This is a genomic window from Solimonas aquatica (genome assembly GCF_900111015.1).
Taxonomy (GTDB): Bacteria; Pseudomonadota; Gammaproteobacteria; order Nevskiales; family Nevskiaceae; genus Solimonas; species Solimonas aquatica.
Genome location: NZ_FOFS01000012.1, coordinates 54,167 through 165,496 on the forward strand (window position 1 = coordinate 54,167; position 111,330 = coordinate 165,496).

The 111,330-nt window shown below is 66.7% G+C and carries 107 protein-coding genes, 1 tRNA gene and 1 other RNA gene (2 of these 109 only partly in view); 71 read left to right on the forward strand and 38 right to left on the reverse strand.

The window, feature by feature from the left end; translation table 11 throughout:
• From BMY12_RS15035 to gfa, 11 genes are all read left to right on the forward strand, one after another.
• Positions 1-67, forward strand: partial view of a quinoprotein dehydrogenase-associated putative ABC transporter substrate-binding protein gene (locus BMY12_RS15035; RefSeq protein ID WP_093287986.1) — the 3' portion only. Its footprint begins 1,589 nt before the window's first position; the window shows 67 of its 1,656 coding nt (coding positions 1,590-1,656); its start codon lies off the left edge, out of view; the stop codon is at positions 65-67.
• A gap of 81 nt (positions 68-148) precedes the next feature.
• Positions 149-655, forward strand: a complete 507-nt coding sequence (locus BMY12_RS15040) for a c-type cytochrome (RefSeq protein WP_245732545.1) — start codon at positions 149-151, stop codon at positions 653-655.
• Between the two features lie 22 nt (positions 656-677).
• Positions 678-1,733: an AAA family ATPase gene (locus BMY12_RS15045; protein WP_093287991.1), complete on the forward strand. Its 1,056-nt coding sequence runs from the start codon at positions 678-680 to the stop codon at positions 1,731-1,733.
• Positions 1,734-1,902: 169 nt separating this feature from the next.
• On the forward strand, positions 1,903-2,760 hold the full coding sequence (locus tag BMY12_RS15050) for a DUF58 domain-containing protein (protein WP_093287993.1): 858 nt from the start codon (positions 1,903-1,905) through the stop codon (positions 2,758-2,760).
• The gene (locus BMY12_RS20375; RefSeq protein ID WP_177189018.1) at positions 2,757-3,626 is read left to right on the forward strand and encodes a hypothetical protein; all 870 of its coding nucleotides are present in this window, start codon (positions 2,757-2,759) and stop codon (positions 3,624-3,626) included. The genes BMY12_RS15050 and BMY12_RS20375 overlap by 4 nt, the downstream gene beginning before the upstream one ends.
• Positions 3,623-4,612: a vWA domain-containing protein gene (locus BMY12_RS15055; RefSeq protein ID WP_177189019.1), complete on the forward strand. Its 990-nt coding sequence runs from the start codon at positions 3,623-3,625 to the stop codon at positions 4,610-4,612. Before BMY12_RS20375 ends, BMY12_RS15055 begins: the two co-directional genes overlap by 4 nt.
• Positions 4,600-5,187 (forward strand): hypothetical protein, encoded by a 588-nt coding sequence (locus BMY12_RS15060; RefSeq protein ID WP_093287999.1) that lies wholly within the window; start codon positions 4,600-4,602, stop codon positions 5,185-5,187. Before BMY12_RS15055 ends, BMY12_RS15060 begins: the two co-directional genes overlap by 13 nt.
• Complete coding sequence (locus tag BMY12_RS15065) at positions 5,184-6,188, forward strand: VWA domain-containing protein (RefSeq protein ID WP_093288002.1); 1,005 nt, start codon at positions 5,184-5,186, stop codon at positions 6,186-6,188. The genes BMY12_RS15060 and BMY12_RS15065 overlap by 4 nt, the downstream gene beginning before the upstream one ends.
• Positions 6,189-6,362: 174 nt before the next feature.
• Positions 6,363-7,475 carry an S-(hydroxymethyl)glutathione dehydrogenase/class III alcohol dehydrogenase gene (locus tag BMY12_RS15070; RefSeq protein WP_093288005.1) on the forward strand — a complete coding sequence of 371 codons (1,113 nt, stop codon included), beginning with the start codon at positions 6,363-6,365 and terminating at the stop codon, positions 7,473-7,475.
• Between the two features lie 285 nt (positions 7,476-7,760).
• A complete protein-coding gene (locus tag BMY12_RS15075) occupies positions 7,761-9,791 on the forward strand; it encodes a sigma-54-dependent Fis family transcriptional regulator (RefSeq protein WP_177189020.1) in 2,031 nt (676 codons plus the stop codon).
• Between the two features lie 246 nt (positions 9,792-10,037).
• Positions 10,038-10,610 carry an S-(hydroxymethyl)glutathione synthase gene (gfa, locus tag BMY12_RS15080; RefSeq protein WP_093288011.1) on the forward strand — a complete coding sequence of 191 codons (573 nt, stop codon included), beginning with the start codon at positions 10,038-10,040 and terminating at the stop codon, positions 10,608-10,610.
• A 188-nt stretch (positions 10,611-10,798) separates the two neighbouring features.
• Here the strand turns inward: gfa and BMY12_RS15085 are convergent, their stop codons facing one another.
• The 4 genes from BMY12_RS15085 to BMY12_RS15100 form a co-directional block, all read right to left on the reverse strand.
• Positions 10,799-12,976 (reverse strand): TonB-dependent receptor family protein, encoded by a 2,178-nt coding sequence (locus tag BMY12_RS15085; protein ID WP_093288014.1) that lies wholly within the window; start codon positions 12,974-12,976, stop codon positions 10,799-10,801.
• 193 nt (positions 12,977-13,169) lie between these two features.
• On the reverse strand, positions 13,170-14,342 hold the full coding sequence (locus tag BMY12_RS15090; protein ID WP_245732547.1) for a porin: 1,173 nt from the start codon (positions 14,340-14,342) through the stop codon (positions 13,170-13,172).
• 374 nt (positions 14,343-14,716) lie between these two features.
• Positions 14,717-16,870 (reverse strand): malate synthase G, encoded by a 2,154-nt coding sequence (locus BMY12_RS15095; RefSeq protein WP_093288020.1) that lies wholly within the window; start codon positions 16,868-16,870, stop codon positions 14,717-14,719.
• Between the two features lie 137 nt (positions 16,871-17,007).
• A complete protein-coding gene (locus tag BMY12_RS15100; protein WP_177189021.1) occupies positions 17,008-19,089 on the reverse strand; it encodes a DUF1302 domain-containing protein in 2,082 nt (693 codons plus the stop codon).
• A gap of 140 nt (positions 19,090-19,229) precedes the next feature.
• On the opposite strand from BMY12_RS15100, the gene BMY12_RS15105 reads away from it, so the two are divergent.
• The 16 genes from BMY12_RS15105 to BMY12_RS15180 all read left to right on the forward strand — a co-directional run bounded on the left by BMY12_RS15105 (position 19,230) and on the right by BMY12_RS15180 (position 37,453).
• Positions 19,230-20,240, forward strand: a complete 1,011-nt coding sequence (locus BMY12_RS15105) for an AraC family transcriptional regulator (RefSeq protein WP_093288026.1) — start codon at positions 19,230-19,232, stop codon at positions 20,238-20,240.
• A gap of 104 nt (positions 20,241-20,344) precedes the next feature.
• Positions 20,345-21,022 carry a hypothetical protein gene (locus BMY12_RS15110; RefSeq protein WP_143068971.1) on the forward strand — a complete coding sequence of 226 codons (678 nt, stop codon included), beginning with the start codon at positions 20,345-20,347 and terminating at the stop codon, positions 21,020-21,022.
• Between the two features lie 9 nt (positions 21,023-21,031).
• Positions 21,032-21,640, forward strand: coding sequence for a 2-hydroxychromene-2-carboxylate isomerase (locus tag BMY12_RS15115; RefSeq protein ID WP_093288033.1), 609 nt, complete (start codon positions 21,032-21,034; stop codon positions 21,638-21,640).
• Positions 21,637-22,680: an MBL fold metallo-hydrolase gene (locus BMY12_RS15120; RefSeq protein ID WP_093288036.1), complete on the forward strand. Its 1,044-nt coding sequence runs from the start codon at positions 21,637-21,639 to the stop codon at positions 22,678-22,680. Before BMY12_RS15115 ends, BMY12_RS15120 begins: the two co-directional genes overlap by 4 nt.
• 4 nt (positions 22,681-22,684) lie before the next feature.
• A complete protein-coding gene (locus BMY12_RS15125; RefSeq protein ID WP_093288038.1) occupies positions 22,685-24,442 on the forward strand; it encodes a sulfatase family protein in 1,758 nt (585 codons plus the stop codon).
• Between the two features lie 197 nt (positions 24,443-24,639).
• Positions 24,640-25,512: a peptidyl-prolyl cis-trans isomerase gene (locus BMY12_RS15130; RefSeq protein WP_093288041.1), complete on the forward strand. Its 873-nt coding sequence runs from the start codon at positions 24,640-24,642 to the stop codon at positions 25,510-25,512.
• Entirely contained in the window at positions 25,509-26,531 is a 1,023-nt protein-coding gene (locus BMY12_RS15135; protein WP_093288043.1) for a HupE/UreJ family protein, read from the forward strand. Before BMY12_RS15130 ends, BMY12_RS15135 begins: the two co-directional genes overlap by 4 nt.
• Positions 26,528-28,771, forward strand: a complete 2,244-nt coding sequence (locus BMY12_RS15140; protein WP_093288046.1) for a DUF3604 domain-containing protein — start codon at positions 26,528-26,530, stop codon at positions 28,769-28,771. The genes BMY12_RS15135 and BMY12_RS15140 overlap by 4 nt, the downstream gene beginning before the upstream one ends.
• A gap of 64 nt (positions 28,772-28,835) precedes the next feature.
• A complete protein-coding gene (locus tag BMY12_RS15145; RefSeq protein ID WP_093288049.1) occupies positions 28,836-29,117 on the forward strand; it encodes a hypothetical protein in 282 nt (93 codons plus the stop codon).
• Positions 29,114-29,911, forward strand: a complete 798-nt coding sequence (locus BMY12_RS15150) for an SDR family NAD(P)-dependent oxidoreductase (protein WP_093288051.1) — start codon at positions 29,114-29,116, stop codon at positions 29,909-29,911. The genes BMY12_RS15145 and BMY12_RS15150 overlap by 4 nt, the downstream gene beginning before the upstream one ends.
• Entirely contained in the window at positions 29,908-31,020 is a 1,113-nt protein-coding gene (locus BMY12_RS15155) for a glutathione S-transferase family protein (protein ID WP_093288053.1), read from the forward strand. The genes BMY12_RS15150 and BMY12_RS15155 overlap by 4 nt, the downstream gene beginning before the upstream one ends.
• A complete protein-coding gene (locus BMY12_RS15160) occupies positions 31,017-32,186 on the forward strand; it encodes a glutathione S-transferase family protein (protein ID WP_177189022.1) in 1,170 nt (389 codons plus the stop codon). The genes BMY12_RS15155 and BMY12_RS15160 overlap by 4 nt, the downstream gene beginning before the upstream one ends.
• A 16-nt stretch (positions 32,187-32,202) precedes the next feature.
• Positions 32,203-33,912, forward strand: coding sequence for an alkyl sulfatase dimerization domain-containing protein (locus tag BMY12_RS15165; RefSeq protein ID WP_093288055.1), 1,710 nt, complete (start codon positions 32,203-32,205; stop codon positions 33,910-33,912).
• 79 nt (positions 33,913-33,991) lie between these two features.
• Positions 33,992-35,671, forward strand: coding sequence for an AMP-binding protein (locus BMY12_RS15170; protein WP_093288057.1), 1,680 nt, complete (start codon positions 33,992-33,994; stop codon positions 35,669-35,671).
• A gap of 113 nt (positions 35,672-35,784) precedes the next feature.
• Positions 35,785-36,717, forward strand: a complete 933-nt coding sequence (locus BMY12_RS15175) for a peptidoglycan-binding protein (protein WP_093288060.1) — start codon at positions 35,785-35,787, stop codon at positions 36,715-36,717.
• A 97-nt stretch (positions 36,718-36,814) separates the two neighbouring features.
• Positions 36,815-37,453: a glutathione S-transferase family protein gene (locus BMY12_RS15180; protein ID WP_093288062.1), complete on the forward strand. Its 639-nt coding sequence runs from the start codon at positions 36,815-36,817 to the stop codon at positions 37,451-37,453.
• 12 nt (positions 37,454-37,465) lie between these two features.
• On the opposite strand, the gene BMY12_RS15185 is transcribed toward BMY12_RS15180, so the two are convergent.
• From BMY12_RS15185 to BMY12_RS15205, 5 genes are all read right to left on the reverse strand, one after another.
• The gene (locus BMY12_RS15185) at positions 37,466-38,179 is read right to left on the reverse strand and encodes a DNA-3-methyladenine glycosylase I (RefSeq protein ID WP_177189023.1); all 714 of its coding nucleotides are present in this window, start codon (positions 38,177-38,179) and stop codon (positions 37,466-37,468) included.
• A gap of 67 nt (positions 38,180-38,246) precedes the next feature.
• A tRNA-Ile gene (locus BMY12_RS15190) sits at positions 38,247-38,323 on the reverse strand.
• 69 nt (positions 38,324-38,392) lie between these two features.
• Positions 38,393-39,715: an ATP-binding protein gene (locus BMY12_RS15195; RefSeq protein ID WP_093288065.1), complete on the reverse strand. Its 1,323-nt coding sequence runs from the start codon at positions 39,713-39,715 to the stop codon at positions 38,393-38,395.
• 6 nt (positions 39,716-39,721) lie between these two features.
• Positions 39,722-40,417 carry a response regulator transcription factor gene (locus BMY12_RS15200; protein ID WP_177189024.1) on the reverse strand — a complete coding sequence of 232 codons (696 nt, stop codon included), beginning with the start codon at positions 40,415-40,417 and terminating at the stop codon, positions 39,722-39,724.
• 193 nt (positions 40,418-40,610) lie between these two features.
• A complete protein-coding gene (locus BMY12_RS15205) occupies positions 40,611-41,204 on the reverse strand; it encodes a Spy/CpxP family protein refolding chaperone (protein WP_093288067.1) in 594 nt (197 codons plus the stop codon).
• Between the two features lie 189 nt (positions 41,205-41,393).
• Between BMY12_RS15205 and BMY12_RS15210 the strand changes: the two genes are divergently transcribed.
• The 4 genes from BMY12_RS15210 (at position 41,394) to BMY12_RS15225 (ending at position 47,706) form a co-directional block, all read left to right on the forward strand.
• Entirely contained in the window at positions 41,394-43,454 is a 2,061-nt protein-coding gene (locus BMY12_RS15210; RefSeq protein ID WP_177189025.1) for a putative bifunctional diguanylate cyclase/phosphodiesterase, read from the forward strand.
• Positions 43,455-43,583: 129 nt separating this feature from the next.
• Positions 43,584-45,194: a peptide chain release factor 3 gene (locus tag BMY12_RS15215; protein ID WP_093288313.1), complete on the forward strand. Its 1,611-nt coding sequence runs from the start codon at positions 43,584-43,586 to the stop codon at positions 45,192-45,194.
• Between the two features lie 96 nt (positions 45,195-45,290).
• Entirely contained in the window at positions 45,291-46,460 is a 1,170-nt protein-coding gene (locus tag BMY12_RS15220; RefSeq protein ID WP_245732549.1) for an acyl-CoA desaturase, read from the forward strand.
• Positions 46,453-47,706, forward strand: coding sequence for an MFS transporter (locus tag BMY12_RS15225; protein ID WP_093288073.1), 1,254 nt, complete (start codon positions 46,453-46,455; stop codon positions 47,704-47,706). The genes BMY12_RS15220 and BMY12_RS15225 overlap by 8 nt, the downstream gene beginning before the upstream one ends.
• 122 nt (positions 47,707-47,828) lie before the next feature.
• Here the strand turns inward: BMY12_RS15225 and BMY12_RS15230 are convergent, their stop codons facing one another.
• Positions 47,829-48,503 (reverse strand): hypothetical protein, encoded by a 675-nt coding sequence (locus tag BMY12_RS15230; RefSeq protein WP_093288076.1) that lies wholly within the window; start codon positions 48,501-48,503, stop codon positions 47,829-47,831.
• Here BMY12_RS15230 and BMY12_RS15235 point away from each other — a divergent pair, their 5' ends adjacent.
• Positions 48,504-48,806: an acylphosphatase gene (locus tag BMY12_RS15235; protein ID WP_093288078.1), complete on the forward strand. Its 303-nt coding sequence runs from the start codon at positions 48,504-48,506 to the stop codon at positions 48,804-48,806. It begins immediately after the preceding gene.
• Between the two features lie 4 nt (positions 48,807-48,810).
• On the opposite strand, the gene BMY12_RS15240 is transcribed toward BMY12_RS15235, so the two are convergent.
• The 4 genes from BMY12_RS15240 to folE all read right to left on the reverse strand — a co-directional run bounded on the left by BMY12_RS15240 (position 48,811) and on the right by folE (position 52,693).
• Complete coding sequence (locus BMY12_RS15240; protein WP_093288081.1) at positions 48,811-50,397, reverse strand: GMC family oxidoreductase; 1,587 nt, start codon at positions 50,395-50,397, stop codon at positions 48,811-48,813.
• Between the two features lie 5 nt (positions 50,398-50,402).
• Positions 50,403-50,975 carry a hypothetical protein gene (locus BMY12_RS15245; protein ID WP_093288083.1) on the reverse strand — a complete coding sequence of 191 codons (573 nt, stop codon included), beginning with the start codon at positions 50,973-50,975 and terminating at the stop codon, positions 50,403-50,405.
• Between the two features lie 99 nt (positions 50,976-51,074).
• Positions 51,075-52,061: an acyl-ACP desaturase gene (locus BMY12_RS15250; RefSeq protein ID WP_245732550.1), complete on the reverse strand. Its 987-nt coding sequence runs from the start codon at positions 52,059-52,061 to the stop codon at positions 51,075-51,077.
• Positions 52,062-52,147: 86 nt separating this feature from the next.
• Positions 52,148-52,693: a GTP cyclohydrolase I FolE gene (gene folE, locus BMY12_RS15255; protein ID WP_093288086.1), complete on the reverse strand. Its 546-nt coding sequence runs from the start codon at positions 52,691-52,693 to the stop codon at positions 52,148-52,150.
• A 117-nt stretch (positions 52,694-52,810) separates the two neighbouring features.
• Here folE and BMY12_RS15260 point away from each other — a divergent pair, with 117 nt between their 5' ends.
• The 3 genes from BMY12_RS15260 (at position 52,811) to BMY12_RS15270 (ending at position 54,949) form a co-directional block, all read left to right on the forward strand.
• Positions 52,811-53,611 (forward strand): ParB/RepB/Spo0J family partition protein, encoded by an 801-nt coding sequence (locus tag BMY12_RS15260; protein WP_093288088.1) that lies wholly within the window; start codon positions 52,811-52,813, stop codon positions 53,609-53,611.
• A gap of 118 nt (positions 53,612-53,729) precedes the next feature.
• A complete protein-coding gene (locus tag BMY12_RS15265; protein WP_093288091.1) occupies positions 53,730-54,485 on the forward strand; it encodes a M48 family metallopeptidase in 756 nt (251 codons plus the stop codon).
• A gap of 62 nt (positions 54,486-54,547) precedes the next feature.
• Positions 54,548-54,949 carry a CBS domain-containing protein gene (locus BMY12_RS15270; protein ID WP_093288093.1) on the forward strand — a complete coding sequence of 134 codons (402 nt, stop codon included), beginning with the start codon at positions 54,548-54,550 and terminating at the stop codon, positions 54,947-54,949.
• Between the two features lie 68 nt (positions 54,950-55,017).
• On the opposite strand, the gene BMY12_RS15275 is transcribed toward BMY12_RS15270, so the two are convergent.
• From BMY12_RS15275 to BMY12_RS15285, 3 genes are all read right to left on the reverse strand, one after another.
• Positions 55,018-55,488: a hypothetical protein gene (locus BMY12_RS15275; RefSeq protein WP_143068974.1), complete on the reverse strand. Its 471-nt coding sequence runs from the start codon at positions 55,486-55,488 to the stop codon at positions 55,018-55,020.
• Positions 55,489-55,565: 77 nt separating this feature from the next.
• Complete coding sequence (gene mnmG / locus BMY12_RS15280) at positions 55,566-57,455, reverse strand: tRNA uridine-5-carboxymethylaminomethyl(34) synthesis enzyme MnmG (protein ID WP_093288100.1); 1,890 nt, start codon at positions 57,453-57,455, stop codon at positions 55,566-55,568.
• 60 nt (positions 57,456-57,515) lie between these two features.
• Complete coding sequence (locus BMY12_RS15285) at positions 57,516-57,839, reverse strand: Mpo1-like protein (RefSeq protein ID WP_245732552.1); 324 nt, start codon at positions 57,837-57,839, stop codon at positions 57,516-57,518.
• Positions 57,840-57,937: 98 nt separating this feature from the next.
• Between BMY12_RS15285 and BMY12_RS15290 the strand changes: the two genes are divergently transcribed.
• The 20 genes from BMY12_RS15290 to BMY12_RS15385 all read left to right on the forward strand — a co-directional run bounded on the left by BMY12_RS15290 (position 57,938) and on the right by BMY12_RS15385 (position 79,341).
• Entirely contained in the window at positions 57,938-58,378 is a 441-nt protein-coding gene (locus tag BMY12_RS15290) for an ATP-dependent zinc protease family protein (protein WP_093288102.1), read from the forward strand.
• Complete coding sequence (gene rimK / locus BMY12_RS15295; protein WP_093288104.1) at positions 58,375-59,280, forward strand: 30S ribosomal protein S6--L-glutamate ligase; 906 nt, start codon at positions 58,375-58,377, stop codon at positions 59,278-59,280. Before BMY12_RS15290 ends, rimK begins: the two co-directional genes overlap by 4 nt.
• A 46-nt stretch (positions 59,281-59,326) precedes the next feature.
• A complete protein-coding gene (locus BMY12_RS15300) occupies positions 59,327-60,373 on the forward strand; it encodes a succinylglutamate desuccinylase/aspartoacylase family protein (protein WP_093288106.1) in 1,047 nt (348 codons plus the stop codon).
• A 378-nt stretch (positions 60,374-60,751) separates the two neighbouring features.
• The gene (gene ndhC / locus BMY12_RS15305; protein ID WP_436278868.1) at positions 60,752-61,114 is read left to right on the forward strand and encodes an NADH-quinone oxidoreductase subunit A; all 363 of its coding nucleotides are present in this window, start codon (positions 60,752-60,754) and stop codon (positions 61,112-61,114) included.
• Between the two features lie 45 nt (positions 61,115-61,159).
• Positions 61,160-61,828: a NuoB/complex I 20 kDa subunit family protein gene (locus BMY12_RS15310; protein ID WP_093288111.1), complete on the forward strand. Its 669-nt coding sequence runs from the start codon at positions 61,160-61,162 to the stop codon at positions 61,826-61,828.
• Between the two features lie 9 nt (positions 61,829-61,837).
• Positions 61,838-63,622, forward strand: coding sequence for an NADH-quinone oxidoreductase subunit C/D (gene nuoC / locus BMY12_RS15315; RefSeq protein ID WP_093288113.1), 1,785 nt, complete (start codon positions 61,838-61,840; stop codon positions 63,620-63,622).
• A gap of 4 nt (positions 63,623-63,626) precedes the next feature.
• The gene (gene nuoE / locus BMY12_RS15320; RefSeq protein ID WP_093288116.1) at positions 63,627-64,169 is read left to right on the forward strand and encodes an NADH-quinone oxidoreductase subunit NuoE; all 543 of its coding nucleotides are present in this window, start codon (positions 63,627-63,629) and stop codon (positions 64,167-64,169) included.
• A 2-nt stretch (positions 64,170-64,171) separates the two neighbouring features.
• Positions 64,172-65,467 (forward strand): NADH-quinone oxidoreductase subunit NuoF, encoded by a 1,296-nt coding sequence (nuoF, locus tag BMY12_RS15325; protein WP_093288325.1) that lies wholly within the window; start codon positions 64,172-64,174, stop codon positions 65,465-65,467.
• Positions 65,468-65,475: 8 nt separating this feature from the next.
• The gene (nuoG, locus tag BMY12_RS15330; protein ID WP_093288119.1) at positions 65,476-68,160 is read left to right on the forward strand and encodes an NADH-quinone oxidoreductase subunit NuoG; all 2,685 of its coding nucleotides are present in this window, start codon (positions 65,476-65,478) and stop codon (positions 68,158-68,160) included.
• Between the two features lie 5 nt (positions 68,161-68,165).
• Positions 68,166-69,182: an NADH-quinone oxidoreductase subunit NuoH gene (nuoH, locus tag BMY12_RS15335; protein WP_093288328.1), complete on the forward strand. Its 1,017-nt coding sequence runs from the start codon at positions 68,166-68,168 to the stop codon at positions 69,180-69,182.
• 2 nt (positions 69,183-69,184) lie between these two features.
• On the forward strand, positions 69,185-69,730 hold the full coding sequence (nuoI, locus tag BMY12_RS15340; RefSeq protein ID WP_093288121.1) for an NADH-quinone oxidoreductase subunit NuoI: 546 nt from the start codon (positions 69,185-69,187) through the stop codon (positions 69,728-69,730).
• A complete protein-coding gene (nuoJ, locus tag BMY12_RS15345; RefSeq protein ID WP_093288124.1) occupies positions 69,727-70,215 on the forward strand; it encodes an NADH-quinone oxidoreductase subunit J in 489 nt (162 codons plus the stop codon). The genes nuoI and nuoJ overlap by 4 nt, the downstream gene beginning before the upstream one ends.
• A gap of 39 nt (positions 70,216-70,254) precedes the next feature.
• Positions 70,255-70,563, forward strand: coding sequence for an NADH-quinone oxidoreductase subunit NuoK (gene nuoK, locus BMY12_RS15350; RefSeq protein ID WP_093288127.1), 309 nt, complete (start codon positions 70,255-70,257; stop codon positions 70,561-70,563).
• A 245-nt stretch (positions 70,564-70,808) separates the two neighbouring features.
• Positions 70,809-72,671, forward strand: a complete 1,863-nt coding sequence (gene nuoL, locus BMY12_RS15355; protein WP_093288130.1) for an NADH-quinone oxidoreductase subunit L — start codon at positions 70,809-70,811, stop codon at positions 72,669-72,671.
• Entirely contained in the window at positions 72,668-74,197 is a 1,530-nt protein-coding gene (gene nuoM / locus BMY12_RS15360; protein WP_093288132.1) for an NADH-quinone oxidoreductase subunit M, read from the forward strand. The genes nuoL and nuoM overlap by 4 nt, the downstream gene beginning before the upstream one ends.
• Positions 74,194-75,663: an NADH-quinone oxidoreductase subunit NuoN gene (nuoN, locus tag BMY12_RS15365; protein ID WP_093288135.1), complete on the forward strand. Its 1,470-nt coding sequence runs from the start codon at positions 74,194-74,196 to the stop codon at positions 75,661-75,663. The genes nuoM and nuoN overlap by 4 nt, the downstream gene beginning before the upstream one ends.
• Before the next feature lie 121 nt (positions 75,664-75,784).
• On the forward strand, positions 75,785-76,627 hold the full coding sequence (locus tag BMY12_RS15370; RefSeq protein ID WP_093288137.1) for a lysophospholipid acyltransferase family protein: 843 nt from the start codon (positions 75,785-75,787) through the stop codon (positions 76,625-76,627).
• Between the two features lie 167 nt (positions 76,628-76,794).
• Entirely contained in the window at positions 76,795-77,763 is a 969-nt protein-coding gene (locus BMY12_RS15375; RefSeq protein WP_093288140.1) for an SDR family oxidoreductase, read from the forward strand.
• 90 nt (positions 77,764-77,853) lie between these two features.
• A complete protein-coding gene (locus tag BMY12_RS15380; RefSeq protein ID WP_093288142.1) occupies positions 77,854-78,345 on the forward strand; it encodes a Dps family protein in 492 nt (163 codons plus the stop codon).
• Between the two features lie 9 nt (positions 78,346-78,354).
• The gene (locus BMY12_RS15385) at positions 78,355-79,341 is read left to right on the forward strand and encodes an ABC transporter ATP-binding protein (RefSeq protein ID WP_093288145.1); all 987 of its coding nucleotides are present in this window, start codon (positions 78,355-78,357) and stop codon (positions 79,339-79,341) included.
• A gap of 5 nt (positions 79,342-79,346) precedes the next feature.
• Here the strand turns inward: BMY12_RS15385 and BMY12_RS15390 are convergent, their stop codons facing one another.
• Positions 79,347-80,525 (reverse strand): acyl-CoA dehydrogenase family protein, encoded by a 1,179-nt coding sequence (locus tag BMY12_RS15390; RefSeq protein ID WP_093288148.1) that lies wholly within the window; start codon positions 80,523-80,525, stop codon positions 79,347-79,349.
• Positions 80,526-80,624: 99 nt separating this feature from the next.
• Entirely contained in the window at positions 80,625-81,491 is an 867-nt protein-coding gene (locus tag BMY12_RS15395) for a glutaminyl-peptide cyclotransferase (RefSeq protein WP_093288150.1), read from the reverse strand.
• Positions 81,492-81,624: 133 nt separating this feature from the next.
• Here BMY12_RS15395 and BMY12_RS20970 point away from each other — a divergent pair, with 133 nt between their 5' ends.
• The 4 genes from BMY12_RS20970 (at position 81,625) to rpoZ (ending at position 83,925) form a co-directional block, all read left to right on the forward strand.
• Positions 81,625-81,768: a hypothetical protein gene (locus BMY12_RS20970; protein WP_245732555.1), complete on the forward strand. Its 144-nt coding sequence runs from the start codon at positions 81,625-81,627 to the stop codon at positions 81,766-81,768.
• A gap of 238 nt (positions 81,769-82,006) precedes the next feature.
• Complete coding sequence (locus BMY12_RS15400) at positions 82,007-82,873, forward strand: YicC/YloC family endoribonuclease (RefSeq protein ID WP_093288153.1); 867 nt, start codon at positions 82,007-82,009, stop codon at positions 82,871-82,873.
• Positions 82,874-82,971: 98 nt separating this feature from the next.
• Positions 82,972-83,601 carry a guanylate kinase gene (gmk, locus tag BMY12_RS15405; protein ID WP_093288156.1) on the forward strand — a complete coding sequence of 210 codons (630 nt, stop codon included), beginning with the start codon at positions 82,972-82,974 and terminating at the stop codon, positions 83,599-83,601.
• Between the two features lie 60 nt (positions 83,602-83,661).
• Positions 83,662-83,925, forward strand: coding sequence for a DNA-directed RNA polymerase subunit omega (gene rpoZ / locus BMY12_RS15410; RefSeq protein ID WP_093288158.1), 264 nt, complete (start codon positions 83,662-83,664; stop codon positions 83,923-83,925).
• A 66-nt stretch (positions 83,926-83,991) separates the two neighbouring features.
• On the opposite strand, the gene BMY12_RS15415 is transcribed toward rpoZ, so the two are convergent.
• From BMY12_RS15415 to BMY12_RS15430, 4 genes are all read right to left on the reverse strand, one after another.
• Entirely contained in the window at positions 83,992-84,408 is a 417-nt protein-coding gene (locus tag BMY12_RS15415) for a hypothetical protein (RefSeq protein WP_093288162.1), read from the reverse strand.
• On the reverse strand, positions 84,408-85,385 hold the full coding sequence (lipA, locus tag BMY12_RS15420) for a lipoyl synthase (RefSeq protein ID WP_245732557.1): 978 nt from the start codon (positions 85,383-85,385) through the stop codon (positions 84,408-84,410). Before lipA ends, BMY12_RS15415 begins: the two co-directional genes overlap by 1 nt.
• 77 nt (positions 85,386-85,462) lie before the next feature.
• The gene (locus tag BMY12_RS15425) at positions 85,463-86,236 is read right to left on the reverse strand and encodes a lysophospholipid acyltransferase family protein (RefSeq protein WP_093288331.1); all 774 of its coding nucleotides are present in this window, start codon (positions 86,234-86,236) and stop codon (positions 85,463-85,465) included.
• Positions 86,237-86,250: 14 nt separating this feature from the next.
• A complete protein-coding gene (locus tag BMY12_RS15430) occupies positions 86,251-87,036 on the reverse strand; it encodes a GNAT family N-acetyltransferase (RefSeq protein ID WP_093288166.1) in 786 nt (261 codons plus the stop codon).
• Between the two features lie 162 nt (positions 87,037-87,198).
• Here BMY12_RS15430 and BMY12_RS15435 point away from each other — a divergent pair, with 162 nt between their 5' ends.
• Complete coding sequence (locus BMY12_RS15435) at positions 87,199-87,774, forward strand: NnrU family protein (RefSeq protein ID WP_093288168.1); 576 nt, start codon at positions 87,199-87,201, stop codon at positions 87,772-87,774.
• Between the two features lie 46 nt (positions 87,775-87,820).
• Here BMY12_RS15435 and BMY12_RS15440 read toward each other — a convergent pair whose 3' ends face one another.
• The 4 genes from BMY12_RS15440 to rnt all read right to left on the reverse strand — a co-directional run bounded on the left by BMY12_RS15440 (position 87,821) and on the right by rnt (position 94,091).
• Positions 87,821-89,125: a lipase family protein gene (locus tag BMY12_RS15440; protein WP_093288171.1), complete on the reverse strand. Its 1,305-nt coding sequence runs from the start codon at positions 89,123-89,125 to the stop codon at positions 87,821-87,823.
• Between the two features lie 169 nt (positions 89,126-89,294).
• Entirely contained in the window at positions 89,295-91,784 is a 2,490-nt protein-coding gene (gene mdoH, locus BMY12_RS15445) for a glucans biosynthesis glucosyltransferase MdoH (protein WP_245732559.1), read from the reverse strand.
• A 107-nt stretch (positions 91,785-91,891) separates the two neighbouring features.
• On the reverse strand, positions 91,892-93,400 hold the full coding sequence (locus tag BMY12_RS15450) for a glucan biosynthesis protein G (protein WP_245732561.1): 1,509 nt from the start codon (positions 93,398-93,400) through the stop codon (positions 91,892-91,894).
• Positions 93,401-93,431: 31 nt separating this feature from the next.
• Positions 93,432-94,091 carry a ribonuclease T gene (gene rnt / locus BMY12_RS15455; RefSeq protein WP_093288176.1) on the reverse strand — a complete coding sequence of 220 codons (660 nt, stop codon included), beginning with the start codon at positions 94,089-94,091 and terminating at the stop codon, positions 93,432-93,434.
• Positions 94,092-94,190: 99 nt separating this feature from the next.
• Between rnt and BMY12_RS15460 the strand changes: the two genes are divergently transcribed.
• On the forward strand, positions 94,191-95,402 hold the full coding sequence (locus BMY12_RS15460; protein ID WP_093288178.1) for an argininosuccinate synthase: 1,212 nt from the start codon (positions 94,191-94,193) through the stop codon (positions 95,400-95,402).
• 83 nt (positions 95,403-95,485) lie between these two features.
• Here BMY12_RS15460 and BMY12_RS15465 read toward each other — a convergent pair whose 3' ends face one another.
• The 9 genes from BMY12_RS15465 to BMY12_RS15505 form a co-directional block, all read right to left on the reverse strand.
• On the reverse strand, positions 95,486-95,986 hold the full coding sequence (locus BMY12_RS15465; protein WP_177189027.1) for a DUF4405 domain-containing protein: 501 nt from the start codon (positions 95,984-95,986) through the stop codon (positions 95,486-95,488).
• A gap of 124 nt (positions 95,987-96,110) precedes the next feature.
• Positions 96,111-96,608 (reverse strand): DUF421 domain-containing protein, encoded by a 498-nt coding sequence (locus BMY12_RS15470; protein ID WP_093288183.1) that lies wholly within the window; start codon positions 96,606-96,608, stop codon positions 96,111-96,113.
• Positions 96,609-96,918: 310 nt separating this feature from the next.
• Entirely contained in the window at positions 96,919-97,389 is a 471-nt protein-coding gene (locus tag BMY12_RS15475; RefSeq protein ID WP_093288186.1) for a hypothetical protein, read from the reverse strand.
• Between the two features lie 108 nt (positions 97,390-97,497).
• Positions 97,498-98,223, reverse strand: a complete 726-nt coding sequence (gene lptB, locus BMY12_RS15480; protein ID WP_093288339.1) for an LPS export ABC transporter ATP-binding protein — start codon at positions 98,221-98,223, stop codon at positions 97,498-97,500.
• Positions 98,224-98,225: 2 nt separating this feature from the next.
• Positions 98,226-98,816: a lipopolysaccharide transport periplasmic protein LptA gene (gene lptA, locus BMY12_RS15485; protein ID WP_177189028.1), complete on the reverse strand. Its 591-nt coding sequence runs from the start codon at positions 98,814-98,816 to the stop codon at positions 98,226-98,228.
• Positions 98,800-99,372: an LPS export ABC transporter periplasmic protein LptC gene (gene lptC / locus BMY12_RS15490; protein ID WP_177189029.1), complete on the reverse strand. Its 573-nt coding sequence runs from the start codon at positions 99,370-99,372 to the stop codon at positions 98,800-98,802. Before lptC ends, lptA begins: the two co-directional genes overlap by 17 nt.
• Positions 99,369-99,881 (reverse strand): KdsC family phosphatase, encoded by a 513-nt coding sequence (locus BMY12_RS15495; protein WP_093288193.1) that lies wholly within the window; start codon positions 99,879-99,881, stop codon positions 99,369-99,371. Before BMY12_RS15495 ends, lptC begins: the two co-directional genes overlap by 4 nt.
• Positions 99,882-100,853, reverse strand: coding sequence for a KpsF/GutQ family sugar-phosphate isomerase (locus BMY12_RS15500; protein ID WP_093288342.1), 972 nt, complete (start codon positions 100,851-100,853; stop codon positions 99,882-99,884).
• A gap of 51 nt (positions 100,854-100,904) precedes the next feature.
• Positions 100,905-102,344 (reverse strand): cryptochrome/photolyase family protein, encoded by a 1,440-nt coding sequence (locus BMY12_RS15505; RefSeq protein WP_093288197.1) that lies wholly within the window; start codon positions 102,342-102,344, stop codon positions 100,905-100,907.
• A gap of 55 nt (positions 102,345-102,399) precedes the next feature.
• Between BMY12_RS15505 and BMY12_RS15510 the strand changes: the two genes are divergently transcribed.
• From BMY12_RS15510 to hisD, 6 genes are all read left to right on the forward strand, one after another.
• Positions 102,400-103,359: an ABC transporter ATP-binding protein gene (locus BMY12_RS15510; protein ID WP_093288201.1), complete on the forward strand. Its 960-nt coding sequence runs from the start codon at positions 102,400-102,402 to the stop codon at positions 103,357-103,359.
• Positions 103,356-104,123, forward strand: coding sequence for an ABC transporter permease (locus tag BMY12_RS15515; RefSeq protein WP_093288205.1), 768 nt, complete (start codon positions 103,356-103,358; stop codon positions 104,121-104,123). The genes BMY12_RS15510 and BMY12_RS15515 overlap by 4 nt, the downstream gene beginning before the upstream one ends.
• A 2-nt stretch (positions 104,124-104,125) precedes the next feature.
• Positions 104,126-104,344, forward strand: coding sequence for a BolA family protein (locus tag BMY12_RS15520; protein ID WP_093288345.1), 219 nt, complete (start codon positions 104,126-104,128; stop codon positions 104,342-104,344).
• A 19-nt stretch (positions 104,345-104,363) separates the two neighbouring features.
• Positions 104,364-105,629 carry a UDP-N-acetylglucosamine 1-carboxyvinyltransferase gene (gene murA / locus BMY12_RS15525; RefSeq protein ID WP_093288207.1) on the forward strand — a complete coding sequence of 422 codons (1,266 nt, stop codon included), beginning with the start codon at positions 104,364-104,366 and terminating at the stop codon, positions 105,627-105,629.
• A gap of 193 nt (positions 105,630-105,822) precedes the next feature.
• On the forward strand, positions 105,823-106,464 hold the full coding sequence (hisG, locus tag BMY12_RS15530; RefSeq protein ID WP_093288210.1) for an ATP phosphoribosyltransferase: 642 nt from the start codon (positions 105,823-105,825) through the stop codon (positions 106,462-106,464).
• Entirely contained in the window at positions 106,461-107,756 is a 1,296-nt protein-coding gene (gene hisD / locus BMY12_RS15535) for a histidinol dehydrogenase (protein WP_093288348.1), read from the forward strand. The genes hisG and hisD overlap by 4 nt, the downstream gene beginning before the upstream one ends.
• 4 nt (positions 107,757-107,760) lie before the next feature.
• Here hisD and BMY12_RS15540 read toward each other — a convergent pair whose 3' ends face one another.
• Positions 107,761-108,522, reverse strand: a complete 762-nt coding sequence (locus BMY12_RS15540) for an ABC transporter substrate-binding protein (RefSeq protein ID WP_093288212.1) — start codon at positions 108,520-108,522, stop codon at positions 107,761-107,763.
• Entirely contained in the window at positions 108,522-108,965 is a 444-nt protein-coding gene (locus tag BMY12_RS15545; protein WP_093288214.1) for an SRPBCC family protein, read from the reverse strand. The genes BMY12_RS15540 and BMY12_RS15545 overlap by 1 nt, the downstream gene beginning before the upstream one ends.
• Before the next feature lie 61 nt (positions 108,966-109,026).
• On the opposite strand from BMY12_RS15545, the gene rnpB reads away from it, so the two are divergent.
• The 4 genes from rnpB to ftsL all read left to right on the forward strand — a co-directional run.
• Positions 109,027-109,409: RNase P RNA component class A (rnpB, locus tag BMY12_RS15550), an RNA gene on the forward strand.
• 289 nt (positions 109,410-109,698) lie between these two features.
• Entirely contained in the window at positions 109,699-110,145 is a 447-nt protein-coding gene (gene mraZ / locus BMY12_RS15555) for a division/cell wall cluster transcriptional repressor MraZ (protein WP_093288217.1), read from the forward strand.
• Between the two features lie 9 nt (positions 110,146-110,154).
• Positions 110,155-111,099 carry a 16S rRNA (cytosine(1402)-N(4))-methyltransferase RsmH gene (gene rsmH, locus BMY12_RS15560; protein ID WP_093288220.1) on the forward strand — a complete coding sequence of 315 codons (945 nt, stop codon included), beginning with the start codon at positions 110,155-110,157 and terminating at the stop codon, positions 111,097-111,099.
• Positions 111,096-111,330 carry the 5' portion of a cell division protein FtsL gene (gene ftsL, locus BMY12_RS15565; protein ID WP_093288223.1) on the forward strand. 38 nt of this gene lie beyond the right edge of the window, so 235 of the gene's 273 nt are visible here — the first part of the coding sequence; the start codon lies at positions 111,096-111,098; its stop codon lies beyond the right edge, outside the window. The genes rsmH and ftsL overlap by 4 nt, the downstream gene beginning before the upstream one ends.

Below are 111,330 nucleotides of genomic sequence, written 5' to 3' on the forward strand. Positions count from 1 at the left end.
TGATCGCGACAATCAGGCGGTGCTGGATGTGTTGAAGAAAGCCAGCCAGCACGGCAGGACCGGCTGAGGCAGCCGCATCGTGAACAAGTTTTTACGTATGGCGGCGGTGTGCAGAGCAATGATCGACGTGTCAACGAGGAGGCAGACTGTGTTGAAGAAAGTGGTGGCCGGAACGATTCTGGCATTCATGGGCAGCCTTGCTTTTGCGCAGGGAAGCGCGCCGGCAACAGGCAGCACCACGCCGCCGCCCGAGCGCGTGAAGGCGGCTGCCAAGGGCACGCTGAAGAATCCCTATAGCGACAGCGACGCCACCGTCGTCGAAGAGGGGCGCAAGATTTACTTCAAGTCCGGCTGCAATGGTTGCCATGGCGGCGGCGGCGGTGGCGGCATGTGTCCGCCGCTGACCAACGACACCTGGGTGTATGGCGGCGACGACGACACCCTGTTCCGCCTGGTCGCGCTGGGTTCGCAAGACCTGCAGGCGGCCGGCTATGCGCGCAAGGGCCACGAGAACGTGGTCGGGCCGATGCCGCCGCATGGCGTGATCGTGAAGACCGAGGATGATCTGTGGAAGATCATCACCTTCATCCGTTCCAACTTCCACGGTTCACCGGCGCGCAAGTTCGGCGATCCGCCTCCTGCCGCGACGCCCTGAAGCCCTGAGACCAGCGCCGGGTATGGACCATCCCCTGCAGGCACGCGCTGCCCTCGGCGGTTCCGGCGAGGTCGCGCTCGAGGACTGGCGGCAGCGCGCCTTGCATTTCGAGTCGGCGCTCAACGGCGTGGTCCTGGGACTGCGTTCGGCGGTGCGTCTGCTGTGCATCGCGGTGTTCGCGCGTGGGCATGTCCTGCTGGAAGGCAATGTCGGTGTCGGCAAGACCACGCTGCTGCGCGCGGCAGCGCGCGGCATCGGCGGCGCCTATCAGCGCGTCGAAGGCACCATCGACCTGATGCCGCACGACATCATCTATCACACCTATATCGACCGCGACGGCAAGCCCGGCGTCGAACCCGGGCCGCTGCTGGCGCAGGGCGAACAGCTGTCGGTGTTCTTCTTCAACGAGATCAATCGCGCGCGGCCGCAGGTGCATTCGCTGCTGCTGCGCGTGATGGCCGAGGGCAGCGTCAGCGCCTTCAACAGCGAGCAGCGCTTTCCTTATCTGCAGCTGTTCGCCGACCGCAACCGCGTCGAGAAGGAGGAAACCTTCGAGCTGCCGGGCGCGATGCGTGACCGTTTCCTCATGGAGATCGCCATCGCGCCGGATCAGGACGAAGCCCTGCATCGCGAACTGATGTTCGGCACGCGCTTTCACGATACCGACCAGCTCATCGAAAGCCTGCCTGCGGAGCTGCTCGACTACCGTGCGCTGGGCGCGGTGGCGCAGGCCATCCAGCAACAGGTGCAGGCGGGCGAGGCGGTGCAACAGTTCGCCTCGCATCTGCGCCGTGCCACGCACTGGCCGGGCGAATACGGCATCGCGCTCGACGGAGTGGAGATCGCCGAGCTGATGCTCTCCGGCGCCGGGCCGCGCGGCATGAGCATGCTGGTGCGCGCCGCCAAGGTCGCGGCCTGGCTCGCCGGCCGCGAGCATCTGCATCCCGAGGATCTGCGCGAAGTCTTTCATGCGGTGATGGCGCACCGCCTGTTTTTCACGCCGCTGTACGAGTTGCAGCGCGAGCGTATCGCCGGTGAGTTCACCGCCGCGATTCTGCGCAAGGTAGACGCACCCTAGTACCGTGCTCCGGAAATATCGAAACATGAAACGGGGTCTTTTGCCGCATGGCGGCGTTGCTCGTCGTCGCCGTAGTCCCTGCTACGGCTCCTTCTCGCGCCTTGCCCTGCGACAAAATCCATCCGTTTCATTTCGTTCCGCCATTCCCGGGGCACGGTACTAGACGCGCATGGCCGGCACGCCCAGCACCACCGTCGACTATCGGGTGCGGTGGAAGCCCGGCGGAGTGGTGCCCGGCATGCATCGCGGCACGCAGGCCGGCATCGGTCACGAGCTGCGCGCCTCGGTGCCGTTTCACGCGCATCCTGATCCGCGCCGCCTGGATCTGCGCAGCAGCCTGCGCGATCCCTACCAGCGTCTCTGGGTGCACGACTGCCAGCAGAGCGTCGCGCTCAAGCTCTATGTGCTGGCCGATGTCTCGGCCTCGATGACGTATCAGGGCCGGCAGGACAAGTTCGCGCAGCTGCAGACACTGGTTGCCACGCTGGCGCATTCGGCCTGGCGCAGCGGCGATCGCTTCGGCATGCTCGCCGCCGACGAGCAGCTGCGTGAGGAGCTGAGCCTGCCGGCGCGGCTCAACCGCAGTGCCGGTGAATGGCTGCAGCAGCGCCTGCGCCGGTTCCAGCCGCAGGGACGTGGCGCGCAAGGCCTGCTGCAGGCGGCGGCGCGTCTGCCGGGACGCCGCGCGCTGGTGTTTCTGATTTCCGATTTTCACTGGCCGCAAGCGCTGCTGCCGGAGCTGCTGCAGGCGCTGGCGGCGCACGACGTGGTGCCCCTGGTGCTGTGGGACACGCTGGAGACTCCGCCGATGCGTCGGCATGGGCTGGCGCGGCTGCGCGATCCGGAAACCGGCGCGCAGCGTAGCTACTGGCTGCGACCGGCGCTGCAGCCGCTGTTCGAACAAGCCTATGCGCAACGCCGGCAGCAGCTGCAGGCGCAGTTCCAGCGCGCCGGGCGTCGCGCCCTGTTCATCGACGGGCCGTTCACGCCGCAGCTGCTCAATGCTTATTTCCGCGAGGCCTTGTGAAGCGCCTGCTGCTCTGCCTGTGCCTGTTGGCCGCGCCCGTCTGGGCGCAGCTGCCGCCGGGTTACGCCGTGCAGACGCAGATGCGCGACACCGGTTATGTGCTCGGCGACTTTCTCGACCAGCAAATCCGCATCGCGCTTCCGCGCGGGGCGCGTCTGGATGAGGCCTCGCTGCCGGCCATCGGCCCGGTCAATCACTGGCTGGAACTGCGCGAGCGCCGGCTGCATCGCAGCGGCGGCGATTATCAGCTGCAGCTGCGCTATCAGGTGTTCGCCGCCGTGGAGGAGCCGCTGCAGCTGGCGGTGCCGGGCTTTGCGCTGCGGCTGAGCGGCGAGTCGGCGCTGCCCAAGTTGCAGGTGCCGCCGCAGCCCTTCTATCTGTCGCCGGTGCTGCCGGCCACGCTCGACGAGAAGCAGCGTCAGCCGCGCGCCAGCCTGGCGCCGCTGCAGGAATCCACCCGCCTGCCGACTTGGGGCCTGGCGCTCAGCCTGGGCGCCGGCCTGCTGCTGGCCTTGTATCTGGCCTGGCTCAACGACCGCCTGCCGGGGGTGTGGCGCGGCGCCGGGCCGTTTGCGCGCCTGCTGCGACGCTGGCGCGGAGGTGGCGATGGCGAATACGCCGCCTTGCTGCGCGAGGTGCAGCATGGTTTCAACGCATGCGCGGGCGAGACGCTCTACGCCGACAATCTGCCGCTGCTGTTTGCGCGCGCGCCGTATCTGCTGCCGCTGCGCGAAGACATCGAAGCGCTGCTGGCGCACGCGCGCGGCGTCTTTTACGAAGGTCGCGAGGCGCAGGCCGAGTGGCCGGCAACGCGGGTGCTGGCGCTGTGCCGGCGCCTGCGCGAACGCGAGCGGGGCGCGCGATGAGCCTGGGTCTGGCGCAGCCCTGGCTGCTGTTGCTGGCGCCGCTGGCCTTCTGGCTGCTGTGGCGGCAGAGCCTGCCGCAGCATGCCCATCCGGGACTGTCCTTCCTGCCGGTGGACCCGGCTTCGCGGCTGATGTTCGCGGCGCTGCGGGTGATGGCGGCAACGGCGTTCATCGCCCTGATCCTGGCGGCGGCCGGCCCCTATGCCGAAGGCGGCAGCATCGTGCACACCGGCAGCGGCGCGCAGATCGTGCTGGTGTTCGATCGCAGCGGCAGCATGTCGGAAGACCTGAGCGACGGGCGTGAAGCCGGCGCGCCGGGCGAGGCGCCGCATGAGGCCAAGATCGTCGCCGCGCGGCGACTGCTGCTGGACTTCATGCAGCAGCGACGCGGCGACATGTTCGGTGTGGTGGCCTTTGCGTCCTCGCCGATTGCTGCCGCGCCGCTCACCGATGATCGCGAGATGACGCAGGCGGCGCTGGCCAGCGCGCAGGCGCGCAGCCTGGGCTTCACCGCACTGGCACGCGCGCTGGCCCTGGCGCTCGACGAGTTCCGCGATCTGCCCTACACCGCCTCGCGCGTGCTGCTGCTGGTGTCCGACGGCGGCGCACAGATCGCCCGCGAGGACGGCGAACGCCTGCGCCGGCTGTTCGCCGAGCGGCGCGCCTCGCTGATCTGGATCTACACGCGCGGTGAACGCGAGCCCTCGCTGCGCGACGGCACCACCGACATCAATTTCTCGCAAAGCCAGTCCATGCACGACTACTTCGCCAAGCTCGACGTGCCGTATCAGCTGCTGGAAGCCACCAGCAGCCAGGGCATGCGCGAAGCGGTGGCGCAGGTGGCGCGCATGACCAACCTGCCCACGCACTATCTGGAGCATCTGCCACGCCGCGATCTGGCGCCTTATCTCTACAGCGGCGCCGCCTTGCTGCTGCTGCTGCTCTGTCTGGCCAAGTCGCTGGAGCTGGAAACATGGCCGCGATGAAGCGCGCACTCACGCCGCTGCTCGCCTGGCTGGCGCTGGCACTGTGTCTGGCCACGGCCTTGTTCTGCGCGCTGCGCCTGCAGACTGCCACGGCGCATAACCGGATGATGGTGGACGGCTCGCTGCTCAAGCGCGTGAGCCTGCCTGACTCGCCGCGCCTGCACTACGCCGCCGGCTGGTGGTACGAGCGCGCGCAGCTGCCGCGCCAGGCGCTCACGTACTACGCGCAGGCCGATGCCGATGCCGCCGCCGATCCGGCGCTGGCCGCGCGCGCGCGATTCGCACTGGGCAATCTCTATTTCGCGCGCGGCCTGCGCGCCGCCGACATCGCCAGCGGCGGCTCGCATGTGCTGGCGCTGGCGCAGCTGCAGCTGGCACGCGAAGCCTATCGCGCCACGCTGCAACTGGACCCTCAGCTGCGCGAGGCGCGCTACAACCTCGAACTGCTGGAGCGCCTCAGTCCCGAGCGGCGCGTGCAGGGCTGGAGCCGGCGCGAGAGCCGTCTGCAGCTGGACGAGGCCGAACAGCATGGCTGGGCCGGCATGCAGGAAACGCCGATGCGGGGCCTGCCATGAGGCGGCGTCGCCTGCGGCCGACACAGGGCTTGCTGCTGATGCTCGCGGCATTGCTGCTGTTGCTGCCGGTGTACGCGCGTCCGCAGCTGACCATGCCGGGCCTGAGCTACGCGTATCTGTTCGTGATCGACATCAGCCAGAGCATGAACGTGGCCGACCAGCCCGATGCGGACGGGCGCACGCAGACACGGCTGGCGGCGGCGCGCGCGGCGGTGATCGCCGGTCTGCGCCAGCTGCCCTGTGGTTCGCTGGCGGCGCTGGGCCTGTTTGCCGACGACGAGACTCTGATGGTGTTCGAGCCGCTGGAAGTCTGCGCCCATTATCCGGCGATGGAGAAGGTGGTGGCCGGCATCAGCTGGCGCATGGCCTGGGGCGGCAACTCACAGATCGACGCCGGCCTGCAGAGCGCCGCGCGCGAGGCGATCGAGCGGCATCTGAATCTGGTGTTCGTCAGCGATGGCGACGAGGCGCCGCGCCGCGAGGCGCTGCGTCTGGACAAGCTGCGCACCCAGCGCGGCAAGCTCAAGGGTCTGCTGATCGGCGTCGGCGGCGAGCAGGAGCGGCCGGTGCCGCGGCTCGACGAGCACGACGAGGTGGTCGGCTACTGGCAGGTGCAGGATGCGGTGCGTAATGGCGGCAATCCCAATCTCGCCGCGATGCTGCAGAACCTGCAGCCCGATGAAGCGGTGCCGGCGGAGATGCTGCGCGGCGCGCCGGAGTTCCAGTCGGCGCAGCGTGTGGAGACCTTGCGCCAGCTGGCCGATGCCGAGGGCTTGCAGTATCGCGCGCTGCGCAGCCAGCGCGACTTCAATCGCGCGCTGAGCGCTGCATCGCTCGGCGAGCTGCGTCAGGTGCCGCGTGATCTGCGCCCGGTGTTTGCACTGGGCTCGGCGCTGCTGCTGCTGCTGGCCTGTCTTCTGCCCTCGCGCATGACTGCTCTACGGCGCTTGGGTCATATCCGTCACACCGCTGGCGCCCGGCCGACCCAGGCGCTGCGCTGAAGAAAGGAGCAAAACCCGATGCGATCAGCCAAGCCCATGATTTGTATGAGCACGCGGGCGACAATACGCTGGCATGCACGCTGCTAGTTCAGCCTCTACAAGCTGCCGGCGTGTTTCGCCCGAGCCGGCATCACCACGAAAACCCGACCAACTTACGAAAAAGCTGGAGAAACCATGAAATCACGAGCCGCAGTCGCCTGGGAAGCAGGCAAGCCCCTCTCGATTGAGGAGGTGGAGGTTGCCGCGCCCAAGGCCGGCGAGGTGTTGATCAAGATCGTCGCCACCGGCGTCTGCCATACCGATGCCTTCACCTTGTCCGGTGCCGATCCCGAAGGGCTGTTCCCGGTGATTCTCGGCCACGAGGGCGGCGGCATCGTGCAGGAGGTGGGGCCGGGCGTGACCAGCGTGAAACCCGGCGATCATGTGATTCCGCTCTACACGCCCGAATGCGGCGAGTGCAAATTCTGTCTCTCCGGCAAGACCAATCTCTGCCAGAAGATCCGCGCCACGCAGGGCAAGGGCCTGATGCCGGACGGCACCTCGCGCTTCTCGCAGAAGGGCAAGACCATCCTGCATTACATGGGCACCAGCACCTTCTCCGAGTACACCGTGATGCCGGAAATCTCGGTGGCCAAGATCAATCCCAAGGCGCCGCTGGACAAGGTCTGCCTGCTGGGCTGCGGAATCACCACCGGTATCGGCGCGGTGCTCAACACCGCCAAGGTGCAGCCGGGCAACAGCGTTGCGGTGTTCGGGCTGGGCGGCATCGGCCTGTCGGTCGTGCAGGGTGCGGTGATGGCCAAGGCCGGCCGCATCATTGCGGTGGACACCAATCCCTCGAAGTGGGACATGGCCAAGGCGCTGGGCGCCACCGACTTCGTCAATCCCAAGGATTACCCCAACACGCCGATCCAGCAGGTGATCGTTGATCTCACCGATGGCGGCGTGGATTTTTCTTTCGAGTGCATCGGTAACGTCAACGTCATGCGTTCGGCCCTGGAGTGCTGCCACAAGGGCTGGGGCGAGTCGGTGATCATCGGTGTGGCCGGTGCCGGACAGGAGATCAGCACGCGGCCCTTCCAGCTGGTGACCGGTCGCGTCTGGCGCGGCTCGGCTTTCGGCGGCGTCAAGGGCCGTTCGCAGCTGCCGGGCTATGTGGATCGTTATCTGCAGGGCGAGATCAGGATCGATGAGATGATCACCGAAGTCCTGCCGCTGGAAGAAATCAACAAGGCCTTCGATCTGATGCATGAAGGCAAGGTGATCCGCTCGGTCATCCGTTACTAAGCGCATGGCCGGCCTGCCAAGCCCGCCGCTGGTTGCAGCCCGGACTCCGCCTCGGGGCGGGTCCGGCGGCGTGCTGCGCTGCGGCAACCGGCGACCGCAGGTCGCCTGGCAGGCGGGTCCGACTTTCGCCAAACCAGCAATAGCAGTAGGCTCTGCGCTCGACCGCGACGGAGTCCGCCCGTCTGTATCGAGTGTCAGGCCCCGTGCCCTGCAACTCGTCCCCTCCGTCGGCAGGAAGCTCGCATGCCCAGCTGCATGAGCACCAGCACGACGGAGGAGAACGTCATGCGTATAGAAGCAAAAGGTCAGGGCCACGCGCAACTGATCGAATCGGCCGTTCATGGCCAGCTCACCACTGTCGATATCAACCAGGACGTGCGGCATTCCTGGTGCCGCTGCATCGACAGCTATGAGCTCGATCCGCTGCAGGTGAAGAAGCCCATCGTGGTCACCCGCAGCGATCTGCAGATGCGTCGTGAACGGCTCGGCGCACTGCTGTCGATCGCGCGCATCGAGATGCTCAATCTGTCGCGACAGATGCGGCATTCGCATTTCGGGGTGATGCTGACCGACGCCGATGGCGTGATCGTGAACTATCTCGGCGATCCGGCGTTCTCCGAAGTCGCGCGCCGCGCCGGTTTTCGTGAAGGCGCGGTGTGGAGCGAGCGCGAGCTGGGCACCAACGGCATGGGCACCTGCATCATGATGCAGCGCCCGGTGCTGATCGACCGGCTCGAACATTTTCTGGTGCAGAACATCGCGCTCACCTGTTCGGCCGCGCCGATCTTCGACATGCGTGGTCGTCTGCTCGCGGCGCTGGATATCTCCGGCGGCCCCGATGCCGTGCAGATGCATACCCTGGCGCTGGTGGAAATCGCCGCACAGAACATCGAAAACCGCGCTTTGCTGGAAGCGGCGCGGCCCTATCATCTGCTGCGCTTCCATCCGCACGCTGAGTTCATCAGCACGCCGGGTGAGGGGCTGCTCATGTTCGACAGCGACGGCACCGTGATGGGCGCCAACCGCAGCGCGCTGGAACTGCTGAGCCTGCGCAGTCATGAGGAGCTGTGCGGCCGCAGCATCGAAGCCGTGCTGGAAAACAGTCTTGAATTCCTGCTGCAACTGGCCACGCGCCCGGCGCTGCGTCCGGAGGCGCTGCATCTGAAGTCGCGGCAGCAGCGGCTGTTCGTCACGGTGCAGGCGCCGGCCTGCGAGCCGCGTGCCGCGCCGATCAAGCCGCTGACCGCGCCGCCGGTGCTGGACAGCCTGGAGCTGATGGACGCCGGCGATCCGGTGGTGCTCGCCAACCAGCGCATTGCGCGCCGCGTGCTCAATCGCGACATCTCGGTGCTGCTGCTCGGCGAGACCGGCACCGGCAAAGGCTATTTCGCCAAGGCCATCCACAAGGCCAGCACGCGTGCCGACAAGCCGCTGGTATCGGTGAACTGTGCGGCGATTCCGGAAATGCTGATCGAGAGCGAGCTGTTCGGCTACCGTCCCGGCGCATTCACCGGCGCGGCGCGGCAGGGTCATACCGGGCGCATCCTGCAGGCCAACGGCGGCACGCTGTTCCTCGACGAAATCGGCGACATGCCGCTGTCAGTGCAGGCGCGTGTGCTCAGCGTGCTGGAGGATCGCGAGGTGGTGCCGCTGGGCGGCACGCATCCGGTGCCGGTGGACATCCGCATCATCAGCGCCACGCATCGCGATCTGGTCGAGATGGTGGCCAGCGGGCAGTTCCGCGACGACCTCTACTACCGCCTCAATGGCATCACCCTCACGCTGCCGCCTTTGCGTGAGCGCCAGGACATCATCGAGGTGATCCGGCGCATGCTGGCCATCGAGATCGGCGAGCAGTCGATGCGCGTCGATGAGGCCCTGGTGCGGCGCCTGGCGCGCCTGCCCTGGCCCGGCAACCTGCGTCAGCTGCGCAATGTGCTGCGCAATATGCTGGCGATGAGTGAAGGCGACGAACTCACGCTGGACGACTTCGACGAGCGCTGCCTGCTCAGCAGCAGCGCCGCGCGTGGCACCGGTGCGCCGGTGACGCCGCTGCCGGCCGAGTCGCCGGCCGAAGAGGACGCCGATCTTCTGGGCAGCGCCGAGTGCGAGGCGCTGCGCCGCGCACTGGAAGCCTGCGGCTGGAATGTCAGCGAGGCGGCCGTGCGCCTGCACATCAGCCGCAAGACGATCTACCGCAAGATGCATCGCCATGGCCTGACGCGCGAGGCCGCGCTCGACGGCCGCGAGGCGGTGCATGCCGGCGGCGAAGCCTTGCGTCCGGCGCCACGCGCCGCGCAGTTCAGAGACGACTAGGTGGCACATGCTCGGACGGTCCGGCCGCCAGCTGTGCGCACCGCAGGCTCTTCTGCTGAGCCGCCGCCGCGACCGTACGAGTTCATCATCAACGCTGCGGCCAGCGGGGCCGGCAGCGTCGTTGTTCAGGGGAACGGACCCTCATAGGCCGTCACCCACCGCCACCATCGTCCGCAATACAAGGAGAGCTTCGATGAAATCCGTTCTGTTCGCCTGTATCAACCGCGAAATCGGGAGCTGAAAGCCATGAGCGCCCTTTCGCTACATCCAGCCATCGACAATGGCATCAAGCCCGGCTCCGACGCCTTCAAAGGCGGCACTCTGGTGTGCAAGTGCAAGGACAATCCGGTGGAAGTCACCATCGACTCGCAGTCGGCGCACAACCATGCCTGCGGCTGCACCAAGTGCTGGAAGCCGGCCGGCGCGCTGTTCTCCGTCGTGGCGGTGGTGCCGCGCGACAAGCTGCGCGTGACCAAGAACGCCGACAAGCTGGCCATCGTCAACAAGGAGGCGCCGATCCAGCGCTATGCCTGCAAGGGCTGCGGCGTGCACATGTACGGCCGCATCGAAAACACCAAGCATCCCTTCTTCGGTCTGGACTTCGTGCACACCGAGCTGTCGCCGCAGGCGGGCTGGTCGGCGCCGGGCTTCGCCGCCTTTGTCTCGTCCGTCATCGAATCCGGCTTCGATCCCTCGCGCATGGGCGAAGTGCGCGGCCGGCTCAAGCAGCTGGGGCTGGAGCCCTATGACTGCCTGTCGCCGCCGCTGATGGACGCCATCGCCACGCACACCGCCAAGGCTTCCGGCGCGCTGCGTTAACCCGCGCGGTTCCACGCATCCGGCCCGTCAGTGCGCGGGCCGGGTGCGTGATATCGCGGTCCGCTGTACTTCCAATCCAGCCAATCCGGCGGTGCGCCGATGCGCGCCGCATGCTTCGGGCGTTCCGTTCGCCCCGCGTTTGAAATCGCAAGATTCCAAACGCGGGACGAACGGTCTTTTTTTAGGCCCTACACCTTCCAGTCGAAGCCCAGACCCGCATTGACATTGAAGCCGGGGCCGGGCTCGTAGAAGCGGCTGTTGCCGTCGTTGACGATCACCGAGCCCACGTAGTCCTTGTCGAGCAGATTGTCCAGGCTCAGGAAGGCGCGCAGACGGCCCTGCGGCAGCTCGCGGACATAAGCGCCGTTCAGCCCCAGCAGCCAGTAGGAAGGCGCGGATTCGGTATTGCGGTCGTTGACCGGCACCTCGCTCAGATAGCTGCCGCTGACTTCGGCGTGCCAGCCCAGCTCGCCGCCCCAGCGCAGCGCGCCATACAGCTGCGAGCGCGGCACGCCGGCGATGCGGCTGCCGCTGGCCACCTGCGCGAGATTGGTGCCGCTGGGATTGCCCGGCGTCGGCGCCGTGCAGGGCGTGGCGACGCAGGTGGTGTAGGGCGCCCGCACCGTTGCATCCAGCCAGGTGTAGGCGAGATTGAGCGTGAGATCGGCCGGCAGCGCGGTCTGCGTCGCGGCCTCCAGGCCCTGGCGGCGGGTGCGGTCGGCATTGCCGTAGGTGGCGCGGCCGCCGGCGTTGGTGACGGTGACGATCTCGTCGCGGGTGATGGCCTGGAACAGCGCCAGCTGCGCCTGGGTCTTGCCGGGGAGGCGCAGCTTGGCGCCGAGTTCGCCGTTGTTGCTGCGTGCCGAGTCCAGGCCCAGATTCAGGCCGGCCTGGCCATCGGGGCGATACGCCAGCTCGGCAAAGGTCGGCGTCTCGAAGCCGCGGCCGTAGGAGCCGTAGAAGTGCAGCGTCTCGCTGTAGCGCCACATCAGGCCGGCCACCGGCGTGGCGGCGGAATAGTGGCGGTTGCCGCTGTCGTCGGGATTGCTGCCGGTGACGTAGTGATCCTGCGAGTTGAACTTGATGCGGCTGTAGCGCGCGCCCGCCATCGCCGACCAGTCGCTGGCGAACTGCCAGCTGGCCTGCAGGTATTCGTCCAGCGAGTAGACCTTGTCCAGCTCGTTGCGGCGCAGCCGGCCCTTCACGCCCAGCGTCGTGCCCACGAAGTTCTCATAACCGCGCCGGTGCTGTCCCAGGTCGTCCCAGTTCAGGCCGGCCACCAGGCTGAAGGGCTGGCCGGCCAGCTGCGTGCGCCAGCTCCAGCGCGCATCCACGCCGCCGTAATCGGTGTCCAGATCCACCACGCCGCCGGCGTGCAGCGGATTGCCCTGCGTGGCCACGGGAATCGCAAGGTACTGCACGATGGCGCGATGGCCGTAGTAGCCGAGCAGGCGCAGGTTCTGCGAGCTGCCGATATCACGCTCGTACACCGCGCCGAGCTGCGTCTGGTCGGCGCTCTTGCGGGTGTTGAACTGCGTGGCCACCGAGGTGGCCTGGCTGGGATCGGCCTGGAACTGCGCGCGCGTCAGGCCCAGCGCGTCCTGCGCATGCGGGGTGGACATGTTGTTGGCCAGCAGGCTCAGGCGCTGGTGCTCGTCGAGCTTGATGTTGAGCTTGGCATTGCCGGACTCGCGGCGCGCGCGGCTGTGATCGCGAAAGCCGCCGGTGGCGTAGTGCGTGAAGCCGAGGTTGTAGTCGCTGATGCCGTAGCTGCCGCGTGCGCCCAGCGCGGTGCGCCAGCTTTCATAGCTGCCGCCGCCGGCCGACAGCGAGAGCTGCGGCTCGGGCGTGCCGTCGGCGGTGAACATCTGAATCACGCCGCCGGAGGAATTGCCGTAAAGGCTGGAAAACGGGCCGCGCAGCACTTCCACGCGTGCGGCGCTGTCGAGATTGAAATGCGAGACCTGGCCCTGGCCATCCGGCTGCGTGGCCGGCACGCCGTCGAGCAGCAGGCGCACGCCGCGGATGCCGAAGGCCGAGCGCGCGCCGAAGCCGCGCACCGAAATCTGCATGTCCTGGGCAAAGTTGTGGCGGTCGCGCGCCAGCACACCGGCCACCGGCGTGAGCGTGTCATTGAGATTGACCGACATGCCCTCGGCAATCGTGGTGCTGTCGATGGAAGCGGGAATCTCGAAACTGTCCTGCGCGATGCGCGTGGCGGTGACGGTCACGGTTTCCACTTCATTGCCCTCGGCCGCCGCCGCGCACAGCGGCAGCAGCAGGCCGACGGCGCTCAGGCTCAGCAGGGTCGGGATACGGCGGCGCTCGACCGCGCGCAGGGTGCGGGGCCGCAGGGACTTGGGCATGTTTCCTCCATCTGGTTTTGGCAGCCGCAGCGGCGAGCTCAGCCATCGTCGCCCTGCGCAAGCCTCGCATCTTGCCAGTTGCACCGGGTCTTTGCGCGAAAAATTTTCCGGTCTGTGGCAGCGGCGATACAGCGGCATCCACAAGAAGAAGCCGGGCACGGGGCCCGGCTCATGGACTGCGGTGCGAAGCGCCTCAGAACGAGAGGAAGGCGCCGACGTTGAAGTTGTTGGCCTTGATCTCACCGCCGTTGTGCGCCTCGGACTTCACACCGCTGTACTCGGCGAGCAGGGTCAGGTTCGCCGTGAGGCTGTGGTAGACGCCGGCGGTGTACTTGCTGTTCTTCTCCACCAGCGTCGGATTGGCCAGACGATCCGCGTTGTTGGCGTAGTCCAGCTTGCTCTCGCCATAGTTCACGCCCAGCTTGGTGTCGCCCAGCTTGTAGGTGGCCTGGGCGATGAAGCCGTCGGAGTCGCGCTCGTGCCCCAGGCCGTCGCTGGCGATGTTGAACAAGGCGGTGGTGCCCATGCCGCTGCCGCTGTAGTAGTAGGCCATCACCTCGCCCGGCCCGAAGGTGAGCTTGCCGCCCACGTCGAAGCCGGTGCTGGTGAAGTCGGAGGCGTCGGTCACGCCCTCCTGCTTCTGCGTGATGAAGGTGGCGGAGAGATAGATCGGACCTGTGGTGAAAGCGGCCTTGCCGTGGAAGCCCGGCGCGGATTTGCGCGTGGGTGCTGTTGCGCCGACCGGATTGAGCGGATCGAACACACCCACGGTCAGCTTCAGACCACCGAAGTCCGGCGTGGTGTAGTCGATCTGTGCCAGCGTATCGGTGTAGATGTAGCCATAGCCGATGCCGCCGAGCGTGGTGTTGGCGGGAGCGCCAGAGGAAGCCGCGCCGGAGCCGCCGACGCCGGGCAGGGTCATGTCGTTGATGATCGCGTCGAAACCGAACAGGCCGAAGTTACGGCCCAGGGTGAAGCTGCCCATGCTGGCGTTGCCGAAGGTCATGTACACCTGGCGCACATCCATTCCGGTGGTGCCCAGCGCCGTATTGCTGCCACCGCTTTCCAGGTTCGGGCTCCCGCCGTCATTGGTGCTGATGCCCGGATACAGGCCGAAATGCGCCGCGATGTCGTAGCCCTTCTGCAGGGTGGAGATGCCAAAGGTCAAGGCCGCCGGCAGCAGACCATTGCTGATCGAGGAGCTGTTGTCCTGCTGATCTCCGCTGGTATTGCAGGCTAGGCCGCCGGTGACCGTGGCAGTGGAGTTGTCACAGGCCGAGTAGATGTAATGCACATTGACGTTGCCGTTGACCGAGAACTTCCAGTCGCCGGCCTCCAGATCCAGGGCCTGTGCGCTTTGACTCACGCAAAAGCCTGCGGCTGCGGTTGAAATGACGAGTAAAGGAATGCGGCGCTTTGTCTTCATGACCTCTCCCGTATAAGGGCTGTGATTTCGCGCATCGACAGCGGACGTGGGTCCGCCACCGTCCTCCGCCTGCAGCCTCTCCTCACAAAAGTGCCGCGGCGGTGCCCGAAACATGGCAACGCATATGCCATGCGCGCCGATCGCGCAGCCGCTTGTTTTTTAGGGATTATTGTCAGCAGGCTGAACGTCCCGGGTGTATCCCCTGGGGCTGCACCGACACAGTGCGGCGCCGGGGCTGTGGCGTCAGCGTCTCGGCCGCGCAAAACAAAAGGCCCGTCCAGTGGACGGGCCTTTGCGGTGCTGCTTCGAGCGTCTCAGGCGTTCTTGGCGACCTGACGCCAGCGGTGCAGCAGCGGCTCGGTATAGCCGCTGGGCTGTTCGCGGCCCTTGAACACCAGATCGCAGGCGGCCTTGAAAGCCACGCCGTCGTAGCCCGGCGCCAGGGGCTTGTAGAAGGGATCGCCCGCGTTCTGCTGGTCCACCACCACCGCCATGCGCTTGAGGGTATCCAGCACCTGCTCCTGCGTGACGATGCCGTGATGCAGCCAGTTGGCCATGTGCTGGCTGCTGATGCGCAGCGTGGCGCGGTCTTCCATCAGACCCACGTTGTGGATGTCCGGCACCTTGGAGCAGCCCACGCCCTGGTCGATCCAGCGCACCACATAACCGAGAATGCCCTGGGCGTTGTTGTCGAGTTCCTGGCGGATCTCTTCGGCGCTCCAGTTCTTGTCGGCGGACACCGGAATGGTCAGCAGGGCATCGAGCAGATCGTCCTGCTGGCCTTCCATGCCGCGCTGCACGGCCTGCACGTCCACCTCGTGGTAATGCAGGGCATGCAGGGTGGCAGCGGTGGGCGAGGGCACCCAGGCGGTGTTGGCGCCGGCCTTGGGATGCACGATCTTCTGCTTGAGCATCTCGGCCATCAGGTCCGGCATGGCCCACATGCCCTTGCCGATCTGCGCACGGCCGCGCAGGCCGCAGGCCAGACCGATCTGCACGTTGCGCTTCTCATAGGCCTGGATCCAGGACGAGGTCTTCATCTCGCCCTTGCGGATCATCGGGCCGGCTTCCATGGCGGTGTGCATCTCGTCGCCGGTGCGGTCCAAAAAGCCGGTGTTGATGAACACCACGCGGCTGGCGGCGGCGGCGATGCAGGCCTTGAGGTTCGCCGAGGTGCGGCGCTCCTCGTCCATGATGCCGACCTTGAGCGTGTCGGCCTTCAGGCCCAGCAGCTGTTCGACACGCGAGAAGATTTCGCAGGCGAAGGCCACTTCGGCCGGGCCGTGCATCTTCGGCTTGACGATGTACACCGAGCCGCTGCGGCTGTTGCCGCCTTCGCGCTTGAGGTCGTGAATCGCAATCAGGCTGGTGACCACGCCGTCGAGGATGCCTTCCGGAATCTCGCGGCCCTCGCCATCGATCACGGCGGGGTTGGTCATCAGATGGCCCACGTTGCGCACGAACAGCAGCGAGCGGCCGGGCAGGGTCAGCGAGCCGCTGGCGGTGGTGTACTCACGATCCGGATTCATGGCGCGGACGAAGGTCTTGCCGCCCTTGGCCACTTCCTCGGTGAGCGTGCCCTTCATCAGGCCCAGCCAGTTGCGGTAGATCACCACCTTGTCGGCGGCGTCCACCGCGGCCACGGAGTCCTCGCAGTCCATGATGGTGGTGAGGGCCGCTTCCATCAGCACGTCCTTCACGCCCGCCGCATCGGTCTTGCCGATGGCGCTGTTGCGGTCGATCTGGATTTCGAAGTGCAGGCCGTTGTGCTTGAGCAGCACGGCCTTGGGCGCGGACGCCTCACCCTGCCAGCCGAGCAGCTGCGCGGGCGTCTTCAGGCCGGTGTTGCCGGAGGCCAGGCTCACCTGCAGCTGGCCGCCGACGATGGCGTAGGCGCTGGCGTCCTTGTGCGAGCCCTGCGCCAGGGGCGCGGCGCGGTCCAGGAACTCGCGTGCGAAGGCGATCACGCGTGCACCGCGCACCGGGTTGTAGGCGCCGGCGCGGGTGGCGCCATTGTCCTCGCCGATCACATCGGTGCCGTACAGCGCGTCGTAGAGGCTGCCCCAGCGCGCGTTGGCGGCGTTGAGCGCGTAGCGCGCATTCATCACCGGCACCACCAGCTGCGGGCCGGCTTGCTCGGCAATCGCGGCGTCGACGTTCTGCGTGCTGATTTTGAAATCGGCCGGCAGCGGCTGCAGATAGCCGATCTGGGTGAGGAAGGCGCGATAGGCCGCCATGTCGCGGATCGGGCCGGGGTTGGCCTTGTGCCAGCCGTCGATCTCGGCCTGCAGGCGATCACGCTCGGCGAGCAGCGCGCGGTTCTTCGGCGCCAGCTCGTGTACCAGCGCATCGAAGCCCGCCCAGAACGCGGCCGGGTCTACACCCGTGCCCGGCAGGGCTTCTTCATTGATGAAACGGTACAGGCTGCTGGCCACTTGCAGACGGTGGCTGGTCACGCGGTCGCTCATACGCTTGGATTCGCTCTTGATCAGGGCTTGGGGGCGGCGCGCCCTGCGGCGCCGCCGGGGCGCGGATTATAAGCCCTGCGGCGCGCCGGCTCGGCGGTCGCGGCGACACAGACCCTGTGTCAGAACGGGACGGTTGGCTAGAAGGCGTAAGCCAGGCTGAAGCCCAGATTGTCCCGATCCTGCATCAGATTGCGCGGTCCGCCGCCGGTGTAGGCCTGGTATTGCAGATTGAAGCTCAGGTTCTGCGTCAGGCGGCTTTCGAGCATCGCGTAGGCGGTCTTGCGTCCCGCCAGGTAGTTCGGGGTATTGGCCGAGGAAATGCCCTGCACGTCGTGGAAGAACAGCAGCGCCGGCTGCAGGTTCAGGCCCCACGGCAGCTGGTCGTAGCTCAGGCGCAGCAGGGCGCGGTAGCCCCAGGCATAGCGCGAGGCAAAGCCCCGGGTCTGCTGCGTGGGATTGATGCGCAGGCTGTTGGTCTGGCCCGCCGGGTCGCCGCTGCCGTCGGCGCCGGGGCTGTGATGCGTGCGGTCGCCCGCGCCCTCCAGTTGCAGCCGGTCGAGGCTGGGGCGATCGAAGATCTGGCTGCCACTGAGTTCCAGCACCATCAGCAGCGAGTCGGCGCCGAAGGGATTCTCCCCCGAGCCCAGCTGGCGGATGCCGGTGAGCGCGGACTGGCCCACCTGGAAGCGTTCGTAGCCGCGCACCAGGGCGTTCGGCGCGATGGTCTGGCCGCGATAGCCGCTGATAAAGTCCGGCACCGAGGTGCGGTTACCGGGGATCGTGAAGGGCGCAGCATTGCCCAGGGCCTGCAGCGGAATCGGGATGTCCTGCGCCGGAAAGGCCGGCGACTCCGCGGCGAAGATCAGATCGGAGACGGCGATCTGCAACGGCATGTTCGGTCGATAGGCGTATTCGCCGGCAATCGACCAGTGCCAGAGCGTGGTGTTGAAACTGGCGCCGATCAGATCGATGTCTTCCGGGTAATCCAGGAACGGCCGCAGCGTGTCCACCGGCAAGGGCTCGCGGCCGATGGGATTGAGCGCGCTGTTGAAGCCCTGGCAGACCAGCAGCGCGCTGGTGAAGGAGCCGGGCTGGCCCTGGCGCGTGCAGGACTCGTCGGCCGCGTAGGCGGACAGATAGGGCACGCGGCTGTGGTAGTGCAGGTAGTACAGGCCCAGCTCGGTGCCGCCGTTGAGGCCTTCGGCCAGATATTTCAGCTGCAGGCCGAACTGGCCCTGATCGCGCGGCTCGCCGTAATGCTCGGGCAGCAGATAGGCGGTGCGCGTGGAGCTGCTGATCAGGGCATTGGGCAGCGGCGGTGTGTATTGCCGCTGCGGGTCCTGCACATACTGGCCCAGGCCCACGATCACGAACTTGCCGCCGCCCAGCACATTGCTGGTCGAGAAGAAGCTGCCGGCGGTGTCGGGCAGCAGGCGCACCGACTGCAGCTGGTAGAACAGTTCGGCGGAAGCGCCGTCGAACAGTTCGGCATTGAGCGTCAGCGCCGGCACCGGTCGCAGATACTCGTTGACCTGCGCGCCCGGCATGCGCACCACGTTGGCGTCGTAAGGGTTGATGGCGGCCAGGGTGTTGAACTGCGTCAGCGAGGCCTCGCCCCAGTTGATCAGCTGATTGCCCAGGGTGAAGCCATAGTGCTCATTGTTCCAGGCGATGAAGGCTTCGCGCCATTTGAAGCCATGCGCGAAGCGCCCGCTCAGGCCGGAAGGGCGCGGCGTGCGCGCCGGCTGATAGAGCGTGTTGCTGTGGGTCTCGGTGAAGCCGCTGTTGACCGGGTCGTAGTAGAAGATGCCGCGCAGCTTGGCCTGCCAGTCGCCGTAGCTGAGCGAGAACTTGGGCGTGAACTTGCTGGTGGCGGCGATCAGCTGATAGCGGTCGTAATTGAGATCGCCATTGTCGCCATTGATGCCGGCGTACAGACCGCGCGCGGCGATCAGCCGCTGCGTCGGCGCCATGTCGCCGCTCAGCGACATGCAGTCGTCCGCGGCGCACAAGGTCTGCTGGCCGGGAACGTCGGTCTTGCCCAGCAGATCGGCATTGCGCGCTTCGAGGCGCAGCGCGGCGCCGGCGGTGAGCAGACCGCTGAAGCTCAGCTCGGTTTCGCCGAACTGCCAGCTCAGCTCTTCAGCCTCGACGCTGGCGATGGACAGCAGGGCCACCAAAGCCGCCATCAGCCGCAGGCTGCGGCGCATGCTGCTCATGTTCTCCTCCCTTGAGCCCGCGCTCATGGGCGCATGGGCATTGCTCTGCATGTGCTTATAACGGCGGCAGGCTGTGCAATCCAGACCTTGCGGGACATACTCTTGGCGCATCGGGACATCGATCTTCTGACTACAGCCGCATGAGCAGCGAACCGAGCACCATCAACACCTGGGCCATCGCCCTGGTGCGCACGCTGGATGCGCGTGGCCTGGACGGGCGCGCGCTGATGCGCGACGCCGGCCTGGACCCGCAGTTGCTGGACGATCCCAATGGCCGCGCGCCGCTGTCGGGCATGTCGCGGCTGTGGCGGCTGGCGGTGCAGGCCAGCGGCGATCCCTGCCTGGGGCTGAAGGTTTCCGCCTTCGTGCAGCCGGCCACCTTCCACAGTCTGGGCCTGGCCCTGCTCGCCAGCCAGAATCTGGAAGACGCGCTGCAGCGCTGCGCGCGCTTCTCGCGCATCGTCAGCAATGTCGCCGATGTGCGCGTGGAAGATACCGGCAGCGGCATCAAGCAGGTGGTGCGCTGGCTGGCCGATACGCCGGTGGTGGAAGAAGCCATCGATCTGCTGATGGCCTCCACGGTGAAGATCGGCACCCTGCTGCTGGGTCTGGGGCCGGCGCAGCTGCCGTTTCTCAAGCTGCGCCTGCGCCGCGGCGCCACGCCCGAGATGCAGCGTGAATTCGCCGCGCATTTCGGTTGCGGGATCGAATTCGCCGCCGAGGAGAACGCGCTGCTGGTGCCTTACGAATGGGCGCGGCGCACGCTGCCCATGGCCAATCCGCAGCTGGCGCGGCAGAGCGATCAGATCATCATGGATTATCTGTCGCGCTTCGACGCTGCGCGCCTGTCCGAGAAAGTGCGCGCCGAGCTGATCGCGCGTCTGCCGGCGGGCGAGCCTTCGCGCGCGGAGGTCGCCAGCGCCCTGCACCTGTCCGAGAAAACCCTGCAGCGGCGGCTGCGCGAGGAAGACACCAGCTACCAGCAGCTGCTCGACGAGATCCGCCAGGATCTGGCCACCAAATTCCTCGACGAGAACCGTCTCTCGGTCTGCGAGATCACCTTCCGCCTGGGCTTTTCCGACCAGAGCAGCTTCACCCGCGCCTTCCGCCGCTGGACCGGCCGCTCGCCCGGCGAGTTCCGCGCCCGCTAGTCAGGAACTGTCCCGCGACGCCCGGGCTTTGACCGGCACGGACAAGACGCCGCGCGCCCTGGCGGCCTAAGTTCAATCCCGATTGGGGGAGAAGGGGAAGGGGAATGCTAGCCGACCGCCTGCGACGCGCTTGGATCCCCAGCGCCGTGGTTGCGGTCTCGCGCTGGCGCCAGCCGCAGCGGCTGCTTTGGGGAAAGCACAAGCCGCTGCGGCTGGAGTTGTTTTTTGCTTTTGATGATCCCTATGCCGCCATCGCCCTGCCGGGCCTGCTGCGGCTCATCGCGCAGCGTCCGGTGCAGCTGCAGCTCTATCCCTTGCTGACGCGCGGCATCGCGCAGGATCCCGCCGCGCAGGCCCGTGCCCAGCAGGCGCTGATCGACGCCAGCCGCCTGGCGCGCCGAGTGCAGCAGCCCTGGTATCGCCATGCCGCCCTGAGTGCGGAGGACTGCGCGTTTCTCGCGCACTGGTGCGAGGCTGCACGCGACCAGAGCGCGCAGCAGGCCGCGTTCGCGGCCGAGGCCCTGCAGCTGCTGTGGCAGTACAGCGAGGGGCCGCTGAATCGCCAGCCCTATGCCGAGCTGTACCGGCGTCTGCTGCACCGCGAGCCGCCGCAGGCGCAGGCCTGCATGGCGGCGCTGGCCGCCAATGCGCAGCGTCTGCTGAAAAAAGGTCACTGGGAGTCGCCGGCGCTGTGGCTGGCCGGTGAATGGTTCTTTGCGCACGAACGTCTGCCGCAGATCGCCGCGCGTCTCGACGAGCTGAACGCGCGCGTCGGCAGCTGAGACCAGGGCATGCCTGCATCGCAAGTCGAGTTCTTCTTTTCCTTCCGCAGCCCGTATTCCTATCTGGCCGCGCCGCGCGTGTTCGAGCTGCCGGAGCGCTATGACATCGAACTGGTCTGGCGCGGCGTGCGGCCGATGGCCATGCGCGGCCAGCCGCTGCCGCGCGCCAAGCAGCTCTACATCCTGCGCGATGCCGCGCGCGAGGCGCAGCGCCTGGGCCTGCCCTTCGGGCCGATCTTCGATCCCCTGGGCGAGGGCGTGTGGCGCTGCCTGTGCATCGCCGAGTACGCGCAGCGCCAGGGCCACCTCGCGGTGTTCGTGAAGCGCGCCGCGCGTGCGATCTGGGGCGAGGGCTGCGATGTGCGTCGTGACGACCGTCTGCGCGAAATCTGCGAAGCCGCCGGTCTGGTCTGGAGCGCCTGCCGTGAGGCGATCGGCAATGCCGGATACCGCCAGCGTGTGGAAGACAACACCGCGCGCCTGGCGCAGCTGGGGCACTGGGGCGTGCCGACCCTGCATTATCAGAACCAGCTGTACTGGGGGCAGGATCGCATCGAGGATCTGGAAGGCGCGCTGCGCGCCGCCGGCCGCCTGCGCCGGGGGAGAGTGGCCGCATGAGACGCGCAAGCCTGCTGCTGTTGCTGCCGCTGATCGTGGCCGGCGTGCTCTATGCGCTGTGCGCGCCGCTGCTGGAGGCCGTCACCCGCCAGCGCATCGACGCCAATCTGCAACGCGTCGATGCGCGCCTGCTCGATGACGGCCGGCTGCATGTGCTGCTCTGCGGCACGGCGGCGGCGCTGCCGGATCCGGATCGCGCCGGTCCCTGCACGGCGGTGCTCGCCGGCGGCCAGTTCATTCTCATCGACGCCGGTCCGGGTTCCTGGCGCGTGCTCGACGGCCTCAACCTGCCGCTGTCGCGACTCTCCTCGGTGCTGATCACGCATCTGCATTCGGATCACATCGGTGAGCTGGGCGAGGCCATCGAGCAGAGCTGGATCGCCGGCCGCAAGCAGCCGCTGGATGTCTACGGTCCGCCGGGCATCGAGGACGTGCTGCAGGGTTTTGCGCAGGTCTATGCGCATGATGTGGGCTATCGCGTCGCGCATCACGGCGAGACCTACATGCCCGGTGCGGCGGCGCCGGCCCGCGCCCACCCCCTGGCGCCGCCGCAGGGCACGCAGGCGCAGCGCGTGTTCAGCGCCGGCGATCTGGAGGTCAGCGTGTTCGCGGTGGATCATGCGCCGGTGGATCATGCCTATGGCTATCGCATCCGCTATCGTGGCCGCACGGTCGTGATCAGCGGCGACACCAGACCGGCCGAGTCCGTGCGCGTGAACGCCCGGAATGCCGATCTGCTGCTGCACGAGGCGCTGTCCACGCGCTTCACCGAACGCGCCGTGCAGCGCGCGGCGGCGCTCGGGCAGGCGCGCACCGCCAAGCTCGCGCACGATGTCGGCGACTACCACACCACGCCCCTGCAGGCCGCGCAGCTGGCGCAGGCGGCGGGCGTCAAAGAACTGGTGCTCACGCATATCTTTCCGCCGCTGCCCAATGCGCTGGCGCGGCATCTGTTCCTCGAAGGCACGCGCGAGGTCTACAGCGGCAAGCTGCTGCTGGGTGAGGACGGCATGCGCTTTGATCTGTCGCCGCAGGAGTAAACCGATGTCGGAAGACAAACCCGCGGCGCTCAATCGCCGCGATTTCAACAAGCGTCTGGCGCTCGGTGGTGCCGCGCTGGCCGGTGCCGCGCTCGCCGGCAGTCCGCTGCAGAACGCCGCCCCGGCCGCCTTGCCCGGCGGCGCGCAGCGCCGCCCGAACATTCTGCTGATCGTCACGGATCAGGAGCGCGGCTGGAACGATCTGCCGCAGGGCCTGGGCCTGAATGCGCATGAATGGCTGCTGGAGCGCGGCACCGGCTTCAACAATTTCCAGGTTCACACCACGCCCTGTTCGCCCTCGCGCTCCTCGATCTACACCGGCCTGCACACCCAGCACACCGGCGTGACTTCCAACATCGGCGCGCCGCCCTTTCCCAAGCTCAAGCCGGTGCCGACCATCGGCCAGATGCTGCGCGAGCAGGGCTACTACACCGCCTACAAGGGCAAGTGGCATCTGAGCGATGTGCCCACCGGCGTGAACGTGCGCTACGGTCCGTTCCAGAGCGCGCACGAGGCCCTGGAGCCTTTTGGCTTTTCCGACTACAGCCACAACGGCATCGCCGATGGCGCCAACTGGACCGGCTACAAGTTCGACGGCGAGATCGCCTCCGATGCCGCGCAGTGGCTCGGGCACAAGGGCACGCAGCTGGACCGGCCCTGGTTCCTGGCGGTGAACTTCGTCAACCCGCATGACATCGTGTTCTTCGATGACGACGATGGGCAGCAGGCCGATACGCGTCTGGATCGCTACTTCCTCGCGCCGCTGACGCCGCCGCCGCGCGGCGGTGTGTATGAAAAGCTCTGGGAGCTGCCGCTGCCGCGCAGCTTCTACACGGACGATCTGAAGACCAAGCCCTGGGCGCATCGCTCCTACGTGGATTTCTGCAACGATCTCTACGGCCATCTGGACCGCCGCGACGAGCGCCGCTGGCGGCATTACCAGAGCTACTACTACAACTGCATCCGCGACGTGGACGCACATGTGCTGACGCTGCTGCAGACGCTGCAGGCTCTGAAGCTGGATCAGAACACCGTGATCATCTACACCGCCGATCACGGCGAGATGCTGGGCGCCCATGGTCTGCGCCAGAAGGGCCCGACCATGTACAAGGAAAACGTGCGCGTGCCCTTCATCGTGCGGCATCCCGAATACGCCGGCGGCGTGATGAGCGATGCTCTGGGCGGCACCATCGATCTGGTGCCCACGCTGCTGTCGATTGCCGGCGTCTCGGACGCACAGCGCGCCGCGCGTTATCCGCAGCTCAAGGGCGTGGATCTCACGCCGGCGCTGGCTTCCGCGAGCGCACGCACCGCGCGTGATCGATCCGGCGTGCTCTACGACTACAACACCACGCTGTACATCGATCCCGAAGGCGCGCGCACCATCATGGCCAATCATGAGGACGCCAGCTGGTGGTCGCTGTTCAAGGCCAATCTGAAAGAGGGCCGCCTGCATCCGCGCCTGGATCAGCCGGCACTGTTTCGCGGTGTGCATGACGGGCGCTACAAGTTCGCGCGTTACTTCAAGCCGGCCGAGCATCACATTCCCAAGGACTGGCAGACCCTGCTGGCACACAACGAGCTGGAGCTGTACGACACGCAGAGCGATCCCGACGAGGTGGTGAACCTCGCCGCGCAGCCCGAGGCGCACAAGGACTTGCTGCTGCAGCTCAACGCCAAGACCAATGCCCTGATCGCGCAGGAGATCGGCGAAGACGACGGCCGCGAACATCCGGGGCCGGATTTCATGTATCGGCTCTGAACGCCTGAGATGAGAGCCGCCCAGCGCGAAATGGCTTTGGAACTGCGCGACACGCAGCGTTTGTCCGCCCATCTGTTCCCTCTCCCCTTGCGGGAGAGGGCCGGGGAGAGGGGGCGACTGCCGCCTGATCTGGCGACGCGCCCCCTCTCCCCCGACCCCTCTCCCGCGAGGGGAGAGGGGAGTCAAGTGCGCGCACCATGACCGCGCGCGTCAGGCTCGGGGCTCTGATCTCGCGCAGCCTGCGCGAGCCCTTGCTGCAGTTCCTGCTGGCTGGCGCGGCGCTGTTGCTCGCGCAGCACTTCATTGCGCCGGCCCTCTCCGGCACGCAAAGCCCGGCGACGCTGATCGAACTGCCGGCCGCGCAGCTCGACAGCCTGCGCGCGAGTTATCGCGAGGCTTATGGTCGCGAGCCGGATGTGCAGCAGCTGCGCGAGCTGGCGCAGCGCTGGGTAGACGATGAAATCCTCTATCGCGAAGCCCTGGCCCTGGGCCTGGATCGCGGCGATCCCATCGTGCGTCGCGAGCTGCAGCAGAAGATGCGCTTCCTGCTGGAAGACAGCACGCCCTTGCCCGAACCCAGCGAGGCCGAGCTGGCGCAGTATCTGCAGACGCATGCGCAGCGCTACGCGCAGCCGCCGCGCTACCGCTTCGAGCAGGTTTATGTGAGCCGCGAGCGCAGCGCGGAGGGTGATGTGGCGGCGCGCGCAGCACGGCTGCAGGCCCGATTGCAGACACGGCCCGAAAACCCGCGCGGGCTCGGTGATCCGCTGCCCTTCACCGCGCCGCAGAACGCGCAGACCGCCAGCGAAATCCGCCGCCAGTACGGCAGCGCGGTGGCGCAGGCGCTGGAGACGCTGCCGCCCGGACAATGGTCGGCCCCCGTGGCCTCAGGCCTGGGCCTGCATCTGCTGCGCCTGATCGCGCGCGAGCCGGGCCGCGACGCAACCCTGGATGAGGTGCGCGCACGCCTGCGGGTGGACTGCCGGCAGGCGCAGCGCGAGGCCGCCAATCGCAAGACGCTCGAAGCCCTGCGCCAGCGCTATCGCGTGCAGCTGGCGCCGATCTCGTGAACCGTCTGCTGCTCGCGCTGCTGTGCCTGCTGCTGCTGGGTCCGGCGCGGGCGCATGAGATGCGGCCGGTGTTTCTGGGCTTGAGCGAGTTGCCGGATGCCAGCATCGAGGCGCGCCTGAAGCTGCCGGTGTTCCGCAGCGGCGATGTCGCAGCGCTGCAGCTCAAGCTGCCGGCGGACTGCCGCCATCTCGGCGCGCCCGAGAACAGCCTGAGCGGCGAAAGCCTGCTGCAGCGCTCGCGTCTGCGCTGTGCCCAGGGCCTCGATGGCCTGAGCCTGGAACTGCAGGGCTTCAGCGCCCTGGTGCCGGATGGCCTGGTCACTGCTCGCTTTGCCGATGGCCGCGAGGCCAGCTACGCGGTGAGCCGCGAGTATCCGCGTGTGCATCTCGAAGCGCAGGGCGTGCAGCAGCCGGCGCGGGGTCTGCTGGCCTATGTGCCGATCGGCATCCGCCACATCCTGCTCGGCCCCGATCATCTGCTGTTCGTGCTCGGCCTGCTGCTGGTCTGGCGGCGCAGCGGCGCGCGCCGCCGGGTGCTGATCGCCACCGTCACGGCCTTTACGTTCGCCCACAGCCTCACCCTCTCGCTGGCGGTGCTGGGCGCTTACAGCCTGCCGCCGGCACCGGTGGAAGCCTTGATCGCGCTGTCCATTCTCCTGCTGGCGGTGGAGCTGGCGCGCGCCGCCGGCAAACCGCCCGACACCCTGAGCTTCCGCAAGCCCTGGCTGGTGGCTTTCAGCTTCGGCCTGCTGCATGGCTTCGGCTTTGCCGGCGCGCTGCGCGACACCGGTCTGCCCGAACAGGCGCAGGCCTGGGCGCTGCTGCTGTTCAATCTCGGGGTGGAGCTGGGCCAGCTCGCGTTCATCGCCAGTCTGGCTGTGCTCCACGCGCTGCTGCGTCGTGCCACGCCGCTGCGGATGCCGCAGCTGGCCGGCGCCTTGCACCTGCTGATGGGCAGTGTCGCGGCGGCCTGGTTCATCGAGCGCAGCGCGCAGGTCCTGGGAGTCTGGAACGCATGAAGATCATCCAGCGGGTTCTGATCGTGCTGGGCCTGCTGCTGCTGGTGAGCTGCGGCAGCAGCGAGCCGGTGGCGGGCGGCAGCAATATTCCGCGCCCGCCGGCGGGCGGTTGCAGCGATCGCGTCGCCGGCATCAAGAACGCCTACTTCGGCGATCTGCATGTGCACACGCGCGATTCCTTCGACGCTTACTTCTTCAATTCCATCAACGGCCCGCGCGAGGCCTATCGCTTCGCCAAGGGCGAGCCGGCGGGCCTGCCTTCCGGTGATGATGATCCCAATACCGCGCAGCGCAGCCTGCAGCTGGACCGGCCGCTGGACTTCACCGCCGTCACCGATCACGCCGAGTATCTGGGCGACTTCCGCAGCATCTGCCAGGTCGGCGGTACGCTGCCCACCGGCGTGAATCCCGCCTGCAATCTCATCGGCAACAACACGCGCAACAACATCAACGCCCTGGTCAATGGCGACACGCCGTTCGCCACCAAGCTGATTCTCGCCGGCCTCACCGATCTGCCGCTGACGCGCTTTGCCTGGCAGCAGCAGGTGACGATCACCGATGAGGAATACGAGCCCTGCCGCTTCACGACGCTGCATGGCTATGAGTACAGCTCGCAGAAGAAAGGCCAGATGCTGCACCGGAACGTGATTTTCCTGGGCGACAACATCCCGAGTGATGTGTTCGGTTCCGAGCAGGTCACCGATGTGCTGATCGAGAACAACACCAACGACGAATGGCGGCTGTTCGATCATCTGCAGCAGAACTGCGTGCTGAAGGACGGCTGTCAGGCCCTGACCATTCCGCACAGCGCCAATCTTTCCGACGGCCGCATGTTTCTGGCCGCGCAGTCCGATGGTCTGCCGGTGGGCCGCAACGGGGATCCGCTGACCCTGGCCGATGCGCAGCTGCGCGCGGAGATGGATCGCGCCGTGGAGATTCATCAGCACAAGGGCAATTCCGAATGCGCGGTGGGCCTGGAAGGGCCGTATCTGCAGGGCGAGGAAAGCGCCTGCGACTTCGAGCTCAACAAGAGCGTGTGCACCGGCCTGCCCAACGATCCGCCGGTCTGTGCGCAGTACTGCCGCGGCGACGCCTTGAACGATCCGCCCTTCTGCAATTACCGCCAGCAGCCCACCTTCTCGGTGAGTCTCTGCGAAACCGTGGGCGTCGATGGCGGCTCCGGTCCGACCGAAAACTGCACGACGCCGCTGGACATGGTGCGCAATGCCCTGGCCGAAGGCCTGCTGATCAAGCAGGCCTTGAATGGCGTGAACCCGTATCGCCAGGCCTTCATCGGCTCCACCGATACCCACAATGGCACGCCCGGCAATGTGCAGGAGAAAGGCTGGAGCGGCCACGGCGGCGTGCTCGACGATGAGCCCAAGGATCAGCTCGGTTACTGGGTCTGCGACAACAAGAACGGTGATCCGGCCGATCCCGCCAGCTGCACGAACCGGCGTTTCCTCGATCGCGGCCGCGCCTTCAATCCCGGCGGTCTGGCCGGCGTCTGGGCGGAGCAGAACACGCGCGAGGACATCTGGAACGGGCTGCAGCGCGGCGAGAGCTTTGCCACCTCCGGTCCGCGCATCCGCATCCGCAGCTACGCCAGCTGGCAGGCGCCGCCGGACGACATCTGCCAGCGCCTGGCCAGCGGCGAGGATCTGATTGCGCAAGGCCTGCCCGGCGCGCGCATGGGCGCCGATCTGCCGGCGCGGCCCGAGGGTGCCGGCGCGCCCTATGTGGTGGTGTGGGCGATGCAGGACCCGGGCGGCGACACGCCGGGCACGCCGCTGCAGCGCATCGATCTGATCAAGGGCTGGTACGACAGCGACGGCAGACCCAAGGTCCGCGAGTACGCGGGCGTGGTGAAAACCCGCGATACGGTGCGGCCGCCCTCGCAGACGGATTGCAGCGTGCAGGCCGGCAGCCATCCGGCGCAGCTGTGCACCGTCTGGCGCGATCCGGACTTCATCGCCGGCCGTGACAGTTTCTACTACGCACGCGCCCTGGAAGTGCCCAGCTGCCGCTGGAGCGAGCAGCTGTGCCTGAGCAGACAGGTGGACTGCAGCCTGCTGTCGGCGGCCAATGGCATGTTCCCCGAAAGCAGCGGTCTGCGCGGTTACGAGGGTTGTTGCAAGATCGAAGGCGCGCCGGGGAGCTTCCATGGCGCGCGCACCTTCCATACCATCGAGGAGCGCGCCTGGGCTTCGCCGATCTGGTACGAGCCCAGAGCACGCTGAGCATAAAAATATTCGGGAAGCGGTCAACACCAGGGAAAGATATTTCCATGATGGAGGAGTTCAAATGCTGGAGAAATCGGAGTTCTGGCTCGCCCTGATGGCGGGCATGGTGCTGTTCTATTGCTATGCGCTGCTGCTGCTCGTGCAGGGTCTGCTGGAGCACAGCGTGCTGATGATTTCCCTGATTCTCCTGGCCGTGCACGCGCTGGAGATTCCGCTGGCGTCGCGAGCGGTGAAGGCGCGTGGCATCGGTCTTGGTCGCCTGCTGCTGCCGACCCTGCTGTTCGGCATCGTCTGGTGGCTGCCGGCGAGTCGCGGCACGTTCAGCGAGGCGCACAGCGCATGAGGGATTTTCGCGGCAAGCTGGCCTTGATCACCGGCGCCAGCAGCGGCATCGGTGAAGCGCTCGCCCTGGCGCTGGCCGCCGAAGGCGCGCAGCTGATCCTGAGCGCGCGCGACGAGCCGCGTCTGGCGCAGGTGCGTGCGCGCTGCGAGGCCCTGCGCGCCAAGGTCGAGGTGTATCCCGCCGAAGTCAGCGACGAGGCGCAGATGCAGGCCATGGCCGATGCCATCCATGCGCGCCATCCGGCGCTGGACATCCTCATCAACAATGCCGGCGTGGTGATGGGCGGTCTGTGCTGGCAGGTGGAGCCGGCGGACTGGCGGCGTCTGCACGAGATCAATGTCATGGGCGTGGTGCATGCGATCCGCGCCTTCGTGCCGCGCATGGTCCTGCGCCGCAGCGGCCATGTGGTGAACATGGCTTCGGTGTCCGGCTATGTCGGCGCGCCGGGCATGGCCACCTACAGCGCCAGCAAGTTCGCGGTGATGGGCCTGAGCGAATCGCTGCGCCGCGAGCTGCGCCGTCATGGCGTGGGCGTGAGCACGATCTGTCCCGGTTTCGTGAAGACCCCGATCCAGAGCAAGGTGAAGCTGGTGGGGGATCTGGACACGCCGGCCGGCCGCGCCCGAGTGGATCGCGATTTCGCCCGCACCACACTCACCGCCGAGCAGGTGGCGCAGCGCACGCTCAAGGCCATCCGCCACAACGAGGCCGTGGCCAGCATCGGCCGCGAGGCCGTGATGGCCAACTTCGCCAAGCGCTGGATGCCGGGCCTGCTCGACAAGGTGCTGGGATGAGCGCGCCGGAAGTCACGCTCTATGCCTTGCCGCACTCCTACTACAGCGGCAAGACCCGCGCCTATCTGCGCTACAAGCGCATCCCGTATCGCGAGGTGGTGTCCACGCTGCGGGTGTTTCACAGCTTCATCATTCCGCGCACCGGCGTGAAGTTCATTCCGGTGATTCAGACCGACGATGAAGTGGTGATCCAGGACAGCACCGAGACCATCGACTTCCTGGAGCAGCGCTATCCGGATCATGGCGTGTATCCGGCCACGCCGCGCCAGCGGCTGGTGTCCATGCTGCTGGAGCTGTACGGCGATGAGTGGCTGATCATTCCCGGCATGCATTACCGCTGGAGCTTCTGGCACGAGCGCGAGCACATCAACGAGGTGCTGGAAAACTTCGGCCTGCTGCTCTCGCCCAGGGCGCCGCGCTTCATCCGCCGCCTCGCCGGCAAGCGCTTCTGCCAGCCCTTCAATGGCGCGCTGCCCATGCTCGGCGTCACGCCGCGCAGCATCCCGGCGGTGGAACAGGCTTATGAACGTCTGCTCGACCAGCTCAATGCACACTTCGCGCAGCACGATTACCTGCTCGGCGGCCGCGCCAGCATCGGCGACTTCGGCCTGATCGGTCCGCTCTACGCGCATCTGGGCCGCGATCTGTATCCGCTGGCGCTGATGAAGCGCCGCGCGCCCAAGGTTTACGAATGGGTGCAGCGCATGAACAGCGAGCAGCCGCGTTACGGCGCCTTCCTGCCGAACGATGAAATTCCCGAGACCCTGCTGCCGGTGCTGCGCGATGTGTTCAGCGCACAGTTCCCGGTGCTGCGCGATACCGTGGCCAGGCTGGACGCCTGGATCGCCGCCAATCCTGCGCGCCAGAAGCTGCCGCGCGTGATCGGCAAGCATCGCTTCGTGCTGGAAGGCGTGGAGGAGGAGCGCGGCATCTTTCCCTATGTGCAATGGATGCTGCAGCGCGTCCTGGACGACTATCGCAGCCTGGATGCAGGCGAGCGCGCCAGCGTCGATGCGCTGCTGGCGCGGGTCGGGGCGCCGGACGCCTTGCAGATCGGGATCCGGCACCGGGTGAAGCGCGAGCGCAACCGGCTCTGGGTCGAGACGTGAGTCAGGCGCCGTACACGCTTTATCTCTTCTGGATCTCCTACTTCAGCGGCAAGCTGCAGGCCTATCTGCGCTACAAGGAGATTCCCCACGTCTGCGTGGAGCCGCAGTGGCGCGGCGCGCTGCTGCACGAGATCCTGCCCAACACCGGTCTGATGAAGGTGCCGGTGCTGCGCACGCCGCGCGCGGAGTGGCTGGCCGACTCCACGCCCATCATCGAGCATCTGGAGCATGAGCATCCGGCTGGCGCGGTGCTGCCGGATGATCCCGTGCAGGCCTTCTTCTGCCGCCTGCTGGAAGACTATGCCGATGAATGGCTGTGGCGGCCGGCCCTGCATTACCGCTGGAGCCATGCCACGGACGCGCACGCCTACTCGCGGCGCTTCGCGGAGAGCTTTCTGTCCTCGCATCCTGCACCCAAGTGGCTGCTGGCGATGATGGTGCGCGAGCGCCAGCGCCGCATCTATGTGCGCGGCGATGGCGTCAGGGCGGACACGCGTGCGCATGTGGAGTCGGTGTACCTGAATACGCTGGATCGCCTGCAGGCCATCTTCGCGCAGCAGCCCTTCCTGCTCGGCGACCGGCCTTGCCTGGCGGACTTCGGTTTCTTCGCTTCCATGTTCCGACACTTCAGCCTGGACCCCACGCCCAGCCTGATCATGCAGCAGCGTGCGCCGGCGGTGTTCGCCTGGGTGGCACGGCTCTGGAACACGCGCTGCAGCGAAGTGTCCGCGCCGTGGCCGGCGCCGGGCACGCTGCCCGCGCTCTGGCAGCCGCTGCTGCGCGATGTGGGCGAGGCTTATCTGCCTTACCTGTTGGCCAATGCCCGCGCCTGGCGCGAAGGCCGCCGGCATTTCGATTTCGAGGTGCAGGGCGCGTGTTATCGCAAGCTGCCGGTGGTGCAGTACCGCGTCTGGTGTCGTGAACAGCTGCAGGCACATCACCAGGCCCTGGCGCCGGCGGCGCGCGCGGCGGTGGATGTGCAGCTGCAGGCCTGCGGCGCGCTGCAGTTCCTGCTCGCGGATGGCCGCATCGAGTCCGGCTTGTATCGCGATTGCCAGCCGCCCTTCTGCCGGACCCTGCAAGTGGGGCGTCTGGAAACGCTGCGGCGCTTCTTCACCGGTACCCACTGGCAGTTTCCCAAGCTGAGCGCGCGCCGCGCGCGCTGATCCGGAGTCCTCTCGCATGCCCCGCTTATCCATCCTGCTGCTGCTGAGCCTGCTCGCGGCCTGTGAGCGCGCGCCGTCCAAGGCTGCAAGTGCCGTGGCCGCGCCCGAGGCCCTGCGCGCCCATAGCGAGGAATTCAAGCCGCAGCTGATCGAGGCCGCGCCCGGCGTGTATCAGGCCATCGGCTACGGCATCGCCAACTCGATCATGATCGAAGGCGAGGACGGCCTGATCATCGTCGATACCATGGAATCGGCGCAGGCCGCGCAGAAGGTGCTGGCGCTGTTCCGCCAGCGCAGCGACAAGCCGATCAAGGCCGTGGTCTACACGCACTCGCATCCCGACCACATCGGCGGTGCTGCGGTGTTCGCGCCGCCCGGCAGCGGCATCCCGGTCTACGCGCAGCAGGACGTGGCGCGCAATATGGACAAGACCGCGGCGGAACTGCGCGCCGCCATCACGCGCCGCTCGCTGCGCATGTACGGCAGCTATCTGCCGGAAGGCGAGCGCCTGAATCTGGGCATCGGCGGCTTTCTGGACCTGCATGCCGACTCGCAGCTGGCGACGCTGCGGCCGACGCGCACCTTCGATGCGCAGCTGGAAGACACCGTGGCCGGGGTGCATTTCCAGCTGGTGCATGCGCCGGGCGAAACCGCCGATCAGCTCTACCTGTGGCTGCCCGAGCGCGGCGTGCTGCTGTGCGGCGACAACTTCTACCGCAGCTTCCCCAATCTCTACACGATCCGGGGCACCAGCTATCGCGATCCCAGGCTCTGGGCCGAGTCCCTGGATCGCATGCGTGCGCTCAAGGCGCGCTATCTGGTGCCCAGCCACACGCGGCCGCTCAGCGGCGAGGCGGCGATTGCGCAGGCCCTGACCGACTATCGCGACGCCATCCGTTATGTCTACGACCAGAGCATCCGCCTGATCAATCGCGGCCTCACGCCCGATGAGATCGCCGCGCAGCTCACGCTGCCCGCGCAGCTGGCGGCCTCGCCTTATCTGCAGCCCTTCTACGGCAAGCCCTCGTGGAGCGCGAAGAGCATCTTCACCGGCAATCTCGGCTGGTTCAGTGGCGACGCCGCCGCGCTGCAGCCGCTGCCGCCACAGGCGGAAGCGCAGCACATGCTCAAGCTCGCCGGCGGCGCGGCCGCCATGGATGTGCAGATCCAGGACGCGCTCGCCGCACAGGACTGGCAATGGGTGCTGCAGCTGTCCGGCTATGTGCTGCGCGTGAATGCCGGCAATGAATCCGCGCGCAAGGCCCGCATCGCCGCGCTGCGTGCGCTCGGCGCCGCCGAGGCCAATGCCCCGGCCCGCGACTGGTACTTCAGCGCCGCACGCGAGCTCGCCGGCGAGATCAAGCTGCCGAGCCGCGAGGCCAGTCCCACGCCGCAGATGCTGGCGGCGATGCCGCTGTCGATCTTCTTCGACGGCATGGCGGTGAACCTGCACGCCGAGGACTGCCTGGATCGCGTGATCCGCGTGGCCTTCGAGTTTGAAGGCAGCGATGCGCGTTACACCTACATCGTGCGTCGTGGCGTTTCCGAAGTGCTGCCGGGCATCGCGCCGGACGCCGAGCTGCAGGTGCGCGTCAGCGAACAGGCGTTCAAGGAAACCCTGGCGGGTCTGCGCAATCCGGCGCTGGCGGTGGCCAGGGACTTCTCCGTGGTGAAGGGCAACAAGCTGGAGTTCGTGCGCTTCATGCAGCTGTTCACGCCGGAGTAGGCGGCCGACCGGCGGAGTTGCAAGGACAGCCTAACAAGTGATAGGTAAGCCTTGTTGCCATTTTGCCGGAGAGCGGTTTGTGAACACCTTTGTCCAGGCCCGCCAGTTTCTGCTCGATCATCGCGAGGACTATCAGGCTGCCTATGCCGGGTTTCGCTGGCCGCGGCTGCAGCAGTTCAACTGGGCGCTGGATTACTTCGATGTGCTGGCCCAGGACAATGCCGCGCCGGCGCTGTGGATCGTGGACGAAGACGGCAGCGAGCACCGCCATACCTACGCCGAGCTGTCGCGGCTTTCCAGTCAGGCGGCCAACTGGCTGCGCGCGCAGGGCGTGCGCCGCGGCGACCGCGTGCTGCTGATGCTGGGCAACGAGCCGGCGCTGTGGCAGGCGATGCTGGGCCTGATGAAGCTGGGCGCGGTGGTGATTCCGGCCACCACGCTGCTGACACCGGAAGATCTGCAAGACCGCTTCGAGCGCGCCCGGGTCGGCCATGTGATCGTCGGCGCGGCGCAGATTGCGAAGTTCGAGGCCTTCCCGGGGCCGTATACGCGCATCGTGGTCGGCGAGGCGCCCGCGCCCTGGCGCAGCTTCGCCCAGGCACAGAACGCCAGCGCGCAGTTCACGGCCGATGCGCCCACGCAGGCCAGCGATCCGCTGCTGCTCTACTTCACCTCGGGCACCACCTCCAAGCCCAAGCTGGTGCTGCACAGCCACCAGAGCTATCCGGTGGGGCATCTGTCCACCATGTACTGGCTGGGCCTGAAGCCTGGCGACATTCATCTCAACATCTCGTCGCCGGGCTGGGCCAAGCACGCCTGGAGCTGCTTCTTCGCGCCCTGGAACGCCGGCGCCTGTGTGTTCATCTTCAACTACCAGCGCTTCCACGCTCCGCAGCTGCTGGAGACGCTGGTGCGTTACGGCGTCAGCTCGCTGTGCGCGCCGCCCACGGTCTGGCGCATGCTGGTGCAGGAGGATCTGCAGGCCTATGCCGTGCGCCTGCGCGAGCTGATCGGCGCCGGCGAGCCGCTCAATCCGGAAATCATCGATCGCGTGCGCCAGGCCTGGGGCATCACCATCCGCGACGGTTTCGGCCAGACCGAGACCACCGCGCAGATCGGCAATTCACCGGCGCAGCGCGTGAAGTCCGGCGCCATGGGCCGGCCGCTGCCTGGTTTCGAGATCGCCCTGCTGGACGCCGACGGCAATCCGCGCGAGGAAGGCGAGATCGCCATCCGCCTCAAGGACAGACCCTTGGGGCTGACCATCGGCTACGACGGCGATGCCGCGCGCAGCGCCGCCGCACTGGGCGGCGCGTACTACCGCACCGGCGACATCGCCATGCGGGACGGCGAGGGTTACTACACCTATGTGGGCCGTGCCGACGATGTCTTCAAATCCTCGGACTACCGCATCAGCCCCTTCGAGGTGGAGAGCGTGCTGATCGAGCATCCGGCCGTGGCCGAGGCGGCCGTGGTGCCCAGCCCCGATGACCTGCGCCTCTCGGTGCCCAAGGCCTTCGTGATGCTGCGGCATGGGCACGTGGCTTCGCCGGAGCTGGCCGCCGACATCCTGGCCTTCACCGCCGCACGGCTGGCGCCGTACAAGCGCATCCGCCGCCTGGAATTCGCGGAGCTGCCGAAAACCATTTCCGGCAAGATCCGCCGCGTGGAACTGCGCGTGCAGGAGATGCAGCGCCAGGACGAGCGACGTCGCGCGCAGGAATTCTGGGAACAGGATTTTGCCGGACGCGTGTCATAGCCGGCGCTGTCCGTCGCCTGCGCTCGCGCAGCGGCACTGCGGCACAGTTGCGCCACGCCGCGCAGTGCGAGGATCGGCCTCGCCATCACCCAGCCAAGGAGTGCTGACTCGCCATGCTCACCGCCACGCAAAAAAAGACCGCGCAGGCCATCGTCAACATTTTTGAGACCGGCGTCGCGCTGGGCGAGTACGGTGATGTCACGCTCATTGCCGGCGACACCGGTCATCTCACCTTCGGCCGCTCGCAGACCACGCTGGGCTCGGGCAATCTCGCCATGCTGCTGGCGCGCTACTGCGCCAATGCCGGCGCGCGCTTTTCCGCGCAGCTCAAACCTTATCTGCCGCGTTTCGAGGCCTGTGATCTGAGCCTGGATCACGAGCCGCATCTGCACAACATCCTGCGCGCCAGCGCCGACGATCCGGTGATGCGCGAGACCCAGGATGTGTTCTTCGACGAGGTCTACTGGGCGGCGGCCGAGCGCGCCGCCAAGTCGCTGGGCATCGTCACGCCGCTGGGCATGGCGGTGGTGTACGACAGCATGGTGCATGGCGCCTTCAAGCTGATCCGCGACCGCACCAATGCCAAGTGCGGCAGCCCGGGCAGCGCCGGTGAGCAGGCCTGGATCAGCGAATACGTGGCGCAGCGCGACGCCTGGCTGCGCAACAATCCGCGCGCCGATCTGCGCGGCACCGTGTATCGCATGGAAGCGATGCGGCGCCTGATCGAGCTCAAGGAGTGGGGCCTGGATCTGCCGCTGGTGGTGCGCGGCGTGGAAGTGTCCGCCGCCGCGCTCAGCGCCACACCGCCGCACTGCTACGACGGCCCCGCGCCCGGCAGCCGCGCGCTGGGTCTGCAGAGTCCGCTGGCGCGCGGCCTGGACGTGCGCCTGCTGCAGCTTGGCCTTTCCGCGCAGGGCGCCGAGATCAAGGCCGATGGGGTGTTCGGCAAGAGCAGCGGCGAACACATCAAGACGTATCAAAAGAAGAAAGGCCTGCCGCCGACCGGCATTGCCGATGCGGCGCTGGTGCTGGAGATCGTCGGCTGATGGCCTGCGCGCTGGTGCACCTGGACGTGCAAGCTGCACTGGCATTCCCTGGTAGGCGCCCGCATAGTGTGACGGGATCCGTAGCGGAGCGGTGTCGATGTCCGAGTTGATTCTCCACACCTTCGACTGGGTGCCGGAAATGCCGCGCGGCTATGTGCGCGACCTGCGTGTGCGCTGGGCGCTGGAGGAGGCGGGCCTGAGCTATCGCGTGCAGGGCGAGTCCATGCGTCAGCGCGAGGCTGCGCATTACCTGCATCAGCCTTTCGGGCAGGTACCCTGGCTTACCGATGGCGAGCGGTCGATCTTCGAAAGCGGTGCCATCCTCCTGCATCTGGCGCAGCGCAGTGCAGCGCTGATGCCGGCGGAGGCCCAAGGCCGCGCCGAGGTCACGCAATGGGTGTTCGCCGCGCTCAACTCCGTGGAGATGGCCAGCCTGCCCTGGTCCATCTTCGTGTTCTCCGGCTTTTCCCGCGATACGGACGAGTGGCGGGCCCTGGACGGTTTCCTGCAGTCACGGCTGTTTTTTCTGGAGCAGGTGCTGGCCGGGCGGCAATGGCTGGCAGGCAGCTTTTCAGTGGCCGACATCCTGATGGCCGATGTGCTGCGCCTGCCGCAGCGCTTCGAGCGCCTCGGCGAGTTCCCCGCCTGCCGCGACTACCTCAGCCGCGCCACCGCGCGCCCGGCTTTCATCAAGGCGCATGCCGATCAGCTGGCGCATTTTGCGAAGGCGGATTGAGCGGCGCGAGGCTTACTGCAGTTCCTGCGCCGCATAGTTCTCGCCGATCGACATCGCGCAGATGCGCGACAGATGCGTGTAAGGCAGGCCGGTTTCATCGGCCCAGTGATTGAACTGCGCCTGCACCCGCGCCAGATCGCCTTTCGACTTCACCTCCGGCGCGATATCCAGACCGGCATCGCGCAGACAGGCAACCACGTCGCCCGACAGCACGAAGCCATCCCAGCCCAGAAAGCGCAGCAGCATCTGGCCGGTGTTGCCGCCCAGGCGGCTGCCGCGTCGCGCCAGCGTGGCCAGCAGACCGATCTGATCGGAAGCCGGCCAGCTCGCGAGAAAACGGCCGAAGCTGTCGTGCTCCTGGGCGATGGCGCAGACGAAGCGCGCGTTGTCGCGCACCGCGAGGATCTTGGCGCTGTTGCGCACGATGCGCGTATCAGCCTTGAGCTTGGTCCAGAAGGCGTCCGGCCGGGTCGCCAGCTTGTCCGGATCGAAGCCGAGAAAAGCCTGCTCGAAACCCGGCCATTTCGCATCGATCACCCGCCACGCGAAGCCGGCGCAGAACACCCGCTTGCTCATTTGCGCCAGCACCGCCGCGTCGGAAAGCTGCGCCAGGGCCTTGCGCTTGGCCACCACCGGCAACAGCTTCTTGAGCGCCTTGGCGCCGCCCTTGCGTGCTTCGGCGCGCGCGCGGATCGGGGCAAATGGAATGCTGCGCGTGCTGCTCATGCTTGCTGGCTCCCCGATGCGCATAAAGCCGCGCCGCAGCATGTCAGGCGGCCGGATTTCCCTTGAGTGGTGGGCCCTCTGGGACTTGAACCCAGAACCAACGGATTATGAGTCCGCTGCTCTAACCGATTGAGCTAAAGGCCCGGTCTGCGCGGCGCGCCATCTTAAGGCCTCGGCGGAGGAAATCGAAGAAGGTCGCGCGCGGCGCGGCCCTCAGGCCAGCGGCAGCTCGATGCGCACGCGCAAGCCGCCTTCGCGACGGTTCTGCGCGAGGATGCGGCCGTGCAGGGCTTCGATCACGCGCTTGCTGATCGCCAGGCCCAGGCCGTAGCCGCCGCTTTCGCGCTCGCGGGCGCGGGAGACGCGTACGAAGGGTTCGAACACCGCTTCGAGCTGGTCCTCGGGAATGCCCGGGCCCTGGTCCTCGATGTCGATCAGCGCGCACTGCCGCTCGCTGCGCAGGCGTAGGCTCACCCGGCTGTGCTCGGGCGCGTGGCGCAGGGCGTTGCGCAGCACGTTTTCGATGGCGCTGTGCAGCAGATTGGCCTGCGCCTTCACCTGCAGGCCGGGCGACAGCTCGCTGAGCACTTCGATGTGGCGCGCGGCGGCTTCGAAGCGGGCGTCCTCGCAGATGCTTTCCAGCAGCTCGTCCAATGCCAGCTGTTCTTCGCTGGCGGCGGTGTTCTGGTGCTCCAGTCGTGCCAGCAGGATCAGCTGGCCGATCAGCTCGTCCAGGCGGGCGGTTTCCTGTTCGATGCGATCGAAGTGCTGCGCCTGATGGGTGTCGCGCGCCAGCTCGGTGGCGATCTGCAGGCGCGCTAGGGGCGAGCGCAGCTCGTGCGAGACATCGCGCAGCAGCTGGCGCTGCGCTTCGATCAGGCGTTGCAGGTGCTCGGCCATGAGATTGAAGTCCTGCGCCAGTTCACCGATCTCGTCGCGACGCGCGACCACGCCGGCCGGGATGCGCGCCGTCAGCTGGCCCTTGGCCACCGCGCGGCTGGCTTCGCGCAGCGCGCCGATCGGCTGGGTGAGACGCCGCGCCAGATACCAGGCCAGGATGCTCATCACGGCGATGCCGATGCTGATCAGCAGCAGGGTGTCCATGCGGCGCATGTCGTCGCCGCGCGGCGGCGGCAGCACGGCAATCCAGCGGTAGCGGCGCCCGTCTTCGGCAATCACCGTGGTGGAACGCAGGATGCCGCCGCCGGGCAGCAGCACGCCGCTGCGGCTTTCGCTGACGGCCGCCAGGGCCTCACGCAGCCGTGGCGGCGGGGTCAGGCCGCGTTCCACCACCGGCAGCCCGCGCTCGTCGAGCAGCATGCGCCAGATGCCGTCGTTGCGGCGCATGTGCCGCAGCCAGTGTTCCAGTGCCTCGTCGCCGAGCTGCAGCTGCTGCAGCGCCAGCTGGGCCTCTTCGCGACCGTCGTACTCGTTCTGGCGCAGGCGCCAGAGCTGCGCGCCGATGGCGAAGCTGATCAGCACCGTGGCGACGATGGCCAGGCTGAAGAACAGGGTGAGGCGGGCGCGCAGACGCATGAGTGCTCAGCCGGGCCTGGCGTAGAGATAACCGCGATTGCGCACCGAGCGCAGGCGCGCGCTGCCGTCGCCGTGCGGACCCAGCTTCTGGCGCAGACGGCTGATGTGCATGTCGATGGAGCGGTCGAAGCTGCCGAGGCGGCGGTTGAGCGCGCGCTTGGACAGTTCTTCCTTGTTGACGATCTCGCCGGCCTGCTCGACCAGCACGCGCAGCACGTCGAATTCGGCACCGGTGAGGTCCACGGCGCGGCCGTCGACGCGCACGCCGCGCGAGGCCGGCTGCAGCTCCAGATCGCCGCAACGCAGCGGCGCCAGCTCCGCACCGGCCAGCTGCGTGCGGCGCAGCACCGCGCGCAGCCGGGCCGCCAGCTCGCGCGGGTTGCAGGGCTTGGCCACGTAGTCGTCGGCGCCCAGCTCCAGGCCGACGATGCGGTCGACGTCCTCGCCGCGCGCGGTGAGCATCACCACCGGAATGCGGTGGCTGGCGCGCAGCTTTTCCAGCACCTGGAAGCCGTCGGCCTTGGGCATCATCACGTCCAGCACCAGGGCCGCATGGCCGCCGCGCTCCACGGCCGCGATCGCCGCCTGGCCGTCGTGCACGGCGGTGACGGCGAAGCCCTGGCCGCGCAGGTATTCGCCGAGCAGCTCGCAGAAGCCGGTGTCGTCGTCGGCGAGCAGGATCGGAATGCTGGCGTCGTTCATGCGCGGGGCTGGAAACAGGGCGCGGACACCTTAGAACCTATCCGTGAATTGCGCACGTCTGCGACGGAGGCCCCAGTAAAACCAACTGGGCCGCAGGGCAGGGCGGCAGACGCGCCGCTTGGTGATTCCAAGCCAGCGGCGGCGGCCGGACGCAGCCACCACCGCAAGCCGCCCGCAGGCCCGAGCCCGGGGCTCAGGAGCGGTCCTCGCCGTCGCGGCGGTGCTCGCGGCGCTCTTGCAACTGTTCGCGGCGCTCCGCCAGACGCGACTGCAGGGTCTTGGCCTGTTCCGGGCTCAGCTGCGCCACCAGTTCGGCGGTGACGCGGGCGTCGAAGCGCAGGGTTTCCTGGGCCAGACCGGCGGCGTCCCCGGCCAGCTTGTCGACCTTCTTGCGGTAGTCCGGCGCCAGCGGGTCCAGATCGGCGAAGGCCTCGTGCAGGGCGAAGCGGCGTGCCATCAGCTCGCGATGCGGCGCGCGGTTCTTCTGCATCAGCTCGTGGATCTTGTCGCGCTGCGCCTGGCTCAGGTCCAGACCGCGCAGCAGGCGCAGCACCGGCGCGCCTTCCGGCCCGGGGCCGCGGTCTTCGCCGCGCCAGTGGCGCGGTCCCCGGTCGCCGCGCTCGCCGTCACGCGGGCCGTGGCAATGCGGATGCTCAGGCGGGCCGTCTGCGTCGGCCGGGGGTGCTTCAGCGCTGGGCGGCGCGGCGGCGGCCAGCGTGGAGGCGGTCAGGCTGCCGGTGCCGGCCAGGCACAGCAGCAGGACGGCAAGCGGGCGGGGGGTGTTCATGGTGGGGGCTCCGGTACGCCAGGTATCTATGGCGTCCACGTTATAGGGCCGCTGCGTGCAATGATGCTCTGCCAGTTTGTAAAGAATGGTAAAAACCCCTCGGATGCCGGCCGGTTTGTGCGGCGGCGCAAACAGTCTTTACAATGGTTTGGCGCGAGGTTCTGCAGGGACTTGCGAGCAGGCAGGCGCATGACGATTCGGCTAAAACTGATCTTGGTACTGATCCTGGTCAACCTGGCCATTGTGCTGGCGGGACTGGTGATGGTGCCCACGCTTGATGTCGGTCGCGACATCGAGGCGCATTTGCTCGGTCGCAGCAATCGTGTGTCGATGGCGGTACTGGTGCAGCGCGCGCTGCTGTCCCTGCATCAGGAAGCCAATTCGCTGCAGGAATCGGTGCAGGCGCAGGAAGATCCCACGCCGCATCTCGAACGTCTGCGCGCCGCCAAGACCGTGGTGGTCAGCCAGTTCGCCTTCATGCCGGTGCACGACGACGAGCCGGTGAGCGAGCTGCGGCGTTTCGTCGCCGAACGCAGCGCGCAGCTCGATCCCCTGCTCAGCCCGCCCATCGACGAGGCGCGCGCCCGGCAGATCGGGGTGCTCGCCGATGCGCTGTTCCAGCGCACCTTCCGTGATCTCGCCGCCCTGCAGGAGCAGGATGTGGCGATGAACATGGTCAGCGTCAGCAACGGCCTGGCGCAGATGCGGCGCGGCCTGATGTTGTCGCTGACTGCGGTGTTCGGCTGTCTGCTGCTGGTGGCCGCCACCTCGCTGCTGGCCTGGCGCCGCCTGATCGCACCGCTGGGCGTGATGTCGGCCAACCTCAACGCGGTGCTGCTGGGCCGCGAGCCGGAACTGCCCATGCGCGAGACCGCCGATGAGTTCGGCGACATCGTGCGCGCCATGCGCCGCATCCAGTCGCAGGCCGACCAGATCCGCCGTATCGCCTATCTGGATCCGGGCACGCATCTGCCCAACCGCAACAGTCTGGAAGCCGAGCTGCGCGAGGTGCGGCGCCTGCGGCCGATCGACGGCTCGCACGGTCTGATCGTGATCTGCCTGAATCTGTACGGCACCATCCGCTCCGGCTTCGGCCTGCGCCTGGCCGAGACCATGATGCGCAATGCCGGCGAGCGCCTGCGCAACCTCGATCCCCTGCCCACGCAGGTGTTCCGCATGGACTCCGACATTCTCGCGGTGCTGGTGGACCGCGGCAGTGCCGAGGCGGTGACCCGCGCCGATCTCAAGCGCGTCGCGGCCGAGGCCATCAAGCGTCTCTCGCAGCCGCTGGAGGTGGACGAGCAGCGCTTCCTGGTCGAGCCCAGCGCCGGCGCCGCCAATTACCCGGACGACGCCCGCGACCCCGAGGAATACATCAACGTCTGCCTGGAGGCCCTGCGTCTGGCGCGCGGCGACGGCAGCGGTCATCTGCGTTTCGGCGAGCGCGGCCATACCCACCGCCTGCGCCGCCATCTGGCGCTGGCCGAGCAGATCCGCAGCGGCCTGCGCGAAGGCCAGTTCGTGCCCTATTTCCAGCCCATCGTCGACGTGGCGCGGCGCAAGGTGATTGGCGTGGAAACCCTGGTGCGCTGGCGCCAGCCGGACGGCCGCGTGATTCTGCCGGCGGAATTCATTCCCATCGCCGAAAACTCCGATCTGATCGAGGAAATGACCCGCAGCGTGCTGGGCCGCGCCTGCCGCAGCGCCCGGGTCTGGCGCGAGCAGGGGCTGGAGATCACCCTGGGCTTCAACCTCTCGGCGCGCATGCTGCGCATCAACGTCATCGATACCATCCGCCGCGTGCTGCAGGAGACGCAGCTGCCGGCGGAGCTGCTGGCGGCGGAAATCACCGAGACGGCCTTGATGGGCAATGTCGAGGACGTGGGCGCGGTGGTGTCCGGCATGCACGGCATGGGCCTGCGCATCGTGCTGGACGATTTCGGCACCGGTTATTCCTCGCTGGCGCATCTGAACCGCTTTGCCGTCGACGGGCTGAAGATCGATCATGGCCTGATGCGTGACGCCACCCGCGAGCGCCGCTCGCAGGAAATCATCCGCAGCATGGTGGATCTGGCCAGCCGGCTGGAGCTGTCGCTGGTGGTGGAGGGCGTGGAGAGCGAGGACGATCTGCGCCTGATGCAGAAGCTCGGCTGCCGGCGCATGCAGGGCTTCTTCTTCACCCGCGCCCTGCCGGAAGAGCAGATCATCGACTGGCTGCGCGGCTACGAGGCCGGCATTCTGGCGGCCTGAGGCGCTGCGCCGAGGCCAAAACCAAAAGGAATCGCGCCAAGGCGCGCACGCCTTGCGCCGCTGCGTGATTCTTGCGCTTCAGCCGTTTGGCCCCCGGCCTGGCGGCGGGGCGGTACAATGCGCGCCGCCATGGATTCCCCCCTGACCGCCCATGCGGAGCGCACCGCGCGCCGCAGAACCTTTGCGATCATTTCGCACCCCGACGCCGGCAAGACCACCTTGACGGAGAAGCTGCTGCTGTTCGGCGGCGCGATCCAGCTCGCCGGTACGGTCAAGGGCCGCAAGGCCAGCCGCCACGCCACCTCCGACTGGATGGCGCTGGAGCAGCAGCGCGGTATCTCCATCACCACCTCGGTGATGCAGTTCCCGTACAACGACTGCATCGTCAACCTGCTCGACACCCCGGGCCACGAAGACTTCTCCGAGGACACCTACCGCACGCTGACGGCGGTGGACTCGGCGCTGATGGTGATCGACGCCGCCAAGGGCGTGGAGCCGCGCACCATCAAGCTGATGGAAGTCTGCCGTCTGCGCGACACCCCCATCGTCACCTTCGTCAACAAGCTGGATCGCGACGGCCGTCCGCCGCTGGAACTGCTGGACGAGGTGGAGAAGGTGCTGGGCATCCGCTGCACGCCGGTGACCTGGCCGGTGGGCATGGGCCGCGACTTCAAGGGCGTCTACCACCTGCTGGAAGACCGTTTCTACCTCTATTCCGGCGACAAGCTGCGCGTTTCGGAGATCGAGACCGTGGACGGTCTGGATGCGCCGGGCATCGCCGAGCGCCTGGGCGCGCCCTACCAGCAGCTGCGCGACGAGATCGAGCTGCTGCAGATGGCCGGCACCGAGTTCAATCTCGACGAATACCGCGCCGCCCTGCTCACGCCGGTGTTCTTCGGCTCGGCGATCAACAACTTCGGCGTGCGCGAGCTGCTCAACGGCTTCACCACCTGGGCGCCGCCGCCGCAGTCGCGCCATGCGCGCTGCCCGCAGGGCGAGCGCGATGTGCAGCCGGTGGAGGAGAAGTTCACCGGCTTCGTGTTCAAGATCCAGGCGAACATGGACCCGCGGCACCGCGACCGCGTGGCCTTCCTGCGGGTCTGCTCGGGGGTGTACCGCAAGGGCATGAACCTGCACAGCGTGCGTCTGGGCGGACCGGTGCGCGTCTCGCAGGCCCTGGTATTCATGGCCGCTGATCGGGAGGCGGTCGAGGAAGCCTATCCCGGCGATATCATCGGTCTGCACAATCACGGCACCATTGCCATCGGTGATTCCTTCTCCGAGGGCGAGGTGCTGAACTTCACCGGCATCCCCAACTTCGCCCCGGAACTGTTCCGCCGCGTCGTGCTCAAGGACCCGCTGAAGGCCAAGCAGCTCAACAAGGGCCTGGACCAGCTCTCCGAGGAAGGCGCCACGCAGGTGTACCGACCGCTGATCAACAACGACATCGTGCTCGGCGCCGTCGGTGTGCTGCAGTTCGACGTCGTGCAGTACCGTCTGAAGGACGAGTACAACGTCGAGGCAGTGTTCGAGCCGGTGCAGGTGCACACCGCGCGCTGGGTGGAAGCCGACGACGCCAAGCAGCTCAAGGAATTCCGCGACAAGAACGATGCGCGCCTGGCCCTGGATCACTACGGGCAGCTCGTTTATCTGGCATCCTCGTCCGTCAATCTGAGCATGACTCAGGAGCGCTTTCCGGCCGTCCGCTTCCTACAGACACGCGAACACGGTGTGTCATGAAGCTGCCCCAGGCCGCACCTATTCTGTTTCGCTTTGCCCCTGGCGCCGCGCCGCGTCAGGGTTTGTTCTTTGCCGTCCAACACTTGAAGCCTCCGCATGAAAGCCCCGCTTGAGTCCCGCCGCTTCGATCCCGAAAACTGGCCGATGCTGGTGCTGTTCGTCCTGCTGCACCTGGCCTGCTTCGCTGCCATCTGGACCGGGGTGCACTGGCGCGACATCGCGCTGTGCCTGGCGCTGTACGCGCTGCGCATGTTCGGCGTGACCGCCGGCTATCACCGCTACTTCGCGCACCGCGCCTACAAGGCCGGCCGCGTGATGCAGTTCTTTCTGGCGGCGCTGGCGCAGTCCTCGCTGCAGTCGGGCGCGCTGTGGTGGGCGGCCAAGCATCGCGACCATCACAAGTATTCGGATACCGAGCTGGACGCGCACTCGCCGCGCCAGCACGGCTTCTGGTTCTCGCACATGGGCTGGATCTTCAACAAGCAGGCCGCCGCTGCCGACTACGAGCGCATCCCGGAGTTCATGGCCTATCCGGAACTGCGCTGGCTGAACCGGCACCACTGGGTGCCGGGCACGATTCTCGGCCTGAGTGTGTGGCTGATCGGCGGCTGGTCGGCGCTGGTGGTGGGCTTCATCTGGTCCACCGTGCTGCTCTGGCATGCCACCTTCTGCATCAACTCCCTGGTGCACGTGTTCGGCCGCCAGCGTTATCTCACCGGCGACGACTCGCGCAACAACTGGCTGTTCGCGCTGCTGTCGCTGGGCGAGGGCTGGCACAACAACCACCACTACTACATGGCCTCGGCACGCCAGGGCTTCTACTGGTGGGAAGTGGACATCACCTATTACACGCTGCGCGGTCTGGAGCGGCTGGGCCTGGTCTCGGAGCTGCGGGATCCGCCGGCGCATGTGCTGGCCGGCACGCGTGCGGTCTCGGCGGAGATCAAGGAGCGTCTGGCCCGCGAACTGGCGCGGCGTTTCGACGCCGAGCGCGTGGTGCGGCGCATGCAGAAGCGCTGGGTGGAGCTCAATCGCGAGCACCGTCTCGGCGAATGGCGGCAGCAGTGGGCCGAGCAGCTGGCCAGCCGTCGCGAGCAGCTGGCCGCCGTGGTGCATGCCGAGCTGCCGAGCCTGGACCAGCTCTACCGTCAGGCGCGGCGCCGCTTTGCGCGCACCCCGGCGCTGGAAGAGGTGGTGGCGCGTGCCCGCGAGCTGCTGGCGCAGTCGGTGATGGCGCGACTGGAGACTGTGCCGGTCCGTGCCTGAGTCGCTGACCCCTGCGCGGCACGACCCATACGCCGCGCTGCGCTATCCGGAATTCCGCGCCCTGGCGGGCGCGGCCTTCCTGCTCAACAGCGGCATCCAGATCCAGGGCGTGGCGCTGTCCTATGAGCTGTACAAGCTCACGCACGATCCGCTGGCGCTGGGCCTGATCGGTCTGGCCGAGGCCCTGCCCTTCATCACCCTGGCGCTGTTCGGCGGCCATCTGGCCGACCGCCGCGAGAAGCGCGGCATCATCCGCGCCGCGCTGCTGCTGATTCTCGCCGGCAGCGTGTTTCTCACTTATCTGGCCAGCGCCGCCGGCCGCGCCAGCCTGCCGCAGGCCTGGTGGCTGCTGTGCGCCTACGGCGTGATTTCGCTGCTGGGTCTTGCGCGCGGATTTCTGTCGCCGGCCACGCAGTCGCTGCGCGCCCTGCTGGTGCCGCGCGAGATCTACGGCAACAGCGCCACCTGGTGGAGCACGGTGTTTCAGACCGCCTCGATCGGCGCGCCGGTGACGGCCGGGTTTCTCTACGCCGCAGTCGGCCTGTCCGGCGTGCTGTACGTGGTGCTGGGCATGTTCGCCTTGAGCTTTGCGCTCACCGGCGGCATCGCGCCGCGCGCGGTGGCGCCGCGTGCCGATCAGGGCTCGCTGTGGCAGAGCCTGGGCGAGGGCCTGCGCTACGTGTTCCGCACGCGCATGATTCTCTACGCCATCTCGCTGGACATGTTCTCGGTGCTGTTCGGCGGCGTGATGGCGATTCTGCCGGTGTATGCCAGCGACATCCTGCAGGTGGGGCCTGAAGGTCTGGGACTGCTGCGCGCGGCGCCGGCCATCGGCGCGCTGCTCACGGTGCTGATCTGCGCCTGGCTGCCGCCGCTGGGCAAACCCTGGCGCAATCTGCTGCTCTCGGTGCTGGGCTTTGGTCTGGCCACGTATCTGTTCGCGGTCTCGAAGCTGCTGTGGCTGTCACTGCTGGCGCTGTTTCTCACCGGCGCCTTCGACAGTGTCAGCGTGATCATCCGCAACACCCTGATGCAGGCGGTGCCGCCGGAACACATCCGGGGCCGCGTGATGTCGGTGAATGCGATCTTCATCAGCTCGTCCAATGAACTCGGCGCCTTTGAATCGGGCCTGGCCGCGCGCCTGATGGGTACCGTGCCCTCGGTGCTGGCCGGCGCCACCGTCACCCTGGGCGTGGTGGCCTGGATGTGGCGACGCTCGAAGGAACTGTTCGCGGTGCGCTTCTGAAGGCCGTCAGGCCTGAGACACGGCGATGCGGTAAGCACTCCACGGTTCGGGGCGCCGTGACCGTTCCTGAGGCGGAGTCGCGTCTCTGCGTTCTTTGCGCCTTGGCGTGAGGCTTCTGCGCTTCAGCGTTTCTTCTGCACGGTGTTGACCACCGTCGCGGCCAGGCCAAAGGGTCTGTCGCCCAGCAGCTTGAGCAGCTGCGCCGGCAGATGACGGCGGTCGAGCTGCAGCACCGAGAGCTGCGCCACGCCATCAGGCGTCTCGCCGGCCCAGGTTTCCGTCAGTGGCTGCTCGCCGGCCGCGCGCGGGCGGATGCCCAGGGCGGCGAGACGTTCGCTCTGCGGCAGCAGGCTGCTGGCGCCGGCATCGAGGGAAGCGGTGGAGGCCTGGATTTCGATCCAGGTGTTGAAATCCAGCTGCAGCAGCGGCTCGGCGAGACGCCGCAGCAGCGGCACTTCCAGCGCGCGGCGGCTGAGTTCCTGCACGGCGGCACCGGTGCGCTGCGCCAGCCGCAGGCCGCGTGCGGGTTTTGCCTCTTCGTGTGGCAGGGCTTCGTGACGCGGCGTCTGCGCTTTGCCGGCCTGCAGCGCAGGCCGCAGCGCGCTGCCGAGATTGGTCTGCAGGTGCGCGCGCAAACGCACGCGCTCGCCATCGGCCTGCGGCTCGCTGTGCATCTGCAGCTCGATCTTCCACAGCGGCTGGTTTTCGCCCACCGGAATCTCGGCGGCGAAGCTCAGGGTTTCGCTGTCGTTCTGCGGCGGCTGCGGCTTGCGGCGTGCTGACTTTAAGATGCCCACATGAATCCCGAATCCGAAACCTCAGGCCCATCTTATCGCTTCCGCGTCAGTGGCCGCGTGCAGGGTGTGTATTTCCGCCAGGCCACCCGCCAGCAGGCGGAAAAGCTGGGCCTGTGCGGCTGGGTGCGCAATCGCGCCGACGGCAGCGTCGAAGGCTTGGCCTGCGGCGCGCCGGAGGCCCTGGTGCGGCTGCGCGACTGGCTGCAGAAGGGACCGCCCGCGGCGCGTGTGGACACCCTGGACTGGCAGGCCAGCCGTGAGCCGGCAGCGCCGGCCGGCTTCGCGGTGCTGGCCACCGTCTGAGCGCTCAGGCTTTCAGCGATTCCGTCAGCTTCGTGGCATTGCGCGTGACGAAGGCGTAGATCGACAGCTGCGGATTGGCGCCGATGGAGGTCGGGAACATCGAGCCGTCGAACACCGAGAGATTCTCCAGCTCGTGGTGGCGGCCGTAGCTGTTCACCACGCAGCGCTTGCGGTTCTCGCCCATCGCGCAGCCGCCCATCAGATGCGCCGACACCACCGCCGTGCGCTGCTTGCGCATCGGCAGCTCGGTGATGGCCTGACGCGCCTGCGCCCAGCTGCTGTAGGCCTGCGCGTCGAGATGGATGGGGCGCACGCGCTTGGCGCCGGCGGCGAACTGCAGCTCGGCCATGCTCAGGTAGGCGCGGCGCAGGGTGTCCCAGAGCGTGTCGTGAATCTCGTAGTCGAACACCGCTTCGCCACGCGCGTCGATGCGCACGCGTCCGCCGGCTGCACCCTCGACGAAGCCGTCGCGCACCAGGGCGATGCTGGCCTGCGCCTGCGAGAGCTGCGCCATGCTGGCGGCGAGTTCGGCGCCGTACTGGCCCAGCACGATGGCGGCGAGCAGCGGCTGCAGCGGCGCGGCTTCCAGCTTGTAGCCGATGCCCTGTTCCGGCCACAGGAAATGATCGGAATAAACCGACTGCGGCGCGCCGTGATAGGCCTCGATGGGCTTGTCGAACTCGCCCACGCTCAGGTTCACCGGATGCACGCAGCTGTAGTTGCCGATGGCCTTGTGCGGATCGTGGGTCTGCGAGCGCAGCAGCAGGGCCGGGGTGTTGATCGCGCCGCCGGCGAGCACGTAATGGCGCGCGCGCAGCGTGAGCTTCGTGCCCTGCGGCTGACGCGTGTCGTGGTGCAGGGCCAGGGCCTCGATGCCCTCGACGCGGCCCGCCTTGAGCAACAGACGCTGGGCGCGGACGTGATGCACCAGCACCATGCCGCGCTCCAGCGCGGCGGGGATGGTGCTGACCAGGGCCGACTGCTTGGCGTTGGTGGGACAGCCCAGGCCGCAGTAGCCCAGATTCCAGCAGCCGCGCACATTGCGCGGCACGACCTTCCAGTGCCAGCCGAGCTTGTCGCAGCCATCGCGCAGCACCGCGTTGTTGGCATTGGGCGCCATCGCCCAGGGCGCGATGCCCAGGCGCTGCTCGGCGGCCTCGAACCAGGGCCGCATCTGTTCTTCACCGGCATCGCGCAGCTCCGCCGCCTGCGCCCAGTGCTGCAGGGTCTTGGCCGGGGTGCGGATGCTGGTGGTCCAGTTGACCAGGGTGGTGCCGCCCACGGCGCGGCCTTGCAGCAGGCCGATGGCGCCGTCGGAAGTCGCGCGGCCCGCACCTTCCTGATAGAGCTTGCTGTAGGCCCAGGACTCGTCGAACTTCTTGAAGTCGCTGGCGGTGTACAGCCCGCCTTCCTCGAGCATCAGCACCTTGAGGCCGGCGGCGCTGAGGATTTCCGCGCTGGTGCCGCCACCGGCGCCGCTGCCGACGATGATCACATCGGCCTCGAATTCGCGGTCATGGGTGAAGGCGGAGGCATCCAGCACCTGCCAGCCGCGGGCGATGCCTTCGCTGTAAAGATCGTTGATGGCCATGGCGATTAACTGTTGAGAGCGTTGAAGGCCCAGGCGGGCGGTCCGGGATAGCGCGCGGCGGCGTAGCCGCTGCTCTGGCCCCAGAAGGCCAGGGCGCCGAGCTTGGCCAGGACGCGCATCGCGGCATTGAGCAGGCTCAGGCGGCTGTCGCCGAAACGCTGCAGCATCGCCGTCAGATCCGCGGCGCTCGCCTCCGGCCAGGAGCGGGTCACGCCGCCGGCCAGACGCCGGAACGGTGCCCAGTGCAGCAGGTCGAGCAGCTGGCGCAGCTGCTGCTGGGCCGGGCCGCCCAGCGCCGCGCAGGCCAGATCGATGCGGCGCAGGCCCTCGCCGATCACGCCCTGGGCCGCGGCATCGCCCGGTAGCGCCGGACCGGCGCTGACCGCAATCAGCAGCGAGAACAGGGGCAGGTCCTCGGCGCCCAGCCACTGGTAGCCGGCTGCGGCGGGGGCGTTCTGGCGGCTGCAGCCGGACAGCTGCAGGGCGCCGCCCAGCACTGTGAAGGCGGCAAGGCTGCCGGCGCTGAGTTTGAGAAAGTCGCGGCGGTCGAGGCCGCGGCCGGTGTCGGCCTGGTTCACGTCGTGGTTCTCCCCGAAATAATTAAACGGTAGATTAATTAATCTGCCAAGAAAACGGCCGCTGCGCCAGGCAGCGGCCGTTCGCCCGGCCAAGCAGGCTCAGGCGGTGATGGCGCGGTTGTAGATGAAGTCGAAGCCGAACGTGCGGCGTGCCGCCTTGGCGTCCTGGTAGTCGGCCATGCGCGCCAGACGCGCCGGCACCTTCATGATCTTGTCCTGCAGTTCACGCGCCGTGGCGCTCAGGCTGCCCAGGTTGCCGATCTGCCAGAAGTCCAGCAGTTCATCGACGATCTTGCGGTACTGGCGCGCGCAGAAAATGCCGGCGCGGCGCACCACCTCGCTCATGTCGTCATAGCCGCTGATCGCGTGCCCGGGCATGGCGAAGCCCAGCATCACCTTGAGCAGGGAGTTCAGGGCGCGCTCGGGATCACGCTTGAGAATCGCGCCGAACACGGCGCGATAGAACTGGTAGTGGCGCGATTCATCGCCGGCGATATGCGCGAACACGCGCTGCGCCATCGGCTCGATGCTGGCGCACAGCCGGCCGGTGTTGGCGTGCGAAACCTGCGTGGCCTTCTCCTGCAGCGAGGTATAGGCGAGCAGGCGGTACGGGTCCTGTTCCCACTCCGGTTCAAAACCGGCTTCGATGTACTGGAACTGCAGGCGCTCCAGGGCGCCCATGTCGAACAGGCGCGCATCGCGCACGTAATCACGCAGCAGGCAGCCGTGGCGGTCCTCCTCGGCGGTCCACAGGCGGTTCCAGGCCGCCCAGGGCCTGCTGTTGCCCAGATGCGTGGAGATCAGGCGGTGGAAATGCGGCAGGCCTTCCTCGGTGAGCAGATTCAGGGCCACGGCCACGCGCACGGTGTCGGGCAGGCCGCGCGCGGCATCACGCATGCGCGCGATTTCGGCTTCGGCCTCGGCCGTCTGCTCGGCGTCTGCGGGAATCAGGTCATTGGGGAACCACAGCTTGCGGCGCTCGGTGTGCGCCTGCATCTCGGCCGCGACATCGCCCTCGACGTCGTGCAGCACTTCCAGCTGCTCCGGCGTCCCACACTGCGCAAAACGTGCTGCACCAGACATCATCAACTTACTCCGGCTCACTGTGCCTCTGACTACGAACGGCCTGCCCAAAGGGATGCCGACGTGGATCACAGTATACGTAATTGCCCTTACCCGCCACGCACCAGGCTGAGAAACTCTTCCCGGGTGCGGGCGTCCTCGCGGAAGCGGCCCAGCATCATCGAGGTGACCATCGAGGAGTTCTGCTTCTGCACACCGCGCATCATCGCGCACAGATGCTGCGCTTCGATGACCACCGCCACGCCATTGGCGCCGGTGACCTCGGCGATGCAGTTGCCGATCTGCTGGGTGAGGTTTTCCTGGATCTGCAGGCGGCGGGCATACATATCGACGATGCGCGGAATCTTCGACAGGCCGATCACCCGCCCGGCCGGCAGATAGGCCACGTGCGCCTTGCCGATGAAGGGAAGCAGATGGTGCTCGCACAATGAATACAGCTCGATATTGCGCACCAGCACCATCTCGTCATTGCTGGACTCGAAGATCGCACCGTTGACGATTTCGCCCAGATCCTGCCGGTAGCCGTGGGTGAGAAAGCCCATGGCCTTGGCGGCGCGGTGGGGCGTGCGCAACAGGCCATTGCGCTGCGGATCTTCGCCGATGGCTTCGATAATGGCGCGAAAATGCTCTTCCATCGCGGAACGCTCCGGATCGTCTGGTCTTGTCGTTGGAACGGCGATTATCCCATGATCGCGTGGCAAAGCTCGGCGGGCGCCGCCGGGGCGTGTCCGCCGCGCCGGTACAATAGGCAAATGGCCCGCAAATCCCCCGCACACGAAATCCGCGAAATCGGCGTCGATCTGATCCGTCCCGGCAGCCAGCAGGCGCGCCGGCACTTCGATCCGGGCGCTTTGCAGGAACTCGCGCAGAGCATCCGCGAGTCCGGCGTGGTGCAGCCGGTGGTGCTGCGCACGAGGGTCTGGGGTTATGAGCTGCTGGCCGGCGAGCGCCGCTGGCGCGCCGCGCAGCTGGCCGGCGTGCACGAGATCCCGGCGGTGATCCGCGACGATCTCTCCGACGCCGAAGCCTTTGTGCTGGGCCTGATCGAGAACCTGCAGCGCGAATCGCTCTCGCCCATGGAGACCGCCGCCGGCCTCAAGCGCCTGGGCGAGCTGTTCAGCCTCACCCACGCCGAGATCGGCGCGCGCGTCGGCAAGTCGCGCGAGTACGTCACCAACTATCTGCGCCTGCTCAATCTCGCGCCGGAAGTGGCGACGCTGGTCAACGAGGGTCACATCATGCTCGGCCACGCCAAGGTGCTGGCCGGCGTGGCGCTGGTGGAGCAGGTGCGCTGGGCCGACGAGATCATCCGTCACAAGCTCACCGTGCGTGAGCTGGAGCGCCGCCTCGCCGCCTCGCGCGAACAGAAAATGGTGTTCCGCCCGGCCAAGCCTTCCGACTGGCAGCGACTGGAGCAGGAACTCTCCGATCATCTGGCATGTCCGGTGCTGGTGACAGCCGATAAGTCCGGCAAGGGCGAACTGAAAGTGAAGTTCCACTCCCTGGACGAACTCGACGGTGTGCTGGCGCGGATCGGCTATGTGGCGCGCTGAGCACCTGAGTTATCAACAGCGCTTGGGGATAAGCCTGTCGATAAGCCCTGTCATGCAGCCGTCAAACCACGGTCTTACTTGATCCGGCTCCGGGACTGGCGATTTTTTTACCGTTGCGATGAAACCCGAGGCAAATCAGCTCGAACTGTTCCGCGAGGACTATCGCCTGCGCGAGCGGGTCAGCGCCAAGGCGCGTCACATCCGCATCGAGGTGCGGCCCAGCCGCGAGGTGGTGCTGGTCTATCCGCGCTGGGTGCCGCGCATCGAGGCCATCGCCTTCCTGCGCTCACGCGAGGCCTGGATACGCGCCAAGCTGGCCGAGCTGGCACAGCAGGCGCCCGAGGCGCCGCCGGCGCCGCAATGGGATGGCCGCGACGAGCTGCCGCTGCGCGGCCGCCTGCTGCCGGTGACCGTGGCGCCGGCGCGTCTGCGCCGCGCCAGCGTGCGCATCGAGGAGCAGCGCATCTGCATCTTCGCCCCCAGCGAGCACTGTGCCGAGCCGCGTCGTCTGCAGCTGGCCCTGCTCGCGGCCCTGCAGCAGCAGGCGCGACTGGATGCGCAGCGCTACCTGGACGAGGAGGCTGCGCGTCTGGGCCTGCGCTGGCGCGAGCTGCGCCTGCGCGATCCGCGCACGCTCTGGGGCAGCTGCACGCAGCAGGGGGCGATCAGTCTTTCCTGGCGGCTGGTGATGGCGCCGCCGGCGGTGTTCCGCTACGTCGTGGTGCACGAGCTGTGTCATCTGGTGCACATGAACCATTCACAGCGCTTCTGGAGCCTGGTGGCGCAGCAGATGCCCGATTACGAGGCACAGCGCAGGTGGCTCAGCGAGCAAGGTCATTTGCTTCATCGCCATTTACCTGCAAAAGCGGCTTGAGCCGGCCCGCGACTGCGGCTATCGTCAGGTAAACCAGCCAGCAGGCAATTGAGGAGATCGGCATGGGCACGCTTGAGACGGTGCGGGTACGCGACTACATGAGTGCGCGTCTGATGACCTTTGCGCCGGACATGGAAGTGATGAACGCGGTACATCAGCTGGTGTCGAGCGGCCACTCCGGCGCGCCGGTGGTGGACAAGACCGGCAAGCTGGTCGGCATGCTCTCCGAACGCGACTGCCTGAACATCGCGCTGGTCGCGGCGCAGGACACCTGTGTGGCCGGACCGGTGAGCCAGTTCATGAGCACCAACATCGAAACCGTATCGCCGGACCTGAGCATCACGCAGCTGGCGAGCCTGTTCCTCAACCGCAATTTCCGCCGCTATCCGGTGGTGGAAGACGGCAAGCTGATCGGCCAGATTTCCCGTTCCGACGTGCTGCGCGCCATCAGCCACTGCTGCTGAGCACGCTTCTTCAGGCATGAAAAAAGGCCCTCCGCATGGAGGGCCTTTTTGTTCCGCGTCGGCGCGGCTTACTGGCCGACCTTCACATTGGTGTCGACCTTGATGCCGCCGGGGCCCACGGAAGCGCCGCCCGCGCCGCTGGCGCTGACACCGCCGACGTTCACGCTCGCGCCGCTGCTGACGCCGCCGTTGCCGGCGCTGGCGCCACCGACGCCCACGGCGCCCAGCGCGCCGCCCACCGCCGACTTCGCGGCGGCGCGGCTCTTCTTGCCGGCCTGCTTGGCCGCCGCGCCCGCCTGCTGACCGGCGTTCACGGCGGCATTGCCCGCCGCCTGCGCGCCCGCCTGGGCGTTGCTCATGGCTTCATGGCCCATGTGCTGCGCCATGTCATGCGCGCCCTGCGCGCTGGCACCGGCATTGGCGCTGACGCTGGGGGGATTGACCTTGACGCTGGCGCCGGCTTCCACGCCGGCAAAGGCCGGGACGCTCAGGGCCGAGATGGCGGTAAACATCGCAACAGCGGTGAGACGATGGTTCATGTGCAAGACCTCCGATGGTTATGGGTGCTGCCTTTTTAAACTGCAGACTTGAATCAGATGTGAATCGCCGCGCCTGGTCAGGCGCTGCGGCGCAGCTGTCCGGTCTTCTTCAGATGAATGAGCAGCAAGGATACGGCGGCCGGCGTCACCCCGGAGATGCGTCCGGCCTGGGCCACCGTTTGCGGGCGATGCTGCTGCAGCTTCACGCGCACCTCGTTGGACAAGCCGGTGACCACGGCATAGTCCAGGCTCTCGGGCAGCGTGGCGTCCTCGTAGCGCTGCACGCGCGCGATCTCGGCCTGCTGACGCTCGATGTAGCCGGCGTACTTGGCCTGGATCTCCACCTGCTCGGCGACTTCGCCGTCGAGCGCGTCTTGCGCCAGCCGCAGCTCACGCAGAACCGCGTAGCTGCCTTCGGGCCGGCGCAGCAGATCCAGCGCGGAGAAGCCGCTGCTGGTCGGCGCGGCACCGAAGTGCGCGACGAACTCAGGCTGCCCCAGCTGCGCGGGCTTGAGCCACAGCGCCTCCAGGCGCGCACGCTCGGCTTCGATGGCCTCGCGCTTGCGGCCGAAGGCGTCCCAGCGCGCGTCGTTCACCAGGCCCAGCTCACGGCCGATGGCGGTGAGGCGCAGATCGGCATTGTCCTCGCGCAGCAGCAGGCGATGCTCGGCGCGCGAGGTGAACATGCGATACGGCTCGGACGTGCCGCGCGTGATCAGATCATCGACCAGCACGCCGATATAGGCCTCGTGACGCTGCGGGCACCAGGGCTCGCGCTGCTGCGCGCGGCGCGCGGCATTGATGCCGGCCAGCAGGCCCTGCGCGGCGGCCTCCTCGTAACCGGTGGTGCCATTGATCTGGCCGGCGAAGAACAGCCCGGCGATGGGCTTGGTCTCCAGGCTCAGCTTCAGATCGCGCGGATCGAAGTAGTCGTACTCGATGGCATAGCCCGGGCGCGTGATCTGTGCCTGCTCCAGGCCGCGGATCGAGCGCACGAAGCGCTGCTGGATGTCGTAGGGCAGGGAGGTGGAGATGCCGTTGGGATAGATCTCGCGGGTGTTGAGGCCTTCCGGCTCCAGGAAGATCTGGTGCGAGTTCTTGTCGGCGAAGCGGCTGATCTTGTCTTCCACGCTCGGGCAGTAGCGCGGGCCCACGCCCTCGATCTTGCCGGTGAACATCGGCGAGCGGTCGAAGCCCTCGCGGATGATGGCGTGGGTTTCTTCGTTGGTATGCGTCAGATGGCAGGGCACCTGGCGCGGATGCTCGGCGCGCGTGCCCAGAAACGAAAACACCGGCGTGGGCTCGTCGCCCGGCTGCGGCGTGAGCTGCGACCAGTCGATGCTGCGTCCGTCCAGGCGCGGCGGCGTGCCGGTCTTGAGCCGGCCCACGCGCGGATGCAGCTCGCGCAGGCGCGCGGCCAGCGGATTGCTGGGCGGATCGCCGGCGCGGCCGCCCTGGTAGTTCTCCAGGCCGACGTGAATGCGCCCGCCCAGAAAGGTGCCGGTGGTCAGCACCACGCAAGGTGCGTGGAACTTCAGGCCCAGGCGCGTGACCACGCCCTGCACGCGGCCGGCTTCGACGACGAGGTCTTCGACCTCCTGCTGGAACAGCGTGAGATTCGGCTGGTTCTCCAGGGCCTCGCGCACCACCCACTTGTAGAGCATGCGGTCGGCCTGCGCGCGCGTGGCGCGTACCGCCGGGCCCTTGCTGGCATTGAGGATGCGGAACTGGATGCCGGCGCGATCCGCGGCCTGCGCCATCAGCCCGCCCAGCGCATCGATCTCCTTGACCAGATGCCCCTTGCCGATGCCGCCGATGGCCGGGTTGCAGGACATCTGCCCCAGGGTTTCGATGGACTGCGTGATCAGCAGGGTCTTGCAGCCCATGCGCGCGGCGGCAAGACAGGCTTCGGTGCCGGCATGGCCGCCACCGATCACGATCACGTCAAACTGATGCAAATCCCGCATGGCGACTGGCTTGCGACTGACAAGGCCGGCGATTCTACGTCAGGCGCCGCAGCGCCGATATCAGAATTCCATGCGCCCGCGCAGGATGTCCCACCACATCTGCCAGTCGCCGCGCAGCGAGTACCAGGGATAGCTGAACGTGGCCGGGCGGTTGTGCTCGATGAAGAAATGGCCGATCCAGGCCATGCCATAGCCGCAGACCGGTGCCGCCAGCAGATACCAGAAGTCCCACTTGAACAGCGCGAACAACACGCAGGCCAGGGCCATGCTGCTGCCCACGAAATGCAGGCGGCGGTTGTTGGGCTGTGCGTGTTCCCCGAGGTAGAAGGGATAGAAGGCCTCGAAGGATTTGAACTGCGGGTTGGCCATGGCGACGTTGGTCATACAAGGGCTCGTGGGCAGGATCGTGCATCAGTATAGAGCGCCGCTGTGAGTCGGCACGATATGCTTGCCGATACAGGCGACTAACGGAGCGTTTTGTGGTGGATGCAGACAATACGGCGCAGCTGCCGGTGCTGGGCTGGCGGGAGTGGTTTGCCCTGCCCGAGCTCGGCATCGTGCAGATCAAGGGCAAGCTCGACAGCGGCGCGCGCTCCTCCTGCCTGCACAGCACCGCCGTCGAGCGGCTGGGCTACGCCTACCTGCGCTTTCGCCTGCCGCCGTCCGGGAAAACCGCGCGCGAGCGCTGGTGCCAGGCGCCGCTGCTGGGCTATCGCTGGGTCACGGATTCCGGCGGCCATCGCGAGCTGCGGCCCTTCATCCGTACCGCGCTGGCCGTGGCCGGCGAGCGCTGGCCCGTCGAAATCTCCCTCACCGCCCGCGAGACCATGCGTTTTCCACTGTTGATCGGCCGCAATGCCCTGGCCGGGCGCTTTCTGATTGATCCTGAGCAGAGCTACCGCTGCGGCCGCCATCGCCCATGAAAATCGCCATCCTCTCGCGTAACCGCCGCCTGTATTCCACGCGGCGCCTGATCGAGGCCGCCAAGGCGCGCGGCCACGAGGTGCAGGTCATCGATGTGCTGCGCTGCTACATGAAGATCCAGCCCGGCCAGCCGGAGATCTGGTACCGCGGCAAGCGCCTGCAGGGCTTCGATGCGGTGATTCCGCGTATCGGCGCCTCGGTCACCTTCTACGGCACGGCGGTGGTGCGGCAGTTCGAGATGCAGGGCGTGTACACGCTCAATGAATCGGTGGCCATCACCCGCGCCCGCGACAAGCTGCGCGCGCTGCAGTTGCTGTCCCGCAAGCGCGTCGGCATGCCGCTCACCGGCTTTGCCCATTCGCCGGACGATACCGAGGGCGTGATGCGCCTGGTCGGCGGCGCGCCGATGGTGATCAAGCTGATCGAGGGCACGCAGGGGCAGGGCGTGGTGCTGGCCGAGACCGAGGCGGCGGGCTCTTCGGTGATCGAAGCCTTCCGCGGCCTGGACGCCTATTTCCTGGTGCAGGATTTCATCGCCGAGGCCGGCGGCAGCGACATCCGCTGCTTCGTGGTCGGCAATCAGGTGGTGGCGTCCATGCAGCGCACCGCCTGCGCCGGCGAATTCCGCTCCAATCTGCATCGCGGCGGCACCGCCAAGCCGGTGGAGATCAGCGCCGCCGAGCGCCGTACCGCGCTGCGCGCGGCCAAGATCATGGGCCTGAACGTGGCGGGCGTGGACCTGCTGCGCACGCAGTCCGGACCGATGGTGATGGAAGTGAATTCCTCGCCGGGACTGGAGGGTATCGAAACCAGCTCCGGCATCGATATTGCGGACGCCATCATCCAGTTCGTGGAGCAGCATGCGCGGCCCGGCCGCACCGGAACCCGGGGGCGCGGATGAGGGCGCGGCAAGACTGCGGTGCGGCACAGGCAGGCGGGGAGTCGCCATGACGGCATCTGCGTTTGAAATCGGGGGGCAGCGCATCAAGCCCGGCGAGCTGCGCACCGTGGAGCTGCCGGTGGCCAAGCTCTACACGGCGGCGCCGGTGACGCTGCCGGTGCGGGTGCTGCATGGCCGCGAGCCGGGGCCGACCATGTTCGTCAGCGCCGCGCTGCATGGCGATGAAATCATCGGCGTGGAGATCATCCGCCGCCTGCTGCAGCAGCGCGGCATCAACCGTCTGCGCGGCACGCTGCTGGCGGTGCCGGTGGTCAACACCCTGGCCTTCCTGCACCAGTCGCGTTATCTGCCGGACCGCCGCGATCTCAACCGCAGCTTTCCCGGCAGCGAGCGCGGTTCGCTGGCGGCGCGGCTGGCGCATCTGTTCCTGACCCAGATCGTCGCGCGCTCGCAGTACGGCATCGATCTGCACACCGGCGCCCTGCACCGGCCCAATCTGCCGCATATCCGGGGCGACCTGGGCAGCGCCGAGGTGCGGCGCCTGGCCGAGTCCTTCGGCGTGCCGCTGCTGCTCAATTCCACGCCCACCGAAGGCACGCTGCGCCAGTACACCACCGAGCGTGGCGTGCCGGTGCTGCTCTACGAAGCCGGTGAGGCGCTGCGCTTCAACGAGCTCGCCATCCGCATCGGCGTGCGCGGTGTGCTCAATGTGCTGGCCGAGCTGGGCATGCTGCCGCCGCCCGCGCGCCAGCTGAAACTGCCCGAACCGGTGATCGCGCGCAGCAGCAGCTGGATCCGCGCGCCCAGCAGCGGCGTGCTGCGGACGCAGGTGACGCTGGGCGAGGAAGTGGTCAAGCAGCAGGTGCTGGGCATGATCAGCGACCCGCTGGGCGAGAACGAGACCCCGGTGCGGGCCAGCGCCCACGGTGTGCTGGTAGGGCGCACGGCGCTGCCGCTCGTCTATGAGGGCGACGCGCTGTTTCATGTCGCGCGCTTCGATCTGCCGGAGACCGCCGCCGGCGTGGCGCGCAACATCCGCACCGCGCGCAAGGCGCATGCGCGCCGCCAGCGCGGCAAGCCGCTGATGGCCTGAAGGTCCGCGTGGTCGCCGCTTGAAGAAAAGCTGAAGACCTTGGTCAGCAAGACTGACTGTTGCGAGCCGTCCTCAGCCACTAAGGTAGCGCACGCCGGAGCTGGCCGGCGCCAGGACGCGGCAGCGTCCCGGGCTTGCAACACCGCGGCCTTCGCAAGCTGCGCGCAAGCGGGGGCGTGGGCATCGTCTAACTGTCGGAACCAGCGCTTCGTCATATACAATTCGCGTGTTGTACCCGTGCCGGTTGCAATGATGCCCCGGCATTCAACACCCAAGACCTTATTTGAGAGGCTCGCAATGGCTCCGATCAGCGCATGGACGGCGGAATACTGGTCCCTGCTCATTTATGTCGTGGCCGTGCTGGGCATCGTGTTGGTGATGCTCGGTCTGTCCTGGGTGCTCGGCGGCCGCGACTGGGGCCGTGCCAAGAACGAACCCTTCGAATCCGGTGTCGTCGGCCAGGGCGGCGCACGGCTGCGCCTGTCGGCCAAGTTCTATCTGGTGGCGATGTTCTTCGTCATCTTCGACGTCGAAGCCCTGTTCCTCTACGCCTGGGCGGTCTCGGTGCGCGAGTCCGGCTGGGCCGGCTTCTTCGAGGCCGTGGTTTTCATTTTCATTCTCGGCGCCAGCCTGGTCTATCTGTGGAAGATCGGCGCGCTGGAGTGGGCGCCGGAAGAGCGTCTGCGCAAGGCGCGCGAGCGCCGCGCCCAGCGTGAGGCCGCAGCGGCCGCCAAGCACTGACGGGTCAAGCGCTCATCACCGACGCCAGCCCATAGCGAGCGAATCATGGAATACACACTCACCCGCATCGATCCCAACGCCAGCCGCTACCCGATGCAGACCCGGGAGCAGGTGCCCGATCCGGTTCAGCAGCAGATCGAGCGCAATGTCTTTCTCGGCAAGCTGGAAGACGTGGCGCACGGCGTGGTGAACTGGGGCCGCAAGAATTCGATCTGGCCGTTCAACTTCGGCCTGTCCTGCTGCTACGTGGAAATGGCCACGGCCTTCACGCCCACGCACGACCTCGCACGCTTCGGCGCCGAGGTGATCCGCGCCACGCCGCGCCAGGCCGACCTGATGGTGGTGGCCGGCACCTGCTTCATGAAGATGGCGCCGGTGGTGCAGCGCCTCTATGAACAGATGCTGGAACCCAAGTGGGTGATCTGCATGGGCTCCTGCGCCAATTCCGGCGGCATGTACGACATCTATTCCGTGGTGCAGGGCGTGGACAAGTTCCTGCCGGTGGACGTCTACGTGCCCGGCTGCCCGCCCCGCCCCGAGGCCTTCCTGCAGGCCCTGAACCTGCTGCAGGACGCCATCGGCAAGGAACGCCGGCCGCTGTCCTGGGTGGTGGGCGACCAGGGCGTGTACAAGGCCAATATGCCGGCGCAGCGCGACCTCAAGAGCGAGGAACGCCGCGCGCAGACTACGCTGCGCACGCCGGATCAGGTGTAAGGACGCGACATGGCAGACGACGGCAAGCAGGCGCCGGTTCCGGAGATCGTGCAGGAGCTGTTCAACCGCTTCGGCGAGAACAGCTTCACCGTGCAGCACACCCGTGACGGCATGCCCACGCTGTGGGTGGACAAGACGCGCATCGTCGAGGTGTTGCGGCATCTGAAGACCGGCGTCAGCCGGCCGTACAAGATGCTCTATGACCTGACCGCGATCGACGAGCGCCTGCGCAAGCACCGCGAAGGCCAGCCGCCGGCGGACTTCACGGTGGTCTATCAGCTGCTGTCCATCGAGCGCGACATGGCGCGCCCCTACGGCGGCGACCTGCGCCTGAAGGTGGCGCTGCAGGGCGAGTTCCCCTCGCTGCCCACCGTCACCACGGTCTACGTCAACGCCAACTGGTACGAGCGCGAAGTCTGGGATCTGTTCGGCATCGTCTTCGACGGCCACCCGAACCTGCGCCGCATCATGCTGCCGCCGCGCTTCCAGGGTCATCCGCTGCGCAAGGAACATCCGGCGCGCGCCACCGAGTTCGATCCCTTCGTGCTCGACCAGATGCGCCAGGATCTCGATCAGGAAGCGCTGCTGTTCAAGCCCGAGGAATGGGGCATGAAGCGCGGCACCGAGAACGAGGACTTCATGTTCCTCAATCTCGGCCCCAACCATCCTTCCGCGCACGGCGCCTTCCGCATCGTGCTGCAGCTCGACGGTGAAGAGATCGTCGACTGCGTGCCGGACATCGGCTACCACCATCGCGGCGCCGAGAAGATGGGCGAGCGCCAGTCCTGGCACTCCTACATCCCGTACACCGATCGCATCGACTACCTCGGCGGGGTGATGAACAACCTGCCGTACCTGATGTCGATCGAGAAGCTCGCCGGCATCAAGGTGCCGCCGCGCGCGCAGACCATCCGCATCATGATGTCGGAGTTCTTCCGCATCACCTCGCACCTGCTGTTCTACGGCACCTATGCGCAGGACGTGGGCGCGATGTCGCCGGTGTTCTACATGTTCGTGGACCGCCAGAAGGCCTACGACGTGATCGAGGCGGTGACCGGCCATCGCATGCACCCGGCCTGGTTCCGTATCGGCGGCGTGGCGCACGATCTGCCGGCGGGCTGGGACCGCTTGGTGCGTGAGTTCGTCGAGTACATGCCCAAGCGCCTGGACGAGTATCAGAAGGCGGCGCTGGAAAACAGCATCCTCATCGCGCGTACCCGCGACATCGCCGCCTACAACACCGAAGAGGCGCAGGAATGGGGCGTCACCGGTCCGGGCCTGCGCGCCACGGGTCTGGCCTATGACCTGCGCAAGGCGCGTCCGTACTGCGGTTATGAGAACTTCGATTTCGAGATTCCCGTCGCCTCGCATGGCGACGTGTATGACCGCTGCGTGGTGCGCGTCGAGGAGATGCGCCAGTCGATCCGCATCATCAAGCAGTGCCTGGAAAACATGCCGGAAGGTCCGTACAAGGCCGACCATCCGCTGACCACGCCGCCGCCCAAGGACCGCACGCTCAAGGACATCGAAACCCTGATCACGCACTTCCTGCAAGTGTCCTGGGGCCCGGTGATTCCGCACGGCGAGGCGGCGATGATGGTGGAGGCCACCAAGGGCATCAACAGCTTCTACCTGACTTCCGACGGCAGCACGATGAGCTATCGCACGCGCATCCGCACGCCGAGCTTTGCCCATCTGCAACAGATTCCCGCCGTGATTCGCGGCCACATGGTGCCCGATCTGATCGCGTACATCGCCTCGATCGACTTCGTGATGGCCGACGTGGACCGCTAAAGACATGAGCACTGCAACGAGCGACAACGTCATCAAGCTCGCCGAGCTGCTCGGTCAGTCCGGCAGCGCGAAGACGCCCTTCGTGCTTTCGGAAACCGAGAAGCACGAGATCGAACATGAGCTGACGCATTTTCCCGACGGCCGCGCCGCCAGCATCGAAGCGCTGAAGATCGTGCAGAAGCATCGCGGCTGGGTGCCCGATGAAGCGCTGGAGCCGATTGCGCAGATGATCGGCATCTCCGCCGCCGAACTGGAAGGCGTGGCCACCTTCTACTCGCTGATCTTCCGCAAGCCGGTGGGCCGGCATGTGATCAAGGTCTGCGACAGCATCACCTGCTTCGCGGTCGGCTATGAAGACATCCGCGTGGCCCTGGAAAAGCAGCTGGGCATCGCCTACGGCCAGACCACCGCCGACGGCCGCTTCACCCTGTTGCCGATCTGCTGCATCGGCGCCTGCGACAAGGCGCCGGCGATGATGATCGATGACGATCTGCACCACGACCTGACGCCGCAGAATCTGGCGAGCGTGCTGGAGGCCTACAAGTGAGCATCGCCTCTGTCGAAACCGAGCTGCAGGTCAAGCCGCTGACCGCGCGCATCAATGCCAAGCTGCCGGTGGACCTGAAGTCTTATGAGAGCACGGGCGGCTATCAAGCCCTGCGCACGACGCTCAAGGACCTGAAGCCGCAGGATGTGCAGTCGCGGGTCAAGGATTCCAATCTGCGCGGCCGTGGCGGCGCGGGTTTTCCCACCGGCATCAAATGGGGCCTGGTGCCGATGGGCCCGGACGCCGGCGCCAAGTACCTGGTCTGCAATGCCGACGAGATGGAGCCGAACACCTTCAAGGATCGGCTGCTGATGGAGGATGCGCCGCATCAGCTGATCGAAGGCATGCTGGTGGCGGGCTATGCGATCCAGGCCACCGCCGGCTACATCTTCCTGCGCGGCGAGTATGTGAAGGCCGCGCAGCGCCTGAACGCCGCACTGGCCGAAGCGCGCGCGGCGGGCCTGCTGGGCGAGAACATCCTGGGCTCGGGCTGGAGCTTCACCCTGGTGGTGCACACCGGTGCCGGCCGCTACATCTGCGGCGAGGAAACCGCACTGATCAACTCGCTGGAAGGCCGTCGCGCCAATCCGCGCGCCAAGCCGCCCTTCCCGCAGATCGCCGGTGCCTGGGGCCGTCCGACCGTCGTCAACAACGTCGAGTCGCTGTGCAATATCGCGCCCATCGTGCTGTACGGTGCCGACTGGTTCAAAGGCCTGTCGCAGGGCAAGTCCAAGGACGGCGGCACCAAGCTCTACGGCGCCAGCGGCCGCGTCAAGCGCGGCGGCATCTATGAGCTGCCCATCGGCACCAGCGCGCGCGAAATCCTCGAAGAGCATGCCGGCGGCATGCGCGAAGGCTACACGCTCAAGTGCTGGCTGCCCGGTGGCGCCTCCACCGACTTCCTGATGCCCGAGCATCTGGATCTGGCGATGGACTTCGACACCATCGGCAAGGCCGGTTCGCGCATGGGCACGGGCCTGATTCTCGCGCTCGACCAGACCCACAACATGGTGTCGATCCTGCGCAACCTGCAAGACTTCTTCGCGCGTGAATCCTGCGGCTGGTGCACGCCCTGCCGCGACGGTCTGCCCTGGGGTCTGAAGATGCTGCGCGCCCTGGAGCGCGGCGAGGGCCGCGCCGAGGACATCGAGCAGCTGCAGCGTCTCACCGTGCTGGCCGGTCCTGGCAAAACCTTCTGCGCGCATGCGCCGGGTGCCATGGAGCCGCTGCAGTCGGCGCTGAAGTTCTTCCGTTCCGAGTTTGAGGCCGGCATCAAGAAGCCGGCCCAGGCCGCATAAGGCAAACCATGGCCACGATTCATGTAGACGGCAAGCAGTACGAGGTCAACGGCGCAGACAATCTGCTCCAGGCCTGCCTGAGCCTCGGGCTCGACATCCCTTACTTCTGCTGGCATCCGGCGCTGGGCAGCGTCGGCGCCTGTCGCCAGTGCGCGGTGAAACAGTACCGCGACGAAAGCGACAAGCAGGGGCGCATCGTCATGTCCTGCATGACGCCGGCCTCCAGCGGCACCTACATCTCCATCGACGACGCCGAGTCCAAGGCTTTCCGTGAGGCCATCGTCGAATTCCTGATGACCAATCACCCGCACGACTGCCCGGTCTGCGAGGAAGGCGGTCACTGTCACCTGCAGGACATGACGGTGATGACGGCCCACCACAGCCGCCACTACCGCTTCGAGAAGCGCACGCATCTGAATCAGGATCTCGGGCCTTTCATCGGCCATGAGATGAACCGCTGCATCTCCTGCTACCGCTGCGTGCGCTACTACAAGGACTACGCCGGCGGCACCGATCTGGGCGTGTACGGCTCGGCCGCCAACGTCTATTTCGGCCGCATCGAATCCGGCACCCTGGAATCGGAATTCTCCGGCAACCTCACCGAGGTCTGCCCCACCGGTGTGTTCACCGACAAGACCCATTCCGAGCGCTACTCGCGCAAATGGGACATGCAGTTCGCGCCCAGCATCTGCGCCGGTTGCGCCGTGGGCTGCAATGTCTCGCCCGGTGAGCGCTACGGCGAAATCCGCCGCGTCGAGAACCGCTACAACGGCACCGTCAACGGCTACTTCCTGTGCGACCGCGGCCGCTTCGGCTACGGCTACACCAATCGCAAGGACCGTCCGCGTCGCGCCCTGGCGCAGGGTGCGGTCACCACGCGTGCCGATGCCGTGGCGCAGGCCGCTGCGGCGCTGAGCGGCGCGCGGGTGATCGGCATCGGTTCGCCGCGCGCTTCGGTGGAAGCCAATTACGCGCTGCGCGAGCTGGTCGGCGCCGCCAATTTCTACGACGGCCACGCCCTGCATGAAGCCGAGCTGGTGCAGCTGGCGCTGAAGATCGTGCGCGAAGGTCCGCTGCCGGCGTCCAGCATCGAGCAGATCGAAGAAGCCGATGCGGTGTTCATCCTCGGCGAAGATCCCACCGCCACCGCACCGCGCACGGCGCTGGCGATCCGCCAGGCGGCGCGCGGCAAGGGCCGCGAGCTGGGCGACGCCAAGAAGGTCTCGGAATGGCAGGTCATCGCCCTGGCCGACCTCATGCAGCGCGAGCGCTATCCGGTGTTCGTCGCCAGCGTCGAGGCCACGCGCCTGGATGATGTCGCCGCCGCCACGTACCGCGCCGCGCCGGAAAATCTCGCGCGCCTGGGCTTTGCCGTGGCGCATGCCCTGGACGCCAGCGCGCCGGCCGTGGCCGATCTGGATGCCGACACTGCGGCGCTGGCGCAGCGCATCGCGCAGACGCTGGGCAAGGCCAAGCGTCCGCTGATCGTCTCCGGCACCGCCGCCGGCAGCGAGGCCGTGCTGCGCGCCGCCGCCAACATCGCCTGGGCGCTGCGCGCCAACAATGCGCAGACCGGTCTGGCGCTGAGCCTGCCGGAAGCCAACAGCTTTGGTCTGGCCCTGCTCGACGGCCAGCCGCTGGCGCAGGCGCTGGCGAAGATCGCGGCCGGCGAGGTCGATGCCGCCGTGGTGCTGGAGAACGATCTGTATCGTCGCGCGCCCAAGGCGCAGATCGACGCGGCGCTGGGCAAGCTGAAGACCCTGATCGCCATCGATCATCAGGCCACCGACACCACGGCCCGCGCCCGCGTGCTGCTGCCGGCGGCCACGGTGTTCGAAAGCGACGGCACCTTCGTCAACTACGAGGGTCGCGCGCAGCGTCACTTCCAGGTCTTCGATCCCACTTATTACGACGCCAGCATCCAGCTGACCGAATCCTGGCGCCTGCTCGTCGAACTCGGCGGCAAGCGCTGGAACGTGGTCGATGAACTCACCCGCGCCTGCGCCGCTGCCGTGCCGGCGCTGGCCGGCATCGTCGAAGCCGCGCCCAATGCGGCGTTCCGCATCGACGGCATGAAGATCGCGCGCGAGCCGCACCGCTACTCGGGCCGCACCGCGATGCGCGCCAATCAGTCGGTGCACGAGCCGCGTCAGCCGCAGGACGCCGACACCGCGCTGGCCTTCTCCATGGAAGGCTATAACGGCGTCGGCAGTCTCGATCGTCCGGCCGCGCTCACGCCTTATGCCTGGTCGCCGGGCTGGAACTCGCCGCAGGCCTGGAACAAGTTCCAGGACGAGGTGGGCGGCAGCCTGCGCGGCGCCGAGGCCGGCAAGCTGCTGTTCGCGCCGGGCAGCACGCAGGGTTACTTCGTCAACGTGCCGGCGGCGTTCACGCCGCGCAGCGACGCTTATCGCGTGCTGGCGCTGCACTCGCATTTCGGGGAGGAGGAACTCAGCGCCCGCGCCGAGCCCATCGCCAAGCGCAGCGAGCAGGCCTATGTCGCGGTCAGCGCCGCCGATGCGCAGCGCAGCGGCCTCAAGGGCAAGCTCACGCTCAGCCTCGACGGCGTGCTCTGTCAGCTGCCGGTCCGCATCAGCAGCAGCCTGCCGGCCGGCACGGTCGGTCTGCCCGCAGGCTTCGCCGGCGTGCCCTATGTGGGCGCGGCGAGCTTTGCCACGGTCACGGGAGCCTGATGCCGATGAGCGCAATTCTCGACTGGTTCACCGCGCATCCGCAGTTCACGGCGGCGCTGATCGCCTGCGTGAAGGCCATCGTCATCCTGCTGGGGCTGATTCTCACCGCCGCCTGGATGATCTGGCTGGAGCGCCGCCTGCTGGGTCTGTGGCAGGACCGTTACGGTCCCAACCGCATCGGGCCTTTCGGTCTGGGGCAGGTGATTGCGGACATGATCAAGATCTTCTTCAAGGAAGACTGGCTGCCGCCGTTCGTGGACAAGGCCACCTTCGTCATCGCGCCGCTGATTGCGATGGCGCTGATGCTGCTCATGTTCGCGGTGATTCCGGTGGCGCCGGGCTGGGGCGTGGCGGATCTGAACCTGGGCCTGCTGCTGATGATGGCCATCGCCGGCCTGGAGGTGTACGCGGTGATGCTGGGCGGCTGGGCCAGCAACAGCAAGTATGCCCTGCTCGGCGGTCTGCGCGTGACCGCGCAGACGGTCAGCTACGAAGTGTTCATGGGTCTGTCGCTGATGGGCGTGGTGATGCAGGCCGGCAGCTTCAATCTGCGTGACATCGTCGAGGCACAGCACGGACTCTGGTACATCATTCCGCAGTTCTTCGGCTTCTGCACCTTTGCCATCGCCGGCGTGGCGGTGGTGCACCGCACGCCATTCGATCTTCCGGAAGCCGAGTCGGAACTGGCCTCGGGCTTCCACACCGAATACTCGGGCATGAAGTTCGGCATGTTCTTCGTCGGCGAGTACGTGGGCATCGTGCTGGTCTCGGCGCTGCTGGTGACGCTGTTCTTCGGCGGCTGGCGCGGCCCCTTCATCGAGGCCGTGCCGGCGCTGGCCTTCGTCTGGTTTGCCCTGAAATGCCTGTTCTTCATGTCCTTCTTCATTCTGCTGCGCGCCGCGCTGCCGCGTCCCCGCTATGACCAGCTGATGGGCTTTGGCTGGAAGGTCTGCCTGCCGCTGACCCTGATCAATCTGCTGGGAACTGCCGCCGTGCTGTTGCTGAGCGGCCCCGGAGCCTAAAGATGGGATATTTCACCGACATCGCACGTGGCACCTACACCACGCTGCGCAGCATCGTGATGATTTTTTCGCACAGCTGGCGCAAGCGTGACGTCATCCCGTATCCGGAAGTAAAGCCTTACATGCCGCCGCGCTACCGTGGCCGCATCGTGCTCACGCGCGATCCGGACGGCGAAGAGCGCTGCGTGGCCTGCAATCTCTGCGCGGTGGCCTGCCCGGTGGGCTGCATCTCGCTGCAGAAGGCGGAGAAGGCCGACGGCCGCTGGTATCCGGAATGGTTCCGCATCAATTTCTCGCGCTGCATCTTCTGCGGTCTTTGCGAGGAAGCCTGCCCGACCACCGCCATCCAGCTGACGCCGGACTACGAGATCTGCGAGTACCAGCGTCAGAGCCTGGTCTACGAAAAGGAAGACCTGCTGATCAGCGGCACCGGCAAGTATCCGGACTACAACTTCTACCGCGTCGCCGGCATGGCGATCGACGGCAAGCCCAAGGGTGCCGCCGACAACGAGTCGGCGCCGGTGGACATCAAGAGCCTGCTGCCATGAGCTTCTTCTTTTATCTCGCCGCCGCCGTGGCCGTGATCGCCACGCTGTTCGTGATCGGTGGCCGCAATCCGGTGCACGCGCTGCTGTATCTGGTGGTCTCGCTGCTCGCCGTGGCCGGCATCTTCTTCATGATGGGCGCGCCGTTTGCCGGTGCCCTGGAAGTGATCGTCTACGCCGGCGCGATCATGGTGCTGTTCGTGTTCGTGGTGATGATGCTCAACCTCGGGCAGGCCACCGTCGATCAGGAACGCCACTGGATCCAGATGCGCTACTGGGTGGGGCCGGGGCTGCTCTCGGCGATTCTGCTCGCCGGACTGCTGTTCGTACTGGGCAACGGCGGCACGCATCCGATGAGCATGACCGAGGTCAGCGCCAAGCAGGTGGGCATCCATCTGTTCGGACCTTATCTGCTGGCGGTGGAACTGGCGTCGATGCTGCTGCTGGCAGCACTGGTGGCGGCCTACCACCTCGGCAAGCACGACTAAGCGATACGCACGGGAATAGGGACGATGGAAACGACTGGGTTGGTGACAATCCCGATGGAGCACGGCCTGATTCTGGCCGCGATCCTCTTCGTGCTGGGCTTAACCGGCGTGATGGTTCGGCGCAACATCCTGTTCATGCTGATGTCGCTGGAAGTGATGATGAATGCCGCGGCACTGGCCTTCGTCACCGCCGGCGCCCGCTGGCAGCAGGCTGACGGCCAGATCATGTTCATCCTGGTGCTGACGCTGGCGGCCTCCGAGGCCTCCGTGGGTCTGGCCATTCTCATGCAGCTGTATCGGCGCTTCCACACCCTGGACGTCGATGCCGCATCCGAACTGAAAGGGTGAGGGCGCAATGAAAGCAAAGCTTTCATTGCGCCCGAACGCACGGCCAGGGATGGCCGGGCCGGGGCTCGAGTTGCCGGCGAAGGTCGCGCCACGGATGGCCGCAACAATGAATTGGGAAAGCCACCAATGAAAGCAAAGCTTTCATTGCGCCCGAACGCACGGCCAGGGATGGCCGGGCCGGGGCTTGAGTTGCCGGCGAAGGTCGCGCCACGGACGGCTACACATACGAATAGGGAAGCCCACTGATGCATCTCCTCTTTCTCGTCTTCCTGCTGCCGCTGCTCGGCTTCGTCACCCTGGCCCTGGGCCGCACGCGCATCTCCGAGAACGGCGGTGCGGTGATTGGCGTCGGCAGTGTCGGTCTGGCCGCCGCGATCACCGGCTTCATCGCCACGCAGTTCTATCAGCTGCCGGCCGGTGAGTCCTATACCCAGGTGCTGTGGACCTGGATGAACGTCGATGGCTTTGTGCCGCGCTTTGCCCTGCGCCTGGATCAGCTGTCGATGCTGATGATGTGCGTGATCACGGGCGTGGGCTTCTTCATCCACCTGTTCGCGTCCTGGTACATGCGCGGCGACGAGGCCTATACCCGCTTCTTCGCCTACATGAATCTGTTCGTGGCCAGCATGCTGTTCCTGGTGCTGGGCGACAACCTGCTGTTCCTGTACTTCGGCTGGGAAGGCGTGGGTCTGGCCTCCTATCTGCTGATCGGCTTCTGGTATCAGGACGCCGCCAACGGCGCGGCCGCGCGCAAGGCCTTCGTGGTCACCCGCGTTGGCGACACTTTCATGGCCATCGGCCTGTTCATTCTCTTCCATGCCCTGGGCACGCTGGAGATCCAGGAGATCCTCCGGCTGGCGCCGCAGCACTGGCAGGCCGGTGATCCGCAGCTGACGGCGGCGGCGCTGCTGCTGCTGGGCGGCGCGGTGGGCAAGTCGGCACAGCTGCCGCTGCAGACCTGGCTGCCGGATGCCATGGCCGGTCCCACCCCGGTCTCGGCGCTGATTCACGCCGCCACCATGGTCACCGCCGGTGTGTACCTGATCGCGCGCACGCATGTGCTGTTCGAACTCTCGCCGCTGGCGATGTCGGCGGTGGGCTGGACCGGCGGTGTGACGCTGCTGATGGCGGGCTTCATTGCGCTGACGCAGAGCGACATCAAGAAGATTCTCGCCTACTCGACCATGTCGCAGATCGGCTACATGTTCCTGGCGCTGGGCGCGGGCGCTTACCAGCCGGCGGTGTTCCATCTGATGACGCACGCCTTCTTCAAGGCGCTGCTGTTCCTCTCGGCCGGTTCGGTGATTCTGGCCTGCCATCACGAGCAGGACATCTTCAAGATGGGCGGTCTGCGCAAGCAGATTCCCTTCACCTTCTGGGTGTTCCTGATCGGCTCGCTGGGTCTGGTGGCCTTCCCGCTGACCTCGGGTTTCTTCTCCAAGGACCAGATCCTGTTCCAGGCCTGGGCCTATGGCCACCAGCATCTGTACTGGATGGGGCTGGCCGGCGCCTTCATGACCGGTCTGTACACCTTCCGCCTGATCTTCATCGCCTTCTTCGGCCCCACGCAGTTTGAAAGGACGGGGCACGGCCATGAGATTCACAAGCCGCACGGTGCCGATCACGGCCTGCCGCTGGCGGTGCTGGCGGTGGCGGCGCTGCTGGGCGGCTTCATCCACATCCCGCTGGACAGCGTGCTGCCGCAGCCGGCCATCGGCGAGGCGCAGGAACACGCCGAGCATGCGCTGGCCCTGCGTTCGGTGCTGGTGTCCTTTGCCGGCATCGCCCTGGCCTGGTTCTTCTTCCTGAAGAATCGCGGCCTGGCCGAGGCGATCAAGACCAGCGGCGTGGGCAATCTGCTGTTCCGCTGGTGGCGCGCCGCCTTCGGCTTCGACTGGCTCTACGACAAGCTGTTCGTGAAGCCGTATCTGTTCATTGTCCACATCAACCGTCATGACGTGGCCGACCAGCTGATCGGTCTGCTGCCGCAACTCACCATGGGCGCCAATACCGAACTCGCCGGCACGCAGAACGGCCGCCTGCGCTGGTACGCCGCAGCCACCGCTGCGGGCGCCATCCTCGTCATCGCCGCCGTGATCGTCCTATGATTCTGCTCTGGCTGATTCTGATTCCTTTCATCGGCGGCCTGCTGAGCTGGCAGGGCGAGCGCTTCGTCGGTCGCGGCTTCCCGCGCTGGGTGGCGCTGCTGACCATGCTCTTCGCGCTGGGCATCTCGGTCTGGCTCTGGGTGGTCGGCGACTACTCGCTGCCGGCGGTGGGCGGCAAGCCGCAGTGGACCATCGAATACCAGGCGAGCTGGATTCCGCGCTTCGGCATCTCCCTGCATCTGGCGATGGACGGCCTGGCGCTGCTGCTGGTGGTGCTGACCAATCTGCTGGGCGTGATGGCGGTGGCCTGCTCCTGGCGTGAAATCGAACGCAACGTCGGCTTCTTCCATCTGAACCTGCTGTGGAACCTGGGCGGCGTGGTCGGCGTGTTCCTCACGCTGGACCTGTTCCTGTTCTTCTTCCTCTGGGAAATGATGCTGGTGCCGATGTACTTCCTGATCGCGCTCTGGGGCCATAACGCCCCGGGCGGCAAGGGACGCATCTACGCGGCCACCAAGTTCTTCATCTTCACCCAGGCCTCGGGCCTGATCATGCTGCTGGCGATTCTGGGTCTGGTGTTCGTGCACTACCAGCAGACCGGGCACTTCAGCTTCGACTACATGGACCTGCTGGGCATGTCCATGGCGCCTTCGGTGGAAATGCTGCTGATGCTGGGCTTCTTCATCGCCTTCGCGGTGAAGACGCCGATGGTGCCTTTCCATTCCTGGCTGCCGGACGCGCACTCGCAGGCGCCCACCGCCGGCTCGGTGGATCTGGCCGGCATCCTGCTCAAGACCGCTGCCTTCGGCATGCTGCGCTTCGCGCTGCCGCTGTTTCCCAATGCCTCGCATGCCTTTGCGCCGGTGGCGATGGGCTTCGGCGTGCTGGGCATCATCTACGGCGCGTTCATGTGCTTCTCGCAGAACGACATCAAGCGCCTGGTCGCCTATTCCTCGGTGAGCCACATGGGCTTCGTGCTGGTCGGCGTGTACGCCGGCACCCAGCAGGCGCTGCAGGGTGTGGTGGTGCAGATGCTGGCGCATGGCCTTTCGGCCGGCGCGCTGTTCATCCTCTGCGGTGAAATCTACGAACGCATCCACACCCGCGAGCTGAGCCAGATGGGCGGCCTGTGGGCGCGCTTTCCGTATCTGCCGCCGATCGCCATGTTCTTCGCTGCCGCCTCGCTCGGTCTGCCGGGCATGGGCAATTTCGTCGGCGAATTCCTGATTCTGCTCGGCAGCTGGAACATCGCGCCGCTGACCACGGCGCTGGCCGCCACGGGCCTGGTGATGGGCGCGGTCTACACCCTGATTCTGGTGCAGCGCGCCTTCCACGGCGCTCCGGCCGCCGGTGCGCCGCCGCTCAAGGATCTGGGCCGGCGTGAGCTGGCGATGATGGGCGTGCTCATGCTGCTGCTGCTGGGCCTGGGCGTTTATCCGCAAACCGTGCTCAACACTTCCGCCTCCGCCATGCATCAGGTGCACACGATCTACAGTGCCGCGGCCGCCACCGGAGTGGCGCCATGAGCTTCAGCAATACGCAATGGCTGGCGCTCTCGCCCTTCCTGCTGCTGTCGGCGGCCATCGTCGCCCTGATGCTGTCCATCGCCTTCAAGCGTCGCCACGACGGCAACGCGACCATGGCGGTGATCGGCCTGAACTGCACCCTGGTGCTGATTCTGGTGCTCTTGCTGATCAGCAAGGGGCGCGTGGAGCTGACCCCGCTGCTGGTAGTGGACAACTACGCCCTGTTCTACGGGGCCATCATCCTGATGACCACGCTGGCCACCGCCACGCTCTCGCACGCCTATCTGGACGGCTTCAAGGGCGAGCGTGAGGAGATGTATCTGCTGCTGGCGATTTCCGCGCTGGGCGGTCTGGTGCTGGCCTGCGCGCAGCACTTCGCCTCCTTGTTCATCGGCCTGGAAATCCTCAGCGTGCCGCTGTACGCGATGATCGCCTACCCGGTGAAGAAGCGGCACTCGCTGGAAGGCGGCGTGAAATATCTGGTGCTCTCGGCAGTGGCCTCGGCCTTCATGCTGTTCGGCATCGCGCTGCTCTACTCGCAGGTGGGCAGCATGGGGTTTGCTGAAGTCGGCGCCTTCTTTGCGGCGCATGACTTCGAGCTGATCAGCAACCGCGTCGCCCTGCTGGGTGGCGCGCTGCTGCTGATCGCCATTGCCTTCAAGCTCTCGCTGGTGCCCTTCCATCTCTGGACGCCGGACGTCTACGAAGGCGCGCCCGCGCCGGTCACCAGCTATCTGGCCACGGCCTCCAAGACCGCGGTGTTCGCGGTGCTGCTGCGCTACTTCGTGGAAGCCGGCGGCTATCACCAGACCGCGCTGATCGAGGTGCTGGCGGTTCTGGCCTTCGTCTCGATTCTGGTCGGCAACGTGCTGGCGGTGCGCCAGAACAACGTCAAGCGCATGATGGCCTACTCCTCCATCGCGCACTTCGGTTACTGCATGGTGGCCCTGGTGGCCGGCGGCCCGCTGGCGGTGGAGGCGGTGGGTGCATACCTGCTGTCCTATGTCATCACCACCCTGGGCGCCTTCGGTGTGCTGACGCTCACCTCCAGCCCCATGGGCGACCGCGACGCCGATCTCAACTACGACTATCGCGGCCTGTTCTGGCGCCGGCCGTATCTGGCTTCGATCATGACCGCGATGCTGCTCTCGCTGGCGGGCATTCCCGCCACCGCCGGCTTCATCGGCAAGTTCTATGTGATTGCCGCCGGTCTGGACGCCAAGCTGTGGTGGCTGCTGGGCGCCGTGGTGGTGGGCAGCGCCATCGGCCTGTACTACTACCTGCGCCTACTGATTGCCATGTTCCTGCTCGACCCGGCGCGCCATCGCTTCAGTGCGGCGCTGGACTGGGCGCAGCATGTGGGCGGCATCATGGTGCTGCTGCTGACCCTGGCCATGATGGGCATGGGTCTGTTCCCGCAGCCCTTCATCGATCTGATCCGCCACGCCGCGCTGCAGCCCGGTTGATCCCGGTCATGAAAACCACCGGCCGCCTAGTGCGGCCGGTGGTTTTCGCATACCCTGAGTCCAAGATGCGGACAAAGAGCCGCAGTAACAGGGATACGCGTGCATGGCCGCTTCTGCAGTGATGGAAACCTTGCGTCGCCTCGGGCGGATACGCTCGCGGGATGAGCTGTATCAGCGCATCGTCACCCCCGACATCGAGCATGCCATCGAGCGCATGCCCAAGCCGGTTGGCAGCTTTGGTTACGATGCCTGGGGTTACAACGAGGATGCCGCCAAGATCGGCCTGGGCCTGATCCGCTGGCTCTACGAAAAATACTTCCGGGTCACCGCGCATGGCCTGGAGCACATTCCGGCGCAGGGCCGGGTGCTGGTGATTGCCAATCACTCCGGGCAGCTGCCCATGGACGGCCTGCTGATCGGTTATGCCATGGCCACCAATCCCAATGGCCCGCGTGCGCCGCGCGCCATGGTCGAACGCTTCTTTCCCACGGTGCCCTGGCTGGGCAGCATGCTCACCGGCATCGGCGCGGTGATCGGTGATCCGCTCAACTGCACCAAGATGCTGGAGCAGGACGAGGCGGTGATCGTGTTTCCCGAGGGCGTGCGCGGCTCGGGCAAGCTCTACAAGCAGCGCTATCAGCTGCAGCGCTTCGGCAACGGCTTTTTGCACATGGCGATGAACTGCCATGCGCCCATCGTGCCGGTGGGGGTGGTGGGCTGCGAGGAGACCATGCCTTCGCTGGCCAATATCGCGCCGCTGGCCAAGCTGCTGGGCATTCCCTACGTGCCCTTGGGTCCGCTGCTGCCGCTGCCGGCGCGCGTGTATCTGAATTTCGGCGAGCCGATCATCTTCGACAGTGCGCCCTGCAGCGAGGAAGAGGTCACGGAGCGCGTGGAGCGGGTCAAGACCGCGATCCGGGAGCTGATTGATCGCGGGCTCAATGAGCGGACGAGCGTGTTTTGATGCTGCGGTCTGCGTGCTCTGATCGTGGTCTGAGCCTGCCCTGTTCCCGGTTTCGTGCGCCTTCAGCGCCTGCTGCTCCCGAGCCGCCCCACGATTGCCCCGCCGGCCATCGGCGCCATTGGCGCAAGATCAAAGGCCAGCCAGTAAAAACATAGCCAGCACCCACCATGCCCCACACCCGCAAAACCGTCCTCGTCACCGGCGCCGCCGGCTCGCTGGCCAAGCGCGTCATCGCGCGCCTGCATGGCAAGTATCAGGTGGTGGCGGTGGACTTCCGCCGCAAGGTCGAGACCGACGCGGATATCCAGTCCTACAAGGTCGCCACGCACAAGCGTGGTTTCGAGGATGTGTTCCGCAAGCACAAGATCGACGCGGTGCTGCACCTGGGCCGCATCTTCGCGCATGAGGATGACCGCATGCGCCGCTACAACGCCAATGTGCTGGGCAGTCGCCGCCTGTTCGAGCTCTGCCGCAAATACAAGGTGGGGCAGGTGCTGGTGCACTCCACCTACTTCGTCTACGGCGCCTCGGCCTACAACCCTGCGCTGCTCGACGAGGACGCGCCGCTCAAGGCCAGCGAGCTGACCCAGGACCTGGTGGATTCGGTGGAGCTGGAAAACCTTGCCCAGATCTACCTCTGGAAGGCGCCGGAGCTGCATATCACCATCCTGCGCCCCTGCAATGTGCTGGGCCCGGGCGTGCGCAACACGATGTCGCTGCTGCTGTCACGGCCGCTGGTGCCGGTGCTGCTGGGCTTCTCGCCGCTGATGCAGTTCCTGCACGTGGACGACATGGCCGATGCCATCGTGCTGGCCTTCGAGCAGAACAAGCCGGGCATCTACAACGTGGCGCCGGAAGACTATGTGACCTATCAGGTGGCGGTGGAGCAGTGCGGCTGCCGCAAGCTGCCGGTGCCTTCGATTCCGCCGCTGCTGCCGAAGATGATCAGCGGCCTGCTCAACTGGAATGCCTTCTTCCCGCCGTACCTGATCAATTACTTCAAGTATCCGGTGATCATCGACGGCCGCCTGTTCCGCGACACCTTCGGCTTCAAGCCCAAGCGCAATCTGAACGACATCTTCAGTTACTACCGCAAGCACAAGCTGCTCAACGCCAGTGCCCCGGCGCTGCGATAGCCGGGCTCTGCCCAGGCCATCGAAAAGATTCATTTCCCATTTGGCGACCCGCGGCTAGACTGCCGACTCACTCGCAGCGGAAGAGACCTCATGGCCAAGAGCAAGGACAAGACGCTGAAGATCGATATCGGCATCGGCAAGGATGAGCGCAAGGCGATTGCGGAAGGCTTGTCGCGCCTGCTGGCCGATGAGTACACCCTGTATCTGAAGACCCACAACTTCCACTGGAACGTCACGGGTCCGATGTTCAACACCCTGCACCTGATGTTCGAAACGCACTACACCGAAGCGGCGCTGGCCGTGGACCTGGTGGCCGAGCGCATCCGCGCCCTGGGCTTTCCGGCGCCCGGCACCTACCAGCAGTACGCGGCGCTGTCCTCCATCGAAGAGACCGAGGGGGTGCCGGAGGCCATGGCGATGGTGCGCCTGCTGGTGAAGGGACATGAGGCCTGCGCGCGTACCGCGCGCAGTGTGTTTCCGGTGGCGGAAGCCGCGCACGATGAGCCCAGCTGCGATCTGCTGACGCAGCGGCTGCAGCTGCACGAAAAAACCGCCTGGATGCTGCGTTCGCTGCTCGAATAAGGTGTGTGAATGAAGAAGGTTCCGGCAGCGCCGGTTCTGCTGTCGGTCCGGCAGCTGCGTGTGGAATTCGCCTCGCGAGGCCTGCTCTGGCGCCGACAGGCGCAGCTGCCGGCGCTCGATGGTCTGAGCTTTGATCTGGCTGCGGGCGAGATACTGGCGGTGGTGGGCGAATCCGGCTCCGGCAAGTCAACCCTGGCCCGCACGCTCATGGGTTTGCAGGCGGCCACCGCTGGCTCGCTGAGCTATCGCGGCCAGGAGTTGCGCGGTCTGGGCAAGAAGCAGTGGCGGCCGCTGCGCCGCCACATCCAGATGGTGTTCCAGGATCCGGCGGCCAGCTTCAATCCGCGTCGCCGCATCGGCCAGGCCCTGGCCGAACCCCTGCAGGCCCTGCGTCCGGAGCTGGACGCCGCCGAGCGCACGCGTCGCGTCGCGGCGATGCTGGAACGCGTGGGCCTGTCCGCCGCCGATGCCCAGCGCCGCCCGCAGGAATTCTCCGGTGGCCAGGCGCAGCGTCTGGCCATCGCCCGCGCGCTGATCGTCGAGCCCGAGCTGCTGGTCTGCGACGAGCCGGTTTCGGCGCTGGATGTTTCGGTGCAGGCCCAGATCATCAATCTGCTGCTGGAGCTCAAGCGCGAACGCGGGCTCACGCTGTTGTTCATCGCCCACGATCTGCCGCTGGTGCGGCATGTGGCGGATCGCGTGCTGGTGCTCTACTACGGCCGGCTCATGGAGCAGGCGGCGGTTGAAACCCTGTTCGCCTATCCTCGCCATCCCTACACGCGCGCCCTGCTGGCGGCGATTCCCGACAGCGGCGTGGATGCGCAATGCCGCGCGCTCGATGGCGAACGGCCCGCGCCCGGCATGCCGGGCTGCCTGTTCACCGCGCGCTGCCCGATGGCCGATGAGCAGTGCGCGCGGCGCCCGCCGCCGTCGCGGCGCTTCGCCGGCAACAGCCTCGCCGCCTGTCATTACGCGCGCGAGGATGTGCCGGCGTAGACGCCTTACGCCGCCGGCTTCTTCTTGCGCGGCAGGATGTTCATGGCCTTGGCGATGATGCCCAGCATCACCTCGTCTGCACCGCCGCCGATGGAGATCAGGCGCGTGTCGCGGTAGGCGCGCGCCGCGGGGTTGTCCCACATGAAGCCCTGGCCGCCCCAGAACTGCAGGCAGGCATCGGTGACCTCGCGCGAGACGCGACCGACCTTGAGCTTGCACATGCTGGCGAGCATGGCGATCTGCAGCGGGCTCTGTTCCCCGCGCAGGTATTCCTCGGTGGTCTGATAGGTCAGCGCCCTGAGCGCCTCCACCTCGGTGCGCAACTCGGCGAGGCGGAAGTGCACGTACTGATTGTCGAGCAGGCTCTGGCCGAAGGCCTGACGCTGGCCGGTGTAGGCGATGGTCTCGTCGATCAGGTTCACCAGACCGTCGATGCCGCTGGCGGCGCCGAACAGGCGCTCCTCCTGGAACTGCAGCATCTGATAGGTGAAGCCTGCGCCTTCCTGGCCGATCAGATTGCGCACCGGCACGCGCACCTCGTCGAAGAAGATCATCGCGGTATCGGAGCTGCGCATGCCCAGCTTGTCGAGCTTGGTCTGGCGCTCCACGCCGCGCGCATCCAGCGGCACGATGATCAGGCTCTTGTTCAGATGCGGCTTGCCCTCGCTGGTGTTGACCAGGGTGCAGGCCCAGTCGGACTGCGTGCCATTGGTGATCCACATCTTCGAGCCATTGATCACGTAGTCGCCGCCATCACGCCGCGCCGTGGTCTTGATGCCCGCCACATCCGAGCCGGCACCGGCTTCGGAGACGGCGATCGACACCACCTGCTCGCCGCGGATCGCCGGTTCGAGGTATTCCTTGCGCAGCTCATGCGAGCCGAAGCGCGCCAGTGCCGGCGTCGCCATGTCGGTCTGCACGCCGATGCCCATCGGCACGCCGCCGCAGCGGCAATGCCCCAGTGCCTGCGCGAACATCAGCTGATACGAGTAATCCAGACCCTGGCCGCCATACGCGCTGGGCTTGGTGATGCCGAGCAGGCCCAGCGCGCCCATCTTGCGCAGCACCTCGTGCGCGGGCCAGATGCCTGCGCGCTCCCAGTCGGCCACGTGCGGATTGAGTTCCTGCTCGACGAAGCTCTTCACGCTCTCGTAGAGCGCGCGATGTTCTTGGGTAAGTTGCATTACTGTGAGCCCGATTGAAGGATCGAGTTCGTTTTATAGGGAGCTTCTCATCCCTGCGTCAATTGCACGCACGCGCTGCGTGAAAAAAGGTAACGACGATTACTGAGCGATTGCGGAAGGCGCCTGCTCACGCGCGCTTGGCATGGGCGGGCGCTGCTTCAGGCGCAGCGCGAACAGCCAGGGCCAGCGCTTGCCGGTGACATAGAAGACGTCGCGCTTGCGATCCCAGGCGATGCCGTTGAGCACCGCCTCGCTGTCGAAGGCCACGGCGTCCGTGCGCATCTGCTGGCGCAGCGGCGACAGATCCAGATAGGCGCGCACCTGCCCGCTGTGCGGATCGATGAGCACGATGCGATCCGAGTGCCAGAGGTTGGCGAACACCAGACCATGCGCGTATTCGAGTTCGTTGAGTTGCGTCAGGGGCTGGCCATCGAGCCGCACTTCCAGCACGCGCGTGATCGCGAAGTCATCGGCGCGACGGAAAGTCAGACGCGCGCTGCCGTCACTCATGATCAGGCCGCTGGCATCGTGTGTGAGGCCCCAACCTTCGCCCTCATAGTGCAAGGTCTTGAGCGTTTCGAAGCGCTCGTTGAGCACCAGGGCGCGCTGCTCGCGCCAGCTCAGCAGGTAGTAGCGCGAGTCGAAGAAAGTGAGGCCTTCGGCGAACACATCGGCCGGCAAAGGCAGGCGCAAAAGCGGCTCGACTTGCGCAATCTTGCGCAAAATCAGCGCGGAACGGCCATACAGGCCACTGCTTTCCACCAACCGTTCGTCAACCCATTCAAGCCCTTCGGTGAAGATTTCGGGGTTGTGTGGCAGGCGTGAAACGAGCTCGAAGTCAAGACGTTGAATCGAGCTGAAAGCCGCATCAATGCTACGTTTTGATGAAGGACCTTGTGCATGACTCGGCGCTCCAGTCAAGCAAAAAAACAGTAGCAGGAACAGGGGCGGGCGAACGGTCGGCATGGCTTGACTGTAATAAAGACGTTGATTTGAAAACTTTTTATCAGTAAAAATTCACAACGTGGAAACGCGTATAGGTGTTTCCAAATCCGCGCGGAGAGTTCCGCGAACATGTGCATCGATGGAGAAAGTGTCAATGGCGATTAAGAAAGCTGCAAAGAAGGCTGCGAAGAAGGCGACCAAGAAGGCTGCCAAGAAGGTCGCGAAGAAGGCTGTGAAGAAGGTTGCCAAGAAGGCCGCCAAGAAGGTTGCCAAGAAGGCCGCGGCGAAGAAGAAGTAAGCGGATCTGTACTACCGCACGGGCGGTTGGTCAGGGAGTGTATTGGGGAAGCGACCGCCCGTTACCTACACGACAAATACCGAACGCTTTAATCTATCTTGACGCCGCGGCTGCCCGATCTTCGAGTAGCCGCGTTTTCTTTTTCCGGTGCCGCTTTCGCGCGCGCGACCGGAATCTCCCGCGGGACGGCAGCACTTTCACCGTCGCCTGATGCGGGGCCCCTGAAGGGAGACACGCCATGATTCACAGCATGACCGGCTATGCACGCGTCGAGACCACTGCGCCCTGGGGGCGGCTGAGCTGGGAGATGCGCTCGGTCAATCACCGCTATCTCGACGTGCAGCTCAAGCTGCCCGAGGACTTCCGCGTGCTGGAGGGCGAGCTGCGTCAGGCCGCCAGCGCCAGGCTCTCGCGCGGCAAGATCGAATGCGGCCTGCGCTATGTGCGCGAGTCCGCCGGCGAGGAAGCCATCGAGCTGGATCGCCGTCGCCTGGCGCAGCTCAAGGACGCGCTGGACACCGTTACCCATGAGCTGGGCGCCACCACCGCCGCTGATCCGGTGCGAGTGCTGAGCTTTCCCGGCGTGATGCGCGAGCAGCAGGCCGATTTCGCGCCCATGCTCGCGGCCGCACGCAAGCTGTTCGAGGCGGCGCTGGCCGACTTCACCGCCATGCGCGCCCGCGAGGGCGAGCGGCTCAAGACCTACATCGAAGAGCGTTGCCAGCTGCTTGCCGAGCTGGTGGCGCAGGTGCGCGCGCGTTACCCGCTGGTGCGCGAGCAGTGGCTGCAGCGTCTGCGCGCACGCTGCGCCGAGCTGGGCGTGGAAGTGGAGCCGCAGCGGCTGGCACAGGAAGTGGCGCTCAATGCCCAGCGCCTGGATGTGGAAGAAGAGATGTCGCGCCTGCTCAGCCATCTGCAGGAAGTGCGGCAGGCCCTGGAGCGCGGCGAATCGGTGGGCCGGCGTCTGGACTTCCTGATGCAGGAGCTCAATCGCGAAGCCAACACCCTGTCTTCCAAGTCCCAGGACGCGGAGATGACGCGCTGCGCGGTGGAGATGAAGGTCGCCATCGAACAGATCCGCGAACAGGTGCAGAACATCGAGTAAGGTTGCCGGACCCGCTGAACGATTTTTCCGTCCATGCCCGTCGCACGCATCCGATCCGCCAAGGCAATGCCGCTGTCTTCTCTCCGGAGTCTGTGCCCATGACCCAGGGCAGCCTGTTCATCGTCTCGGCGCCCAGCGGCGGCGGCAAGACCAGTCTCACCCGCGCGCTGCTGCCGTATCTGGCGCGGCACGGGGTGCAGGCCAGCATCTCGGTGTCCTTCACCACGCGCGCCGCACGGCCCGGTGAGCAGGCGGGCGTGCATTACCACTTCGTCGACGAGGCGGCCTTCGTGGCGCGCATCGCGGGTGGCGGCTTTCTGGAGCACGCACAGGTCTTCGGCCGCCGCTACGGCACCGGTCTGCCGGAGACGCGCGCGCTGCTGGATGCCGGTCAGGATGTGATTCTGGATATCGACTGGCAGGGTGCGCGGCAGGTGCGTCAGCAGTGGCCGCAGGCGGTGTCGATCTTCATCCTGCCGCCTTCGGTGGCGGAGCTGGAACGGCGCCTGCGCGCGCGCAGCCAGGACAGCGAGGCGGTGATTGCGGCGCGCATGGACGAGGCGCATCAGGAGATCGCCCACCATAATGAGTACGACTACCTGATCGTGAACGAGGACTTCGATACCGCCCTGGCCGAGCTGGCGGCGGTGTTTCTGGAGCCGCGCCTGCGCGCGCGCCGGCAGAACGACCGCCACGCGGCGCTGATCGCCGCCCTGCTGGCCAATTAATGGCCGGATGCGCTATATTCCGCCGCCTTTCGCTGGACCTTTCCTATTTAGAGTGATGTCATGGCCCGTGTAACCGTTGAAGACTGCCTGGAACGCATCCCCAATCAGTTCGATCTGACCCTGGTCGCCGCCAAGCGCGCCCGCCAGCTGGCGCGCGGCGCCGAAGCGCATCTGCCCTGGGGCAATCACAAGTCCACGGTGCTGTCCCTGCGCGAGATCGCCGAGGGTTATACCGACCGTGGCGTGCTGGACGAGGTCGATCTGCCGGCCGTGCAGCAGCCGAAGATGGAACTCGAAGCGCTGGATCCGTCCTTCGACGCCTGATTCGCCGCCCGGCTTCGCAAGAAACCCCTCCTCGCGAGGGGTTTCGTCGTTATGGCGGGCGAACGCTCAGCGGATGCGGCGTACCCGGGTCTGCAGATTCAGCGCATCGATCTTCAGCCAGTAGCCGCCCAGCGCGCTCTTTTCGATGGTGACGGCGGCATCACGCACCCGGAAGTACGCGGGGCGATCACCGGCGTTCTGCCAGACCTGGCCGTTCTCCAGCGTGAAGCGGGTCTTGGCGTCCCAACCCTGCAGCTCGCCCGGGATGCGGCTGTGCAGGGGCTGCTCCTGCATCTCGCTCTGGCTGTGGCCGGGCAGTTGCTCGGCGCCCAGGGATTGGTCGGCGACGGGTGCGGTGCCGGCGAGCTGGTCGTAACAGGCCAGGCGCGCGCTGTCCTCGGCGATGGCGCGGCACGACGGCCAGTCCTGGGCGAGTGCCGTCACCGGCAGCGCGGCGAACAGCAGCATCGCCGCCGGGCGCATCAGCGCTCCAGCACCTGCGAGGCCTGCAGATCGGCGTGATAGCTGGAGCGCACCATCGGGCCGCTGGCCACATGCGAGAAGCCCATCTGCTCGCCGAGCACGCGCAGGCGCTCGAACTCCTCGGGGTGCACGTAGCGCGCCACCGGCAGATGATTCTTGGAAGGCTGCAGGTACTGGCCCAGCGTGAGCATGTCCACGCCGTGCGCGCGCAGATCACGCATCACCTGCTCGATCTCCTCGATCTCCTCGCCCAGGCCCAGCATCAGGCCGGACTTGGTCGGCACCTGCGGATGCAGGGTCTTGAAGCGTTCCAGCAGATCCAGCGACCACTCGTAATCCGAACCCGGGCGCGCCTGCTTGTAGAGCCGCGGCACGGTTTCCAGATTGTGGTTGAACACATCCGGTGGCGTGTCCTTGAAGATGCTCAGCGCCGGGTCCATGCGACCGCGAAAGTCCGGCACCAGCACCTCGATGCTCAGCTCGGGCGAGAGCCGGCGCGACTCGCGGATGCAGGATGCGAAGTGCGCGGCGCCGCCGTCGGGCAGATCGTCGCGATCCACCGAGGTGATCACCACGTAACGCAGGCGCATGTCGGCGATGGTTCTGGCGAGGTTCGCCGGTTCATCCTGATCCAGCGGATTGGGCCGGCCATGCGCGACGTCGCAGAACGGGCAGCGCCGCGTGCAGATGTCGCCCATGATCATGAAGGTCGCGGTGCCCTTGCCGAAGCACTCGCCCAGATTGGGGCAGGCGGCTTCCTCGCAGACCGTGTGCAGCTTGTTGGCGCGCAGCGCTTCCTTGATGCGCGCGACTTCCGGCGTGCCCTGGCTCTTGGCGCGAATCCAGCTGGGCTTGCGCAGCGGCGTGTCGGTGACTTCGATCTTCACCGGGATGCGCGCCATCTTCTCGGCGCCGCGCAGCTTCTCGCCCTGCACGACGGGCTTGCGGACGGGATCGACGGGGGGATTGGCGCTCATGGGTATCAAGCTCGGCAGCGGGAAATCAGCCGCCATTGTACCCGGGCCGCCGCAGCGGCGGCCCGCGCCGGGCCCAATCAGGCCGCCAGCGACAGAGGTGCCTGCGCCTCCGGGCTCGCGTCATGGCCCAGTGCGCCGGCAATGGCCTGACGCGCGGCTTCGGCCAGGGCGTCGCGCTCGCGGCCGGTGCTGGGCAGCGGCGCGCAGTAAATCACTTCCACCACCAGCTCGGGTTCGCGCAGCACGCGCAGCACGTGACGCAGCAGATCGTCATCGCCGATGAAGGGCGCGATCTGCCGGCCGCCACGGCCGGGCGCATAGCGCAGGGCAATCGGCTGTACCATCGCGCCACTTTCGATGGCCGCGCCCAGCAGCCGGCCATGAAACGGCAGCAGGCTGCTGCCGTCGCTGGTGGTGCCTTCCGGAAACAGGGTGATGCTGCCGCCCGCTTGCAGATGCCCCAGCAGCTGATTGAGCAGGGGCCGCGAACCGCCCTTGCCGCGCCGGATGAAGAAGGTGCCGCAGGCGCTGGCGAAGGTGCCGGCGACCGGCCAGTGGCGGATTTCCGATTTGGCGATGAACTGCGTGCGCTCGCAGGCGCCGATCAGCGGGATGTCCAGCCAGGAGACATGATTGGCCACGCTCATGCGCGTGCCGGCATGCGGCTGCCCGCTGCGCTGCACGCGCAGATTGAGAATGCGCAGCAGCCGGCCGTGCCACCATTGCGTGAGCATCAGCCGGTCGATGCGTTTGCCGCCTTCGACGGCGAGCACGCCGGCCAGGCTCAGGCCGCAGAGCAGATGCGCGCTCAGGCGCAGGGTTTTGAGCGTGACGCGAAACGCGGCCAGCATGAGAGGCGCCGTGCTCAGGCCGCCAGCGCCACCGGCTCGCACTCGCGCGCCGGGCTGCCGAGGAAGTGACGTGCGTAACGCGGATTCAGATCCTGCACATTGAGCAGCATGAACACATCGGCGCAGTTGAACTCGCGGTCCCAGTACGCCTCGCCGCAGGCTTTGGCGCCCAGGCTCAGATAGGCCTTGAGCAGCGGCGGCAGCCTGGGCTTGTCGCTGCTGCGGCGGTCCGGCGCGGGCAGGCGGATGTAGGGCCGCACGCGCTGATAGTCCGGCGCCATGTGCCGGTCGCTGATCTGCTGCAGGATGGCCTGCGCCTGCGCGCCGCCGTCCTCCAGCCCGATGGACGCGCAGCCGAACAGGTAGTCGTAACCTTCATTGGTGATGATGCCGGCGATGCCCTGCCAGAGCGTGGCGATCACCGCGCCGCTGCGATACTCGGCGTCGACGCAGGTGCGGCCGATTTCCATCAGTCGCCCCGGCAGGCTGTCGAGCATGGCCAGATCGAATTCGCCGGCCGAGTAGAAGCCGCCGGCGGCGGCTGCATTGACGTCACTCAGGATGCGCGTGCAGGCGATGATGCGATCCTGATCGGCATCGCGAACCAGCAGGTGCCGGCAATGCGGGTCATACTGGTCATGATCGATGTGCTGCTGGCCGCCGTCGATCTGTGCGCCGAGTTCTTCGGCGAAGATGCGGTAGCGCAGCTGCTGGGTGGCCAGCACTTCTTGTTGCGTCTGCGCGAAGCGGACTTCGAAGCGGGGACGTCGCGGCAGATCACCGTCGATGCGTGCGGACATGGGCGGGGTGCTCCATCGGTCTTTTGATGGCGCGCACTCTAAGGATGAAGCGATGAATGCTCCGTGACAGCGGCATGTCGATGTGATGACATCATGCGCCGTGCATGATGCGGGCGCTGCGCGAAGCACAGATGATTTCTTGATGACAGGGGAGTGTTGGGTATGGGCACGTTGATTGCGGGTCTGCTGCTTTTTCTGGGTCTACATTCGGTGCGCGTGTTCGCCGACGACTGGCGCACGGCCATGGTCGGACGCATGGGGCTGCTGCCGTGGAAGGCCAGCTATGCGCTGGTGTCGCTGATCGGCTTCGTGCTGATCGTGATCGGATATGGCGAGGCGCGGCAGCAGGCGGTCGTGCTGTGGACGCCGCCGCTGGCCTTGCGTCATCTGGCCATGCTGCTGGATCTGATCGCCTTCGTGCTGGTGGTGGCGGCCTATGTGCCGCGCAACGCGCTCAAGCTGAAGCTCAAGCATCCCATGGTGCTGGGTGTGAAGGTCTGGGCGCTGGCGCATCTGCTCAGCAAGGGCACGCTGCCGGCGGTGCTGTTGTTCGGCGCCTTCCTGCTCTGGGCGATCATCGATTTCCGCAGTCTGCGTCAGCGTCCGGTGGCGCCGGCCTTTGCCGTGTCGGCGAATCCGCTGGCCACTGCGGTGACGGTGCTGCTGGGGCTGGTCGCCGGCTTTGCGTTCGCGCGCTGGGGACACCTGGCGCTGATCGGCGTGGCGCCGCTGGGTTGAGCCGGCGCCGCAGTCTGCGGACTGAAGGCGGCCGTGCTGGCCGCCTTCAGTCCAGGAACTGACTGCAGTTCATGGTTCCCAGCGGCAACTCCGGAATCGGAATGCCACTGAGGCGTGCCTTCAGATACAGCAGCGCCTGTGCGGCGGTGGTGATCTGGAACAGCGTGTGTCCGCCCAGCGTGCCGCGATAGTAGCGGACCGGCGCGCCGGCCTCGCACCAGCTGCGCACCATCGCATCGGCGCCGGCAACGGGCACCAGCTCATCCATGCGCGAGTGATAGACCAGGGTGTCGGCAATCGGCGTCAGGCCCTCCTGCGGCAGGCTGATCTGCGGTCCCACCGTGCGAAAGCCGTCGGAGGCGAAAGGATCGGCGACCGTGGTGTAGTCGGCGAGATGTCCGCTGGGATTCGGTGACTGATCACCGGTGTCGCCCGCGCAGCCATCGGCCAGCGCTGCAAAAGCCGCTTTGCCGCGCGCATTGAGGATGGGCAGCAGAAACTCCGGATACTCGCGGCTGATGCCTTCCGCCGCCGACAGCAGCAGGCTGAAGTAACGCGAATTCGTGGTGCCGGGCTGATCGCCGTTTTTCAGGATGCCGATCAGATCCGCCGGCGTGCCCCCGATCGCCACGGCGCTGATCGGCAGTTCCGGCGCATAACGGCGCTGCAGCGCGGCGGCCCAGGCGGTCGCGATGGCGCCGCCGGAATAGCCCCACATGCCCACCGGCGTGTCACTCGACAGCCCCAGCGGGGCGAACTGCAGGGCGGCGCGAATCGCATCGAGCGTGATTCTTCCGGCCAGCGGCCCGGCGGCATAAGCGGAGCGCGGCCCCTCATGATCCGGATAGACCAGGGTCACCCCGGCTTCGAGCAAAGGCAGCGGCGTCGAGTTTTCCGCCTGGCTGATGGGATTGGCGGTGCTGCCGGTCAAGGTATGCGAAGGCGCGCACTGATTGCCCAGAGCATCCTCGGCGTACTGGAAGGACACCAGGGCGGGCTCGCTGATCGTCGGCAGCAGTCGCTTGACCACGGTGGCGATGGCGATGATCGGCCTGTCGTTGGCGTCGCGCGAGGCAAAGCGCAGCTGCCAGGCGCGGTTGGGCAGCGGCAGATTCAGCAGCGGAGCGAACGTCACCGGTCTGGAGTCGAGCAGCGTGCCGGGCGGCGCGGAGGCCTCGTCGGCGAGCTGCGCGTAGAAGGGATCGCTCTCCGCGCTGGACGGATAGGCCACCGTGGGCGTCGAGCTCGAAGAGCTGACGCTGCAAGCCTGCAGCATCAGCAGCAGGATCAGCGCCAGGACGCCGTGTACGTATCGGGGCAGGCGTGAAACGGAAAAGCGTGAGGCGTGCATTGTTCAGAGGGACTCGCGTGGCGGTGGGTCCGGACTCGAGGTCCGTCCACAATGGCCAGCAAAAAGGATGTCAGGGTGGCCCGAGGGCGGCCGCGTGGACGCGGATCGCGTCGCGACCGGAATGAAAACGCCAGCCTGCGCGCAGCCTCAGGCGGCGCGCAGGCCGCCCTCAGCGCTTGAACCAGGCCGGATGCGTGTCGGCCTGTGTCCAGATGCGCTCGTGCAGGCGCGAGAGTGCCAGCGCATCGAGCAGCAGCAGATTGCGCTGCGCCTCGCTCAGGCTCGCCGGGTCCTTGCGCGCGGCCTCGTCGGCGGCCTTGAGCAGATCGGCGCGCGCGCGCGCCGGCAGCTTCTCGCGGCGCCGGCCGACCAGGGCGGCGAGGGCATTGGCGATGGGTTGCACGGCGCTGCTGCGAAAGTCCGGATATTCCGGCGCGCGACGCAGGAAGGCTTTCAGATGGCGCAGCTCGCGCGGCGTGATCGATTCTTCCGGAATCAGGAAGAAGCGCTGCTCGCGCATGCGCCGCCCCAGCGTCGCGCGCGAACTCCACACCGACAGCGGAATGGCAATCACCAGGCTGCCGGCCACCGGCAGCAGCCACCACAGAAAGCTGGGATTGAGCCAGTACACCAGCGCCAGCCAGAACAGGCCCAGCACGCTGCCGCCACCATGACGGACGATGGCCTGACTCCAGGGCGTGGCATCGTCATTGCGCGGCGGTGATTTCCACTGCACCGGAATGCCCAGCAGTGCCGAGACCACGTACTGCGTGTGGAACAGCATGCGGATCGGCGCCAGCAGTGCCGAGAACAGCATCTCCATCAGCAGGCTGCCGAACAGGCGCAGACGTCCGCCATAAGGGCGCGCATCTTCCTGGCGCAGCATCAGCAGCAGGGCCGAGAGCAGCTTGGGCAGGAACAGCAGGCTCATGGTGCCGGCGAACAGGCGGATCGCCCATTCCGGATGCCATTCCGGCCAGGTGGGAAAGAGCTGATAGGGCTGCGTGAAGTACTGCGGCTCGCTGAGCATGAACACCGCGAGCAGGCCGGTGGACATCGCCAGCGAGATGAACCACAGCGGCGCGGACAGGTAGGCCATCACGCCGGTCATGAACACCGCGCGATGCGCCGGATGCAGGCCGGAAGTGAAGAACAGCTGGAAGTTCTGCAGATTGCCCTGGCACCAGCGCTGGTCGCGCTTGAGTTCGTCGAGCAGGGTGGGCGGCATCTCTTCATAGGAGCCGGGCAAATCGTAGGCGATCCATACCGCCCAGCCGGCGCGGCGCATCAGCGCCGCTTCCACGAAGTCGTGCGAGAGGATTTCACCGGACAGGCCGCCGCTGCCGGGCAGGCGGCCCAGGGCGCAGTGCTGCATGAAGGGGGCGACGCGGATGATGGCGTTGTGGCCCCAGTAGTGCGACTCGCCCAGCTGCCAGAAGTGCAGGCCGGCGGTGAACAGCGGACCGTAGACGCGCGTGGCGAACTGCTGGATGCGCGAGTACAGCGTCTCGCGGCCGGCGGCGCGCGGCGCGGTCTGGATGATGCCGGCGGAAGGATTGGCTTCCATCAGCTGCACCAGACGCTGCAGGCATTCGCCGGACATCACGCTGTCGGCGTCCAGAATCACCATGTGCTGGTACTTGCTGCCCCAGCGCCGGCACCAGTCGGCGATGTTGCCGGACTTCTTCTTGATGCGATGGATGCGGCGGCGATAGAAGATGCGGCCGAAGCCGTCCACCGCGCGGCACAGCTCCAGCCAGGCCGGCATTTCGGCGGCGCGCGCATCGGCCTTGCCGCTGTCGGAGAGGATGTAGAAGTCGAAGTGGTCGATCAGACCACGCCGCTTCACCGACTCGATGGTGGCGCGCACGCCGGCGAAGACACGGGCGACGTCCTCGTTGCAGATCGGCACCAGAATCGCGGTGTTGCGACCGGGCTTGAGCGGGGCATCGGCCGCCGCCGTGGCGGAGATCGCGTATTTGTCGCGCTTGAACAGCAGCACGAAGAAGCCGAACACGGCGGTCCAGAAGCCCGCGGAGATCCAGGCGAACAGAATCGTGTACAGCACCAGGCTGGCCAGCTCCAGCGGATGATGGCCCTTGTAGGGCATCACCGCCGACATCAGATAGGTGGCCACGATGGTCTGCAGGGCAATCAGCAGCACCAGCAGCGCACGGCGAATGCTGGCGCTGGTGCCCCAGGCCACTTCGGTCTGATCCAGGGCCTTGCGCTGCGGCGCGGGCGGCAGCTGGCCGTCGTGCGGACTGATGTGATGACCATTGCCCTGCGCGCGGCGCGCCAGCCAGGCCCAGAGCCGGCGGATCGGATTGTTGTTCCAGGGCAGCGGCGCCATCGAGGCGCGCAGCAGCGGCGGCGTGGTGAACAGGCGCGCGCGCGGACCGGACTGCAGCACGCTGTCCAGCCGGACATCGCCGGGCTGCGCGGGATTCAGGCTGCTGCGCAGGCGCGCTTCGCAGCTGTGCAGCGTGGCCAGTTCAGCGCTCTGCTCCTGCTGCGCGGCCAGGCGGTTGTGCAGGCCGGTGAAGCGCTCGGTGCTGGCCGGAGTCTCGTCGGCAACCGCGCCTTGCGTGAGAACCGTGGGGAGCTGCTGGAGATAGTCGGCAAGGCGACGGGCAGGCGGTGGTGCGGTTTGGTTCACGATGCGCGCAGGCTCTGGCGATGAGCGACCGCGGGCCTCGGCCGCCTTCTGAGGCCGCAGAGTGTAACGAAACTTGCCCGTGCGCCGCTGTCAGCGCGCGGCGCGGCTCAGCGCGGTTCGGGCGGCAGGATGTACGCCCAGCTTTCTGAGATGTTGTCGTCGCCGTTGCGCAGCACGGCGCGCATCTCCAGGGGCTTGGCTTCGTCGATGCGGCGCACGCGCAGAATCAGGCGCCAGCCGCCGGTGGCATCGTTCTTCACCACCTGACGTTCCAGCAGTTCGCCGTTGTCCGCCACCCAGACGCCGGCCAGCAGCTTCTGGTCCGACTTCAGATAGTCCAGCTGACCGCCCTGGAAGTCGACGATGTAGCGATAGCTGTTGTCGGCATTGCGCGAGCGGCGCGTCTGCGCCACCCAGGCCAGCGGCGGCTTGGTTTCCAGCCGGCCCTGCCAGAACAGGCTGTATTCCAGATCCAGCTGGCTGCCGGCGGTGGGGTTCTGCTCCGGCACCCAGTAGGCGACCACGTTGTCGTTGGTGGCGTCCTTGGTGGGAATCTGCACCAGCTCCACGCGGCCCTTGCCCCAGTCGTTCTTCGGCGCGATCCAGACGCTGGGACGCAAGTCGTAACGCGCATCCAGGTCTTCGTAATGCGCGAAGTCGCGGTCGCGCTGCATCAGGCCGAAGCCGCGCGGATTGGTGGCGGCAAAGGAGGTGATCAGCAGGCGCTTGGGATTGACCAGGGGGCGCCAGATCCATTCCTGATCGGTCTGCAGCGACAGGCCCTCGGAGTCATGCACCTCGGGCCGGTAATCCTCGTTGGCCGAGGGCTGATGCGAGGCGAACAGGAACATGCTGGACAGCGGCGCCACGCCCAGCTTGCCGACATCGCCACGAAAATACAGACGCGCCTTGATTTCGGTGGCGGTGGATTCGCCGGGGCGGATCTGGAAGCGGTAGGCGCCGGTGACGCGGCGCGAGTCCAGCAGCGCGTAGATGGTCAGCTCGCGGTCTTCCGGGCGCGGCCAGTGAATCCAGAATTCGCGGAAGGCCGGGAATTCCTCGCCGGACAGCTCGCCGGTGTCGATGGCCAGGCCGCGCGCCGATTCGCCGTAGACCTGGTTCTTGCCCAGCGCGCGGAAATAGCTGGCGCCCTGGAAGGCGATCAGCTCGTCCTTCACATCCTTGGCATTGAGCGGGTAGTGCACGCGAAAGCCGGCGAAGCCCAGGTTGCGCAGCTTGTCGGCATCGATGTTGTTGCTGCCGTAGTCGAAGTTTTCCGGCTGGAAGGGAATCTTGCGCACCCCTTCGGCCGTGATCAGATTGAGCTTGACGATCTGATTGAAATACAGGCCCGGGTGATAGAACTGGATTTCAAAAGGCAGCTTGTTGCCATGCCAGAGCGCACGTTCCGGCTTGTACTGGATCTGCTTGTACTGCTCGTAGCTCAGATCGGTGAGCGCCTTGGGCAGATCGGCATCCGGGCGGTCGTAGGGCTTGGCGGCCAGGGCCTTGGCGCGATGCGCGACATCGTCGAAGTCGAAAGCCTGCGCGGCCTGCGCCAGCAGCGTGCCGGCCAGCAACAGGGCGAAGCGATGGAGCAGTGGACGGAGGATCACGGGCGTGGCTTTGTAAAATGATTTTTCCGCATTATGCGGGATCGTCTCCGGCCGCGGCAGCGGCCAGGCTGGCCTCGAACAGCGGTCGGATGCGGTTGACCAGCAGACAGAACAGATCGGCGGTTTTCTCGGCATCGTAAATCGCCGAATGCGCCGAGGCGGCGTCGTAGCCCAGACCGGAAACCTGCAGGGCGCGCGCCAGCACGGTCTGGCCCAGCGCGGCGCCGGCCAGGGTGGCGGTGTCGAAGACGCTGAAGGGGTGAAACGGGCAGCGTTTCTGGCCGGTGCGGGCCACGGCGGCGTTGACGAAGCCCAGATCGAAATGGGCGTTGTGGCCGACCAGCACCGCACGGGTGCAGCCGTTGTCGGACACCGCCTTGCGGATCGGCTTGAACAGATGATCCAGGGCCTCGCGCTCCGGCATCGCCAGACGCAGCGGGTTGTCGATCTTGATGCCGTTGACCTCCAGCGCCGCCTTCTCGATGTTGGCGCCTTCGAACGGTGTGACGTGGGCAAACACGGTTTCGCGCCGCACCAGCTGGCCCTGCTCGTCCAGGCCCAGAATCACTGCGGCCACCTCCAGCAGGGCATCGGTCCTGGCATTGAAACCGCCGGTTTCGACATCCACCACCACCGGCAGAAAGCCGCGAAAGCGGTGGCCGATCTTGGTCTTGGGGCTGCTGGCGTCCATGGCTGGGGGGTTTTCGCGAAGCGCCTAGGATACCCGTTTTGCCACGCCTGCCCCGCTATAATCGCCGCCCGTTTTCGTTTATTGCCCGCGAGTATCCCCATGTCCAAGTCGCGCAAGATCGCGCTCGCCTATTCCGGCGGCCTCGACACCTCGGTCATTCTCAAATGGCTGCAGGACACCTATGACGCCGAGGTGGTGACCTTCACCGCCGACATCGGCCAGGGCGAGGAGCTGGATTCCGTGCGCCCCAAGGCGCAGCAGTTCGGCGTCAAGGAAATCTTCATCGACGATCTGCGTGAAGAATTCGTGCGCGACTTCGTGTTCCCGATGTTCCGCGCCAATGCCCTCTACGAAGGCGAGTACCTGCTGGGCACTTCCATCGCCCGCCCGCTGATCGCCAAGCGCCTGGTGGAGATCGCGCGGCAGACCGGCTGCGACTCGATCAGCCACGGCGCCACCGGCAAGGGCAATGATCAGGTGCGCTTCGAACTCGGTGCCTATGCGCTGTGGCCGGAAGTGAAGGTGATCGCGCCCTGGCGCGAGTGGGACCTCAACTCGCGCGAAAAACTGCTGGCCTATGCCGAGAAGCACGGCATTCCCATCACCAAGAAGAAGGGCGGCGGCTCGCCTTATTCGATGGACGCCAACGCCCTGCACATCTCCTACGAAGGCGGCGGTCTGGAAGATCCCTGGTGGTGCCCGCCGGATGACATCTGGCGCCTGACCAGGAACCCGGAAGATGCGCCGGCCGAAGCGCAGATCGTCACCATCGAGTTCGACAAGGGCGATGCGGTGGCGGTGGACGGCGTGCGCGGCACGCCCTTCGAAGTGCTCGACAAGCTCAATCAGCTGGGCGGCCTGCATGGCATCGGCCGGCTCGATCTGGTGGAGAACCGCTACGTCGGCATCAAGAGCCGTGGCTGCTACGAAACCCCGGGCGGTACCATCCTGCTCAAGGCGCACCGCGCCATCGAATCGCTGTGCCTGGATCGCGAGCAGGCGCATCTGAAGGACGAGCTGATGCCCAAGTACGCCAGCCTGGTCTACAACGGCTACTGGTGGAGCCCGGAGCGTCGCGCCCTGCAGGCCCTGATCGACGCCACCCAGGAACGCGTCAACGGCGAAGTGCGCCTGAAGCTGTACAAGGGCAATGTCTACAACGCCGGCCGCCGTTCCAAGGACTCGCTGTTCGACGCCACCCTGTCCACCTTCGAGGACGATCGCGGCGCCTACAACCAGAAGGACGCCGAGGGCTTCATCCGCCTCAACGGCCTGCGTCTGCGCACGGGTGCCAAGCGCGATCAGCGCTGAATCGGGCGGCCGCGCCTGCAGACAAGACGGCCTGCCTGCGCAGGCCGTTTTTTTTTGGAGCGGATCGTCTGCTGCGGCTGACCTTATTCGGCTGTCCCGAACACCTTGGCCAGCACCTCGAGCTGCCGGTGCAGGTCCGGGCCGAGGACGGCGCGCAGGGAGGCGGTCTGATGGTCGGTCTTGACGCCGGCGTCGGCCAGACGGGCCTGCAGCTCGGCCGGCGACAATCCGGCGACCTGCGCCAGCACCGGCAGCGGGGCCTGCGCCAGCGCCTGCACCGGTGCGGCAAAGGCCGGCTTGCCGCCTTTGCCCTCTTCGCCGATGGGCAAAAAGCTCAGTGCCAGCACCAGCACGCCGGCGCCGATCAGCAGTTGGCCGGTGCGCGAGCGCAGATGCAGCTTGAAGCCCGGCAGATTGGCGAGCACATGCAGGAGCGCGGCTGCGACCAGCAGCCAGCTCAGCCATTCATGGGCGAGCTTGTTGGCGCCGCTGTCGAGGTGAAAGAACATCAGGATGCCGGTGATGGCCAGCAGGATGAAGCTGCCGGTCAGCAGCGGCGTGACCCATTTGCGTTGCAGGAACATGTGTGACCTTGTGGTTTTTGGGGGGCGGCACTGCCAGTGATGTGGTCGCGCCATGCCTCGCAAAAGGCCCTTTACACATTTTTACCTGCCGGGCTTGCGCTGAAGCTCGGCTGCGGCATGGCCGCTAGCGGCTTTTCTTGATCACGCTGATGTGGCCGTCGCCTTCCAGATAGCAGCGCTCTACGTCCGATTCGCTCTCCAGGCCGTCCTGGCGCAGGCGGCTGAGCAGCTCGGCCTGACTGATCATGGCGCGGCGCAGGTTGCGCGGGCGGATGCGGCCGTCCTGGATCAGCAGCAAGGGATCGGGGTGCAGCCAGCGGCGCACGCGCGGCGAGTACAGGCTGAGGTAGTCGAGCAGGTAGTCCCAGCCCATGATGGTGAGAATCAGCAACACGCCTTCGGTGATCGAGTTGTAGGTGCCGGCCATCGCGTTCTGGGCGGCATCGGCGATGATCACGATCACCAGCACGTCGGCGATGCCGATCTGCCCGGCTTCGCGGCGCAGCGCGCGCAGCAGGAAGATCAGCAGCAGGTAGATGCAGCTGCCGCGGATGACGATCTCCAGCAGCGAGCCGCTGGGAATGAACAGGCTGCGCCAATCCACCTGCCACAAGCTGTGCATGTGCTGGCCCGTGCTGACGCGGCGTGGCCCGCCGCCGGCTTTTAAGGTCTGTTGACATTCACTTTACCCGCTGCGACGGAGGTCGTTTTGTCGCAGTGCGGCGTTGGCAGCCGCTGGCTTGGAACCACCAAGTGGCGCGTCTGCCGCCTTGCCCTGCGACAAAACGGCCCCGTCCCGAAGGGTTGCGCCGAAAATCGCGCCATGCGGCGTTGCGAAACTTGGTCTTGGAACCACCAAGGCCTGCGTTTCGCGCCTTGCCTGGCGCGATTTTCGGCAGCAACGCAGTGGGCAAAGTGAATGTCAACAGACCCTAGTGCGACAGTTCGCCGCGCTCTGCCGCCCAGAATACGCCACGCACCTGACGCAGTCCCCGGCGACGTGCCTGGCAGGCCATCTCGAAGGCGCGCTGCTTGCCGTGAATGGCGCAGGAGAAGCGCTGGTTGATGTGCTGTCCGGGCGAGGTGGGCCAGCTGGCTTCCCAGTACCACAGGCGCTTTTCGGTGCCGTCGGCCAGGTAATACTTGCAGCAGACCAGGCAGACGCCGGTGACGCCGGACTTGTTGTTGCGGCGTTTTACCTTGGCGAATTCCACACGGCTCAGCGGTGGATAGCGCTGCAGCAGGGCGTCGCGATGTGCCTTGGCGGCCTGCAGCGCCTTGCCCTTGCCCTTGAACTTGCGGTCCGGGAAGTTCTTCACCAGCATCTTGCCGCGCCGGCGCAGGCTGACGCGCCAGGCGTGGGTGCGATGCGTTTCGTCGTCGATGCGGGAAATCCCATACATCGCCTGCCCGTGTTTTTTGCCTGCGGTCTTCAATGTTATGTGTCCATCTGCGCTTTGCCGCAGGCTCCCCAGCGCGCGGCTTGCGCTGCAATGATGCCGCAGATGAGCTTACAAGCGGAACTGCTGACCCAGATAAACCTTGCGCACCGTCTCGTTATCGAGCAGTTTTTCCGGTGAACCCTCGGCAATGACCTGACCCTCGGCCAGAATGTAGGCGCGTTCGCACAAACTGAGGGTTTCACGCACATTGTGATCGGTGATCAGCACGCCGATGCCGCGATTCTTCAGGTGGTGCACGATGGTCTGGATATCGCCCACCGCAATCGGGTCCACGCCCGCGAAGGGTTCATCGAGCAGGATGAAACGCGGATTGGCCGCCAGGGCGCGGGCAATCTCCACGCGCCGCCGCTCGCCGCCGGACAGGGCCTGGCCCTCGCTGTCGCGGATGTGGGCGATGTGCAGTTCTTCGAGCAGGCGCTCCAGCTCTTCGTGCCGCTGGCGGCGGTCGAGATCCTTGCGCAATTCCAGAATCGCCAGGATGTTGGCCGCCACCGACAGGCTGCGGAACACGCTGGCTTCCTGCGGCAGATAGCCCACGCCCAGGCGCGCGCGGGCATGCATGGGCAGATGCGTGATGTCGGTGCCGTCGAGTTCGATGCGGCCGCCGTCCGCGGCCACCAGTCCCACCATCATGTAGAAAGAGGTGGTCTTGCCGGCGCCATTGGGGCCGAGCAGTCCGACGATCTCGCCCGAGGACACACGCAGCGATACATCGCGGACCACGGTGCGTTTCTTGAAGCGCTTGACCAGGGCCTGCGCCGAAAGCGTGGCGATGCTCATGGCTTGGCCTCGGCGGCTGGCGCCTTCTTCTCGTCGCTCTTGCCGGCTTCGTTCTGCTTGGGCGGCGGCGGCGTGAAGATGATGGTGACCTGGCCCTGATCGTCGCCGGCGGCGCGCACGCGGCGCTGCTGCACCTCGTAGCCGATGGTGGCGCCGTGCACCTCGTCGCTGCCGCGCTTGAGATGGGCCTGGCCGATCAGCGTGACCGTGCCGCTGCCCGAGGCGTAGCTCAGCTGCCTGGCTTCGGCGTGTACCGGCTGCGCGGTCGGCCCGGACGCGCCGGGCTGTGGCAGATGATCCAGCACCGCCGGGGCGCCGGTGATCAGCGCTTCGAAATTGCCGTCGGCCAGCTGCTTGACGTCCATGGTCTCGCCGCTCAGGTTCAGCGTGTCGGACTGCAGGCTGACATGGCCGCTGTATTTCATGGTGCTGTCCTGCACCCACTCGGCATGGTCGGCCTTCACCGTGACCGGACCGCTGGGGCGCAGCTCGGCGGCGGTCTGTGCCGACTTGTTTTCGTGCTTCGGCGCCTGCGCGCCGGCGGCGCAGGCGATCAGCAGCAGCGTGACGCTAGCGAGGCGGCGCATCGTAGTGCATCTCCACCTGACCGTTGAGCTGGACATGATTGCCGGCGAAATCCGAGGTCCAGCTTTGCGCGCTGGCGCTGCGGCCGGGGGCCTTGGCCCGTACCGGGGATCGGGAATAAAGCTGCTGACTCTGCCAGTCCACCCACACCTCTCGTGCATTGATTTCGGTGGGCAGCGACTTCGGCGCCATGCCCTTGACCACCACATCCGGCTGCAGGCGCATGCGCGATTCGCCGGGTGGCACATAGCCCTGCGGCGCGCTGGCCTGCCAGGGACCGTTCTGGGCGCCGAGCCGGTCCAGCCGCACCTGCGTCAGCTTCATGCTGTGGTCTTCGTAGTAGTCGATGCGCTCCGCCTGGGCGCGCAACTGCGGCAGGTGGTCCTCGCCGTAACGCACCCAGGTGGCCTGATGCGCGATGTACAGCGGCTGGGCAAGGCTCTGGTCTGCCGGGCGCGCTTCGCGCTCCACGCTCTCGCCCTGCAGGCTGATGCGCAGCAGGCCGTAGGCACACAGGCCCAGGAACGCCAGCGGCAGCAGCGCACGCAATACCTTCACGCCAGACCCTGCGCTTCGAGTATCAGGTCCACGGCTTCGCGCACCGCGCCGCGTCCGCCTTCGTACTGCGACACCCAGTGCGCAGCGCGCAAGGCCTTGAGATGGGCATCGGCCACGCTCAGCGCCAGACCGCAGCGGCGCATCAGCGGCAGATCGGGCACGTCATCGCCCATGTGCGCGCACTGCGCATCGGTGAGGCCCAGGGCATCGCGGATGCGCAGATACGCCGGTTCCTTGTCCTCGGTGTCGAGCGCGATGTGCTGCACGCCCAGCCAGCTCAGGCGCTGGCGCATGGCTTCGGAAGGGCGGCCGCTGATCACCGCCACCTGCAGCCCGGCCTTGAGCATCATCTTGATGCCCAGCCCGTCACGCACGTAATTGGTCTTGATCTCTTCGCCATTGGGGCCGATGTAGAGCTTGCCGTCGGTGAGCACCCCGTCGATGTCCAGGAACAGACAGCGGATCTGCGCCGCGCGTTCCTGAAGCTGTGTTGCGTCCGCGCGATTCATTCACACCACTCCGGCGCGCAGCAGGTCGTGCATGTGCACCACGCCCTGCAGGTGCTGCTGTGCGTCTTCCACCAGCAGCGCGGAAATCTTGTGCTTCTCCATCAGCGCCACCGCCTCGGCGGCGAGGTGTTCGGCAGCGATGCGCTTGCCGCCGCGCGTCATCACCTGCTCGATGCGCGTGCTGCGCACGTCCAGGCCCTGTTCCAGCACGCGGCGCAGGTCGCCGTCGGTGAACACGCCCTGCACGCGGTCCTGTGCATCGACGATCACCGCCAGGCCCAGGCCCTTGCGGGTCATTTCCAGCAGCGTGGCCGAGAGCGTGGTGTCGGGCGAAATGCGCGGCAGGCGTTCGCCGCTGTGCATGACATCGCTGACCCGCAGCAGCAGCTTGCGGCCCAGCGAGCCGCCGGGATGCGAAAGCGCGAAGTCCTCGGAGGTGAAGCCGCGCGCTTCCAGCAGCGCCACGGCCAGGGCATCGCCCATGGCCAGCGTGGCGGTGGTGCTGGCGGTGGGCGCGAGATTGAGCGGGCAGGCTTCCTTGGCGACCGAGACATCCAGGTGCACGTCGGCAGCCAGCGCCAGGGTCGAGCGCGGCCGGCCGGTCATGCTGATCAGCGGCGCGCTCATGCGCTTGAACAGCGGCAGCAGCGTGAGCACCTCGGCGGTCTCGCCGGAATAGGAGATCGCCAGCACCACGTCCTGGCGCGTGATCATGCCCAGGTCGCCGTGATTGGCTTCGCCGGGATGCACGAAGAAGGACGGGCTGCCGGTGGAGGCCAGTGTCGCGGCGATCTTGCTGCCGATGTGCCCGGACTTGCCCATGCCGGTGACCACGATGCGGCCCTGGCAGGCCAGCATCAGCTCGCAGGCGTGCGCGAACGCATCGCCGATACGCGGCAGCAGCGCGCTCAAGGCATCGCGTTCGATCTCCAGGGCGCGGCGGCCGAGGGCCTGCAGCTGTGCGACATCCATCGCGGCATCCATCGATAAAAAGGGCCGCACAGTATAGCGACCGCGCCTGACTCAGCTCCGGGCGGCCTTGATCGGTTCATAAGCGGCCAGTGCCCGCGCCCGGCTGGCCGCCAGGTCCACGATCGGCAGCGGATAGTCCTGATCCAGCCGCAGCTTCGCCGCGGCCAGCTGCGCGGGACTTGCGGTCCAGGGCGCATGGATCAGGGCATCGGGCAGCTGCGCCAGCTCCGGCAGCCAGCGCCGCAGATACACACCCTGGGCATCGAACTTCTGTGACTGCAGCAGGGGATTGAAGATGCGGAAGTACGGTGCGGCGTCGGCCCCGCAGCCGGCGCTCCATTGCCAGCCGAGCGTGTTGTTGGCGAGGTCGGCGTCCAGCAAGGTGTCCCAGAACCAGCGTGCGCCTTCCTGCCAGGGGATCAGCAGATTCTTGGTGAGAAAGCTCGCCACGATCATGCGCACGCGGTTGTGCATCCAGCCGCTGTGCCAGAGTTCGCGCATGCCGGCGTCGACGATGGGAATGCCGGTCAAACCCTGTTGCCAGGCGCGCAGCTGCGCTGCGTAATCGGCCGCTGCGCGCCAGGGAAAGGCCGCGAACTTCTCATACAGCGGCGCCTCGGGCGTGTGCGGGAAGTGATACAGCAGATGGTGGGCAAACTCGCGCCAGCCCAGCTCGCGCAGGAAGTGTTCGGCATCAGCGCCGGGCGCGGCGCCGGCGACACGCTGCACGGCGGCGCGGATCTGCTGGGGTGACAGCTCGCCGAAATGCAGATGCGGCGACAGGCCCGAGACGCCGGGCTGCGCCGGAAAATCGCGCCGGGTCTTGTAGCCCGGCAGGCGCGAGTCCACGAAGCTTTCTAGCCGGCGCAGCGCGCCTTCCTCGCCGGGCTGCCAGTGCGCGGCAAAGCCATCGGCCCAGTTCAGGCGCGGCAGCAGCCGCAGCGCGTCCAGCGTTTCGCTGGCCAGGGTTTCAGGGACCGGCGGCAAGCGTGCCGGTGCCGGCTGCACATTCAGCTCGGGCAGCCGGGCGCTGAGCGCGCGCCAGAACGGCGTGAACACGCGGTAGGGCTCGCCGGCGCCGGTCTTCAGTTCCCAGGGTTCGCGCCACAGCGCGGCCCGCTGGCTGTGCACCGCCAGGCCGCGCGCCTGCAGCGCCTGCTTGATGCGGGTGTCGCGGGCGATGGCGGCCGGCTCGTAGCAGCGGTTCCAGTGCACCGACTCGGCGCCGGTTTCGGCGAGCAGGGCTTCGAGCACGGCCAGGCTCTCGCCCGTGCGCACGATCAGCCGGCTGCCGCGTGCGCGCAGGGCGCCGTCCAGTGCGCGCAGGCTGTGATGCAGCCACCAGCGCGCCGCGCCGCCGGCTGGCCAGGGGCTGTGGCTGGCCTCGTCGTGGATATAGACCGGAATCAGGCGGCCCTGCGTCAGCGCAGCATTCAGGGCGGGGTTGTCGGTCAGACGCAGATCGCGGCGAAACCAGAGCAGGGCAGTCATGGGGGTTCTTGCGGAATAAACCATCGGGGCCTCCGGCATATAATGCCGGCCTCTTATGTACTCCAATCCCCAGAAGACGGATGCAGCCGCAGGCACGGCCGCGCTGCAGATTCGTGATGTGCGCAAGCGCTACGGCAGCCTGGAAGCGCTGCGTGGCGTGAGCTTCGACATCGCGCCCGGTGAATTCTTTGCCCTGCTCGGCCCCAATGGCGCGGGCAAGTCCACGCTGATCAGCATCATCGCCGGCCTGGTCGGCGCCGATACTGGCAGCGTGGCGGTGATGGGCCATGACACGGTGAAGGACTTCCGCGCCGCGCGCCGCAAGCTCGGCGTGGTGCCGCAGGAGCTGGTCTTCGATCCCTTCTTCAAGGTGCGCGAGCTGCTGCGCATCCAGGCCGGCTACTACGGCTGCGGCAAGGAGTCCTGGCCCTGGATCGAGGAGATGCTGGAGCGCCTGGACCTGGCCAGCAAGACCGAGGTCTCCATGCGCGCGCTGTCCGGCGGCATGAAGCGCCGCGTGCTGATCGCGCAGGCCCTGGTGCACAAGCCGCCGCTGGTGATCCTCGATGAACCCACCGCCGGCGTGGACGTGGAGCTGCGTCGCACGCTCTGGGCGTTCATGCGCGAGCTGCACGCGCAGGGCACGACGGTGGTGCTGACCACGCACTATCTGGAAGAAGCCCAGGAGCTGTGTTCGCGCGTGGCGATTCTGGATCGCGGCGCGGTGCAGGTGATCGAACCCACGCCGCAGCTGCTGGCGCGGCATCCCTATCGCTTCCTGCGCCTGAAGCTCGCCGGCGGCGCGCAGCTGCCGGAGTCGCTGCGCGAACTGGTCACCGCCAATGTCGAGGGCGTGATGGAACTGAAGCTGGAAACGCGCCGTCATCCCATCGGCGCGGTGTTCGAAGCCCTGCGCAGCGCGGGCTTGGCCATCGAGGATGTGCAGACCCGCGAGCCCGATCTGGAAGACATCTTCATCGAGCTGACCGGGCACAAGGCGGGGAACGGTCGATGACCCCTGATCAACTGGGCTTCCTGACGCTGCTGAAGAAGGAAGTGATGAGATTCTGGTCCGTGCTCGGCCAGACCGTCACCGCGCCGGTGATCACCGCGCTGCTGTATCTGCTGGTGTTCGCCCAGGCCATGGCCGGGCGTGCGCCGGTGTATCCGGGCATCGGTTACACCGAGTTCCTGATTCCGGGCCTGGTGATGATGACGGTGATTCAGAACGCCTTCGCCAACACCTCGTCCAGCCTTATGCAATCGAAGATGATGGGCAATATCGTGTTCCTGCAGATGGCGCCGCTGGGGCCGCTGCAGTGGTTCGCGGCCTACATCCTCGCTGCGATTGCGCGCTGCGCACTGGTCAGCGTGGCGATGGTGCTGGCGACGCTGCCCTTCGTGCAGCTGCCGGTGCGTGAGCCGCTGGCGGCGCTGGCGGTGTTCCTGCTTGCCGCCGGCAGCCTCGCGGCCTTGGGCCTGATTGCCGGGATCGTGGCCGAGAAGTTCGATCACATCGCCGCCTTCACCAATTTCCTGATCACGCCGCTGTCGTTTCTCTCCGGCGTGTTCTACTCGGTGCATGCGCTGCCGCCGCTGTGGTTCAAGGCCAGCCATCTGAACCCCTTCTTCTACATGATCGACGGATTCCGCTATGGTTTCTTCGGCCATGGCGATGTGCCGATTGCCCTGAGCCTGGCCTGGAGCCTGGGATTCTTCCTGCTCGTTTCCGCCATCTGTATGTGGATGCTGGTGACGGGCTACCGCCTGAAGCGATGAACATGAACAAGCACGAGATTCGTCAATTGATCGAGGCCGGCCTGCCCGGCGCCCAGGTGCAGGTCGAAGGCGACGACGGCCAGCATTTCGAAGCCACGGTGATCTGCGCCGCCTTCGCCGGCAAGCCGCCGCTGGCGCAGCACCGCATGGTCTACGCCACGCTGGGCGAGAAGATGGGCCGCGAGATCCACGCGCTGAAGCTCAGCACCCGCGCCGCTTAAGACTGGTAAAAGAGTTTTCATGGACAAATTTGTCATCGCCGGCAACGGTCCGCTGTCCGGCGTGATCGAGGCTTCCGGCGCCAAGAACGCCGCGCTGCCCATTCTCTGCGCCTCGCTGCTTTCCGATGAGCCGCTGCATGTCACCAACGTGCCCAAGCTCTGGGACATCAACACCACGCGCAAGCTGCTGCTGCAGATGGGCTGCACGGTGGAAGAGCCGGCGGCGCATGAGCTGGTGGTGAACGCCAGGTCCATCACCACCTGCGTGGCGCCTTACGAGCTGGTACGCACCATGCGCGCCTCGATCCTGGTGCTGGGGCCGCTGGTGGCGGCGCGCGGCGAGGCGCATGTCTCGCTGCCGGGCGGCTGCGCCATCGGCGCGCGGCCCGTGGATCTGCATCTGATGGGCCTGGAAGCGATGGGCGCCGAGATCAAGCTGGAAGGCGGCTTCATCCACGCCAAGGCCAAGCGCCTCAAGGGCGCGCGCATCGTGTTCGACACCGTGACCGTGACCGGCACCGAGAACCTGATGATGGCGGCGGTGCTCGCCGAGGGCGAGACGGTGCTGGAAAACGCCGCGCGTGAACCGGAAGTGGTGGATCTGGCGCGCTGCCTGCGCGCGATGGGCGCCAGGCTCAGCGGCGAGGGCACCACCACCATCCGCGTGCAAGGCGTGGACAAGCTGCACGCCGCCACGCATCGCGTGCTGCCGGATCGCATCGAGACCGGCACGTATCTGCTGGCCGGCGCCATCACCCGCGGCCGCGTGCGCATCGAGAAGACCGATCCTTCGCTGCTCGACGCGGTGCTGGTGAAGCTGCAGCAGGCCGGCGCCAAGCTCGCCACCGGCGTGGACTTCATCGAAGTGGACATGCAGAACAAGCGGCCGCTGGCGGTGAACATCCACACCATGCCGCATCCGGGATTCCCCACCGACATGCAGGCGCAGATGATGGCGCTCAACTGCGTCTCCGAAGGCGTGAGCGTGGTCAAGGAAACCATCTTCGAGAACCGCTTCATGCACGCGCTGGAACTGCAGCGCCTGGGCGCGGAGATCCGCATCGAGGGCAATACCGCCGTGGTCACCGGCAAGGAGCGTCTGCAGGCCGCGCCGATCATGGCCACCGATCTGCGCGCCTCGGCCAGCCTGGTGCTGGCGGCCCTGGCCGCCGAGGGCGAGACCTTCATCGACCGCATCTATCACATGGATCGCGGCTACGAGAACATCGAAGGCAAGCTCGCCGCCCTGGGTGCGAAGATCAAGCGCGTCAACAAGCTGATCTGAGCTTGTCATGCCCGCGCAAGCGGGAATCCAGCACCCCGTTTCGGCAGGCGATGCGCCTGATCACGGGATGCCCGCCTGCGCGGGCATGACAGTCTGCTGTGGCGCGGGTCTCGGATGTGGCTGCGCCGCGGGTCTGACGCGCCCCGCGCCGCCCGGCTACAATCGCGGCCCTTGTAAATCCGCAGCGCGCGCGATGACCGTTCTCACCCTGGCCCTGTCCAAGGGCCGCATCCTGGAAGAAAGCCTGCCCATGCTGGCCAAGGTGGGCCTGGACCCGGCCGGCGATATCGACCGCCTCCTGCGCGTGCCCTCGCGTACGCCCGGCGTCTCGCTGCTGATCATCCGTCCCGCCGATGTGCCGACCTATGTGGCCTATGGCGCAGCCGACCTGGGCATCGTCGGCAAGGACGTGCTGATGGAGAACGGCTCGGCCGATCTCTACGAGCCCCTGGACCTGGACATCGCCAAGTGCCGGCTGTCGGTGGCGGCGAAGAAGGACGCGCCCGCGCGCGATCCGCGCCGCCGTCTGCGCGTGGCCACCAAGTATCCGGAAATCGCGCGCCGCCACTTCGCTGCCAAGGGCGAGCAGGTGGAAATCATCAAGCTCTACGGCTCCATGGAGCTGGCGCCGCTGGTGGGGCTGTCGGACGTGATCGTCGATCTGGTCGCCACCGGCGGCACGCTGCGCGCCAATGGCCTGATCGAAACCGAAATCATCTGCCAGGTCAGCTCGCGCATCGTGGTCAACAAGGCGGCGATGAAGACCAAGCACGCCGCGATCCAGGGCCTGCTCGACAAGCTGGCGCGCAGCGGCGGCAAGCGCAAGGCGGCCTGATGCAGATCCGCAGGCTCGATACGCAGGCGGCGGATTTTTCGGCGCAGCTGGACGCGCTGCTGGACCGCGCGCCGGAACTCGGCGCCGAAGTCACGCGCGCGGTGGACGAGATCATCGCGCAGGTGCGTGCGCGCGGTGACGCGGCGCTGCTCGAATACACGCAGCGTTTCGACCGTCGCAGCCTGAGCGGTGTCGCCGAACTGGAAGTGCCCAGGGCGCAGTGGCAGGCAGCCTGGGAGGCACAGCCGCAGGATTTGCGCGAAGCCCTGCAGGCCGCGGCCACGCGCATCCGCGCCTACGCCGAGCAGCAGAAGATCGCGCCGTTTGAATTCACCGATGCCCTGGGCAATCGCCTGGGCCAGCAGCTGCGGCCTCTGGACCGCGTCGGCATCTATGTACCGGGCGGCAAGGCTGCGTATCCGTCCTCGGTGCTGATGAACGCCATTCCCGCCAAGGTCGCGGGCGTGCCGGAAATCATCATGGTGGTGCCGGCACCGGGCGGCGAGCTCAATACCGTGGTGCTGGCAGCTGCGCATCTGGCCGGTGTGGATCGCATCTTCACCATCGGCGGTGCGCAGGCGGTGGCAGCCCTGGCCTATGGCACCGCGAGCGTGCCGGCGGTGGACAAGATCGTGGGGCCGGGCAATGCCTATGTGGCGGCGGCCAAGCGCGCGGTGTTCGGGCGCGTGGGCATCGATTCCATCGCCGGGCCCTCCGAGATTCTGGTGATCAGCGACGCTGGCTCCAATCCCGACTGGATGGCCATGGATCTGTTCTCGCAGGCCGAGCATGGCGAGGATTCCGAGTCCATCCTGATCTCGCCGGATGCTGATTTCCTGGACCGCGTGGCCGAGGCCATGCAGCGCCGCGTGCAGAGCCTGCCGCGCGCGCAGACCGTGCGGGCGTCCATCGAAGGTCGCGGCGCGCTGATCAAGGTGCGTGATCTGGCCGAGGCCTGCGCCATCTCCAATCACATCGCGCCCGAGCATCTCGAACTGGCAGTGGAAGAGCCGCGCGCGCTGCTGCCGCAGATCCGCCATGCCGGCGCGATCTTCATCGGCCGTCACACGCCCGAGGCTTTCGGCGATTACTGCGCCGGGCCCAATCACGTGCTGCCCACCTCGCGTGCGGCGCGCTACGCCAATCCGCTGGGCGTGTATGAGTTCCAGAAGCGCAGCAGCCTGATCGAATGCACGCCGCAGGGTGCCCAGGCGCTGGCGCAGATCGCCGGGCGCATCGCCGATGCCGAAGGCCTGCAGGCGCACGCGCAGAGCGCGCGCGATCGCGGCTGAAGATTCAGCGCGCGCAGCTTGCGATGGCCGCGCGCAGCTGCTGATAGCCCTGCACCAGACGCGGGCCCGGGCGGCCCAGAAACGCCTCGCTGATCGCCACCACGTTCTGTTGTTGCACCGCGCGAACCGACTGCCAGTGTTCGCGGCGCAGCACGACATCGCGCCGGTACTTGTCCGCTTTCACGCCGCACCAGCTCATCGCGATCAGATCGATGGGCATCGTGGGGGCGTCGGTCATGCTCAGGGTCTGTGACGCGCAGTCGGCCAGCGCATTGTGGCCGCCGGCGCGTTCGATCAGATCATGCACCCAGCTGCGCCGCGCGGCGCCGATCACCGGCTTGGGCCACCACTCCACCAGCACGCGCGGTGACTGCGCGTCGCGCGCTTGTGGCGGCATCGCCTCCTGCATCTGCGCGACCAGCGCATCACCACGCGCCGGCAGCGCGAGCGCCTCGGCGATGCGGCGGATGTCGGCGAAGACATCCGCGAGACTCTGCGGATTGCAGACCAGCACCGGCAGGCCGCGCGCTTCGAGCGCGGCGAGGATGCGTTCGTGACCGGGAACGGTGAGTGAGCTGAGCACCAGATCGGGCTTGAGCGCTGCCAGGGCATCCACGTCCAGCTGCAGGTCGCGGCCCAGCTGCGGCAGCGCGCGCACCACTTCGGGCGGATGATCCGAGTCGCTGTCCACCGCAATCAGATGCTGCTGGGCCCCGAGCGCGCAGACGATCTCGGTGTTGGAGCAGGTGTGGGAGACCAGACGCATCAGCCGCCGCTGCGCTCCAGCTCGCGCAGACGCGCCCGGGCATTGCGGCGCCAGGCCTCGCGCAGGGCCGCGGCGACCAGCTTGCCGACCAGCGGCAGGCGGCCCTCGAAGCGGATGATGTAGTCCAGCCTCGTGCCGCCGCCTTGCGCGCTGAGACGCAGACTGCCGAGGTGATTCTTCAGGGGGCTGCCACGGCTGATCACGTAGTCGATGCGCGTGGGACGCTCGAAGTGCACGATGGTTTCATCGAAGCTCAGCGCGCCGGGGCCGATGCGCCGCACCGAGCCGCAGCCATTGGGTTCGGCGCGATCATCGCCCGGACGCGTCACCGTGCACTGGCTGCCGAACAGCGCCACGAAGCGCTGATGATCGGCCAGCAGCTCGAACACGCTCTCGATCGGGGCGGCGATCTGCTCTTCAAACCGCAATTCCTGTTGCGACATGGTGGATCAAATCCAAAAAAGGCCGCGACAGCATGGCGGCGATGCGCCGATAATAGCGGTCGGAGTCGGCCGGGTAACCGCTGCCGCGCATGCGCGGGGGAGGAAAGTCCGGGCTCCACAGGGCAAGGTGCCAGGTAACGCCTGGGCGGCGTGAGCCGACGGAAAGTGCAACAGAGAACAGACCGCCGAAGCTCCGCAAGGAGCTGGCAAGGGTGAAACGGTGCGGTAAGAGCGCACCGCGGGGCTGGCAACAGCAACGGCATGGCAAACCCCACCTGGAGCAAGGCCAAATAGGGAAGGACTCGCCGGCAACGGCGAAACGCGCGGCCCGCGCGCCTTCCGGGTAGGTCGCTGGAGCGGCGTAGCGATGCGTCGCCTAGAGGAATGGTTGCCGGGGCGTGATGAGCGCCCGCACAGAACCCGGCTTACAGGCCGACTCCGATTTTTCTGGCAGGGCATGATGTTTTAAAAGCTTGTATAAATGTTCTTTGTTGAGTTTTTGCCAAACAGCCACCGCTCATCCCGGCCCGAACTACCGCTCGTCCTGGGCGTTACTTTAAGTTTTGGGCTTAAGCTGCTGTTTCAAAAAGAATCATCGAACATAGTGCGATAAGTCTCGCTAAGCCGCTGTTTCATCATGGATTTTGCTTGCGTGCGCTAGGGCGCTCGGATATAGTGCATCGCATCGTGGTGGAAAGTGGGAGAAAGTGGGGAAGTGTTTTCCCCAAGCGCTATGTTTGCCGGCTCGCATCAAGTCTCGATTGACGATAAGGGTCGCCTGGCGATCCCTGCGCGTTTTCGTCAGTCGCTCAGCGAAAGCTGCGGCGGGCGGCTGGTGCTGACCACGGGCCCCGATCCCTGCGTGGAGATTTATCCGCAGCCCGAGTTCGAGCGCATCGTGCGCGACATCGAGGCCATGGAAGACCGCCTGATCGCCGAACGCCTGAAGAAGGTGGTGATCGGTTTCGCCGTGGAAACCACCATGGATGCGCAAGGACGCGTGCTGTTGCAACCCATGCTGCGCAAGCGCGCCCGCACCGATCCCAGCAGCGAAGCCGTGCTGATGGGTCAGCACACCCGTTTCGATCTGTGGTCGCAGGCGCTGTGGGATGAGCGCTTCGGCGAAGGCTCCGATCTCTTCGGCTCGCTCGAAGATGCGTTCCGGACGCTGAAGCGGTGAGGCGCGGCCATGCCCTTCGATATCGCCTCGGCCCGGATTGTCCTCGGGATTGACGCCACCGTGAATTCGCACAAGCCGGTGATGCTCAAGGAAGCCCTCGCCGGACTTGCCCTCCGCAGCGATGGTTTTTACCTGGACGGCACTTTCGGCCGTGGTGGTCACAGCGCCGCGATTCTCGAACAGCTGGGCCCCGAAGGCCGCCTGCTGGCGCTGGATCAGGACCCGCAGGCCGTCGCGCACGCGCAAGCCCGTTTTGCCGACGAGCCGCGCTTTTCGATCCGTCACTGCAACTTCGCCGAGCTCGCCAGCGCCGTGCATGCGCAGTTCGGTGCACGCGGCGCGGACGGCATCCTGCTGGATCTGGGTGTGTCCTCACCGCAGCTGGATGATGCGCAGCGCGGCTTTTCCTTCTCCAAGGATGGCCCGCTGGACATGCGCATGAATCCGCAGGCCGGCGAATCCGCTGCAGCCTGGCTCGCGCGCGCGCGCGAGGAAGAGATCGCCGATGTGCTCTGGCAGTACGGCGAGGAGCGCAACAGCCGCCGCATCGCGCGGCGCATCGTCGAAACGCGTGGCGCCACGCCGCTCACCGGCACTGCGCAGCTGGCGGCGCTGATCGCCTCGGTGCCGGGCCCGCGCTCGCGCACGATTCATCCGGCCACGCGCAGCTTTCAGGCGATCCGCATCTACATCAATCGCGAACTCGAAGTGCTGCGCAGCGCGCTGGCACAGGCCGTGGACGCGCTGGCACCGGGCGGGCGCCTGGTGGTGATCAGCTTCCATTCGCTGGAAGACCGCATCGTCAAGCATTTCCTGCGCGACGCCGCACGGGCCGAAGTGCCGCGGCTCAAGCTGCACGGCAAGCAGTTCCCTGATCGCGACGAAGAGCGCGAGAACCCGCGCGCGCGCAGCGCCGTGCTGCGCATCGCCGAGAAACTGGAGGCGCGTGCATGAGGCGCGGTTCCACCTGGCTGCCTTTGCTGCTGATTCTGGCCATCGTGGTTTCGGCGCTGGCGGTGGTGCGCACCAAGCACGAGAACCGCGCGCTGATCAGCGAGCTCGACAGCCTGCGCGCCGAACGCGAGCGCCTGGACATGGAATGGGCGCAGCTGCAGCTGGAGGAAGCCTCGCTCGCCGCCAACAACCGTGTGGAGGCGATGGCCCGTGCCCAGCTCGGCATGACGG

What these genes read in the sequence shown, in the direction of transcription:
- BMY12_RS15520 (WP_093288345.1), top strand. Translation starts at nt 104,126, where the DNA reads ATGAACAAGCACGAGATTCGTCAATTGATCGAGGCCGGCCTGCCCGGC.
- nuoN (WP_093288135.1), top strand. Translation starts at nt 74,194, where the DNA reads ATGAGCTTCAGCAATACGCAATGGCTGGCGCTCTCGCCCTTCCTGCTG.
- folE (WP_093288086.1), bottom strand. Translation starts at nt 52,693, where the DNA reads ATGGAAGAGCATTTTCGCGCCATTATCGAAGCCATCGGCGAAGATCCG.
- BMY12_RS15070 (WP_093288005.1), top strand. Translation starts at nt 6,363, where the DNA reads ATGAAATCACGAGCCGCAGTCGCCTGGGAAGCAGGCAAGCCCCTCTCG.
- BMY12_RS15155 (WP_093288053.1), top strand. Translation starts at nt 29,908, where the DNA reads ATGAGCGCGCCGGAAGTCACGCTCTATGCCTTGCCGCACTCCTACTAC.
- BMY12_RS15265 (WP_093288091.1), top strand. Translation starts at nt 53,730, where the DNA reads ATGAAACCCGAGGCAAATCAGCTCGAACTGTTCCGCGAGGACTATCGC.
- BMY12_RS15175 (WP_093288060.1), top strand. Translation starts at nt 35,785, where the DNA reads ATGCTCACCGCCACGCAAAAAAAGACCGCGCAGGCCATCGTCAACATT.
- rpoZ (WP_093288158.1), top strand. Translation starts at nt 83,662, where the DNA reads ATGGCCCGTGTAACCGTTGAAGACTGCCTGGAACGCATCCCCAATCAG.
- murA (WP_093288207.1), top strand. Translation starts at nt 104,364, where the DNA reads ATGGACAAATTTGTCATCGCCGGCAACGGTCCGCTGTCCGGCGTGATC.
- BMY12_RS15055 (WP_177189019.1), top strand. Translation starts at nt 3,623, where the DNA reads ATGAGCCTGGGTCTGGCGCAGCCCTGGCTGCTGTTGCTGGCGCCGCTG.
- BMY12_RS15275 (WP_143068974.1), bottom strand. Translation starts at nt 55,488, where the DNA reads ATGAACCATCGTCTCACCGCTGTTGCGATGTTTACCGCCATCTCGGCC.
- BMY12_RS15210 (WP_177189025.1), top strand. Translation starts at nt 41,394, where the DNA reads ATGACGATTCGGCTAAAACTGATCTTGGTACTGATCCTGGTCAACCTG.
- BMY12_RS15195 (WP_093288065.1), bottom strand. Translation starts at nt 39,715, where the DNA reads ATGCGTCTGCGCGCCCGCCTCACCCTGTTCTTCAGCCTGGCCATCGTC.
- BMY12_RS15435 (WP_093288168.1), top strand. Translation starts at nt 87,199, where the DNA reads ATGGGCACGTTGATTGCGGGTCTGCTGCTTTTTCTGGGTCTACATTCG.
- BMY12_RS15075 (WP_177189020.1), top strand. Translation starts at nt 7,761, where the DNA reads ATGCGTATAGAAGCAAAAGGTCAGGGCCACGCGCAACTGATCGAATCG.
- gmk (WP_093288156.1), top strand. Translation starts at nt 82,972, where the DNA reads ATGACCCAGGGCAGCCTGTTCATCGTCTCGGCGCCCAGCGGCGGCGGC.
- rimK (WP_093288104.1), top strand. Translation starts at nt 58,375, where the DNA reads ATGAAAATCGCCATCCTCTCGCGTAACCGCCGCCTGTATTCCACGCGG.
- BMY12_RS15260 (WP_093288088.1), top strand. Translation starts at nt 52,811, where the DNA reads ATGGCCCGCAAATCCCCCGCACACGAAATCCGCGAAATCGGCGTCGAT.
- BMY12_RS15050 (WP_093287993.1), top strand. Translation starts at nt 1,903, where the DNA reads ATGGCCGGCACGCCCAGCACCACCGTCGACTATCGGGTGCGGTGGAAG.
- BMY12_RS15505 (WP_093288197.1), bottom strand. Translation starts at nt 102,344, where the DNA reads ATGACTGCCCTGCTCTGGTTTCGCCGCGATCTGCGTCTGACCGACAAC.
- BMY12_RS15310 (WP_093288111.1), top strand. Translation starts at nt 61,160, where the DNA reads ATGGAATACACACTCACCCGCATCGATCCCAACGCCAGCCGCTACCCG.
- ndhC (WP_436278868.1), top strand. Translation starts at nt 60,752, where the DNA reads ATGCTCGGTCTGTCCTGGGTGCTCGGCGGCCGCGACTGGGGCCGTGCC.
- BMY12_RS15130 (WP_093288041.1), top strand. Translation starts at nt 24,640, where the DNA reads ATGACCGCGCGCGTCAGGCTCGGGGCTCTGATCTCGCGCAGCCTGCGC.
- BMY12_RS15375 (WP_093288140.1), top strand. Translation starts at nt 76,795, where the DNA reads ATGCCCCACACCCGCAAAACCGTCCTCGTCACCGGCGCCGCCGGCTCG.
- BMY12_RS15515 (WP_093288205.1), top strand. Translation starts at nt 103,356, where the DNA reads ATGACCCCTGATCAACTGGGCTTCCTGACGCTGCTGAAGAAGGAAGTG.
- BMY12_RS15430 (WP_093288166.1), bottom strand. Translation starts at nt 87,036, where the DNA reads ATGTCCGCACGCATCGACGGTGATCTGCCGCGACGTCCCCGCTTCGAA.
- gfa (WP_093288011.1), top strand. Translation starts at nt 10,038, where the DNA reads ATGAGCGCCCTTTCGCTACATCCAGCCATCGACAATGGCATCAAGCCC.
- BMY12_RS15095 (WP_093288020.1), bottom strand. Translation starts at nt 16,870, where the DNA reads ATGAGCGACCGCGTGACCAGCCACCGTCTGCAAGTGGCCAGCAGCCTG.
- nuoE (WP_093288116.1), top strand. Translation starts at nt 63,627, where the DNA reads ATGAGCACTGCAACGAGCGACAACGTCATCAAGCTCGCCGAGCTGCTC.
- BMY12_RS15060 (WP_093287999.1), top strand. Translation starts at nt 4,600, where the DNA reads ATGGCCGCGATGAAGCGCGCACTCACGCCGCTGCTCGCCTGGCTGGCG.
- BMY12_RS15495 (WP_093288193.1), bottom strand. Translation starts at nt 99,881, where the DNA reads ATGAATCGCGCGGACGCAACACAGCTTCAGGAACGCGCGGCGCAGATC.
- BMY12_RS15240 (WP_093288081.1), bottom strand. Translation starts at nt 50,397, where the DNA reads ATGGCCATCAACGATCTTTACAGCGAAGGCATCGCCCGCGGCTGGCAG.
- BMY12_RS15120 (WP_093288036.1), top strand. Translation starts at nt 21,637, where the DNA reads ATGAGACGCGCAAGCCTGCTGCTGTTGCTGCCGCTGATCGTGGCCGGC.
- BMY12_RS15395 (WP_093288150.1), bottom strand. Translation starts at nt 81,491, where the DNA reads ATGCCGACCGTTCGCCCGCCCCTGTTCCTGCTACTGTTTTTTTGCTTG.
- BMY12_RS15500 (WP_093288342.1), bottom strand. Translation starts at nt 100,853, where the DNA reads ATGGATGTCGCACAGCTGCAGGCCCTCGGCCGCCGCGCCCTGGAGATC.
- BMY12_RS15085 (WP_093288014.1), bottom strand. Translation starts at nt 12,976, where the DNA reads ATGCCCAAGTCCCTGCGGCCCCGCACCCTGCGCGCGGTCGAGCGCCGC.
- BMY12_RS15235 (WP_093288078.1), top strand. Translation starts at nt 48,504, where the DNA reads ATGAATCCCGAATCCGAAACCTCAGGCCCATCTTATCGCTTCCGCGTC.
- BMY12_RS15215 (WP_093288313.1), top strand. Translation starts at nt 43,584, where the DNA reads ATGGATTCCCCCCTGACCGCCCATGCGGAGCGCACCGCGCGCCGCAGA.
- BMY12_RS15270 (WP_093288093.1), top strand. Translation starts at nt 54,548, where the DNA reads ATGGGCACGCTTGAGACGGTGCGGGTACGCGACTACATGAGTGCGCGT.
- BMY12_RS15425 (WP_093288331.1), bottom strand. Translation starts at nt 86,236, where the DNA reads ATGCTGGCCGCGTTTCGCGTCACGCTCAAAACCCTGCGCCTGAGCGCG.
- BMY12_RS15250 (WP_245732550.1), bottom strand. Translation starts at nt 52,061, where the DNA reads ATGATGTCTGGTGCAGCACGTTTTGCGCAGTGTGGGACGCCGGAGCAG.
- BMY12_RS15125 (WP_093288038.1), top strand. Translation starts at nt 22,685, where the DNA reads ATGTCGGAAGACAAACCCGCGGCGCTCAATCGCCGCGATTTCAACAAG.
- lipA (WP_245732557.1), bottom strand. Translation starts at nt 85,385, where the DNA reads ATGAGCGCCAATCCCCCCGTCGATCCCGTCCGCAAGCCCGTCGTGCAG.
- nuoG (WP_093288119.1), top strand. Translation starts at nt 65,476, where the DNA reads ATGGCCACGATTCATGTAGACGGCAAGCAGTACGAGGTCAACGGCGCA.
- BMY12_RS15065 (WP_093288002.1), top strand. Translation starts at nt 5,184, where the DNA reads ATGAGGCGGCGTCGCCTGCGGCCGACACAGGGCTTGCTGCTGATGCTC.
- BMY12_RS15545 (WP_093288214.1), bottom strand. Translation starts at nt 108,965, where the DNA reads ATGTCGCAACAGGAATTGCGGTTTGAAGAGCAGATCGCCGCCCCGATC.
- BMY12_RS15150 (WP_093288051.1), top strand. Translation starts at nt 29,114, where the DNA reads ATGAGGGATTTTCGCGGCAAGCTGGCCTTGATCACCGGCGCCAGCAGC.
- nuoJ (WP_093288124.1), top strand. Translation starts at nt 69,727, where the DNA reads ATGAGCTTCTTCTTTTATCTCGCCGCCGCCGTGGCCGTGATCGCCACG.
- BMY12_RS15540 (WP_093288212.1), bottom strand. Translation starts at nt 108,522, where the DNA reads ATGCGTCTGGTCTCCCACACCTGCTCCAACACCGAGATCGTCTGCGCG.
- BMY12_RS15470 (WP_093288183.1), bottom strand. Translation starts at nt 96,608, where the DNA reads ATGCACAGCTTGTGGCAGGTGGATTGGCGCAGCCTGTTCATTCCCAGC.
- BMY12_RS15465 (WP_177189027.1), bottom strand. Translation starts at nt 95,986, where the DNA reads ATGTTCCTGCAACGCAAATGGGTCACGCCGCTGCTGACCGGCAGCTTC.
- BMY12_RS15110 (WP_143068971.1), top strand. Translation starts at nt 20,345, where the DNA reads ATGCTAGCCGACCGCCTGCGACGCGCTTGGATCCCCAGCGCCGTGGTT.
- nuoI (WP_093288121.1), top strand. Translation starts at nt 69,185, where the DNA reads ATGGGATATTTCACCGACATCGCACGTGGCACCTACACCACGCTGCGC.
- BMY12_RS15045 (WP_093287991.1), top strand. Translation starts at nt 678, where the DNA reads ATGGACCATCCCCTGCAGGCACGCGCTGCCCTCGGCGGTTCCGGCGAG.
- BMY12_RS15370 (WP_093288137.1), top strand. Translation starts at nt 75,785, where the DNA reads ATGGAAACCTTGCGTCGCCTCGGGCGGATACGCTCGCGGGATGAGCTG.
- BMY12_RS15300 (WP_093288106.1), top strand. Translation starts at nt 59,327, where the DNA reads ATGACGGCATCTGCGTTTGAAATCGGGGGGCAGCGCATCAAGCCCGGC.
- BMY12_RS15220 (WP_245732549.1), top strand. Translation starts at nt 45,291, where the DNA reads ATGAAAGCCCCGCTTGAGTCCCGCCGCTTCGATCCCGAAAACTGGCCG.
- BMY12_RS15415 (WP_093288162.1), bottom strand. Translation starts at nt 84,408, where the DNA reads ATGCGCCCGGCGGCGATGCTGCTGTTCGCCGCGCTGCCGGTGACGGCA.
- BMY12_RS15390 (WP_093288148.1), bottom strand. Translation starts at nt 80,525, where the DNA reads ATGCAACTTACCCAAGAACATCGCGCGCTCTACGAGAGCGTGAAGAGC.
- BMY12_RS20970 (WP_245732555.1), top strand. Translation starts at nt 81,625, where the DNA reads ATGGCGATTAAGAAAGCTGCAAAGAAGGCTGCGAAGAAGGCGACCAAG.
- nuoC (WP_093288113.1), top strand. Translation starts at nt 61,838, where the DNA reads ATGGCAGACGACGGCAAGCAGGCGCCGGTTCCGGAGATCGTGCAGGAG.
- nuoH (WP_093288328.1), top strand. Translation starts at nt 68,166, where the DNA reads ATGAGCGCAATTCTCGACTGGTTCACCGCGCATCCGCAGTTCACGGCG.
- BMY12_RS15165 (WP_093288055.1), top strand. Translation starts at nt 32,203, where the DNA reads ATGCCCCGCTTATCCATCCTGCTGCTGCTGAGCCTGCTCGCGGCCTGT.
- BMY12_RS15145 (WP_093288049.1), top strand. Translation starts at nt 28,836, where the DNA reads ATGCTGGAGAAATCGGAGTTCTGGCTCGCCCTGATGGCGGGCATGGTG.
- rnt (WP_093288176.1), bottom strand. Translation starts at nt 94,091, where the DNA reads ATGGACGCCAGCAGCCCCAAGACCAAGATCGGCCACCGCTTTCGCGGC.
- hisG (WP_093288210.1), top strand. Translation starts at nt 105,823, where the DNA reads ATGACCGTTCTCACCCTGGCCCTGTCCAAGGGCCGCATCCTGGAAGAA.
- BMY12_RS15285 (WP_245732552.1), bottom strand. Translation starts at nt 57,839, where the DNA reads ATGACCAACGTCGCCATGGCCAACCCGCAGTTCAAATCCTTCGAGGCC.
- BMY12_RS15115 (WP_093288033.1), top strand. Translation starts at nt 21,032, where the DNA reads ATGCCTGCATCGCAAGTCGAGTTCTTCTTTTCCTTCCGCAGCCCGTAT.
- BMY12_RS15140 (WP_093288046.1), top strand. Translation starts at nt 26,528, where the DNA reads ATGAAGATCATCCAGCGGGTTCTGATCGTGCTGGGCCTGCTGCTGCTG.
- mraZ (WP_093288217.1), top strand. Translation starts at nt 109,699, where the DNA reads ATGTTTGCCGGCTCGCATCAAGTCTCGATTGACGATAAGGGTCGCCTG.
- nuoL (WP_093288130.1), top strand. Translation starts at nt 70,809, where the DNA reads ATGCATCTCCTCTTTCTCGTCTTCCTGCTGCCGCTGCTCGGCTTCGTC.
- BMY12_RS15105 (WP_093288026.1), top strand. Translation starts at nt 19,230, where the DNA reads ATGAGCAGCGAACCGAGCACCATCAACACCTGGGCCATCGCCCTGGTG.
- mnmG (WP_093288100.1), bottom strand. Translation starts at nt 57,455, where the DNA reads ATGCGGGATTTGCATCAGTTTGACGTGATCGTGATCGGTGGCGGCCAT.
- lptA (WP_177189028.1), bottom strand. Translation starts at nt 98,816, where the DNA reads ATGCGCCGCCTCGCTAGCGTCACGCTGCTGCTGATCGCCTGCGCCGCC.
- BMY12_RS15180 (WP_093288062.1), top strand. Translation starts at nt 36,815, where the DNA reads ATGTCCGAGTTGATTCTCCACACCTTCGACTGGGTGCCGGAAATGCCG.
- BMY12_RS15385 (WP_093288145.1), top strand. Translation starts at nt 78,355, where the DNA reads ATGAAGAAGGTTCCGGCAGCGCCGGTTCTGCTGTCGGTCCGGCAGCTG.
- BMY12_RS15100 (WP_177189021.1), bottom strand. Translation starts at nt 19,089, where the DNA reads ATGAGCAGCATGCGCCGCAGCCTGCGGCTGATGGCGGCTTTGGTGGCC.
- BMY12_RS15185 (WP_177189023.1), bottom strand. Translation starts at nt 38,179, where the DNA reads ATGAGCAGCACGCGCAGCATTCCATTTGCCCCGATCCGCGCGCGCGCC.
- BMY12_RS15475 (WP_093288186.1), bottom strand. Translation starts at nt 97,389, where the DNA reads ATGTATGGGATTTCCCGCATCGACGACGAAACGCATCGCACCCACGCC.
- nuoM (WP_093288132.1), top strand. Translation starts at nt 72,668, where the DNA reads ATGATTCTGCTCTGGCTGATTCTGATTCCTTTCATCGGCGGCCTGCTG.
- BMY12_RS15400 (WP_093288153.1), top strand. Translation starts at nt 82,007, where the DNA reads ATGATTCACAGCATGACCGGCTATGCACGCGTCGAGACCACTGCGCCC.
- BMY12_RS15460 (WP_093288178.1), top strand. Translation starts at nt 94,191, where the DNA reads ATGTCCAAGTCGCGCAAGATCGCGCTCGCCTATTCCGGCGGCCTCGAC.
- BMY12_RS15200 (WP_177189024.1), bottom strand. Translation starts at nt 40,417, where the DNA reads ATGAACGACGCCAGCATTCCGATCCTGCTCGCCGACGACGACACCGGC.
- BMY12_RS15205 (WP_093288067.1), bottom strand. Translation starts at nt 41,204, where the DNA reads ATGAACACCCCCCGCCCGCTTGCCGTCCTGCTGCTGTGCCTGGCCGGC.
- BMY12_RS15440 (WP_093288171.1), bottom strand. Translation starts at nt 89,125, where the DNA reads ATGCACGCCTCACGCTTTTCCGTTTCACGCCTGCCCCGATACGTACAC.
- rsmH (WP_093288220.1), top strand. Translation starts at nt 110,155, where the DNA reads ATGCCCTTCGATATCGCCTCGGCCCGGATTGTCCTCGGGATTGACGCC.
- BMY12_RS15510 (WP_093288201.1), top strand. Translation starts at nt 102,400, where the DNA reads ATGTACTCCAATCCCCAGAAGACGGATGCAGCCGCAGGCACGGCCGCG.
- BMY12_RS15380 (WP_093288142.1), top strand. Translation starts at nt 77,854, where the DNA reads ATGGCCAAGAGCAAGGACAAGACGCTGAAGATCGATATCGGCATCGGC.